Annotated in this window: 130 protein-coding genes and 6 tRNA genes (2 of these 136 only partly in view); 29 read left to right on the top strand and 107 right to left on the bottom strand. The window is 35.5% G+C overall.

The window, feature by feature from the left end:
• The 9 genes from rpsD to PHF10_03950 all read right to left on the bottom strand — a co-directional run.
• On the bottom strand, window positions 1-383 hold the 5' portion of the coding sequence (gene rpsD / locus PHF10_03990) for a 30S ribosomal protein S4 (protein ID MDD5534883.1). Its footprint begins 241 nt before the window's first position; the window shows 383 of its 624 coding nt (coding positions 1-383); the start codon lies at window positions 381-383; the stop codon falls past the left edge of the window.
• Window positions 384-407: 24 nt separating this feature from the next.
• Window positions 408-851: a 30S ribosomal protein S11 gene (gene rpsK / locus PHF10_03985; protein MDD5534882.1), complete on the bottom strand. Its 444-nt coding sequence runs from the start codon at window positions 849-851 to the stop codon at window positions 408-410.
• Between the two features lie 6 nt (window positions 852-857).
• Entirely contained in the window at window positions 858-1,244 is a 387-nt protein-coding gene (rpsM, locus tag PHF10_03980; protein MDD5534881.1) for a 30S ribosomal protein S13, read from the bottom strand.
• A gap of 12 nt (window positions 1,245-1,256) precedes the next feature.
• Window positions 1,257-1,370: a 50S ribosomal protein L36 gene (rpmJ, locus tag PHF10_03975; GenBank protein MDD5534880.1), complete on the bottom strand. Its 114-nt coding sequence runs from the start codon at window positions 1,368-1,370 to the stop codon at window positions 1,257-1,259.
• Window positions 1,371-1,468: 98 nt separating this feature from the next.
• Window positions 1,469-1,699 (bottom strand): translation initiation factor IF-1, encoded by a 231-nt coding sequence (infA, locus tag PHF10_03970; protein ID MDD5534879.1) that lies wholly within the window; start codon window positions 1,697-1,699, stop codon window positions 1,469-1,471.
• 83 nt (window positions 1,700-1,782) lie between these two features.
• Window positions 1,783-2,466 (bottom strand): hypothetical protein, encoded by a 684-nt coding sequence (locus PHF10_03965; protein MDD5534878.1) that lies wholly within the window; start codon window positions 2,464-2,466, stop codon window positions 1,783-1,785.
• Entirely contained in the window at window positions 2,450-3,382 is a 933-nt protein-coding gene (gene murB, locus PHF10_03960) for a UDP-N-acetylmuramate dehydrogenase (GenBank protein ID MDD5534877.1), read from the bottom strand. Before murB ends, PHF10_03965 begins: the two co-directional genes overlap by 17 nt.
• Window positions 3,383-3,463: 81 nt before the next feature.
• Complete coding sequence (locus PHF10_03955; protein ID MDD5534876.1) at window positions 3,464-3,838, bottom strand: hypothetical protein; 375 nt, start codon at window positions 3,836-3,838, stop codon at window positions 3,464-3,466.
• A gap of 141 nt (window positions 3,839-3,979) precedes the next feature.
• A complete protein-coding gene (locus tag PHF10_03950) occupies window positions 3,980-4,375 on the bottom strand; it encodes a hypothetical protein (protein MDD5534875.1) in 396 nt (131 codons plus the stop codon).
• Between the two features lie 115 nt (window positions 4,376-4,490).
• Between PHF10_03950 and cysS the strand changes: the two genes are divergently transcribed.
• Window positions 4,491-5,885: a cysteine--tRNA ligase gene (gene cysS / locus PHF10_03945; protein ID MDD5534874.1), complete on the top strand. Its 1,395-nt coding sequence runs from the start codon at window positions 4,491-4,493 to the stop codon at window positions 5,883-5,885.
• Here the strand turns inward: cysS and PHF10_03940 are convergent.
• The 37 genes from PHF10_03940 to PHF10_03760 form a co-directional block, all read right to left on the bottom strand.
• Window positions 5,877-6,572: a hypothetical protein gene (locus PHF10_03940; protein ID MDD5534873.1), complete on the bottom strand. Its 696-nt coding sequence runs from the start codon at window positions 6,570-6,572 to the stop codon at window positions 5,877-5,879. The genes cysS and PHF10_03940 overlap by 9 nt on opposite strands.
• A gap of 3 nt (window positions 6,573-6,575) precedes the next feature.
• Complete coding sequence (rplA, locus tag PHF10_03935; protein ID MDD5534872.1) at window positions 6,576-7,253, bottom strand: 50S ribosomal protein L1; 678 nt, start codon at window positions 7,251-7,253, stop codon at window positions 6,576-6,578.
• Window positions 7,254-7,288: 35 nt separating this feature from the next.
• A complete protein-coding gene (gene rplK, locus PHF10_03930) occupies window positions 7,289-7,714 on the bottom strand; it encodes a 50S ribosomal protein L11 (GenBank protein ID MDD5534871.1) in 426 nt (141 codons plus the stop codon).
• Between the two features lie 7 nt (window positions 7,715-7,721).
• On the bottom strand, window positions 7,722-8,267 hold the full coding sequence (gene nusG, locus PHF10_03925; protein ID MDD5534870.1) for a transcription termination/antitermination protein NusG: 546 nt from the start codon (window positions 8,265-8,267) through the stop codon (window positions 7,722-7,724).
• Between the two features lie 4 nt (window positions 8,268-8,271).
• Window positions 8,272-8,454, bottom strand: coding sequence for a preprotein translocase subunit SecE (gene secE, locus PHF10_03920; GenBank protein ID MDD5534869.1), 183 nt, complete (start codon window positions 8,452-8,454; stop codon window positions 8,272-8,274).
• A 166-nt stretch (window positions 8,455-8,620) separates the two neighbouring features.
• Entirely contained in the window at window positions 8,621-10,663 is a 2,043-nt protein-coding gene (gene gyrB, locus PHF10_03915; GenBank protein MDD5534868.1) for a DNA topoisomerase (ATP-hydrolyzing) subunit B, read from the bottom strand.
• Between the two features lie 72 nt (window positions 10,664-10,735).
• On the bottom strand, window positions 10,736-10,954 hold the full coding sequence (locus PHF10_03910) for a hypothetical protein (protein MDD5534867.1): 219 nt from the start codon (window positions 10,952-10,954) through the stop codon (window positions 10,736-10,738).
• Between the two features lie 4 nt (window positions 10,955-10,958).
• On the bottom strand, window positions 10,959-12,860 hold the full coding sequence (locus PHF10_03905) for an SH3 domain-containing protein (GenBank protein MDD5534866.1): 1,902 nt from the start codon (window positions 12,858-12,860) through the stop codon (window positions 10,959-10,961).
• Between the two features lie 124 nt (window positions 12,861-12,984).
• Window positions 12,985-14,478, bottom strand: coding sequence for an AAA family ATPase (locus tag PHF10_03900; protein ID MDD5534865.1), 1,494 nt, complete (start codon window positions 14,476-14,478; stop codon window positions 12,985-12,987).
• A gap of 226 nt (window positions 14,479-14,704) precedes the next feature.
• Window positions 14,705-15,601 carry a signal peptide peptidase SppA gene (gene sppA / locus PHF10_03895; GenBank protein MDD5534864.1) on the bottom strand — a complete coding sequence of 299 codons (897 nt, stop codon included), beginning with the start codon at window positions 15,599-15,601 and terminating at the stop codon, window positions 14,705-14,707.
• Window positions 15,602-15,665: 64 nt separating this feature from the next.
• Window positions 15,666-16,154, bottom strand: a complete 489-nt coding sequence (locus tag PHF10_03890) for a tetratricopeptide repeat protein (GenBank protein ID MDD5534863.1) — start codon at window positions 16,152-16,154, stop codon at window positions 15,666-15,668.
• A 153-nt stretch (window positions 16,155-16,307) separates the two neighbouring features.
• Window positions 16,308-16,565, bottom strand: a complete 258-nt coding sequence (locus PHF10_03885) for a hypothetical protein (protein ID MDD5534862.1) — start codon at window positions 16,563-16,565, stop codon at window positions 16,308-16,310.
• A 256-nt stretch (window positions 16,566-16,821) separates the two neighbouring features.
• Complete coding sequence (locus tag PHF10_03880) at window positions 16,822-17,622, bottom strand: NYN domain-containing protein (protein ID MDD5534861.1); 801 nt, start codon at window positions 17,620-17,622, stop codon at window positions 16,822-16,824.
• Window position 17,623: 1 nt separating this feature from the next.
• Window positions 17,624-17,881, bottom strand: a complete 258-nt coding sequence (locus tag PHF10_03875) for a WYL domain-containing protein (protein MDD5534860.1) — start codon at window positions 17,879-17,881, stop codon at window positions 17,624-17,626.
• A gap of 281 nt (window positions 17,882-18,162) precedes the next feature.
• On the bottom strand, window positions 18,163-19,050 hold the full coding sequence (locus PHF10_03870; protein ID MDD5534859.1) for a Fic family protein: 888 nt from the start codon (window positions 19,048-19,050) through the stop codon (window positions 18,163-18,165).
• 102 nt (window positions 19,051-19,152) lie between these two features.
• Entirely contained in the window at window positions 19,153-20,325 is a 1,173-nt protein-coding gene (gene ftsZ / locus PHF10_03865; protein MDD5534858.1) for a cell division protein FtsZ, read from the bottom strand.
• Between the two features lie 3 nt (window positions 20,326-20,328).
• Window positions 20,329-21,549 (bottom strand): cell division protein FtsA, encoded by a 1,221-nt coding sequence (gene ftsA, locus PHF10_03860; GenBank protein MDD5534857.1) that lies wholly within the window; start codon window positions 21,547-21,549, stop codon window positions 20,329-20,331.
• Between the two features lie 53 nt (window positions 21,550-21,602).
• The gene (locus PHF10_03855) at window positions 21,603-21,962 is read right to left on the bottom strand and encodes a diacylglycerol kinase family protein (protein MDD5534856.1); all 360 of its coding nucleotides are present in this window, start codon (window positions 21,960-21,962) and stop codon (window positions 21,603-21,605) included.
• Window positions 21,963-22,114: 152 nt separating this feature from the next.
• A complete protein-coding gene (gene ybeY / locus PHF10_03850) occupies window positions 22,115-22,522 on the bottom strand; it encodes an rRNA maturation RNase YbeY (protein MDD5534855.1) in 408 nt (135 codons plus the stop codon).
• Window positions 22,523-22,560: 38 nt separating this feature from the next.
• Window positions 22,561-23,727, bottom strand: coding sequence for a pyruvate ferredoxin oxidoreductase (gene porA / locus PHF10_03845; GenBank protein MDD5534854.1), 1,167 nt, complete (start codon window positions 23,725-23,727; stop codon window positions 22,561-22,563).
• A 4-nt stretch (window positions 23,728-23,731) separates the two neighbouring features.
• On the bottom strand, window positions 23,732-24,004 hold the full coding sequence (locus PHF10_03840) for a 4Fe-4S binding protein (GenBank protein MDD5534853.1): 273 nt from the start codon (window positions 24,002-24,004) through the stop codon (window positions 23,732-23,734).
• Window positions 24,004-24,564, bottom strand: a complete 561-nt coding sequence (locus PHF10_03835; GenBank protein ID MDD5534852.1) for a 2-oxoacid:acceptor oxidoreductase family protein — start codon at window positions 24,562-24,564, stop codon at window positions 24,004-24,006. Before PHF10_03835 ends, PHF10_03840 begins: the two co-directional genes overlap by 1 nt.
• Window positions 24,565-24,796: 232 nt before the next feature.
• Entirely contained in the window at window positions 24,797-24,988 is a 192-nt protein-coding gene (locus PHF10_03830; protein MDD5534851.1) for a ferredoxin, read from the bottom strand.
• 21 nt (window positions 24,989-25,009) lie between these two features.
• The gene (locus tag PHF10_03825; GenBank protein MDD5534850.1) at window positions 25,010-25,273 is read right to left on the bottom strand and encodes a YtxH domain-containing protein; all 264 of its coding nucleotides are present in this window, start codon (window positions 25,271-25,273) and stop codon (window positions 25,010-25,012) included.
• A 15-nt stretch (window positions 25,274-25,288) separates the two neighbouring features.
• Window positions 25,289-26,119 carry a nucleoside phosphorylase gene (locus PHF10_03820; protein MDD5534849.1) on the bottom strand — a complete coding sequence of 277 codons (831 nt, stop codon included), beginning with the start codon at window positions 26,117-26,119 and terminating at the stop codon, window positions 25,289-25,291.
• A 235-nt stretch (window positions 26,120-26,354) separates the two neighbouring features.
• Window positions 26,355-27,668 (bottom strand): ATP cone domain-containing protein, encoded by a 1,314-nt coding sequence (locus tag PHF10_03815; protein MDD5534848.1) that lies wholly within the window; start codon window positions 27,666-27,668, stop codon window positions 26,355-26,357.
• Window positions 27,665-28,906, bottom strand: a complete 1,242-nt coding sequence (gene mtaB / locus PHF10_03810) for a tRNA (N(6)-L-threonylcarbamoyladenosine(37)-C(2))-methylthiotransferase MtaB (GenBank protein ID MDD5534847.1) — start codon at window positions 28,904-28,906, stop codon at window positions 27,665-27,667. The genes PHF10_03815 and mtaB overlap by 4 nt, the downstream gene beginning before the upstream one ends.
• 37 nt (window positions 28,907-28,943) lie before the next feature.
• Entirely contained in the window at window positions 28,944-30,491 is a 1,548-nt protein-coding gene (gene hisS, locus PHF10_03805) for a histidine--tRNA ligase (protein ID MDD5534846.1), read from the bottom strand.
• Window positions 30,492-30,806: 315 nt separating this feature from the next.
• Window positions 30,807-31,427, bottom strand: coding sequence for a signal peptidase I (lepB, locus tag PHF10_03800; protein ID MDD5534845.1), 621 nt, complete (start codon window positions 31,425-31,427; stop codon window positions 30,807-30,809).
• 15 nt (window positions 31,428-31,442) lie between these two features.
• Window positions 31,443-31,778, bottom strand: coding sequence for a DUF2304 domain-containing protein (locus PHF10_03795; protein ID MDD5534844.1), 336 nt, complete (start codon window positions 31,776-31,778; stop codon window positions 31,443-31,445).
• A gap of 2 nt (window positions 31,779-31,780) precedes the next feature.
• Complete coding sequence (locus PHF10_03790; GenBank protein ID MDD5534843.1) at window positions 31,781-32,461, bottom strand: glycosyltransferase family 2 protein; 681 nt, start codon at window positions 32,459-32,461, stop codon at window positions 31,781-31,783.
• Window positions 32,445-33,521, bottom strand: a complete 1,077-nt coding sequence (locus tag PHF10_03785; protein ID MDD5534842.1) for a GDP-mannose 4,6-dehydratase — start codon at window positions 33,519-33,521, stop codon at window positions 32,445-32,447. The genes PHF10_03790 and PHF10_03785 overlap by 17 nt, the downstream gene beginning before the upstream one ends.
• Before the next feature lie 25 nt (window positions 33,522-33,546).
• The gene (locus PHF10_03780) at window positions 33,547-34,128 is read right to left on the bottom strand and encodes a hypothetical protein (GenBank protein ID MDD5534841.1); all 582 of its coding nucleotides are present in this window, start codon (window positions 34,126-34,128) and stop codon (window positions 33,547-33,549) included.
• A gap of 71 nt (window positions 34,129-34,199) precedes the next feature.
• The gene (locus tag PHF10_03775; protein MDD5534840.1) at window positions 34,200-36,371 is read right to left on the bottom strand and encodes a polyribonucleotide nucleotidyltransferase; all 2,172 of its coding nucleotides are present in this window, start codon (window positions 36,369-36,371) and stop codon (window positions 34,200-34,202) included.
• Window positions 36,372-36,620: 249 nt separating this feature from the next.
• The gene (locus PHF10_03770; protein ID MDD5534839.1) at window positions 36,621-37,136 is read right to left on the bottom strand and encodes an NYN domain-containing protein; all 516 of its coding nucleotides are present in this window, start codon (window positions 37,134-37,136) and stop codon (window positions 36,621-36,623) included.
• A gap of 12 nt (window positions 37,137-37,148) precedes the next feature.
• Window positions 37,149-37,412, bottom strand: coding sequence for a 30S ribosomal protein S15 (rpsO, locus tag PHF10_03765; GenBank protein MDD5534838.1), 264 nt, complete (start codon window positions 37,410-37,412; stop codon window positions 37,149-37,151).
• A gap of 285 nt (window positions 37,413-37,697) precedes the next feature.
• On the bottom strand, window positions 37,698-39,032 hold the full coding sequence (locus tag PHF10_03760; protein ID MDD5534837.1) for a hypothetical protein: 1,335 nt from the start codon (window positions 39,030-39,032) through the stop codon (window positions 37,698-37,700).
• Window positions 39,033-39,227: 195 nt separating this feature from the next.
• Here PHF10_03760 and PHF10_03755 point away from each other — a divergent pair, with 195 nt between their 5' ends.
• From PHF10_03755 to PHF10_03720, 8 genes are all read left to right on the top strand, one after another.
• Window positions 39,228-39,635: a VanZ family protein gene (locus tag PHF10_03755; protein MDD5534836.1), complete on the top strand. Its 408-nt coding sequence runs from the start codon at window positions 39,228-39,230 to the stop codon at window positions 39,633-39,635.
• Window positions 39,636-39,665: 30 nt separating this feature from the next.
• Window positions 39,666-40,619, top strand: coding sequence for a tyrosine-type recombinase/integrase (locus PHF10_03750; protein MDD5534835.1), 954 nt, complete (start codon window positions 39,666-39,668; stop codon window positions 40,617-40,619).
• Between the two features lie 24 nt (window positions 40,620-40,643).
• On the top strand, window positions 40,644-41,525 hold the full coding sequence (locus PHF10_03745) for a M48 family metallopeptidase (protein MDD5534834.1): 882 nt from the start codon (window positions 40,644-40,646) through the stop codon (window positions 41,523-41,525).
• Between the two features lie 45 nt (window positions 41,526-41,570).
• Window positions 41,571-41,645, top strand: a tRNA-Arg gene (locus tag PHF10_03740).
• Between the two features lie 7 nt (window positions 41,646-41,652).
• Window positions 41,653-41,726: transfer RNA gene (locus PHF10_03735), tRNA-His, on the top strand.
• Window positions 41,727-41,830: 104 nt separating this feature from the next.
• Entirely contained in the window at window positions 41,831-42,112 is a 282-nt protein-coding gene (locus PHF10_03730; GenBank protein ID MDD5534833.1) for a hypothetical protein, read from the top strand.
• Between the two features lie 129 nt (window positions 42,113-42,241).
• Entirely contained in the window at window positions 42,242-42,640 is a 399-nt protein-coding gene (locus tag PHF10_03725; protein ID MDD5534832.1) for a cupin domain-containing protein, read from the top strand.
• Window positions 42,641-43,258: 618 nt separating this feature from the next.
• Window positions 43,259-43,699 (top strand): hypothetical protein, encoded by a 441-nt coding sequence (locus tag PHF10_03720; GenBank protein ID MDD5534831.1) that lies wholly within the window; start codon window positions 43,259-43,261, stop codon window positions 43,697-43,699.
• Between the two features lie 63 nt (window positions 43,700-43,762).
• Here the strand turns inward: PHF10_03720 and PHF10_03715 are convergent, their stop codons facing one another.
• On the bottom strand, window positions 43,763-44,233 hold the full coding sequence (locus PHF10_03715) for a hypothetical protein (protein MDD5534830.1): 471 nt from the start codon (window positions 44,231-44,233) through the stop codon (window positions 43,763-43,765).
• Between the two features lie 112 nt (window positions 44,234-44,345).
• Window positions 44,346-45,134 carry a lytic murein transglycosylase gene (locus PHF10_03710; GenBank protein MDD5534829.1) on the bottom strand — a complete coding sequence of 263 codons (789 nt, stop codon included), beginning with the start codon at window positions 45,132-45,134 and terminating at the stop codon, window positions 44,346-44,348.
• Between the two features lie 137 nt (window positions 45,135-45,271).
• Here PHF10_03710 and PHF10_03705 point away from each other — a divergent pair, with 137 nt between their 5' ends.
• The 5 genes from PHF10_03705 (at window position 45,272) to PHF10_03685 (ending at window position 49,090) form a co-directional block, all read left to right on the top strand.
• Window positions 45,272-45,895, top strand: a complete 624-nt coding sequence (locus PHF10_03705; protein ID MDD5534828.1) for a DedA family protein — start codon at window positions 45,272-45,274, stop codon at window positions 45,893-45,895.
• Between the two features lie 14 nt (window positions 45,896-45,909).
• A complete protein-coding gene (locus tag PHF10_03700) occupies window positions 45,910-46,137 on the top strand; it encodes a hypothetical protein (protein MDD5534827.1) in 228 nt (75 codons plus the stop codon).
• 81 nt (window positions 46,138-46,218) lie between these two features.
• The gene (locus tag PHF10_03695; protein ID MDD5534826.1) at window positions 46,219-47,109 is read left to right on the top strand and encodes a hypothetical protein; all 891 of its coding nucleotides are present in this window, start codon (window positions 46,219-46,221) and stop codon (window positions 47,107-47,109) included.
• A gap of 89 nt (window positions 47,110-47,198) precedes the next feature.
• Window positions 47,199-48,581 carry a class II fructose-bisphosphate aldolase gene (locus PHF10_03690; protein ID MDD5534825.1) on the top strand — a complete coding sequence of 461 codons (1,383 nt, stop codon included), beginning with the start codon at window positions 47,199-47,201 and terminating at the stop codon, window positions 48,579-48,581.
• A gap of 80 nt (window positions 48,582-48,661) precedes the next feature.
• Window positions 48,662-49,090 (top strand): hypothetical protein, encoded by a 429-nt coding sequence (locus PHF10_03685; protein MDD5534824.1) that lies wholly within the window; start codon window positions 48,662-48,664, stop codon window positions 49,088-49,090.
• Window positions 49,091-49,141: 51 nt separating this feature from the next.
• Here the strand turns inward: PHF10_03685 and map are convergent, their stop codons facing one another.
• The 28 genes from map to PHF10_03545 all read right to left on the bottom strand — a co-directional run bounded on the left by map (window position 49,142) and on the right by PHF10_03545 (window position 66,795).
• On the bottom strand, window positions 49,142-49,900 hold the full coding sequence (map, locus tag PHF10_03680) for a type I methionyl aminopeptidase (GenBank protein ID MDD5534823.1): 759 nt from the start codon (window positions 49,898-49,900) through the stop codon (window positions 49,142-49,144).
• Window positions 49,897-50,553 carry a nucleoside monophosphate kinase gene (locus tag PHF10_03675; GenBank protein ID MDD5534822.1) on the bottom strand — a complete coding sequence of 219 codons (657 nt, stop codon included), beginning with the start codon at window positions 50,551-50,553 and terminating at the stop codon, window positions 49,897-49,899. Before PHF10_03675 ends, map begins: the two co-directional genes overlap by 4 nt.
• Window positions 50,554-50,619: 66 nt before the next feature.
• Window positions 50,620-51,894, bottom strand: a complete 1,275-nt coding sequence (gene secY / locus PHF10_03670) for a preprotein translocase subunit SecY (GenBank protein MDD5534821.1) — start codon at window positions 51,892-51,894, stop codon at window positions 50,620-50,622.
• Between the two features lie 200 nt (window positions 51,895-52,094).
• Entirely contained in the window at window positions 52,095-52,586 is a 492-nt protein-coding gene (gene rplO, locus PHF10_03665) for a 50S ribosomal protein L15 (protein ID MDD5534820.1), read from the bottom strand.
• Between the two features lie 2 nt (window positions 52,587-52,588).
• Entirely contained in the window at window positions 52,589-53,074 is a 486-nt protein-coding gene (gene rpsE, locus PHF10_03660) for a 30S ribosomal protein S5 (protein ID MDD5534819.1), read from the bottom strand.
• 29 nt (window positions 53,075-53,103) lie between these two features.
• Entirely contained in the window at window positions 53,104-53,487 is a 384-nt protein-coding gene (gene rplR / locus PHF10_03655; protein ID MDD5534818.1) for a 50S ribosomal protein L18, read from the bottom strand.
• A 17-nt stretch (window positions 53,488-53,504) separates the two neighbouring features.
• On the bottom strand, window positions 53,505-54,053 hold the full coding sequence (gene rplF, locus PHF10_03650; protein ID MDD5534817.1) for a 50S ribosomal protein L6: 549 nt from the start codon (window positions 54,051-54,053) through the stop codon (window positions 53,505-53,507).
• 9 nt (window positions 54,054-54,062) lie between these two features.
• Window positions 54,063-54,485 (bottom strand): 30S ribosomal protein S8, encoded by a 423-nt coding sequence (rpsH, locus tag PHF10_03645; protein ID MDD5534816.1) that lies wholly within the window; start codon window positions 54,483-54,485, stop codon window positions 54,063-54,065.
• A gap of 120 nt (window positions 54,486-54,605) precedes the next feature.
• Window positions 54,606-54,791 carry a type Z 30S ribosomal protein S14 gene (locus PHF10_03640; GenBank protein ID MDD5534815.1) on the bottom strand — a complete coding sequence of 62 codons (186 nt, stop codon included), beginning with the start codon at window positions 54,789-54,791 and terminating at the stop codon, window positions 54,606-54,608.
• A gap of 2 nt (window positions 54,792-54,793) precedes the next feature.
• Window positions 54,794-55,339 (bottom strand): 50S ribosomal protein L5, encoded by a 546-nt coding sequence (rplE, locus tag PHF10_03635; GenBank protein ID MDD5534814.1) that lies wholly within the window; start codon window positions 55,337-55,339, stop codon window positions 54,794-54,796.
• Window positions 55,340-55,447: 108 nt separating this feature from the next.
• On the bottom strand, window positions 55,448-55,756 hold the full coding sequence (rplX, locus tag PHF10_03630; protein MDD5534813.1) for a 50S ribosomal protein L24: 309 nt from the start codon (window positions 55,754-55,756) through the stop codon (window positions 55,448-55,450).
• Between the two features lie 19 nt (window positions 55,757-55,775).
• On the bottom strand, window positions 55,776-56,147 hold the full coding sequence (rplN, locus tag PHF10_03625) for a 50S ribosomal protein L14 (protein ID MDD5534812.1): 372 nt from the start codon (window positions 56,145-56,147) through the stop codon (window positions 55,776-55,778).
• 15 nt (window positions 56,148-56,162) lie between these two features.
• A complete protein-coding gene (rpsQ, locus tag PHF10_03620; GenBank protein ID MDD5534811.1) occupies window positions 56,163-56,396 on the bottom strand; it encodes a 30S ribosomal protein S17 in 234 nt (77 codons plus the stop codon).
• Window positions 56,393-56,578, bottom strand: coding sequence for a 50S ribosomal protein L29 (gene rpmC, locus PHF10_03615; GenBank protein MDD5534810.1), 186 nt, complete (start codon window positions 56,576-56,578; stop codon window positions 56,393-56,395). The genes rpsQ and rpmC overlap by 4 nt, the downstream gene beginning before the upstream one ends.
• Window positions 56,579-56,581: 3 nt before the next feature.
• A complete protein-coding gene (gene rplP, locus PHF10_03610) occupies window positions 56,582-56,992 on the bottom strand; it encodes a 50S ribosomal protein L16 (GenBank protein MDD5534809.1) in 411 nt (136 codons plus the stop codon).
• Window positions 56,993-57,035: 43 nt separating this feature from the next.
• On the bottom strand, window positions 57,036-57,671 hold the full coding sequence (rpsC, locus tag PHF10_03605) for a 30S ribosomal protein S3 (protein MDD5534808.1): 636 nt from the start codon (window positions 57,669-57,671) through the stop codon (window positions 57,036-57,038).
• A gap of 8 nt (window positions 57,672-57,679) precedes the next feature.
• On the bottom strand, window positions 57,680-58,273 hold the full coding sequence (rplV, locus tag PHF10_03600; GenBank protein ID MDD5534807.1) for a 50S ribosomal protein L22: 594 nt from the start codon (window positions 58,271-58,273) through the stop codon (window positions 57,680-57,682).
• A 6-nt stretch (window positions 58,274-58,279) separates the two neighbouring features.
• Window positions 58,280-58,624, bottom strand: coding sequence for a 30S ribosomal protein S19 (gene rpsS / locus PHF10_03595; GenBank protein ID MDD5534806.1), 345 nt, complete (start codon window positions 58,622-58,624; stop codon window positions 58,280-58,282).
• A gap of 3 nt (window positions 58,625-58,627) precedes the next feature.
• A complete protein-coding gene (rplB, locus tag PHF10_03590) occupies window positions 58,628-59,470 on the bottom strand; it encodes a 50S ribosomal protein L2 (GenBank protein ID MDD5534805.1) in 843 nt (280 codons plus the stop codon).
• Between the two features lie 6 nt (window positions 59,471-59,476).
• On the bottom strand, window positions 59,477-59,887 hold the full coding sequence (gene rplW, locus PHF10_03585) for a 50S ribosomal protein L23 (protein MDD5534804.1): 411 nt from the start codon (window positions 59,885-59,887) through the stop codon (window positions 59,477-59,479).
• A 7-nt stretch (window positions 59,888-59,894) separates the two neighbouring features.
• Window positions 59,895-60,542 carry a 50S ribosomal protein L4 gene (gene rplD, locus PHF10_03580; protein ID MDD5534803.1) on the bottom strand — a complete coding sequence of 216 codons (648 nt, stop codon included), beginning with the start codon at window positions 60,540-60,542 and terminating at the stop codon, window positions 59,895-59,897.
• Between the two features lie 23 nt (window positions 60,543-60,565).
• Window positions 60,566-61,180, bottom strand: a complete 615-nt coding sequence (rplC, locus tag PHF10_03575; protein MDD5534802.1) for a 50S ribosomal protein L3 — start codon at window positions 61,178-61,180, stop codon at window positions 60,566-60,568.
• A 139-nt stretch (window positions 61,181-61,319) separates the two neighbouring features.
• Window positions 61,320-61,673: a 30S ribosomal protein S10 gene (gene rpsJ / locus PHF10_03570; GenBank protein MDD5534801.1), complete on the bottom strand. Its 354-nt coding sequence runs from the start codon at window positions 61,671-61,673 to the stop codon at window positions 61,320-61,322.
• Between the two features lie 59 nt (window positions 61,674-61,732).
• Window positions 61,733-62,938: an elongation factor Tu gene (tuf, locus tag PHF10_03565; GenBank protein ID MDD5534800.1), complete on the bottom strand. Its 1,206-nt coding sequence runs from the start codon at window positions 62,936-62,938 to the stop codon at window positions 61,733-61,735.
• Between the two features lie 150 nt (window positions 62,939-63,088).
• A complete protein-coding gene (gene fusA, locus PHF10_03560; protein MDD5534799.1) occupies window positions 63,089-65,188 on the bottom strand; it encodes an elongation factor G in 2,100 nt (699 codons plus the stop codon).
• 11 nt (window positions 65,189-65,199) lie between these two features.
• Complete coding sequence (rpsG, locus tag PHF10_03555; protein MDD5534798.1) at window positions 65,200-65,670, bottom strand: 30S ribosomal protein S7; 471 nt, start codon at window positions 65,668-65,670, stop codon at window positions 65,200-65,202.
• Window positions 65,671-65,703: 33 nt separating this feature from the next.
• Window positions 65,704-66,123 (bottom strand): 30S ribosomal protein S12, encoded by a 420-nt coding sequence (gene rpsL, locus PHF10_03550; protein ID MDD5534797.1) that lies wholly within the window; start codon window positions 66,121-66,123, stop codon window positions 65,704-65,706.
• A gap of 72 nt (window positions 66,124-66,195) precedes the next feature.
• The gene (locus PHF10_03545) at window positions 66,196-66,795 is read right to left on the bottom strand and encodes a site-2 protease family protein (GenBank protein MDD5534796.1); all 600 of its coding nucleotides are present in this window, start codon (window positions 66,793-66,795) and stop codon (window positions 66,196-66,198) included.
• 61 nt (window positions 66,796-66,856) lie between these two features.
• Here PHF10_03545 and PHF10_03540 point away from each other — a divergent pair, with 61 nt between their 5' ends.
• The 6 genes from PHF10_03540 (at window position 66,857) to dut (ending at window position 70,262) form a co-directional block, all read left to right on the top strand.
• Window positions 66,857-67,027 (top strand): L28 family ribosomal protein, encoded by a 171-nt coding sequence (locus PHF10_03540; GenBank protein MDD5534795.1) that lies wholly within the window; start codon window positions 66,857-66,859, stop codon window positions 67,025-67,027.
• Window positions 67,028-67,078: 51 nt separating this feature from the next.
• Window positions 67,079-67,149, top strand: a tRNA-Pro gene (locus PHF10_03535).
• Window positions 67,150-67,196: 47 nt separating this feature from the next.
• Window positions 67,197-68,600 carry a polysaccharide deacetylase family protein gene (locus PHF10_03530; protein MDD5534794.1) on the top strand — a complete coding sequence of 468 codons (1,404 nt, stop codon included), beginning with the start codon at window positions 67,197-67,199 and terminating at the stop codon, window positions 68,598-68,600.
• A 223-nt stretch (window positions 68,601-68,823) separates the two neighbouring features.
• Window positions 68,824-69,201 (top strand): helix-turn-helix transcriptional regulator, encoded by a 378-nt coding sequence (locus PHF10_03525; protein MDD5534793.1) that lies wholly within the window; start codon window positions 68,824-68,826, stop codon window positions 69,199-69,201.
• 8 nt (window positions 69,202-69,209) lie between these two features.
• Window positions 69,210-69,818, top strand: coding sequence for an ImmA/IrrE family metallo-endopeptidase (locus PHF10_03520; protein MDD5534792.1), 609 nt, complete (start codon window positions 69,210-69,212; stop codon window positions 69,816-69,818).
• Between the two features lie 6 nt (window positions 69,819-69,824).
• Window positions 69,825-70,262 (top strand): dUTP diphosphatase, encoded by a 438-nt coding sequence (gene dut / locus PHF10_03515; protein ID MDD5534791.1) that lies wholly within the window; start codon window positions 69,825-69,827, stop codon window positions 70,260-70,262.
• A 59-nt stretch (window positions 70,263-70,321) separates the two neighbouring features.
• Here dut and PHF10_03510 read toward each other — a convergent pair whose 3' ends face one another.
• Window positions 70,322-70,771, bottom strand: coding sequence for a hypothetical protein (locus PHF10_03510; protein ID MDD5534790.1), 450 nt, complete (start codon window positions 70,769-70,771; stop codon window positions 70,322-70,324).
• Between the two features lie 317 nt (window positions 70,772-71,088).
• Between PHF10_03510 and PHF10_03505 the strand changes: the two genes are divergently transcribed.
• The 8 genes from PHF10_03505 (at window position 71,089) to PHF10_03470 (ending at window position 76,643) form a co-directional block, all read left to right on the top strand.
• A complete protein-coding gene (locus PHF10_03505; GenBank protein ID MDD5534789.1) occupies window positions 71,089-72,096 on the top strand; it encodes a 4Fe-4S dicluster domain-containing protein in 1,008 nt (335 codons plus the stop codon).
• Window positions 72,097-72,099: 3 nt separating this feature from the next.
• A complete protein-coding gene (locus tag PHF10_03500; GenBank protein ID MDD5534788.1) occupies window positions 72,100-72,909 on the top strand; it encodes an FAD/NAD(P)-binding protein in 810 nt (269 codons plus the stop codon).
• Window positions 72,910-73,048: 139 nt separating this feature from the next.
• Window positions 73,049-73,270 (top strand): HypC/HybG/HupF family hydrogenase formation chaperone, encoded by a 222-nt coding sequence (locus PHF10_03495; GenBank protein MDD5534787.1) that lies wholly within the window; start codon window positions 73,049-73,051, stop codon window positions 73,268-73,270.
• On the top strand, window positions 73,264-73,905 hold the full coding sequence (locus PHF10_03490) for a DUF6390 family protein (GenBank protein ID MDD5534786.1): 642 nt from the start codon (window positions 73,264-73,266) through the stop codon (window positions 73,903-73,905). The genes PHF10_03495 and PHF10_03490 overlap by 7 nt, the downstream gene beginning before the upstream one ends.
• A gap of 32 nt (window positions 73,906-73,937) precedes the next feature.
• Window positions 73,938-74,723 (top strand): hypothetical protein, encoded by a 786-nt coding sequence (locus PHF10_03485; protein ID MDD5534785.1) that lies wholly within the window; start codon window positions 73,938-73,940, stop codon window positions 74,721-74,723.
• A 47-nt stretch (window positions 74,724-74,770) separates the two neighbouring features.
• The gene (locus PHF10_03480) at window positions 74,771-75,124 is read left to right on the top strand and encodes a four helix bundle protein (protein MDD5534784.1); all 354 of its coding nucleotides are present in this window, start codon (window positions 74,771-74,773) and stop codon (window positions 75,122-75,124) included.
• A gap of 44 nt (window positions 75,125-75,168) precedes the next feature.
• Window positions 75,169-76,422, top strand: coding sequence for a Ni/Fe hydrogenase subunit alpha (locus tag PHF10_03475; GenBank protein ID MDD5534783.1), 1,254 nt, complete (start codon window positions 75,169-75,171; stop codon window positions 76,420-76,422).
• Window positions 76,423-76,433: 11 nt separating this feature from the next.
• Window positions 76,434-76,643: a DUF1858 domain-containing protein gene (locus PHF10_03470; protein ID MDD5534782.1), complete on the top strand. Its 210-nt coding sequence runs from the start codon at window positions 76,434-76,436 to the stop codon at window positions 76,641-76,643.
• Between the two features lie 207 nt (window positions 76,644-76,850).
• On the opposite strand, the gene PHF10_03465 is transcribed toward PHF10_03470, so the two are convergent.
• The 25 genes from PHF10_03465 to PHF10_03345 form a co-directional block, all read right to left on the bottom strand.
• Entirely contained in the window at window positions 76,851-77,276 is a 426-nt protein-coding gene (locus PHF10_03465; GenBank protein ID MDD5534781.1) for a hypothetical protein, read from the bottom strand.
• 72 nt (window positions 77,277-77,348) lie between these two features.
• Window positions 77,349-77,816 (bottom strand): nucleoside-diphosphate kinase, encoded by a 468-nt coding sequence (ndk, locus tag PHF10_03460; GenBank protein MDD5534780.1) that lies wholly within the window; start codon window positions 77,814-77,816, stop codon window positions 77,349-77,351.
• A gap of 4 nt (window positions 77,817-77,820) precedes the next feature.
• Window positions 77,821-78,600: a hypothetical protein gene (locus PHF10_03455; protein ID MDD5534779.1), complete on the bottom strand. Its 780-nt coding sequence runs from the start codon at window positions 78,598-78,600 to the stop codon at window positions 77,821-77,823.
• Window positions 78,601-78,624: 24 nt separating this feature from the next.
• Complete coding sequence (rpoC, locus tag PHF10_03450) at window positions 78,625-82,422, bottom strand: DNA-directed RNA polymerase subunit beta' (GenBank protein ID MDD5534778.1); 3,798 nt, start codon at window positions 82,420-82,422, stop codon at window positions 78,625-78,627.
• A 28-nt stretch (window positions 82,423-82,450) separates the two neighbouring features.
• Complete coding sequence (locus tag PHF10_03445) at window positions 82,451-85,675, bottom strand: DNA-directed RNA polymerase subunit beta (protein MDD5534777.1); 3,225 nt, start codon at window positions 85,673-85,675, stop codon at window positions 82,451-82,453.
• A 265-nt stretch (window positions 85,676-85,940) separates the two neighbouring features.
• Window positions 85,941-87,269, bottom strand: a complete 1,329-nt coding sequence (locus PHF10_03440; protein MDD5534776.1) for a UDP-N-acetylmuramoyl-L-alanyl-D-glutamate--2,6-diaminopimelate ligase — start codon at window positions 87,267-87,269, stop codon at window positions 85,941-85,943.
• 12 nt (window positions 87,270-87,281) lie between these two features.
• Window positions 87,282-88,448 (bottom strand): DUF262 domain-containing protein, encoded by a 1,167-nt coding sequence (locus tag PHF10_03435; protein MDD5534775.1) that lies wholly within the window; start codon window positions 88,446-88,448, stop codon window positions 87,282-87,284.
• Between the two features lie 42 nt (window positions 88,449-88,490).
• The gene (locus PHF10_03430) at window positions 88,491-90,038 is read right to left on the bottom strand and encodes an AAA family ATPase (protein MDD5534774.1); all 1,548 of its coding nucleotides are present in this window, start codon (window positions 90,036-90,038) and stop codon (window positions 88,491-88,493) included.
• A 24-nt stretch (window positions 90,039-90,062) separates the two neighbouring features.
• Window positions 90,063-91,220, bottom strand: coding sequence for an adenine-specific methyltransferase EcoRI family protein (locus PHF10_03425; GenBank protein ID MDD5534773.1), 1,158 nt, complete (start codon window positions 91,218-91,220; stop codon window positions 90,063-90,065).
• A 59-nt stretch (window positions 91,221-91,279) separates the two neighbouring features.
• A tRNA-Arg gene (locus PHF10_03420) sits at window positions 91,280-91,351 on the bottom strand.
• Window positions 91,352-91,580: 229 nt separating this feature from the next.
• Window positions 91,581-92,183, bottom strand: coding sequence for an SMC-Scp complex subunit ScpB (gene scpB, locus PHF10_03415; GenBank protein MDD5534772.1), 603 nt, complete (start codon window positions 92,181-92,183; stop codon window positions 91,581-91,583).
• A gap of 21 nt (window positions 92,184-92,204) precedes the next feature.
• On the bottom strand, window positions 92,205-92,912 hold the full coding sequence (locus PHF10_03410) for a segregation/condensation protein A (GenBank protein ID MDD5534771.1): 708 nt from the start codon (window positions 92,910-92,912) through the stop codon (window positions 92,205-92,207).
• Window positions 92,913-92,933: 21 nt separating this feature from the next.
• The gene (locus PHF10_03405) at window positions 92,934-93,437 is read right to left on the bottom strand and encodes a YbaK/EbsC family protein (protein MDD5534770.1); all 504 of its coding nucleotides are present in this window, start codon (window positions 93,435-93,437) and stop codon (window positions 92,934-92,936) included.
• Window positions 93,438-93,695: 258 nt separating this feature from the next.
• The gene (locus PHF10_03400) at window positions 93,696-95,246 is read right to left on the bottom strand and encodes a type IV secretion system DNA-binding domain-containing protein (GenBank protein ID MDD5534769.1); all 1,551 of its coding nucleotides are present in this window, start codon (window positions 95,244-95,246) and stop codon (window positions 93,696-93,698) included.
• Window positions 95,247-95,438: 192 nt separating this feature from the next.
• Entirely contained in the window at window positions 95,439-96,584 is a 1,146-nt protein-coding gene (locus PHF10_03395; protein ID MDD5534768.1) for an MraY family glycosyltransferase, read from the bottom strand.
• 113 nt (window positions 96,585-96,697) lie between these two features.
• The gene (gene ruvX / locus PHF10_03390) at window positions 96,698-97,135 is read right to left on the bottom strand and encodes a Holliday junction resolvase RuvX (GenBank protein ID MDD5534767.1); all 438 of its coding nucleotides are present in this window, start codon (window positions 97,133-97,135) and stop codon (window positions 96,698-96,700) included.
• Window positions 97,136-97,383: 248 nt separating this feature from the next.
• Window positions 97,384-101,148 (bottom strand): hypothetical protein, encoded by a 3,765-nt coding sequence (locus PHF10_03385; protein MDD5534766.1) that lies wholly within the window; start codon window positions 101,146-101,148, stop codon window positions 97,384-97,386.
• 245 nt (window positions 101,149-101,393) lie between these two features.
• Window positions 101,394-102,116: a DUF5667 domain-containing protein gene (locus PHF10_03380; GenBank protein ID MDD5534765.1), complete on the bottom strand. Its 723-nt coding sequence runs from the start codon at window positions 102,114-102,116 to the stop codon at window positions 101,394-101,396.
• Between the two features lie 237 nt (window positions 102,117-102,353).
• Complete coding sequence (locus PHF10_03375) at window positions 102,354-102,899, bottom strand: RNA polymerase sigma factor (protein MDD5534764.1); 546 nt, start codon at window positions 102,897-102,899, stop codon at window positions 102,354-102,356.
• 178 nt (window positions 102,900-103,077) lie between these two features.
• Window positions 103,078-104,382, bottom strand: a complete 1,305-nt coding sequence (locus PHF10_03370; GenBank protein ID MDD5534763.1) for a S1C family serine protease — start codon at window positions 104,380-104,382, stop codon at window positions 103,078-103,080.
• Window positions 104,340-105,038, bottom strand: a complete 699-nt coding sequence (locus tag PHF10_03365) for a hypothetical protein (GenBank protein MDD5534762.1) — start codon at window positions 105,036-105,038, stop codon at window positions 104,340-104,342. The genes PHF10_03370 and PHF10_03365 overlap by 43 nt, the downstream gene beginning before the upstream one ends.
• 6 nt (window positions 105,039-105,044) lie before the next feature.
• Window positions 105,045-105,395, bottom strand: coding sequence for a hypothetical protein (locus tag PHF10_03360; protein ID MDD5534761.1), 351 nt, complete (start codon window positions 105,393-105,395; stop codon window positions 105,045-105,047).
• A gap of 240 nt (window positions 105,396-105,635) precedes the next feature.
• Complete coding sequence (locus tag PHF10_03355) at window positions 105,636-106,181, bottom strand: epoxyqueuosine reductase QueH (GenBank protein ID MDD5534760.1); 546 nt, start codon at window positions 106,179-106,181, stop codon at window positions 105,636-105,638.
• Window positions 106,178-107,326 carry an MFS transporter gene (locus tag PHF10_03350; protein MDD5534759.1) on the bottom strand — a complete coding sequence of 383 codons (1,149 nt, stop codon included), beginning with the start codon at window positions 107,324-107,326 and terminating at the stop codon, window positions 106,178-106,180. The genes PHF10_03355 and PHF10_03350 overlap by 4 nt, the downstream gene beginning before the upstream one ends.
• Before the next feature lie 6 nt (window positions 107,327-107,332).
• Window positions 107,333-108,598: a replication-associated recombination protein A gene (locus tag PHF10_03345; protein MDD5534758.1), complete on the bottom strand. Its 1,266-nt coding sequence runs from the start codon at window positions 108,596-108,598 to the stop codon at window positions 107,333-107,335.
• Between the two features lie 84 nt (window positions 108,599-108,682).
• Between PHF10_03345 and PHF10_03340 the strand changes: the two genes are divergently transcribed.
• Window positions 108,683-108,754 (top strand) — tRNA-Pro (locus tag PHF10_03340).
• Between the two features lie 114 nt (window positions 108,755-108,868).
• Here the strand turns inward: PHF10_03340 and mutM are convergent.
• The 5 genes from mutM to PHF10_03315 all read right to left on the bottom strand — a co-directional run.
• Entirely contained in the window at window positions 108,869-109,705 is an 837-nt protein-coding gene (mutM, locus tag PHF10_03335) for a bifunctional DNA-formamidopyrimidine glycosylase/DNA-(apurinic or apyrimidinic site) lyase (protein MDD5534757.1), read from the bottom strand.
• 148 nt (window positions 109,706-109,853) lie between these two features.
• Window positions 109,854-109,927: transfer RNA gene (locus PHF10_03330), tRNA-Val, on the bottom strand.
• 59 nt (window positions 109,928-109,986) lie between these two features.
• Window positions 109,987-111,204, bottom strand: coding sequence for a type II secretion system F family protein (locus tag PHF10_03325; protein MDD5534756.1), 1,218 nt, complete (start codon window positions 111,202-111,204; stop codon window positions 109,987-109,989).
• A 94-nt stretch (window positions 111,205-111,298) separates the two neighbouring features.
• The gene (locus tag PHF10_03320) at window positions 111,299-112,375 is read right to left on the bottom strand and encodes an ATPase, T2SS/T4P/T4SS family (protein MDD5534755.1); all 1,077 of its coding nucleotides are present in this window, start codon (window positions 112,373-112,375) and stop codon (window positions 111,299-111,301) included.
• 49 nt (window positions 112,376-112,424) lie between these two features.
• Window positions 112,425-113,593 carry the 3' portion of a GspE/PulE family protein gene (locus PHF10_03315; protein ID MDD5534754.1) on the bottom strand. It continues 577 nt past the right edge of the window, so only the last 1,169 of its 1,746 coding nucleotides appear in the window; its start codon lies beyond the right edge, outside the window; the stop codon is at window positions 112,425-112,427.

Below are 113,593 nucleotides of genomic sequence, written 5' to 3'. Positions count from 1 at the left end.
TTATTAACAAATATATTGCCGTGAGAAACTGTCTGACGGGCATTTTTTCTTGAATTAACAAAACCGGCCAGATAAATAACACTGTCTAATCTTAATTCTATCAATTTCATGAAATTGACTCCGGTATCCCCTTTCAATCGTTTGGCTTTTTTAAAATAATTTTTTATTTGCTGTTCCAAAATATTATAAGAACGTTTAAGGCATTGTTTTGCTCTTAACTGAACGCCGTATTCTGATAAACGACCATAACCCTTAGGGCCATGCATTCCCGGCGGATATTTTCTTTTAAGCAAAGGACATTTCGCTGCATTACAACGATCACCTTTTAGAAAAAGTTTTTTGCCTTCACGACGACATATTTTACATTGAGGACCGAATTTCATATTAAAATTGTTTTAAAATTTAAGTTATACCCTTCTTACTTTTGGCGGGCGACATCCATTATGAGGAGTCGGAGTTGTATCTTTAATAGTTGAAATTTCAAGGCCATAAGTATAAAGAGATCTGACCGCTGCTTCTCTTCCCATTCCAACTCCCTTAACAAAAACTTGAACTTCTTTAAGTCCGTATTTTTGAGCTTTTTCCACCGCGTCTTTAACAATAATATTGGCGGCATAAGGAGTCGCTTTTTTTGGACCTCTAAAACCCAATTTACCGGCGCTTGACCAAGATAAAACATTACCCATTAAATCAGTAAGAGACACAATTGTGTTATTATAGGTAGCCTGAATATAGGCCTGGCCTTTTGGAATTTGTCTGACAGCCTGACCCTTTTTAATCTTTTTAACTTTTTTATTTTTCTTGGGTTCTTCAGCTGTTTCTTTTTTAGTTTCTTTTTTTTCTTTTGCCATATAATTTTATCCTTTTTTAGTAGCTTCTTTATGTCCGCTGGCCATAGTTCTGCGTACATTGCCACGAACTGTTCTTGAATTAGTTTTTGTTCGTTGACCACGAACAGGAAGATGACGAGTATGTCTAATACCTCTATAACAACCTACATCTCTTAATCTTTTAATATTGGCCACGATAGCGCTATGTAATGCTCCTTCCACTTTAATACTATCTATAATACTTTTAAGCTGTTCAACTTCTTGAGCATTCAGTTCTTTAACCCGCTTATTAGGATTTATTTTTGCTTCTTTTAAAATTTTATTTGAAGTTGTTTGACCAATGCCAAAAATATAGGTTAAACCTATTTCTATTCTTTTGTCTTTTGGTAAATCAACGCCTTGTATTCTTGCCATAAATTTAAAATTTTATCCTTGTCTTTGTTTATGTTTCGCATTTTTACAAAGCACATAAAGCCGCTTTTTTCGGCGGACGACTTTGCATAATCTGCACATTGCTTTTACGGATGATCTTACTTTCATATTATGATTACGAATTATTACAAATTAAACAAATATGCAAATCGCTACCAATATTTGTAAAAATTTGTAACTCTAATAAAATTTGTAGTGATTTGCATTTAGTTCCTATACACTATTCTTCCTTTAGTTAAGTCGTAGGGGCTCATTTCAATTCTTACTCTATCACCAGGCAAAATTTTAATTTTATGCAAACGCATCTTACCCGATAAATAAGCTAAGATAACTTTTTCGTTACTTAATTGTACACGAAAAGTAGTATTTGGCAATGACTCTGTAACCATTCCCTCAACTTCTATAAAATCTTTGGACACTTTTTGAATATCTGGCATAAATAAATATTACTATTATTCTATACATCTTAAAAATCTTGTCAAGCCCCTTTTAAAGTTTTCCCCAACAAAGGGCAGTACCTCTAGATGGGTATAAAAGAGACAAAAATCCTGCTTGGAAAAATGGGCATTCTTCTATAACAAGGGGAATAAATTTTAATATTGATTTTTTGAAGACCGGGCAATTCATTAAGTTTTTCTTGAGCTTGAATTCGCGGCTTAAAAGACAAGCTTTGCCTGATTTCACTGAGATTATAATCATAAACAACTTTTTGTGAAATAGCCAGCTTTATCTTCCCTTCGCCTTTTGAAAAATTTTTATCAAGAATCTCAATCCCCCATTTTTTAGGATCCGGATCAAGAACACGCTTATTATTGCCCAGTAAAAAATTTATTTTATAATCCACCAAATTAATCAAATCTTTTTCTTTAAAAACTATTGCCTTGCCGCTTTCATTATCTTGAAGTCCTTCCAAAGTTTTATATCCGGGAAAACTTTTTATGGTTGAAACGGGAATAATTTTGGCGCCAATAGTATCCAAATTAAAAATCGGGTTATCAACTTGAGTATCCAAATTTATTTCAAAATTGGCAATTAACGGTTCGGAAGCAACAGTCAATTGAACCTTGGACATCGGCAGCCAAACGGACAAAAAAATCAAGGCTAAACCGATAACGCCGAAAAAATAAAATTTAAAAGCAAAAGAAAAAAAATCTACCTTCACCGAATCGTCAATTTCCAATGATTTTCTATTTAAAATCGACATATTGTATTTCTTCTTTCAAATCAAAATTAAATTTATTTTTAACTGTTTTCTTGACTAAATTGATTAAAGCAATAACATCTTTGGCCCTGGCATTGCACAGATTAACTATGAAATTAGCATGTTTCTCACTGATTTGCGCTTGGCCGATTTGCTTGCCTTTTAAACCGCATTTCTCAATCAACCAGCCGGCTGAAACCGTGCCTGATTTCTTGAAATTTTCTAGCTCGGGGTACTTTTCTGATAATTTCGCCAGCCCGAGGCTGGTCAGCCTTAAGCTGAAATTTTTAAATACGCATCCGGCGCTTGGATAACGGGGTTGATTTGGAGATCTTTTTAATAAATTTTCTTTTATCAATTTTTTAATTTCCTCCTTGTCCCCTTTCTGCAATTTTAATTCAATCTCTAAAATAATATCTTTATTTTTTTGAAAAATACTTTTCCGATAAGCGAATTTTGCGTCTTTGTTTTTTAAATTTTTTATCTTGCCGTTTCTCAAAACTTTTATCTTTTCCACTGATTGTGAAATAGAATGACCCATGGCTCCCGTATTGCCGTATATTGCGCCCCCAAGAGTGCCCGGAATGCCTGCCGCCCATTCTAGTCCAGTTAAACCGGCCTTAATTGAAGTACTGACTAATTTGGCCAGTGATGTTCCAACTCCGACAACTAATTTATTATTTAGTAATTTGTAATTAGTAATTAGTAATTTTATCACCAATCCGTTAAATCCCCTATCCGATATCAATATATTGCTCCCGCCGCCCAAAACAAAATATTTAATTTTATTTTTCTTGGCCCATTTCAAACCCCCTGCAACTTCATCAACATTTTTGGCTTCCAAAAAATATTTGGCCGGTCCGCCAATTTTAAAACTGGTCAAAGGCGCCAAACAAACATTTTTCTTAACCTGAATCATGTTTCATATTCTATCAAATTTTAAGAAAAAGAAAAGGAGCGAAAGATGTTTTACATCAATCACTCCTTCTATTATTAGTCCTTATTTTAAGAAAACTCCCGGATAATACCCCCTATCTTTGGGATGGTAAAGATTCGTGGCGCCCATTATTGGCCTTGAACACTCTTTTTCCTCTGGAAGAGTTATTAATTCCCAACCCTCTTCTGTTTGTATAATACAGTCAATCTTGTCCCCACCCATCTTCTCATTAGAAATCTGAAGCTGAAATCCCCCTATATCGGAAATACGAACTCCGGTGATAGTACCAACAAGAATTTGGTAATGAGAACCATATTTACACCCAAAAACAAATCTGAAACCAATAAGATCGGGCATAGTTATCGGAAGGCCAGAACTTAAAAGGCCCTTTTCGGCCGCTCTCATTCCATCATAAAAATTTTCTTGGATTTCCGTCATTCTTCCCCCTTTTTTTAATTTTCTTTCCAAAACATGTTTGGAATTATTAATATATTAGCATATTTTTTAGCTTTTGTCAAGAGTAAAAAATTTTAATAAAAAAATAAAAGCGGGTGAGATTTTCTCACGCCGCTTTTTTTATTATTTCCCATATTCTGCGATAATACAACTGGAAATATACTCCGAAGACATACCCCATTCTTTAAATCTTTCTTGAACTTTTTTTTGCACCCAATCATCAATGAATTCGCCATTCACCTTATTATTATCGAGATAATTTCCGCTGTAGTCAAAAATGACATCCAGGGTTCCTTTTTCTTTATTAACTTCAAATCTAATTTCTTCCGGCGGACGATTACCTGAGTCTTTCATGATCCGAAATAAATCTCCGCTTAAAACCGGTTCTTCGATTCTCGTGATAATTGCATCTGCAATTATCCTTTTTTCTTTTTCATATCTTTTTATAACCCTATTCTGTTCTTTCTGAATTTTGCGAATTTTCCGTAGCTGCCTAACGGCATATACTCCGCTATTCATGGTTTTCCTCCTTTTTTAATTTTCTTTCCAAAACATGTTTGGAATTATTAATTAATAATATAGCAAATTTTGAACACTTGTCAACCCTATTTTATAATGTTAAAATAATTTTAATATGTTAAAACTTTATAACACTCTCACTCGCCAGAAAGAAGAATTTAAACCGATTAAACCCGGTTTTGCCGGCATTTATTCTTGCGGCCCAACGGTTTATTGGTATCAGCACATCGGCTGTTTAAGAGCTTATATTTTTGCCGATGTTCTCAAAAAAACCTTAATTTACAATAATTATCAAATCAAGCATGTTATCAATGTAACTGATGTTGGACATTTAACTTCTGATGCGGACACAGGCGAAGATAAAATGGAAAAAGCGGCTGCCAAAGAAGGGAAAAAAGCGGAAGATATCGCCAATTATTATTGGCAAATTCTTAAAGATGATTTTAAAAAATTAAATATCTCCGAACCCGATATTTGGTGCAAGGCAACCGAACATATTAAAGAACAAATTGAATTGATAAAAAAATTGGAAGAAAAAGGATATACTTACAAAACTTCTGACGGAATTTATTTTGACACTTCCAAATTAAAAGATTATGGCAAATTGGCCGGACTCAAAATAGAAGGGCTTGAGGCAGGTGCGAGAATTGAGATGAAAGAAAAAAAGAACATTACTGATTTTGCTCTTTGGAAATTCTCCCCTTCGACCATTCGACAAGCTCATGGCTCAGGACAAGCGAAAAGGCAGCAAGAATGGGAAAGCCCTTGGGGAATTGGTTTTCCGGGCTGGCATATTGAATGCTCGGCTATGAGTATGAAATATCTGGGAGAACATTTCGACATTCATACCGGCGGTGAAGAACATATTGCCATTCATCATACTAATGAAATCGCCCAAAGCGAAGCGGCCACGGGTAAAAAATTCGTCAATTATTGGCTGCATATAAGATGGCTCTTGTTTAAAGGCGGAAAAATGTCAAAAAGTAAAGGTGAAATTTATACCCTTTCAGAATTAAAAAATTTAAATTTTCAATCTTTGGCTTTCCGTTATTTATGTTTAAACACTCATTACCGTTCTCCCCTATCCTTTGATTTGGAAAGTTTAACTGCGGCTCAGAATGCTTTGAATAATCTTTATCAAATCGTGGGAAATTTTCCTAAACCAACTACCATAATTAAAGAAGTTGAAGAAAAATTTGACCAAGCCATTAACGATGACTTAAACACGCCAAAAGCTTTGGCGGTTGTTTGGGATTTATTAAAAGAAAAATATCCTGATGAACAAAAAATGGCCACTTTATTGAAGTTTGACCAAGTTTTGGGATTAAATTTGGATAAAGTAAAACCGATAGAAATTCCGGAAGAAATATCTGCCTTGGCCAAAGAACGGGAAGAATTAAGAAAACAAAAAAAATGGTCGGAAGCCGACCAAGTTCGCAAAAAAATTGAAGATTTAGGATTTACGGTGGAAGATGCTGAGCAAGGATCAATTATCAAGAAATTATCCTAAGCTTGGATATTTTCTTTTGAAACTTTTCCAAATTCTTTCCTCTATCTCCTCTCTGCTTAAAAGCTTATTATTTGAAGCGCATTCAATCAATAAAAAATCTTTAGGGAAAAATTTTACGATTTCCAAATAATTTTTTTCCGCTTGCTGCAAGTGTTTGATATCCTGTTCATGGATATCTCTTTTTTTACCGTGCAAATATTCGCGCGCTCCTTTTTTAGCCACTAATTTATAAGCCACCTTGGCCGGCACGTGAAGAAAAAAATTGATATCCGGTCTGGGAATGCCTAAAATTTCATATTCCAAATTATTAATCCATTTGAAAAAATTATGCCGAGTGTTTTTATTTTTTATTTTAACACCCTGGTGTCCCAAATTGGAAGCTACATAACGATTGGCTAAAATTATATTTCCCTGTTTTAACCATTTTCTAACTTGCGCGGAAATATCAAATCTGTCCAAGGCATAAAAAAGAGAAGCTTTATACGGTCCGACTTCTTTCCATCCGCCGTATTCGCCGGTTAAATATTTTTCCACGAAATAAGCAGAAGACTTCCCGTATTGCGGAAAGTCCACTGTTTTTATATTTTGACCTGATTGTTTTAATCTTTTAAGCAAACGATTAAATTGTTCGCTTTTGCCCGAGCCATCAGTTCCTTCCAAAACGATGAATAGCCCTTTCTTCTTCATAAATTAGATACTAATCTTTAATCCCGGCCCCATGGTTGAGGCAATGGACACTGATTTGATAAAATTACTTTTCACTCCGGCCGGTTTTGATTTTCTGACCGCGGACAAAAATGCTTCCATATTGCCTTGAATTTTTTCTTTATCCCAAGAAACTTTTCCCATTGCTTGATGGACATTTCCGCCGGCGTCATTTTTAAAAGCCACTTTGCCTTTTTTCAATTCACCGATAATTTTAGAAATATCTTCGGTAATGGTGCCGAGTTTTGGCGTTGGCATTAAACCCTTTGGTCCTAAAACTTTTGCCACTTGAGCCAAACTTCTCATCATATCAGGATGAGCGACGGCTACGTCAAAATTGCATTTACCTGTTTCCTTGATTTCCTTGATCAATTCTTCGCCGCCAACCAAATCAGCTCCGGCGTCTTTGGCTTCCTGAACGTGCTTTTCAGAAACAAAAGCAACAATTTTTTTTGTTTTTACCGCTCCATTTGGCAGAATAACCGAGCCCTTGGCTTGCTGTTCTGTTTTGGAAGGATTAATACCCAATTTAATATGAATATCAATCGTCTCGTCAAATTTGGCGGATTTCAAACTTTTAATAAGATCTATAGCTTCGCCTAAATTATAAGCTTTAGAAGAATCTGTTTGTTTTTTTATTTTTTGATAACGTTTGCTGTACATAAAATTAGCTTTTTAGGAATTAGCTTATTAGCTTTTTAGTTTTTCACCTCAATGCCCATTTGTCTGGCTGTGCCTTCAATAATTTTACAAGCCGCTTCCAAATTATCAGTATTCAAATCCGGTAATTTTATTTTGGCAATTTCTCTGATTTGAGCTTTGGTTACTTTTCCAACTTTCACTTGCAATGGTTTTCCTGAACCTTTCTCAATACCGGCCGCTTTTTTAAGCAATTCCGAAGCGGGAGGAGTTTTGAGAACAAAAGAATAAGTCCTGTCTTCAAAAACAGTAATTTCCGCCGGAATAATGTTGCCGATTTTATCTTTAGTGGCGTCATTAAATTTTTTGCAAAATTCCGCGATATTTAAACCGTGCTGGCCTAATGCCGGACCGACTGGCGGCGCGGGATTAGCTTGTCCTGCCTGAATTTGAAGTTTAATAACGCTTTTTATTTTTTTAGCCATAAAATTATTATATTTTTTTAATCTGTAAAAAGTCTAATTCAATAGGAGTTTCGCGGCCGAAGACGGAAATCAGAACTTTTAATCTTCCTCTCATTTCGTCAACTTCCTCTACTCTGCCTTCAAAACCCTTAAACGGTCCATCATTGATTTTAACAGGAGAACCGATGCTGATATCAATTTTATATTTGGGTTCTTCAACACCCATTCTTTTCTGAATATTTTTAAATTCCGCGTCAGACAACGGAGTAGGCGTAGTGCCCGAGCCGATAAAACCGGTAACATTCGGTGTATTTCTGACCACATACCATGAATCATCGGTTACATCCATTTCCACTAATACATAACCGGGAAACATTTTTTCAATCACCACTCTTCGCTTGCTATTTCTTATTTTAATTCTCTTTTCAGTGGGAATTAAAATATTAAAAATTTTATCGTGCATGTCCATTGAGTCAATTCTTTGCTGCAAGTTTTCGGCCACGTTTTCTTCGTATCCGGCATAAGTATGAATGGCATACCAACGGCGGCCTTCTTGTTGAATTTGCCTAGGCATAAATTTATAATATCACTTGTAATAATTTGGTTAAGAAAAAATCAATCAAACCTAAAAAAGCAGCGAGGCCTAAACTTATACCAATAACCAAAATAGTGTGGTTTGTGGTTTCTTTTCGTGAAGGCCAAGCCACTTTTTTCAGTTCGCTAATGGAACTTTTAATATAATTGCTAAATTTATTTATCATACTAATATTATTGGTTTTTAAAATGACCCGGCGGGTCTTATTTATAATAACACTCATTTAAAAACATGCAAGTGGATAAACTGGCTTTTTAGCCTGTAGGCTAAAATTTTTAATAAGCTAGTTTCTAAGGCCTAAAAAGCTAATAAGCTACAAGCTAAAAAGCTGTTTAGATATCCAAATTTTTAACGGCTTTGGCGTGGGTTTGAATAAATCTTTTTCTCGGTTCAACGTCTTTGCCCATTAAAATATCAAATATCTCGTCTGTTTTGGAGGCGTTTTCCACTTCTATCTTTTTCAAAATGCGGGTGTTTTTATTCATGGTGGTTTCAAAAAGTTCGTCCGGATTCATTTCACCCAAACCTTTATATCTTTGAATGTTAAAATTTTTCGGCGCTGATTGCTTGGGCGTATCCCCTATTTTCTTTACTTTAAATCCTTTGCCCACTTCTTCCGATTTATCATTTCTCTCTTGTTTTAAAAATTTATCTTTGTCTTCTTCATTGTAAAAATATTTGGAATTACCGCCAAATTGAACGCGATACAATGGCGGTTGAGCGGCGTAAATAAATCCCTGATTGACCAATTCCGGAAAATAACGATAGAAGAAAGTCAAAAGAAGCGTTCTGATGTGCGAACCGTCTACGTCCGCATCAGTCATAATAATAATTTTATGATAGCGCAATTTTTCAATTTCAAATTGTTCTCCGATATTTGTTCCCAAAGCGATAACCAAAGATTTTAATTCTTGATTGGAAAGAATTTTATCCAAACGCGCTCTCTCAACGTTCATAATTTTTCCGCGCAATGGCAAAATCGCCTGATACATTCTGTCGCGAGCCATTTTACAACTTCCACCGGCACTGTCTCCTTCGACAATGAAAAGTTCGCTCAATTGAGGATCTCTCGAAGTGCAATCAGCCAATTTTCCCGGCAAAGCCAAGCTTTCCAAAACGCCTTTTCTTAAAATTGTTTCTCGGGCTGATTTGGCCGCTTGTCTGGCCTTGGCCGACAAAACGCAACGTTTAATAATCGCTTCCGCATCTTTGGGATGTTCTTCCAAAAAATCTTTGAAAGCAGCGGAGAAAATCGTATCAACCGCCGTTCTCGCTTCAACATTTCCCAACTTGCTTTTGGTCTGGCCTTCAAATTGCGGATCTTTTAATTTCACGCTGATAACCGTGGTTAATCCTTCGCGAACATCATCACCTGTCAAATTGGCATCTTTTTCTTTTATATAATCTTTATCTCTGGCATAGCTGTTTAATACTCTGGTCAAAGCTGAACGAAAACCGACCACGTGCGATCCGCCTTCGGGAGTATAAATATTATTGGCAAAACCGAGCAAACATTCTCTGAAATCATTGGTGTATTGAAAACCGACTTCCACGAAAATATCTTCCGCTTCTTTGGCCACGTAAAAAACATTCGGATGCAGCGGTTCATTGGTTCTATTTAAATATTGAACAAACGAATATACGCCGCCTTCAAAATAAAAAGTGTATGATTTTTTATTTTTCGGAGACGATTCGTCGGAAACACTGATTTTTATTCCGCGTGTCAAATAAGCTTGCTGGCGAAGATGATTTAAAATTGTTTCAAAATTAAAATCTGTTCTTGGAAAAATTTCCGGATCAGGCTGGAAAGTAATGATTGTTCCGCTCCCCTCTGCTTTTCCGACTGGTTTGACTTTTCCGGTTGGAATTCCCCGTTTATATTCTTGCGCCCAAAGTTTTCCGTCTCTCTTAACTTCCGCTTTTGTGTAAACTGACAAAGCGTTTACCACTGAAACTCCCACCCCGTGCAATCCGCCTGAAATTTTATAAGCTCCTTGGTCAAATTTTCCGCCGGCATGAAGTTTGGTCATAACCACTTCAAGCGCGCTTTTACCCGTGCCTTTGTGAATATCAACCGGAATACCTCGGCCGTTATCCGAAACTCTGACTCTGTTGCCTTCCAATAATTCAATGCTTATTTCATTGCAAAAACCGCCCGTGGCTTCGTCCAAAGCGTTGTCCGCCACTTCCCAAATAAGATGATGCAAGCCGGTTAAATCGGTTGAACCAATATACATGGCCGGTCTTTTTCTAACCGGTTCCAATCCTTCAAGAACGGTAATTTGCTTGGCGCCATATTCTTTAATATCCGCCTTCTTTTTGTCTTGAGGAGTTATTTTGACTTCCGTCTTTTTGTCTGTTTGTTTATTTTTCATCAGTAATATTATATCACAAAATTAATTTGTTGACAATGACTTTTTTGAAATTTTACCCTGTCGTACTACTCGCTATTTTAATAAACTATCAATTAAACTAAAAATAAATCCTATAACTATTAAAATAATTCCAAAATTTAAACAACGGGGGCACTTAATAAATAAGGCATAATATTTTTTATTTTTATATTTTCCTTCGTTCTCCGTCCACTCATTTTGATCTTTACCTATAAAAAGGATAATCAATAATGTACCGATAAAATTAAAAATTAATCCAATCGTACCTATCATATCTTTATTTAATTATTTTTGTATATTGGCTCATTATCCAGCCTGTTTTATTAGCAGTATAATTTATTTTATACCAACCGGTTTGTTTTTCGATCACTTGATATTCTTTCCCGTTCAAGACTGAAATAATAATTTTTCCGTTCGCATTGGGTAAACTTCTAACTCGCAAACTCGGGACATTAATCTTTATCTTGATACCCTGATTTTTTGGCACTATATTTATTACTTCTGAAATTGTTAATTCTGAGCCCGTAGGATAAACATTTAATATATTCGCATCAACATCAATTATATTTTTCCATTTATATCCTCTGCCTAAAAATACCGCAGCACTCTTAATGGGACGTTTTTGATTGTTATAAATTAAATAAACACCGGCAGTACCTTTTATTCTGACCAAGGTTCCGTCCGAAAGTGAACCGATATTTTCTTGTTTTTCTGGCGATGTATAAATACATGATTGTGTAGTTGCAGGCGACAATACGCCCCCATCGCAATTTAAAATTTTATTACATATTCTAGTTTGAGCACCATTTGAAGAACAACTAGACCAATTACCACAAGACCAATTATTTACTATGCAGGTAGGAATATAAGTACAAGTTTGAGTTAAAATAGGGTTGCCCCCGGAACATCCACTTGGAGAAGAAGAAAATACCGTCCTTGATTGCACACCGCTTAAACCGCACTCACCCCAATTATTGTATGTGAAATCAGTACAAGTAAGTGCTTGATAATTACAGCTGATTGTTTCTGTAGATGGATGAGTAACTCCCTCTTGGCATTGCCCTATTTTATACCATGTTTTTGTTTGCTGACCGTTATTTGGACAAGCCGTTGGAGTTAAAAGAGACGTCCAATCGTTTTCTGAACAGGCTGGTGTAAGATTACAAGTTTGTATTAATATAGGATTACCGCCAATACAGCTTGCAGGCTGTGACGATATTATTGTTCTGCTTTGTTGATTATTAACACACGCGCCCCAATCAGAATAAGTCCATGAAGTGCAGGTTGGTGGAGTGTAAATATATGTGCAAGATTGAGTCAATATTGGATTTCCATTAGAACAACCATTTGGAGAAGAAGAAATTATAGACCTTGTTTGCTGACTGTTGTCTAAACACGAAGACCAATTAGAATAAGTCCATGAAGTGCAGGTTGGTGCAACATAAGCACAGGATTGAGTTAAAATAGGGTTGCCACCCGTGCAACCGTTTGGTGAAAATGAAGTTACAGTTCTATTTTGTGTCCCATTAGATTGACAAATATTCCAATCGGAATATACCCATGAAGTGCAAACTGGTAGAACATAAGTACAAGTTTGAGTTAAAATAGGGTTGCCCCCGGAACATCCACTTGGAGAAGAAGAAATTATAGACCTTGTCTGTGAACCGCCCTCAGAGCAAGAAGACCAATTAGAATAAATAAAAGAATTACAAGTAATCGGCACCGTCGGTATAACTATTATTTTGGTTTCATCATCAATTGGAATAGAATACAAAATATTTTGATATTTAACCTGATAATCAATTGAAATTAACTTGGCATTATATCTTGTAGACCAATCATTTGTCATACTGAATGTGAATTCTTTGTTATTTGTGTTCCAATCATTTTCAAAGATTCCTTTAGAAAAAGAAAAGTATAAATCATCAGAATAATTATAAAACTTAAAATAAATAGACTTAATTTCAGTATAATCAAAATTTGATGATAATATTTTAAACTTTAATTCAATTGGCTCTCTATCCCCTTCGTTAAATATTAATGGTGTTATCGCATATTGAACATCATTTTTATTTAGTTGATAATCATTTATTTCTGCACAAACTTGATTGACAAATGCAAAAACACCAAATATTAAAATGATTATTGTAATTTTAAAAAATGAGAATTGTTTTTTCATAGATTTAAATTATTGTTGATTTTCAAGCTAAAATTTATTTATTGAGAGTGACAGAACGATGTTGAAATGCGAATAAAAAAGCTTAACTATATTAATTAAATCCTAAAAAATAATTTATAGATTCTTAGTTTATTCTGGGTAAATAAAATTTTAAAATTTTAATTATTTTTTTTCTTTTATCGGAAGATGATAAAAAACTTAACACCAAATTTATATATTCATTTTTTGATAATCCTACCATTCCCTGTATCTCTCTAACAAAACCCTTATACGGATAAACCTTCAATATTTCTATAATTTCACTATTATTATCTGGCAAATCACTTACAAACAGGCTATCTAATTCAGAAAAAATAACACTTTTAAAATTATCATAATTCTTTTTATTTTTTACCAATCCAAATTTTTCACCTAAGTGCCTATGTTGTCGATCTTTTGAAGCAGTAAAAAATATTTTCTTTTTATTTTTTTTATAATTTTCCTTAATTTTTGAGATAATTTTTTCTTTTTCTTCTGGTTTCGACAAATGATTACAGACCATCTCAATTATTTCTGGTATCAAAAAAAGATTTTCTACCTTATTTAATTTAATACTAAATATTCCTTTTTTATGCCATGATTTAATCTTTTCTTCAGAATGAAAATCCCTGTCAATAAGCCCATAAACCTTTTTGTCGTGAAGATTAGGATTCTTTTTTAAACCCTTTACCGATTCAATTACTTCTCCACAAGAGCCGCGAGGAATAACTGTAAAATTATCATAGAATAACTGATAAATTTGTATATCTAGCGAACCCTTCTCACCTTCAACAAATAAAATTGATTTTCGACTTCCAAGTATTTCAAGATAAAGATTCTCAGGAATTATATTATTTGGATCAATCTCTTTCCAAATCCATAAATTATCTTTATAACTCTGGACCCAAATGAGCTTACTTGACGACTTACTAACTGCGAAATCGAGATCATGGGTTATATAAATAAAAGTACAGTCACTTCTATATTCTTCTAATTTATTCCACAATCTTGTCATTAAAGCTTTATGTAGATGAAGTTCTGGTTCATCAATAATTAGAATACAGTCTTTTTCAGCAAGTAAAATTTGAGAGATTAAATACAGGCCAACTTTTTCGCCGTCACTCATCTCTTGCCCAGAGAAATCATCAGCTCGAACCCTATCTTTCTCAAGTTTTAATGCTCGATAAGGAAAAATAGAAATCCAACAATCAATCACCTTCTCTTTTATTGATTGTGGAATTTCTACCCTCCCTCTAGACTCACGCGAAGATGCTACGTACTCTGAATCCCTCCTTGATTCTTGGGCAAACAATAAAATAAGTACTTGCTGATAATCATTTTGAGGTGAATTAGAAGGTTGATTTTTATAAATATTTTTAAGTTGATTATCTGCAGTCTCAACGTCTTGCTTTTCTACTAATTCACGCAATGTCAAATATCTCTGTGCAGAAATTCTTTTTGTAGGAGTATTTATTTGTTCAAGCATTGCTCCGAGTCTTGTTTTACCAGAACCATTTGCCCCAATAATAACCATATTTTTTTCAATTGTTATGGTTTCTTTCTCACTACTATTCGATTTCTGAATTTGAATATTTTTCATACTATTTTGAACCTTATATTTCTTAACTCACTTATTCATTAAATTGTGCAATAATCCATTTATATTCATCATCATTTAAAAAATAATATATTTTGAAAACTTATGCAAAATTTTAATTCAAACTGCTAGAATTTGAGCGATAAAAAATTGTCAATCCGGTAGGGAATAAACTACATCTTTTTCTTTCTCAAATACGCGGGAATTATTTTTTCTTAAATAAAATTATTTACCAACAAATATCCACGTCTTCTCCGATTTTTTCTTTTAGATATTCTTTAACCTCCTCTATCCCGCCGATTTGATCAATTAATCCGTTTTGAAGTGCCATTTCTCCAAGCATAGTTGAACCATCAGCTAATTCTGCCACTTTTTTAATATCTAAATTTCTATTTTCCGCTACTGATTTTATGAAATTTTGATATTGGATATTGACGTCACGCATTAAAAGGTCTTTTTCTTCTTGTGAGAGTGCCCTATCCGGGTCGCCGGTATCTTTGAATTTTCCTGAACTAAGCGGAATATAAGTCACTCCCTCTTTTTGATTTTGTTGAGTATAGTCTAGATAAGACATGGTAACTCCTATGCTGCCAACGTTAGAATTTTTAGAAGCAAAAATTCTGTCTGTACCGGTTGCCGCAAAATAAGCAGCCGAGGCTCCAATATCTCTAATTAAAGCAACTGTTGGCTTTTTAGCATTTTTTAAAGCATTACTGATTTCTTCCGCGGCTACTCCTGAACCGCCGTAAGAATCAATTTCTAAAATGATAGCTTTAATACTTTCATTTTTTTCTGCTTCATTGATGTAATAAACAATATTGTCAGAAGAGGTTTGATCTTCCAAAACATTTCCGTCTTTATCAAAATTATTTGATGGAATATAAGTCACAAATTCCCCATGCAATTGAATGCCCGACACATTGCAATTATTTTCTTCCACTTTTTGCTCAGTAGGTTCATTAGCTGAGTTATCTTCATTGGAGCCAAACTGATAGTCAATCGCATCCAAGATTATTATGATTGAAGCGAAAACAACTATAAATATAGCAATATATTTTAAAGTTTTTAAATCTCTTTCGCGACTCCAAAGTTTAAAAGTAAATCGTTTTTTTAATTTTTCTTCCATAGATTCATTTACTTTAATTTAATTAAATCATCGTAGTCACTATTCATTATTTTTATTCAATTATTTATTCTCCAAAATGAGGATCAATTTTAAGTGCCTTTTTATACATTTTTATCGCTTCTCTATGATTACCTAATTTATCTAAGGCATATCCTTTTCTAATATAAACATCGGCATTCTGAGGATCAATTTTAATTGCCTGATCAAACATTTTTATCGCTTCTCTGTAATTCCCTAATTCATTTAAGTCACTTCCTCTAAATTTGATTGCCTGACAGGATCTTTCTATCACTTCTTGATATCCTTTATTATAAATCCAGGCAAATTGAGGGGCAATTTTAATTGCCTGATCAAACATTTTTATCGCTTCTCTGTAATTCCCTAATTCATTTAAGGTCCTTCCTTTACTGTAATAGGCGGCGTCAAATCGAGGATTAATTTTAATTGCTTGGTCATACATTTCTATTGCTTCTTCGTAGTGTCCCAATTTTTCTAAGCCTATTCCTTCATTGTAATAAGTATCGGCATCTTGATTTAAAATTTTTGCATGCATATGACTGACGATTAAATTAGTTTTTAATTTTTTTCATCATATATTAAAATTTCTCTTCGTGGACTCATTAATAGGTATCTTCTTGTCATAAAATTTTCCCCGCCTATAACCCTTTATATTCAATTGGATTTTTGTATCTTATTCGGGCCATATTTATTTTAAATTCTTTATAGTTGTTGGCAGGCCCCAACACATTATCAGCATGCCAGCTAAAATTACTAATACACCAGGGGAAATACTTGTTATATAAAGTGGTATATCTTTAAAATCAGCAACAACCCTCCATTCTCCTCTTGCTCCTATTTTTATTAAATCAACTCCTTTATATAGAAAAAATAAAGAAATAATTGTATAGCAAATTGTTATTAATAAGCGAAGCCACCCATCACTTATTCTATTTGTTAGGCTCATATTTTATATTATAATTAATTTATTCCCCTTCTATTGTTCTATCGCGGTTTATTTAAGGAATAGTGCAAGATAAATTACCCCTTTTTCTTTCTCAAATACGCGGGAATTTCCAATTCATCTTCCGACAATTCGCTGTTTGAGGTTATCCACAATGGCCTATTGTAATTTTAACATTATATGCTATATTTTAATTAATCGCGCTCAATGAATTTATTCATTGAGATACACATAAATCCGAGGAATTACTTCCTCGGATTTATTTTTGTAAAATATCTCTTAAATTATCAATTAAACAAGCATAAAAAAGATTACTCTTTATCTCTCGATATTCCTTCCCTAAATGATCAGAAGCAAAAACTAAAATTACCTTTTTACCTTTTGCAATTAAATCCGCTGTTAAGGCAGAATAATCACCATCCCCACTAAATAACAATAATGTATCATAATTATCTTGAGCATTCAAAGCATCTCTAGTTATTTCTACATCAAAATCACATTTCCGCCTTCGAACCGGCAATTTTAAATTTTCTTGAAGCCCGCCTATTTCAATATTCAAATTTTTCAAATCAATATCCAATTCTTCAATTAAGTCAAATATTTCCTTTAAACTTTTCTCACTAGACAAGTTAAAAGATTCCTTGTTGTTACCAACGCTTGTTTCAGACAAATCATTGATTTTTTTAATCAACTCATAAAGTTTATTTGAAATATTAGAATTTGTATTTTTCACATTATCTAATACATTAAATAAATCTTTAACAATTTTCTTAAAATGAGACTGTTCTTCCAGCAAAACTGGTATCCATTTAACTTCTTTAAAAATAGGAGTAAATCCGATGTTTTTAATTTCTAATTCAAAATTTTCTGATTTTGGCTGACCCTTTTCTACTCCATAATAAAATCTTTTATCAATAATTTTTGGTCTATCAAAAAATTTAAATAATTTTTGAGGGCATACTTCCCATTTTAAAGTTTTTGACCAACCCCAAACGTTTGCCCAATCAATAATAAGTAAAGTTCTTTTTTTTATTTTTAATTTAAATTTTTTATTTTCCATATTAAATTTCTATCCCATAACGCGGATTATATGTTTCATCAGTGAGTTGAATATCATTAATTCTATCAAATGAAAATCTCCTGATGCCACCTTTACTAATATCCCAAGCAAAAAGACCGTCTTCGCCATCATCATGACTGAAACTATAGGGTTCTATATATCGCCACCCCTCGCTTGTACCATCTTTCTCACGATAAATAATCTTTAAAATCTTTCTTTTACTGGCAGCCTGTTTGATTGTTTCTATAATTGAGTACATTATTTTTTTGGTTAGTTATTACTGTTCAAGTATTAACTGTTAATTTTTAATTATATCAAATTTTACTCCAACATACTACTCACTATTTCTAAAAATTTTGAAATTTATTCACAATAAATGTTTTGACAAAAATTTTATATTTGATAAGATGATTATATCACCACGAAGAAGACCCTTATAGAGTTCCGTCTCTATCGGGGGCTTTTTCATTTTACATCTTTCTCTTTCTCAAATACGCGGGAATTTCCAATTCATCTTCCGACAATTCGCTGTTGTTTATATTATTTTTTAGTATTATTAACGCCGATCTTCCAGACATTCTTTTCCAAGAAAGCTTCAATTGTTTGACGAACCGCTTTATTTATAAGATTTGAATGCGAAAGTTTATTATTTTTAGCATAGTCAGCCAGAGTGATAATTTTTTTACCTTCCAAATATGCCAATCGTTTGTGATAACTATTAGTAAGCGCCCTACCCACTATTTCTTCCATAACAGCCGTCGCGCCTTTTTCGTCAAATTCTTTAAATGCTTCATAATATTTTTTCCTGTCAATAAATTTTATATTTATCGGGACGAATCCTTCTCGTATCAGTAAATAATTGTTAATAACGCGTCCAATGCGGCCATTGCCGTCAATAAACGGATGGGTATATTCAAAAGCAAGATGCAATTTCGCTATGCGCTTAATAATATTCTCATGGCTTGCGGCATTATATTCCGCCAACATTTTTTCAAGGCGATCCACTACTTCTTTTGGATTCGGGGCTATATGGTTTCCAACACGCACAAATTCATTGTCTTTTCTAAATCTTCCGGCGACATCATCGCGGATATTTGAAATTAACATTTTATGAAGTGATAAAATTACTTCAAGTGTAAGTTCTTGTTCTTTGGCTTTTTTGTCTATATAGGATACAACTTTTGCCAAATTCTTTGCTTCAAAAATTTCTCGTTCGGTAATAAATCTGTCCAAATCAATTTGAAGAAGTATTTTTTCGGTTTCTTCGAAAGTAAGCGTGCTGTTTTCAATGGCGTTTGAGTTATAAACCTGTTCGGCGACTTCGGTTTCGGCGATAAGTTTAATAAGCGCCTGCTTGCCTATAGACGCTTTATAGTATCTCTCACGAAGAGAATTTATATTATTGAAAACATTAAGTATTTTTGTCATATACTACTATTATACACTTTTTTCACGGTTTTGTCAAGATAACCGTGAAAAACTGGTAAAAAACACGGATTTTCACGGTTTTGACTATAATTTCACCTTAAATTACATCTTTTTCTTTCTCAAATACGCGGGAATTTCCAATTCATCTTCCGACAATTCGCTGTTGTTTTGAAACTTTGATTTATATTCCTGTTTTGAAATCGGTTCTATTTTCAATATTTCTTTTTTTTCTTCTTTAATTGAAGATTTTTGAGGCAGTGGAGTTTCGGTAAATTCTTTTTTGTGGAACGGCTCAAAAATTGGCGTATAAGAATGCAATTGGCTGAAACCCGTGGCGACAATCGTCACCTTAACTTTATTTTTTAAATTATCATCTGTTACGGCGCCGAAAATAATTTGCGCCTCTTTTCCGATTTGATTGGTGATTTCTTGAGTGATTTCATAAACTTCATTCATGGTTAAATCCGGTCCGCCGCTGATGGTGCAAAGAACTTTTTTCGCTCCCTTGATGGAAATATCTATTAAAGGATTTTCCAAGGCCAATTTTGCGGCTTGCCTGGCTCTGTCCTCTCCTTCGGCCGTGCCCATGCCGAGTATTGTTTCTCCGGCGTTTTCAATAACCGTTTTGACTTCAACAAAATCTATGTTAATCAAACCGGGCAAATTAAGAATATTATAAATTCCTTCTATCGCCTGTTTTAAAATTTCGCTGGAAATATTAAACGCTTCCAATAAAGGAGTTGATTTATCAATGGTCTGCAAAAGCCGGCTGTTCGGAATGGTAACCATCGCGTCAACTCGATGAATTATTTTTTTAAGAGCTTCATCGGCAATATGCTTGCGTTGAGCTCCTTCAAAAATAAAAGGCGTAGTCATTACGCCGATAACAAGAGCTCCATTTTTTTTCGCCAATTCCGCCACAATGGGCGTTACCACGCTGCCCGTTCCCCCGCCCAATCCGGAAACGATAAAAATCAAGTCAGCGTTGTTTAAAGATTTTTTCACGTCATTGATGCTTTCTTCAATAGCCATTCTGCCCAGTTCCAAATTCATTCCCGTTCCCAATCCTTTGGTGATTTTTTTTCCTATTTTTATTTTTTGAACTTTTCCCTTGATTGAATCCAGAGATTTAAAATCAGTATTGATGGCGACGTATTCAATATTGTTTATTTTAGCTTTAATCAGCCTGCCGATAGTCGCTCCACCCGCCCCGCCGATGCCAATAACTTTTATTTTTACCGCCAACTTTGACGACTGATTTTTGGATTGAGCCATAGTTTAAAGCGGATTAAGCATTTTAAACATTTTTTTTATTTTTGAAAAAGTTTCATTCTTGAGAACTTTTGTGTTCCTGATGCTGTTTTTCGGTCCGTATAAAACCAAACCCACGGCTGTGGAAAAAATCGGGTCGTAAGATTTATTGATTCCGCTCGTGAATCCTTGAGACACGCCGATTGAAGCCGGAGTTTTGAAAACATTTTTAGCCGTTTCCACCAATCCGTCCAATTTTGATCCCCCGCCGATCAAGACCACGCCGGCCGGCAATTTGCCGCTTCTGGCCACGGTCATTAATTCTTTATCAACTATTTCAAAAATTTCTTCGCATCTTGCTTCAATGATTTTCGCCACTTCTTTTCTGGAAACCAGGCCTTCTTCATTTTCATCCAAATCTTTCAAATTGATTTGTTCATGCTTGTCCACTTTGTCGGGCAAAGTTGTTCCATATCTTAATTTAATCGCCTCGGCCAAATCAAGAGGAATTTTCAAACCGAGAGAAATATCGCCGGTAATATGGCGGGCGCCAATGGGCAACACTTTTGCCAATAAAATATCTCCTTCTTCAAAAACAACCAAGCTGGTGGTGGTGTGTCCCAAATTGACCACGGCCACGCCGAAATCTTTCTGTCTTCTGGAAAGCACTGTTTCCGCGGCGGCCAAAACCGATAAAATTTTGTCATCAATGTTAACGCCGACGCGATAAAAACATTTTGTTAAATTTTTAATTTGATTTGAAAGGCCTAAAATAATTTGCGATTCCACTTCCAAGCGCACGCCGGTCATACCGATCGGATCTATGATTCCGGGCTGATTATCAACCGTAAAACTTCTCGGGATGCTGTGAATGAATTCATAATTCGGCGGCGTAACCACGGTTTGAGCCGCTTCCAAAACTCTTCTGACATCATCGTCTTTTATTTCTCCGTCAGCTCGGGAAATGGCTATCACGCCCTTGCTTTCTTGCGAAATAATATGCGAGCCGGAAATACCGATATAAGCATGCTCTATTTGCATGCTTATCATTTTATCAATTTTTTCAAGACAAGAAGAAAGAGAAGAAATGGTATCTTCAATGCTGATAATCATTCCTTTTGAAATTCCTTCCGATGGTTCTTCGGCCAAGCCGATAATATTCAACTCACCGGCAACTTCTTGCCCAACGGCGATTTTTATTGATTTTGACCCGAGGTCAATTCCTGTAATTATTTCTTTGGAAGACATATGATTTAAATTTCTAATTTCTAATTTTTAATTTCTAAACAAATTTTTAATGTTTAAATTTTAAGAAGATATGGTACGAAGATAATTAGTCCCACCACGACCGAAGCCAAGGCGGCCACAAAAACCGCGGCGGCCATAATATCTTTAACCGCTTTGGCGATATAATCTATTTTCGGTTGAAATAAATCAACCACTCTTTCCAATACCGAATTGGCCAGTTCCAAAATTAAAACCATCGCCACTAATAAGATAATCACCACTCTTTCCAGAGTTCTCAAAGGCAAATAAAAAGCGCCGATTAAAACAACAATTGCAAAAATAATCTGAATTCTGAAGCTGACTTCGTGGCGAAAGGTATACCCTATCCCCCGAAAAGCATTGATGAAACTTTTAATTAAACGATTGAAAAACATATGCGTATTTATAATAGTTTTTAGTTCATAGTTATTGGTTATAGTTATTCAGTTGTCAGTTAGAAACCGGCAACCAATAAACCAAGACTAAAAACCATTAACTAATAACTATAAATTTTCACGGCAATTCGCGTCCGCCAACTTACGAAGTCTTATATTACTCTAAGTATTTGATTAGCGAGTTTGTCCATTTTATTTTTTTCTTTTTCAAAACGATGGTCGTGTCCCAAAATATGCAGAACACTGTGAACCAATAAAATTTTCAATTCTTCAATTTGAGTGTGCTTGAATTCTTTCGCCTGCTTTTTGAGCTGAGACCAGCAAATTATAATTTCGGCCGGATCGCTGAAAGACAGAACGTCAGTGGCTTTATTGATTTTGCGATATTTTTTATTAATCGCCTGAATCGTTTTTTCGTTTGTAAAAACAACGGAGAAAGAATCGATATTTTTTATTTTTGGAATTTTCTTGGCGGTTTCCTTCAAAATTCTTTTCAAAATCAATTTAATAAAATTCTTGCTGAGATTAAATTTTATTAATTTATTGATTTCTATAATCATATTAATCCTAAGAAGCTAAAAAGCTACAAGCTAAGAAGCTAGTTTTTCAGTCCAACATATTTCGGTTCTTTACTTAATTTTCCTTTAAGCAAATCATTGAAAATTCCTTCTATTTCTTCCATTTGAACATCTCTTCCGCCCAATCCCAAAATATAAGTTTGTCTTGAGGTTTTTGAATTCAAGCATTCGCTGATATCGCTGGTCAACGGCGTTATTGAACCGCAACCCATCACTCTTTCCAAAATGCCGACAAATTTTATTTTATTTAAAACTTTTTCCACTTCTTTATAAGGAAATGGCCGGTATAAATTAATTTTCAACAAGCCGACTTTCTTGCCCTGAGATCTCAATTTATCCACTGCTGCTTTGGCTGTGCCGCTGACAGAACCCATGGCCACGATCACCGCTTTCGCGTCAGACATAAAATATTCTTCAAAATATCCGTAATTATTGCCGGTGATTTTTTTAAGCTCTTGTCCTATTTTCAAATAAACTTTTTTTGCCTCGTTCATCGCGTCCGCCACTTGTTTTTTAATTTCAAAATAATAATCCGGCATCACGAACGCTCCGATGGTTAAAGGTTTTTTAAGATTTAAAAGATAATTTTCCGGAGTATAATCGCCGACGAAATTTTTGATTATTTTATCGTCATAAACTTTAACGCCTTCCAAATTATGCGAAGCGATAAAACCGTCTTGGCAAACCATAACCGGCAATTTAACTTTTTGACTTTCGGCCAAACGAACGGCTAAAAAATTATTTTCATAAACTTCCTGATTATTTTCACAGAATATTTGTATCCAACCCAAATCGCGCGCCAGCATCGCATCTTGATGATCATTATGAATATTTAAAGGAGCGGATAAAGCTCTCATTGCCAAATTCATCACAATCGGCAAACGCAAACCCGAGGCAATGGGCAAAATTTCAATCATTAAAGCCAATCCTTGACTGGAAGTGGCCGTCATCGCCCGTCCGCCCGCGGCAGTAGCGCCAACCACCAAACTCATAGCCGAATGTTCTGATTCAACGGAAATGAATTTCGTCTCCACCAATCCCTGTTCAACTATTTTCGCGAATTTTTCAATAATCGGAGTTTGTGGAGTAATCGGATAAGCCGAAAAAACAGCCGGATTAATTTGTCTCATCGCTTCGGCTGCGGCTTCTCCGCCGGTTAAGGCTATTGTTTTAAAATTATTTTTAATCATTTTATTTTCCCTCTTTCATTATTATTGCTTTGACCGGACAAACTTGAGCGCAAATTCCGCAACCCTTGCAATAATCAAAATCTGTTTCAACTCTTTTGTCTTCTTTGAGCGGGATGCAATTTTCCGGACAATAATTAACGCAAACTAAACATTGAATGCATTTTTTTTTATCCCAAACAGGCACTTGAGACCGCCAAGAGCCGGTTTTATAATCTTTTGACGAACCCGGTTTGTCAATTATTCCGCCAATTAAAATTTTATTTTTTTCAGTCATTATGATATTTTAAGAAAATTATAACCTTCTTGAATTGATTTTAAATTTGCCTCAATCAATTGAGGACTTAATTTTTTTACGAATTTTTCTTTAGTTCCCTTGAGCAATTCGTCCAAACAAATAATTTTCGTCGCCTTGACCAAAGCGCCGAGCAAAACGGTATTGGGAATATCTTTCTTGAAAAATTTCAAAGCAATATGCGAAGCCGGAACGGTATAAATTCTGAAATTATTACCCAGTTTCTTTTTAAAACTGTCGCTTGAAGCGTTTGAATTGATAATAACAATTCCGTTTTTTTTCAAACCTTGAGTGACATTTTCAGTTTCAACCAACAAGGGGTCAATTACCAAAACCGCGTCCGGTTTTTTAATATCCGAATGCAGTTTAATCGGCTGATTGTCAATTCTGACAAAAGCATTCATCGCTGCCCCTTCTCTGGCCGGTCCGTACGAAGGAAAAGCCTGAACAAATTTGCCTACCGCCAAATTGACTTCAGCAAAAAGTTGAGCAATTGTTTTTGCTCCTTGACCTGCTCGACCATGAATGCGAATTTCAAACATAAGTTATAATACTAATCTATGAATTTTATGAATACTACAAATTACGCTTTAGCGAAATTCACCTGAACGATGTCGCGGAAAAGCCTTAGAAAATTAAGGAGTTTTGCAGAAAAATTCATCTGTTTGACGATCCCGCTATAGTCGGGAGAGGAGTTATGAATTTTTCTTTAAGCAAAACGACTTTAATTTTCAAGGATTTGGAGCGTTGAGTGAAGGTGAATTTCGCGACTTTTTATTGCGGCGTAAGTTTAATGGCTTGAACCGGGCAATTTTCTTCCGCTAAACGATTGCAGCCCAAATCTTCAATTTCGTCTTTAATCATTTTGGCTTTGCCATCATCCCCCATTTCCCAATTAATCGGACAGACCGCTTCGCAAGTTCCGCAGCCAATACATTTTTCTTTGTCTATTTGAATTTTAAACATACAAAAATTATTTTAAATTATTTATTCTTTAAAAACATCTTTAATTTCTTCAACATTTTTCACAACTTCGTCTTTGATTTCTTTAACCTTCTCGGCTGTATTTTTGGCGGTTTCAAAAACTTTTTCTTTGGCATCAGTAGCTCTTTCACCTATTTCTTCCATTTTTTTGCCTAATTCTTTTCTGGTTTCTTTGCCGGATTTTTTGGCAAACAATACGCCTAAAACGCCTCCTAAAATTGTTCCTAACGCAAATCCTTTAAAAACTTTTTTTCCTTTACAACACATAAATTTAAATTTAAATTAATTAGTTAAAAGTGAAGGGTAAAAATATTTTTTATGTTTTTTATCTTTTAATTTATCCCACTTGTCCAAAATCGCCACCGCTTCCGAAGCTACCAAGCCGATTTCTTTTTCACCAATTATTCCCCAATCTCCTGTCACGATGTTGTCAAAAACCGCGCAAACCGAACCCGCTCTCAAACCATATAAATTAGCAATGGTGAAAAGAGCCGAAGATTCCATCTCCAAATTAGTCACTCTGGTTTGTTGCAAATCTTCCAGGGTGTGTTTAAAGCGCGATTGGTCGTATCTCCTAAAACCCGGTCTGCCTTCACCAACATAAAAAGCATCGGTTGAAGCGGTAATTCCCAAATGATATTTTATTTTTAATTTTTCACACGCCTCTATTAAAGCCAAAATTACTTCGTAATGAGCAAAGGCTGGATAATTCGCGTCAACATAAGAATGAGAAGTTCCTTCCAATCTGACTCCGGCAGTATTGATAATTAAATCACCCGGTTTAATGTGCGGTTGAATCGCGCCCGTGGAACCAATGCGAATAAAAGTATGACAGCCGATTCTGGCCGCTTCTTCAACAGCAATAGCCGTGGATGGCGAACCGATGCCGGTGGAAAGACAAGAAATTTTTGTGCCATTATATTCACCGGTCATGGAATGATATTCCCGATGATTGGCTATTTCTTTTTTCTTATCCCAAAGATTGGCCACTTTCGCCACTCTCCCCGGATCGCCGGGCAAAAGCACGAATGGCGCCAAGTCTCCTTTTTTACAATTAATATGATATTGAGCCCCACTTGGTTGAGCGGGCATTTTAGCGGTTGGTTTAACCATACCAGGTAGTAGAACTTTGACAATTTTTGTAAAATTACCAAAGTTTTAAGTTATTAATTAAATTATTTTAGGAAACCTTTTTTATTTTATGAATTTTTTTTGTCCGACCAAAAATCAACAAATTAAATCTTCAACAATATGTTAGATGCGCAAAATATATACCAGATAAAACTTTTTAGTTGTGAGAGGACAAGTCAAAGTCCACTACCTGGCATATTATTTTAAATACTAATTTTTAATTATCGCCGATGAATTCTCTTAAAATTGAATTTTGAGGCACTAAAGATTTGTCCGACAATTCTTTAACTTCTTTCAATAAATCATAAACTCTTTGAGCCCGAATATAAGCGTCTTGACGATTCGGATCTTTTTTATAAGTTTCAATCATTTCCGGAAAAAATTTAAAAAGGCAATGTTTTAAAATCGGCAGTTCATAAGCCAGACTGGTGTTAAAAACGTAATCAGCCGTATGAATGTAAGGAATAATATTTTTCAATTCTCCCTGCCGCACGTAATGCCAATGTCCGATTGTTTCTTTCGGATTATAACCTCTGAATTGAACATCCCTGATCATCCGTCTCAATAATCTGATATCGGTCCATCTGACAAATTGTCCGTCTTTGTCTCTCAATTGACAAAGAGTCTCCAAATAAAGCTTGTATTTTTTATCTTCCGGCACAATCTCGGTTAATTTGTCGTAAATGCCGAAGTGAGAATCTATTAAAATTATTTGATTGCCCTTAAGTTTTAATTTATCGGTTTTTTCTTCGCGGCAACCCAATTGAAAATTATATCTTGGCACGTCAATTTCCTTTCCTCTTAATAAATCCGCCAAGTGCTGATTGATCAAAGGGATATCCAAAGCATAAGGACCTTCAAAATCATAATCGCTATAATCGTCTTTTAATTGATATTTTAAACTGTAAAAATAATTATCCACCGTAAGCTTGATAAAATCCATCCCCTCTCTTTTGAGCTCTTCGGCAATTCTTTGAGTGGTGGTGGTTTTACCGGAAGAAGACGGGCCGCTGATAATCAATAATTTTACTCTGTTAAGATTTTCTTTTATTGACGCCGCCACTTTTGAAATCTCTTCGTCATATCTTGCTTCTGAATCTTTTATTAATTGAGAAAAAGTACCAGCTTCAACATGCTCGTTTAATTTACTGATTGTGTCGCAAGAATGTTCCAAATTCCAAACCAAGCTTTGCCAAATAGTTTTATAAGGTATATTCTCTATTTCCTTTTTGTCTCTTTTTTCTCGCAGTTCTTTGCGTTTTTGACGATATAAAATATAAAGTTTTGAAGTTTTAATATGCCCTTCTTTGATTAAAACTTGTTCAACAATATCCTGAATTTCTTCAACCGTGGGAATGGTTTCGGGCGAATGATTTTCCACAATATCCACCACCATATCCGAAAGTTTTTCCGCCAGATTCATATCATGTCCCCCGGCTTCCTGGGCAGCCTTGTAAATAGCATGGGTAATCTTTATTTGATGAAATGGAACTATTGTTCCGTCTCGTTTGTAAATTTTAGTAATTTTCATAAAGAAATTAATTTGCCCATGAAACCGTCTTGATAAAATTTAACTAATTTCACTTTGACTATTTGATTGGTTAAATCTTTACCACTTTTGAAAAAAACTTTGAGATAATTCGGGGTATATCCTTGCCAATATTCGCTTCTTTTGTTTTCAATCAACGCTTCCGAAGTTGAATTAATGAATATTTTCCTTTGTTTTTCTGATAATTTCTCGCCGAGCTTAATCAATTTATTGCTTCTTGTTTTTTTTATTTTATCCGAAATTTCGTCTTCAACAAGAGAAGCTTTGGTGCCCGGGCGGGCGGAAAATTTAAAAACATGAATTTTCAAAAATTGACTTGATTTGACGAAATTATAAGTTTCTTGAAAATCTTTCTCGCTCTCTCCGGGGAAACCGACGATAATATCGGCCGTGAGATTGATATCTTTAATCTGTTTAAGTTGTTTTATTATTTTTTCCAAATCTTTGCGATTGTAGGGGCGATTCATTTTTTCCAAAACTTCGCCGGAAGCGGATTGAATTGACAAATGAATGTGCGGACAAATTCTCGGATTATTCTGAATTAATTTGACGAACTCCGAGTCAATTAAGGTCGGCCAAAGCGAGGAAAGCCTTATTCTCTTGATGGTGGTTTTATTTAAAATTTCTTTTAACAAATCCTTCAAATCATATTTCCCTATCCGGTAGTTGCCGATGTTGGTGCCGACCAGAACTATTTCCTGGCAGCCGTTTTTTTCTCTATTTTTAATTTCCTGAATGATTTTTTGCGCCGGCTTGTTTGAAATTTCTTTTCGCAAATAAGGAACAATACAATAAGAACAATAATTTTGGCATCCATCCTGAATTTTAATAAACGCTCTCGTTTTCTTTTTTAAATCATTTTTGCCTTTCTTCTTTTTAATGATTTGTCCCAAAATAAGTTTGTCGGTTTTTTCTTTATTTTTGTTATCAATCCATTTATCAACCTTGCCGATAAATTCGCGATCAAGCCTGAGAATGGAAGGAAAACAGCCAACAACTATCAAATAAGTTTTAGGAAACATCCGCTTGATTCGGGAAATAAGCTGCCGAGTTTCTTTCTCCGCTTTTTGGGTAACGGCGCAGGCATTGATAATATAAAAATCAGCTTTTTGAAGCGGCTCCACTATTCTCAATCCCCTTTCTTCAAATTTTTCTTTCAATTCTTCCGCTTCAGCCTGATTTAATTTGCAGCCCAATGTGCAAATGGCTATTGTCTTCATACCAAAATTATTTAAAAATTTAATGAGACAAAACTCTTTATATTCTTTTTCTTAATTCTTTAATCATTTTTTCCTGATCAATTGTTTCTTGATTGCCGCTGGACATATCGCGGAAAATAATAGTTTTATCACTCATTTCTTGCTGTCCTAAAATCAAAGTTAATTTAACGCCTATTTTATTGGCCATTTCCAATTGAGCCCGCAAGCTGTCTTTGGCTAAATTCTCCGCCACTCTGAATCCTTCTTTGCGCAAATCTTCAAGTAATTTCAAAGATCTTCGCATGGCCAATTCTCCGAGCTGAGCCAAGAAAATTTTTGGCGCCCGTTCTTTGGAAATTCTGATATTTTGATATTTCAATTCTTCAATAATTCTTTCCACGCCAAAAGCCACGCCAAGCGCCGGTGTTTCTCTGCCGCTTAATTCTCCGACTAAATTATCATATCTTCCTCCGCCACCCAAAGCTGACATAGGAGGAGCCACGGGAACAACTTCTATCGGTTCTTCGCTTACCTGACCAGGAAGCATACCGGGTAATAATTCTTTATTTTCTTCTTTCGGCTTAGAAACTTTTTTCATTGAAATAACTTCCGTTCTGACGGGTACGATTTCAAATACTGTTCGGGTGTAATAATCCAATCCTCGAACCAAAAACGGATTCAATTCATAAGCAATTTCCGCCTCATCAAGACATTCTAAAACTTTTACAAAGTGAGAATGACAATTTTCACATAAACTATCGACTATTTGAGGAGCATCAGTTATCAAATCTTTACAATTTTCTTGCTTGCAATCCAAAATTCTCAAAGGATTGCGAACCAATCTTTTTTGGCAATCAGGACAAAGTCTGTTTCGTTTTGATTTAAAATAATTTATCAATTTGGCGCGATAAACTTTACGGCATTCCAAACAGCCCAAACTGTTGATTTGAATGGAAATTTTAATTCCCAATTCCTCAAAAAAAGTTTTACAAAATAGAATAACCTGGGCGTCACTGACCGGTTTGTCTGATCCTAAAACTTCCAAATTAATTTGGTGAAATTGGCGGAGCCGACCGGCTTGAGGTCTTTCATAACGAAAGAGCGGGCCGAAACAAAATAATTTTATCGGCTGAGATAAGTTAAACATTCCGTGTTCAATATAAGCTCTAACCATTGAAGGTGTGAATTCCGGCCGCAGCGCCACTTGATTTTGTCCTCGATCAGTAAACTGATACATTTGTTTCTCAACCACTTCGGTGGTCATCCCTGTACTTTTTTCAAATAAAACTCTTTCTTCCAAAACAGGGGTTTCAATTTTCTTAAACCCATAATCCTCTGCCAAATCCTGCGCCTTTTGAAAAACGAAATCCCAATATTTTCCTTCTTCAGGTAAAATATCTTCCATGCCGCGCAAACTTTTCGGCAAATATTTTTTATGTTGAATAAGAGGCTGAACGGTATTATCTTGAATATTTCTAATTTTATTTTCTCGTCTAACCGGACTTTTTTCAGGTCGTTTAATCAATTGCTTTTTTTTGCTCTTATTTTTATTATTCTTATTCTTTTTCGCTATTTTGTTAATTTTTTTGTTCTTTTTTTTGTTCATACCGAATTTTTTAAAATTTTTAAGTTATTTATAAAGATTATCAGATCTGTGTTGCCTACGCTTACTCGGAAAAGAAAATAAATTTTCTTTTCTCTCACTCGCTTGGCAATAACGCGAAAAATTTTACTAAAAATTTGAGTACCCCCTCCCTTACTCCATCGGGGGTCTACCCTTTTACGATACGCCGTAAGCGAAGCGGCTTCGCCTTATTCCTAACGATTATCGAGAATTTATCGTTGGGATAAAGGAGGGGGTAAAGGTTTTGTAGCCCGCCTAAATTTTCGCTTCGCGAAAACTTGGGCGGGACAAAACTCTTTAAAAAGTAAAAATTGGAGTTTTTAATAATCCTAAGTTTTTAAAAGGCCATCCCCTAAACCAAGCTCTGCCGACAATGGTGCTTTTTTTAATCGGCCCAAAAACCCTGGAGTCCAAACTTACATTTCGATGATCACCCAAAACATAGTATTCATCCGGATTCAATTGAATATCGATCTCCCCCATTGTAATCAGGCCCGGATTTAAATAACTGTTTTCATTAAGCCCGGCTCCTTGGGGAAACTGCTGATTATAAATAGAAATTTTATTTTTTGTGATAACGACTCTTTCTCCGGGCAACCCGATCACTCTCTTGATTAAATAATCTTGAGAATTATTGGGCGAATGGAAAACAATCACCTCTCCTCTCTGCGGAGAATTAAAACGGTAACTTATTTCTTCAACAATCAAATAATCTTTATCGTAATAATTCGGTTCCATTGATGGTCCACTTACGTAAAATGGCTGGAAGACAAAATGATGAATCGGCCAAATGATTATAAAAGCCAAAATGACAATTTTAGCCAAATCTAAAATAAATTCCGCCCAATAAGGTTTTGCTTTAAAAAAGCCGCCCTTTTTCGGTTCTTCTTCTGGATTTATATTTTCCGAATCTATCATAAGTATGAATTTTAATTAATTTTTGTCTTCCTTGTCATTTAAACTTATTTTTCCGACAATTTTGGTAATGTCTCTTTCTATTAATTTCAATTTAACCGTAACGTAAAAAACAAAATAAAATAATAAAATAAGGGAGAAATATACGATAATATCCGCTCCCCTTCCCACACCTAATATTCTAGCCAAGAAACTGGTGACTTCCGGCCAAATGACCGCTATTGTCGCCGCCAACCAAAAAATCAACCAAGCCAGAAAATTTAAAAAATTAATTTGATTATTTTTCAGTCTTAAAATCAATCTGCTGATTATAAATAAAATTAAAAAAATGAATAATATTTGAATCCAAAGCATATTTATATAAATCTATCTATAATTAATTTGAACAAAGTTTTAATACCCAAGAAAAAATTTTGCCCTTTGGATAAAGAATATTCCGTGTAAATACTTTCAGTCGGCACCTCCGCAAAACGAAGTTTTTTATTTTTAATTTCCTTAAAAAATTCGGAAGAGACTTCCATGTGTCTGCTTTTTATTTCTATTTTTTCCAGAGCAACTCGATTGAACGCCCTTAATCCCGATTGACTGTCCGTAGTCTTAACCCCGCAAATTATAAAAGTAATCCAATTGGCCGCCAAGTTGCACATTCGCCTGCTTTTTGGCATTTCTTGATAATTTAAAAATCTTGATCCGATCACCGCGTCCGCCTTATCTTCCAAAATCGGTTTGATTAAATTCGGAATTTCTTTTGCTTTATGCTGGCCATCGGCATCCATGGTTACGACTATATCGGCATTTTCTCTGAGAGCCGCGTCAAATCCTGTTTTTAAGGCTCCTCCTAATCCCAAGTTAAGGATATGTCTGAAAACTTTCGCTCCGCTATTTTTTGCCGCTTCGCCGGTTTTATCCGAAGAAGCATCGTCAATAACTATTATTTCTTTGGTTATTGTTTGAGCGTCTTTAATAACTTCTTTAATGGTTTTAATTTCGTTATAAGCCGGGATAACAATAACAATTTTATTAAAATTTTTCTCCATACTGACTTATTAAAGGTTCCAGTAATATTCTGTTAGCCTTAACATAATCAACTAATTTTTCCAGACCGTCATTTAATCCGACAACCGGGAGCCAATTTAATTTTTCTTTCGCCAAACTGATATCGGGCAGACCGAGCGGAGTCATAAAAAGGAGCGGTGATTTAAACTCAACTTTGGATTGAGAATGAGTAATTTCTATAATTTTATTAGCCAGATCCACCAATTTATATTCTTCTGATCCGCCCAAATTTATCGGTCCGATTTCATTTGAGTCCATCATTGAAATAATGCCGTCAACAACATCGCCTACGTAACAAAGCGAAGTTGAAAAATTTCCATCTCCGTAAATAATCAAAGGCTGCTGCGTAAGCGCTTGCAGAACAAAATCAGGAACCATTTGTCCGTCAAAAAGAGTTTCACGCGGACCGTAAGTTCTGAAAATTCTGACAATCTTAGTATCCAATCCGTACATTTCCCGATAAGTCATCATGGCTGTTTCGGCAAAACGTTTCCCTTCATCATAGCAAGCTCTCGGACTGATAAAATTAACAGAACCAAAATCACTTTCTTTGAAAGAAGAATTATCTTTGCGACGAGAACCGTAAACCACGGCTGAAGAAGTAAAAAGAATTTTTGCTTTATACAATTTAGCCATTTCCAAAATATTAATCGTGCCGATGGCATTGGTGTGCAAACTTTTCAATCGCAACTGATTAAAGTTTTTAGCCGAGGTTGGAGAAGCTAAATGAAAAATTTCCTGAATGCCGTGAATTTTAATTTTAAAATTCGCTAATTCCGGAAATTCTTCAAAATTTATCGGCAAATTAATATCATGCTTGATAAAACGGAAATTCGGGTTCTGTAAGAGATGACTGATATTGTTCAAATTTCCGCCGCCAATGAAATCATCCACGCAAATAACATTATTGTCTGCTATCAATTGGTCGCAAAGGTGAGAACCGATAAAACCGGCTCCACCTGTAACCAAAATATTTTTTCTTTCGCCCGGATAAAATTTTTCCTGCCTGCCGGTAGGCAGGGAGTCTTTATTTATTGGCATAAATTAAATTTAAAATTTTATTTTCTTATTCGTTATTTTTTGATTCTGCTACTCCAGTTTTTTGTTTCTCAAAAACATTTCTTATTGTTTTATTAAATGAAAATAGACAAATAAAAAAGACAAAGAATATGACTGCTTCAAAAAATTTTAATACTCCGAATTTTTGTAACACATAAAAAATATCTTTAAGAGAAATATATCTCCCAGAGTCACCAATTCCAATACCCAATCCCAATAAAACCCATAGAATCCCTTTTCCACTCAGAATTATTAAAAATAATGAGAGAATAATTAAAGCAACCTTCCACCATTTTCTATATTGCCATAGCCCTTTTGAAGCAATTAATCCAAATATACCTATTATCAAACTTAAAAATAAGAGATATAAAGGTATAAAAATAAACTGACTACCAATAACATCAATGAAAAAATGATTCATAAATCTACTGGTCATAAAAATCTGGATATACGCACTGAATATTGTTCTATTAATTCCAGAAATTTTAGTCACTAAAGATAAAAGACTTATGATTGATAGAATAAGTGACAAAACGAAAATCACTCCGGCAACAATTCTTATTATTAATTTTGCCCTTTTGTCATTCATATTATTTTTTATTCACTACTTATTTACTTACCAGCTTACCAGCTTATCAGCTTATTTTTTAGTATCGTTTTCTATCTTCGACGATCATCATTGCCTCCTCGATTCGGACGAGCTTGATCGCCGCCTTCAAGTAAGGCTCTCATTGAAAGATTAATTCTGCCTTGTCTGTCAATTTCCATCACTTTGACCGGTACAATGTCGCCGACTTTAACCAAATCATCAGGATGTTCAACGCGATAATTGGCCATTTCTGAAACATGAATCAATCCTTCTTGACCGCGCACGACTTCGGCAAAAGCGCCAAAATCCATAATTCTGGTAATTTTACCTTGGAAAATTTCACCGGCCTTAACTTCATGAGTGATATTTTTAATCCATTCAACCGCTTTATTTTTTGATTCTTCATTCAATGAAGTAACCATAACTGTGCCGTCTTGTTCAATATCAATTGTTGATCCGGTTTGAGCAACGATTTCATTAATCATTTTTCCACCCGGTCCGACCACATCTCTGATTTTATCAGGATTAATTTTAATCATGGTCACTCTTGGCGCGTAAGGTGAGAAATTTTCTCTGGGCTTCGGCATAGCTTGAGTCATTATTTCCAGAATCTTAACTCGAGCATTTGCTGAGGCCTGAAAAGTTTCTTTAATTACGTCAAAAGTTAAACCTTTTGTTTTTGTATCCATTTGAATGGCGGTAATTCCTGTCGGCGTTCCGATAATTTTAAAATCCATTCCGCCTGGCCCGTCTTCCAAATCTTGGATATCGGTTATAACTTTATATTTTTTAAATCCATTATCCCCTTCTTCAGAAGCTAAACCAACGGCTATACCGGATACTAATTTTTTAATCGGAATACCGGCATCCATTGATGATAAAACTGAAGCGCAAGTCGCGGCCATTGAAGTGGAGCCGTTTGAAGAAAGAACTTCTGAAACCAATCTGAGAGTATAAGGAAAATTTTCTTTATCCGGCAAAATCGGTAAAATTCCTTTTTCCGCCAAAGCGCCATGACCAACTTCTCTTCGTCCTGTTTGTCTTAAAGGCCCGGCTTCTCCAGAACAAAACGGCGGGAAATTATAATGATGCATATAGCGTTTTCGGCTGCTGTCTTCCATGGTGTCCAAATATTGTTCCATACCCGGACCGCCCAAAGTAACAACCGAGAGTACTTGTGTTTCTCCTCTGTTAAATATGGCTGAACCGTGAACTCTTGGCAGAACTCCGACTTGGCAGGAAATTTCTCTAAGTTCATCAAGTTTGCGTCCGTCAATTCTTTGATCGCGATCCAAAATAGCTTGGCTGATTTCCTGATAAATTAATTTCATGGCATAATCAAAACCTTTGCCTCTTCTGTCTTTACCAATATTTTTTTCAATAAAAACTTCTTCCAAACGGGCAATCAATTTTTTCTTGGCGCCGATTCTGTCTTCTTTCATTTTTAACGGATGATCAAAGAAATATTTCGGCATTTCCGCTTTAACAACTTCTTCAGTAATTTTTTTAACTTCTTCTTTGGCAGCAATATCTTCCGGACTCAGAGAAGACACCAAAACCATTTTTGGCTTGCCTGTTTTTTCTCTGATTTCTTCAATAAATTTATTGATTTTTTCAAATTCTTCCGCGCCCAATTCCATTGCTTTATACATTACGTCAGCTTCTATTTCTTGAGCACCGGCTTCAATCATTAAAACTCTTTTATTCATTCCGCAAATCATTAAATCAAGATTACTGGTAGCTCTTAAAGTTTGAGTTGGGTTAACAACAAGTTCTCCATTAATTTGTCCGACCCTTACGCCTGCTATCGGTCCGTTCCAAGGGATATTGGACATATGCAAAGCGATGGAAGCGCCGAGAAGCGCCGGTATATCAGGATCATTTTCATGATCAATGGAAAGCACGGTTAAAATAACTTGAACCGAGCGTCGCATATCTTGATCAAAAAGAGGACGGATAGAGCGGTCAATTAAGCGTCCAATTAAAATAGCCTCGTCTGGTGGACGAGTCTCTCTTTTTATAAAGCGAGAACCTTTGATTTTTCCTGCTGCGTAAAAACGTTCTTCGTATTCAACCATTAAAGGGAAATAATCCATTCCCTCTTGGTCTTTATCGCCCATAACGGCGGTGGCCAAAACGGTTGTTTCACCGTACTGAACTGTGCAAGAACCATTTGCTTGACCGGCTATTTCACCGGTTTTTACTATTAATTTTTTGCCTGCTACATCTGTTGTAAATTCCATAGTCATTTTTTTAACAATTTATATTTATTTTATTTGATAATTTAGTAGTTAATTATTTCTTACATTTAGCAAATTTCGCCTGAACGATGTCGCGGAAAAGCCTTAGAAAATTAAGGAGTTTTATTGAAAAATTCATCTGTTTGACGATCCCGCTATAGTCGGGAGAGGAGTTATGAATTTTTCAGAATAAAACGAGTATAATTTTCAAGGGATTGGAGCGCTGAGTGAAGGAGAAATTTGCGGCCCTTGTTATTTGTTGTTGTATCTTTTAATTAGAAATTTCTTAATGTTTTTGCCCAAATCGGTAAACTCATCGACTGTTTCAACTAATTTAGACGAAGTGGTTCGTTCAAAAGCCACCAGCTCCACTCGGCAGCCCTTGTTTTCTTTTAAATAAGAAACTAACGGGATAAAGTCTCCATCGCCGGTTACCAAAATAACCACATCAACTTTGTCGGCTAATTTAATCGCATCAACCGCCATTCCAACATCCCAATCCGCTTTTTTCATTCCGCCCGGGAAAATTTGCAAATCTTTTATTTTCAATTCAAACCCTTGATTTGAAAGCGCTTCAAAAAAAGTTTGTTCTTCGCGGCTGTCTGATTTGATAACATAAGCGATAGCTCGGATCAATTGACGTCCGGCAACAATTTCTTCCAAAACTTTTGCAAAGTTAACATTGGCATGATACAAATTTTTGGCAGAATGATACATGTTCTGCACGTCAATAAAAACTCCGATCCTCTGATCTTTATGTTTGATCATACTAAAATTTTATTATTTTCTTTTAAGTTTTTTAATAATCTTCTCGTAACTTTTAGGGTCGTTAGCTTGAAGATATTTTAAAAATTTTCGTCTTTGGCTGACTTTTTTTATCAAACCGCGCCTGGATGAAAAATCATGGATATGAGCTTTCAAATGTTCGGTCAAACTTTCAATCTCTTTGGTTAAGAGACCGATTTGAACCTCAGACGAACCGGTGTCAGTTTCGTTAATTTGATTGTCGGTGATAATTTGTTTTTTTTCTTCTTTTTTAAGCATACCAAGTAGTAGAACTTTGACAATTTTTGTAAAATTACCAAAGTTTTAAGTTATTAATTAAATTATTTAGGAAACCTTTGTTTGTTATATGAATTTTTTGTCCGACCAAAAATCAACAAAATTAGACTTTTTTAATTGATTAAGCGCGCAATTATGGTATTACCAGGTAAAACTTTTTAGCGGTGGGAGGACGAGTCAAAGTCCACTACCTGGCATAATTTAAGTTTAATTATAATATTATTATATTAGCACATTCTATTATTTTTAGCAACCCAAAATGATCATTTATTCTGCTTCTTTTAAAACTTCTAAAATATAAAAGCCTTTTCTTTCCCCTGGGGCGGAATCAAATTTGATTTTGACCTTATATTTTTTACCGGGATCAAATTTAAAATCTTTGGGGAAAATAGCCAATTTTCCCAGATCCCAGGTGATAGTTTTAATTTCATTATTTTTATCACGCGAAGTTAGCGGAGTGACTATAAATTCTTTAAAACGCAAATCAATCATTTCTGTTGTTTCCTTTAAAGATCCTTGTTTAGGAATTTCACCGCCTAATTTTTCAATTACTTCTCGAAGTGGAATAGTTAAAGGTTTTTTTTCATCTTGCGGTTTAATCCACATATTCTCTCGAATATTTTTTCCCTGTGAAAAATCAATTTTTGACAAATCCGCCTGATGAATTGAAATAAAAAAACTTTCAAATCGCGGAGAATATAAAACATAACCGTCATAATCGGCAGCTCTGACGGCCTGATAACCACCGGCTACTTTTTTATCTATATCAATCACTACTTCGCCGAATTTCGTCTTAATAACAAATCCATTTTCTTTTAATTTTTCAATGGTTTCTAAAGAACTTTTAATTACTCCTCTCTGTTCATTACTTCTTTGAACAAGGCCATATTTTTCTAAATCTTCATCTGAAAGAATTTCTTGAGGCGAACGGCCTTGCTGAAAATAATCATATAAATTTTCAAAACTAAAAAATCTCTGAAGTCCGAAAACAGTGCGATCGCTTATGGTAAAAAGTTCTTTGGCATCAGGATATTGAGCGCGATCTACGCGGGAAACAAACTGAGATAATTTATCTAAAACAGGATCTTTTTTTAAAAAACCTTTAGATATAAGACCTAAATAAAGATGACGACTAGCCGGAATACTTTTTTCCGTAGATTCGTTTCCGTGATGGTCAAACCAGGCAGTCTCATCTTCTTCTGAAACAACTATTCCTGTTTTCATACCGGTATCTAAATTGGTTGCTCCTGGAATAAATTCTCCGGGCGGTACATAAGTTACATTATCAACGTTAAAACCTGCCATTTTCAAAAACCCTAAACAAGTTTTTCCGTCCAAATCAGTATGTGACTGCAATTTTATTTTTTTCTCTTTGTGATCAAAACGCAAAATTCCATGAACAGCAAATTCTTTCCATAATTCACGCGAACTCTCTCTGAATTTTTCTTCAGATTCTTTAAGTTCGGAAATTTCTTCTTTATCTGCTCGAGAAAAAGTAATTTTCTCCATTTCTTTGGCGGTCTCATCTAAAATGGCCTGATATTTTTCATGCTGAGATTTATGACTATCAAATATTTGTTCTTGTTTTTGTTCTTGATTCATAAACAAAAATTAAATTTAACTCTAAACTATGATTAATATTATATTAAAAAAATGATTTTATGTCAATCATAATAACACCAAAAAAACCTAATTATTATATCTATAAAACAACATTTCTTGCAGATTAAATTACTAAACGTTTTGATGCAGCCGCTCCAAAACGTTTAGTAATTTAATAATAAATACTTGACGAATATGGTTTTAATCAATATTATTAAAACCATGACAAAATTAAAAAAATGGCTGAATTTGTGGCTGCCGGTTATTATTTGGGCCGGATTGATTTTTTATTTTTCCTCTATCCCCGATTTGCGAAGTTCTTTGAGTGAATTTTGGGATACTGTTTTAAGAAAAATCGCTCACATGGCAGAATTTTATATTTTATTTTTACTGTTATTTCGGGCGCTTGATAATTTATCCAAAAAACAAAAAATGTTCTGGGCGCTTTTATTCTCCATTCTTTACGCTTTTTCAGACGAGTGGCACCAAAAATTTATTTTTGGCCGAGTCAGTTCTTTAATGGATATTGGTATTGATTCAATGGGAGCAGCCATCGGATATATGATTAAAATAAAGAGTTTTTCTGGCGTCGCAAAACCTTGACTTATTTAAAGAATTTGTCATAATCATAACATGGCAAACGACTTAAAAAATTTAATCACTGAGTTTCTGGAACATTTGGAAATCGAAAAAGGTTCTTCGGATTTAACTGTCAGAAATTACAAATTTTATTTGGAACGATTTTTAAAACAAACCGGTGCCAATTCGCCTCAAGAAATAACTTCGGATGTTGTCCGACAATACCGCCTTTTTCTTTCTCGCTTGAAAAACTCACGTTCTGAAAGCGGCCTTTCCACCTCCACTCAAAATTATCACTTAATCGCTTTAAGAAATTTTTTAAAATATCTGGCCAAGAGAGACATTAAAACTTATGCTCCGGAAAAAATTGAATTGGCAAAAACCGGCGAAAGACAAGTTTCTTTTTTAGAGGGCGATGATTTGGAAAAACTGCTTGAAGCGCCGTTTCAAATAGAACAGCCGGATATCATAAAACTGCGCGATAAATCAATCTTGGAGCTGCTTTTTTCCACCGGCTTGCGCGTTTCAGAATTGACTAATTTAAAAATTGATGATATTAATTTAAAAAAAGATGATTTCAGTGTTTGCGGAAAAGGTAAAAAATGGAGATTGGTGTTTTTATCAAATCAGGCAAAATATTGCTTGAAAAAATATTTGGAAACGCGGACTGATATGGAACCGAATGTTTTTGTCCGACACGACAAAGCGGGAACCGACAGCGCGAAAAAAGAAAAAGGACAAAAAAATAAACCAGGCCTCACTCCCCGCTCCATTCAAAGACTGGTTAAAAAATACGCCAAAGTAGCCGGTATTACCAAAAAAATCACCACCCATACTTTGCGTCACAGTTTTGCCACTGATTTATTGGCCGGCGGCGCGGACTTGAGAGCGGTTCAAGAATTATTAGGACATAAAAATATTACCACCACTCAAATTTATACTCACGTCACAGACCAACATTTAAAAGATGTTTATCAGGCCTTCCACGATAAAAAAAGAAAAAACTAGTTTGAGGTAAGATGCGAAAAACTTATGTACAAAGAAATTGATTCCAATAAACATAAATCTATTTTACTGATTGTTATTTTTTGCGCGTTTATTTTATTCATCGGCTGGATCGTTTCCAAATACACTTCAATCGGTTCTGCGGGATTGATTATAGCCGGATTTTTCGCTTTTTTTACCACCTTGTTCGGTTATTATTCAGGTGATAAAATGGCTCTTTGGAGTTCAGGCGCTCAACCTTTGAATAAATCTGAAAATCCTTATGTTTATCGAATGGTGGAAAATCTTTGCATTACTGCCGGACTGCCTACACCTAAAATTTATATTATTAATGATTCGTCGCCTAACGCTTTTGCCACCGGCCGCGATCCAAATCACGCCTCTATCGCCTTAACTACGGGCATTATCCAAAAATTGGAAAATCAAGAATTGGAAGGAGTAATCGCTCACGAATTAAGTCATGTTAAAAATTACGATATTCGCTTAATGACCTTGGTTATAGTTTTGGTCGGACTGATTAATATTTTAGCTCGTTTAGTTTTTCAAACCGGATTTTCCGGCAATCGCGACCGAAGCGACAGAGATAATGGCAGTTCAATTTTTTTAATCGTTGGCATTGTTTTAATCGTTCTCTCGCCTATTATCGCTCAATTAATTAAATTGGCAGTTTCCAGAAAAAGAGAATATTTAGCCGACGCTTCCGGTGCGCTTTTGACTCGTTATCCCGAGGGACTAGCCAGCGCTTTGGAAAAAATTTCTCAAGATAAACAACCTTTAAAAAGAGCCGAGGCGGCCACTGCTCATTTATATATTGCCAATCCTTTTGGTCAAAACAGTTTAATGGCCAATCTTTTTTCCACTCATCCGCCGATTCAAAAACGCATCGAAGCTTTAAGAAAAATGAAATAGAAAATGTCTCGTAGTCTATTTGTCTTTTAATTTTAAATTTTTATTGCCCCCATAGTTCAATGGATAGAACGTCAGCCTTCTAAGCTGAACATAGAGGTCCGATTCCTCTTGGGGGTACCAGCCCATGGTGGCTATAGTGTAGTGGTAACACAAGACTCTGTGGAAGTCTTATCACGGGTTCGAATCCCGTTAGCCACCCCAAAAAAACGAGTTATTTTAACTCGTTTTTTTGATAAAGATAAAGTATTGACAAATTTCTAATTTTATTTATAATTTTAAATAGTTATTTTTATAAAGGAGGAAAAATGAAAAAAGAAGACTACATACCTGAATTTAGGTATTCTGATGATTTCTCGTGGCCCGACACAAAATGTCCATTTTATAAAGATTGCGAGCCATATTTTGGAGTTCTGTGTATGCACCCTGACGCACCAAAACATCACACAAAAAGAGTTGCATGTCGACCAGAATATTGTCCCTTGCTCGAAAAAAAAGAAACTACACCCAACACTATTGCCAATGTTAATGATAGGCCATCCTTAACTGATCCTTGTGTAAAATTAGAACTTTTTAAAATTATCACTTGAATAAAATCATACCACTTCGACAATGTTGAGGTGGTATTTTTTTTAAAAAGATAAAGTATTGACAAAATGACATAGAAGACTTATAGTTATAAAAGATTAATTTATTTTAATTGATTAATTTTAAAACTTATGAAAGGATTTAACGCCAATATTGAAAAAGACACTTTAGAAAATAAAAATTTCCGCAAAGTTCTATACACAGGAAAACACAGCCAGTTGGTGCTGATGAGTCTCCTGCCTAAAGAAGAAATTGGAATGGAAATTCACAATGATAATGATCAATTTTTTCGCTTTGAAGCGGGTCAAGGCAAAGTGATTATTGACGGCAATGAATATGAAGTCGGTAATGGCACCGCAATAGTTGTGCCCGCCGGAGCAAAACACAATGTTATCAATACGTCAGAGGTTGAGGACTTAAAACTTTATACCATTTATTCCCCCGCTCATCATAAAGATGGCATAGTCCGCGCGACCAAAGAAGAGGCGGAAACCAATGGCGAAGAATTTGACGGTAAAACCACAGAATAATTAACTAATTAATAAAAATATTATATGGCAAAAAGAAGCACGGGATTAAATAGACACAAAAAATCACATTCCCATAAAACCCAAAAAAGATTGGTAGCAAAAAGATTAATGCTAGAGGCAAGAAAAACAATAAAAAATACAAATAGGGCGAATCCGTCACAAAAGAAACAAGCCTAAAACTATTTTTTAAATAAAAAAGAGGCGGGGTGGTCGTTGACCAACCCCGCTTTAAAATGTCAGAACCTTAGAGCTCGTAGCTATGCGACCCCAAGGATGACATAGGCGATATGGGACCCTTAATAACCCACTTTAACCTTACGTTCCGTTTCCAATGGATTCTCCATGGAAAATCCACCAGGCGTGACCAGTTAGTACTACAGCGTGGATACGGGTGTATAGGTCTTCTCAAGACGCCCACCTCGAGAAGACTTTCTAACTTTTTAGGACTGCAATCTATACTGGTTAATAAATATAATATCAGTTCTTTAATTTTTGTCAAGGACAATTATCCACTTAAATCATAATTTTAAAGAAAGATAAAAATTTCTTTATGAAAGAGTTGACAAATTTCTAATTTTATCTATAATTTAAAATAGTTATTTTTATAAAGGAGGAAAAATGAAAAAATTAACTCTGGGTCTATCTGTATTGTCTGCGATTGTTCTTGCAATCGGGTTTTTTGCAATAACATTTAGTTTAACCAAAGACGTGATCATCGCCCTCGCCCTTGTTCTTGTTTTTACCCTTATTGCTTCTGTCTATTTTGCTTTTGTTACTAATATCAAATTCTTCTTCGTTTCATTCTTCACTGCATTCGCTGCCACTGCTATTGATTTCACTTTCTTTTCCGTCTTCACTTTTTTCAAAACCACTGCTTCCATTATTGCAGCAGTCGCCATCACCATTGGTTTCATTCTTGTCATCGTCTATATGACCTCCATTATTGATTTTAATCTTACTGATGAGATTGAGAAAAAGAAATGGTTATTAGTTCCTTTAATTTTAGCAGAGATGGGGTTAATTTGCGTGGGGATTCTTAAAATTTGTCTAAAATTTTAAGAATTTATCTTAAACGAATTTTCATTAAAAAAAGAGGTCAATTTTATTAATTTATTGACCTCTTTATTTTATTTTCCATCCCCCTAAAGAAACCAAACGGGTAATTTTTCTGGGCGGCCATTCCAAGACGATTCCTTGAGTTTTCATTAATTCTGTAATATTTACACCGTGCGCTTCCGGAGAACGACAGATATATTCCAAACCATGTTGTTTAATCGCCATCCCCTCTTCTTTCCGCTGAAAAACCCTTGCTTTAGACTGCCAATAGAGAACGCAATAAATCTGATGTTCACTCCAATCCGGATGCATTTTCAGCATTCGTTCGGCATGCGCGGCCAAATCAAATTCAGTGTAAATTAAATAAATTTTTTGCCCGAAATCAAAAACTTTGGTAATCAAGGGCAAATTTGGCGGACAATCAGATTTTTTACCAAAATTTGGACAACCATGCGGATGCTTATAATAAGAACAACAACACATAAATTGAAATCTCTTATTATAAGGTATAGCTGATGGCCCTAATTGAATAATCATTATCCCTCCTTTTATTTTAAGGTTTAATAAGAACTATAAATATAATAACAAATTTACGACTTTTGTCAAATTCAATGTAAAAGCGGCTTTCTTTTTTTAGAAAGCCGCTTTTTTATTTTTGATCAAACCCAATTTTTTGGGCATACAAATAAACCGTCTTTACGTAAAACAAGCTTCTGTTGTATTTAAAGATCGCTTCTTTATTCCACTTTCCTTCTTGCCACTTGCCTCTTTCTCTTAAAAAAATCGCTGTGCTATAAGCAGCATCGGTAAAATTGAACAAATCGATCACGCCATCATTGTTTCCGTCACAAGTGTATTTCCAACTTGAGGGAAGAAACTGGCACCAACCAAAAGCCCCGGCTGAAGATCCAAAGATACTCAAGGGATCAAATCCATTTTCTTTACAAATAACTAAGAAACAGATCAACTCTTGTTTGGCCCACTCTCTTTTCTTTACAGAATGAGATTTAAAATAGAGAGTGTTATAAACATTAAAGACTCGATAATTGCCGAAGTACCGGCCTAAGTCAGTCTCCACTTTCATAACAGAAACGATAATTTCTTTGTCCACGCCTATTTCTTTCTCAACATCCGAAAGGATAGCCTCATTAGTCAGGAGAAAGGTTTTACCATCCTGGACTGATGCGTCAGACAAAAGAAATTCCAAATATTTTTGTCTCTTTTTTTCATTCTCTTTCCCAAACGGACCAATCAAACTGTCATAAATCTCAACACGTTTATCGGAAAAAATATTTTCCAATTCTTGGCGAGTAAAATCTTTTTCCATTAATTCTTGAAAAAGATTTTCGCGTTCCGCTTGATTATTTTCACCGGCGAATAAATTACTTTCTTGGCTGAAAATAAATAAAATAATTATTCCCCATAAAAATTTATTCATTTTTATCACCCCCCCCTTTTTTTTTATTTTAAGGTACCGCAAATATTTATTCATAATATCTTAAAATTAAATTTCTGTCAATACTTAAACTTATTTTCAATTTGTTTAAATTTAAAAGTCTGCTATAATAAATCAATATGATTACTGATTTTATCAATTTTCTGGCCAATATTATAATTAAAACTATCGGCTTTAGCGGCTATAGCGGAGTTTTTTTATTAATGCTTTTGGAAAGCTGCGGTATCCCCATCCCCTCTGAAATAATTATGCCCTTTTCCGGTTTCTTAGTGGCTATGGGAAAAATGAATTTTCTGCTAGTAGCGATAATCGGAGCATTCGGAAATTTAATCGGCTCTCTTCTGGCTTATTGGATTGGCTTTAAAGGCGGACGCCCTTTGATTGAAAAATACGGCAAATATATTTTAATTTCCAAACACGACTTGGATATGGCGGACAAATGGTTTGCCAAGTTCGGAGATTTAACTGTTTTTTTTGGTCGCCTCTTGCCTATTGTCAGAACCTATATTTCCTTTCCGGCCGGCATCTCTAAAATGAATCTTAAAAAGTTTTCTTTTTATACCTTTGTCGGCGCTTTGCCTTGGTGTGCCTTATTTACTTGGCTGGGCATTAAAATGGGAAACAATTGGGATTTAATCAGAGAAAAATTTCACAATTTTGATGTATTAATCGCGGTTTTAATTATTTTAGCTGTAATTTTATATATCTGGAGGCATATCAAAAATCATCGTTCATTAAATTAAAGGAGGTGATAAAAATGGCTAATCCAACAAATGGTAAATGTCCTATTTGCGGCGGAAGAATTATGCGCGACGTGAGAACAGAATATAATCCCAAAAACGGCCCGCCAATATTTGGTCCCGGCTCAAAAAATCAATCTCATGAAGTTGACCATGGATTATATTGTGAAAAATGTAAAATTAAATTTCAAGAAATGCCCCCGCAAACAGTCAAAGAACCATTGCTGAAAGTACAATCATACTGATATTCGCCATTTAATAGGCAGATTTAAAATCTGCCTATTTTATTTGACATTTTTCAAAAAATATGCTAAAATTTATTTAATATGAGAGAAAGAAATATGGAATTTTCAAATTCCCCTGAATTACAAAAAATACCGGAGAGAAAATCTCTTTCGGCTGATTTAAATAGTCTTGAAAATGGAAAAACCCTTGAAATTAAAGGAGAACTTAAGGGCGGTGTTCCTGTTCAAGAAATTATTTGCTATAAAAAATTACCCTCTAATATTGAAAGGGTTAATTATCCCGCTCAAAACGAAAAACAAAAAGAAGGATTGTTTATTACCAAAGATATTAAAATTTTCAATAAAAATGGAGACGGAGAATCTATCCATCAAATGTTATCAAAAAAAACAATTTATTTGTCTAACGCCAAATATAACGGCCTGCCGGAAGAAGACACTTTTGGGCTTGAAACAATGGAATTCGAGAAAGAAGAAGGAGGATACAGAAAAATTGAAGTATTGTTTTACGGCGATTTAAAGGAAAAAGGCAATATACTTACTTTATTTCATGAAATCGGTCATTCTTGGATTGACGAAAAAATTGAAAAACAAATACTTGATATAGAATTAAAACTAGAGGGATCTTGGCAAGCTGTTAAAGGAAAAAAACGGAAAACTCTTAAAAATAATGAGGTGCTTTATTGTCCTCAATACGAAAAAGAATCGTACCCGGTGTCAAAAAATCTATTTGTCCAATATGAAAAATTATTGGCAATAGAAGAAAGAAATGCATGGGCATTTGCCCTAAAAAGATTGCATGAATTAAAACAAAAAGGGTTCAATTTAGAACCCGAATTAGACAGTTTGGAAAAAATAGAAGAATTTATCAATAGTACGAAGGACTTAGGCGGATACGAAAAAGAGATGGACAAAACTTTGGGCAATCCGGATGAACAAAATTTATTCGTAAAACCCCACAAACCGATAAAATAAAGATTATTTATATAAAAACAGCGAGGCCGCTTATCAACGGTCTCGCTGTTTTAGTTGACTAAACATAAAAATCAGCTTATGATTAAAGTATGATTTATAAAAATATTCCAGATTTAATTCAAAATATCAAGGCCATAAAAATAGAAAATGACGGCTTGGATATTTTAGATAAAGAACAATTAAACGAAACTATTGACGAGTTGGCGGAAAACGCGGCTTTAAACGATGATTTAGCGATTAAAAAAGCTTGCCATTGGCTGATTTTAAAAATCGGCCAAAAATTAAACGTTTATCCGGCTTCAATTAACGATTTTTATCTGGCTCATGGCCGCGGAGAATTTAAAGATATAACCGTGCCGGCCATGAATTTACGAGGATTAACTTATGAATCAGCCCAGGTTATTTTTCAAACAGCGATTAAAAAAAATATCGGTGCTTTTATTTTTGAATTGGCTCGCACGGAAATGGTTTATACCGCCCAACCCCCTATTGAATACGCGGCTGTTATTTTGGCCGCGGCGATCAAACAAGGATTTTCCGGACCAGTATTTATTCAATTAGATCACGGCCAAATAAATTTAAAAAAATATCAAGAAAATCCCGAGCAAGAATTAAATAATTTAAAAAATACAATTAAAGAATCCATTGAAGCCGGTTTTTATAATATTGACATAGACGCCTCCACTTTGGTTGATTTAACCCAATCTTCACTTGAAGAACAACAAAGAAAAAATTTTGAAACCACGGCCGAGCTGACATCATTTATCAGAAAACTGGAGCCAAAAGATATAACCGTTTCCATTGGCGGAGAAATCGGAGAAATCGGCAAAAAAAATTCAACCCCCGAAGAGCTGAAAGCATTTTTAAACAATTATAACCAAATTTTAAAAAATTCAAATATTTCCACAGGCCTTTCCAAAATCAGCGTCCAATCAGGCACCAGCCATGGCGGCATAATGCTGGCAGACGGCAAAATGGCCGATATAGAAATTGATTTTGACACTCTTAAAAATCTCGGACAAATCGCCTGCCAAGAATATGGATTAGGCGGCGCAGTAGCTCACGGCGCCTCCACTTTGAAAGATGAAATGTTCAATAAATTCACCCAAAATCAAGTTCTGGAAATTCATTTGGCCACGGCTTTTCAAAACATTATTTTAGACAACCCATATTTTCCTCAAGATTTGAAAGAAAAAATGTATGATTGGCTTAAAAATAACTGCCAAAAAGAACGAAAAGAAAATTGGAACGATGAACAATTTTTGTATAATTTAAGAAAAAAAACTTGGGGTGCATTTGAAAAAGAAATTTCTCAAATCAGCCCTGAAATCAAAGAAAAATTTTGCCAAGTCATTGGTGAAAAATTCAGTTTTCTGGCTGAACAATTAAACGTCAACAACACTCGCGAACTAATTGCCAAATACATCAAACCAACCAAAATTGATTTTAAAATGCCGGCTGAATTAAAATAATCTCATCTTGACAAAAAGCAAAAATTTGCTATAATATTTATATAAAATATAAACCGGTTATTTAAAAAAGGGAGGGGAAAATGAAAAAATTTTGGGTTGAAACTTGGATATTCTGTACCGTAGTAATTTGCGTAACAAACGATAGCGAATTCATTAAGAGATATAAAGTTACACATACCGAGAGTTATAAAACAGCTTATGGTTTACTCGAACATCTTCGTCTTGGTGGAGTTCCTAACTATGATGATCAACTTAACTTACTCAGAAAGGAACTTACAAAGGGCGGCTTGACTCTCAAGGATATTAGAACCAGTGAAGAAGAACTGGATATACTAAGAATTTGTGAAAATTCTATTATTGCAAACCAAAAATGGCTTGACTCTCTTCGTCAAAAAACTAACGAAAAGATATACAAACCAAATCCAGTCGTACATTATAATAGTAGTCTTAGTGCTACTAAACGACTATACCCACATTGGATAGACTATTGTAGTCTCTATACCTATTAATCAAAAGGGCCGCCACAAAAGCGGTCCCTTTTCTTTCCAGATAATTTAAAATTATCTGGTCAAAACTTCGCAGCCCTTTTTGGTGACCAAAATCGTGTGTTCAAAATGAGCGGATAAAGAGCCGTCCTTAGTCACTACAGTCCATCCATCACCTGAAACCTCCACTTCATAACGGCCTTGATTAACCATTGGCTCAAAAGCTAAGACCATGCCCGGCAATAGTTTAGGCCCAGTCCCCTTTTTGCCAAAATTCAAAATAGAAGGTTCTTCGTGAAGTTCTTTGCCAATACCATGACCGCAAAAATGACGAACAACGGAAAATTTATTTTTTTCCACATAATTTTGTATTTCATAAGAAATATCGCCCAAATAAATATTTGGTTTTATTTTTTTGATTGCCAAATTCAAAGAATTTTTAGTTACATTTATCAAGCGCTGCGCCTCGGGAGAAATCTTGCCCACCGGCACCGTAACCGCCATATCGGAAAAATAACCCTTATATTTTACCCCGCAATCCAAACCGACAATATCGCCTTGTTTAAATTTTTTATCTTGTCTGGGTATGCCGTGAACAACTTCATTATTTATGGAAATACAAAGAGTGGCCGGATAAGCATTTCGGCCCGAGCCGTAACCTTTAAAGGCAGGCTGCGCTCCGGCTTCAATAATCAATTTTTCGGCCAATTTATCCAAATTTAAAGTAGAATCGTCCCGATTAATCATCGGGACGATTTTTTTTATTACTTCAGACAAAATGCGCCCAGCTTGGCGCATGATTTCAATCTCTCTTTCGTCTTTAATAGGAATCATAGATATTTTTCTAAGGCCTGTTTTATATCTTCAAAAACCTTTTCCACTGATTGATTGCCGTTGATATCAATTACCTTATTTTGTCGGCGATAATATTCAATAGTTGGTTCGGCTGTTTGATGATAAACATCAAGTCTTTTTGTAATCGCTTCCGGTTTGTCATCTTCTCGTTGCACCAAAGACACCTGGCAAATGTCACAAATTTCATCTTTTTTTGGCGGTAAAGTAACCAGATGATAATTTTTTTTACACTGCGGACAAATGCGACGGCCTGACAATCTCCCTACAATCATATCTTTAGGAACCTCTAAATTAATCAAGAAATCAATACCTATTTCTTTGTCAGTAAATTCAGCCTGACCCATGGTTCGAGGATAACCTTCGGAAATAAATCCTGTTTTGCCATTATCTGTTAAAATGGCAAATTTCTCTTTCATAATCTGATTGGTTATATCATTCGGAGCGAATTCTCCTCTGTCAATTATCGGAGCAACAATTTCTCCCCACTTTGTTTTCCTGAACTCCGGATCTCGATAAATATCTCCAGGTGAAGGAATCAGAACCAATCCCAAATTTTTGTGTATTAAATCTACCTGGGTACCTTTACCGGAACCAGGTTGGCCGATCAAAACAATTTTTAAAGATTTGTTCATTTTTTACCTCCTTTGTTTTGCCAAGGTCCCCTTACAGGACAAGGGCTAATTTTAAAATTTCAAAAATTATAAATCTTCGTATTCGTACATGGAAATTTGAGATTGAACCTGTTTAACCGTTTCCAAAACAACACTGACGACGATTAAAATACCGGCACCACCGATAGTGAAAGAATTTATTTTAAAAGCTCCTTGAGTAATAATAGGTAAAATGGCGACAAGACCCAAAGCGGTTGCGCCTGCCAGCATAATTCGATTGCTGATTGAAGACAGATAACTTGCTGTTGGTTGACCCGGTCTAAGACCCGGTACAAATCCACCTTGTTTTTGCAAATTATCAGCGATTTGAGTCGGATGAAAAATAATACTTGTATAAAAATAAGTGAACGCAACAACTAAAATAAAATAGCTTAAACCGTAAATAATTTGATTTTGAAAAAGAGTCACCATATGCGAACCTAAACCGGCGATCCAAGCCGTACCCGACCGACCCATTAATTGGCCGATAAAACCGGGAAACAAGACAATTGAAATAGCAAAGATGATCGGGATCATTCCTGCTTGATTAACTTTTAACGGCAAGTATGTGTCCATTCCGCCAAACATTCTATTACCGCGAATTCTGCGAGCATAAGTAACCGGAATATTTCTTTGTCCTTCGGTTAAAAGGACAACTCCGGCAATTGTAATTAAAGCCAAGATACCGAGTATTAAAAAATTAAAAATTTGCGCTTTGTCAAAAGTAACAATTGATTGCTGCAAAGAAATCGGCAATTGTTCAACGATACCGGCAAAAATGATTAAAGAAATACCATTACCTACTTTCTTTTCAGTAATAAGTTCACCTATCCACATCAGGAAAATAGTTCCAGCCGTCATAATAATGATGGTATTAATCATCTGTATTTTTGAAGTGAATTCAATCAAATGCTGACTTGATTGTTTAAAAATCATAATCATGGCGTAAGCTTGAAGAATTGCTAAAGGTACGGTAATTAATCTGGAATATTGATTAATTTTTTGATAACCGGTTGAACCCTCTTTGCTTAAAGCTTCAAGGCGAGGCACGATCATTGTTAAAAGCTGCATAATAATAGAGGCGGTGATATAAGGACCAACGCCTAAAGCGACTAAAGAAAAATTACTCATTGCTCCACCGGAGAGAATATTCAACATGCCCAAAACCTGATTACGGGAGAAAAAATCTTGAAGATTGGCCACGTTAATTCCGGGAACCGGAATATGAGCGGCAATTCTAAAAACAACCAGCATTCCTATAACAAAAAGCAGTTTTTTTCTCAATTCTCTGATATCCCAAATTCTCCTTAATTTTTCCAACATACCAAAATTATTTAATTTATTTAATCCACCAGCTGGCGGAGCAAAATTTTTAACTACAATTTTGCGTACCCCCTTCTTTACTCCATCGGGGGTCTATCCTTTTACGATACGCCGTAAGCGAAGCGGCTTCGCCTTTTATCTTAACGATTATCGAAAGTTTATCGTTGAGATAAAGGAGGGGGTAAGGGTTTTGTTTCTACTCAGGCTTCGTCCTTCGGACTTGCCTTTGCAGACAAAACCGTTATTTTAATCGCTTGGCCGCCGGCTTTTTCAATGGCTTCAGTAGCCGATTTAGAAAAGGCCTGCGCTTTAACGATAAATTTTTTGGTTAACTTACCATTGCCTAAAATTTTTATTCCGTTTGATTTTTGCATTTTCTTAACCAAACCGATTTCAACCAATTTTTCCGGGTCAATTGTCGCTTCATTGCTGAATTTTTTCTCCAATATGTCTAAATTTATTACAACTAATTTAGGATAAATACTTTTAAAGCCTCCCAACTTTGGGATGCGCCTTAAAACAGTTTTAAATCCCATAAGTTTTAATTTTCTTTTGCCACCTGTTCTTGCTCTTTGTCCTTTTAATCCGCGACATGAATAGCAGCCGTGTCCTGAGGCATTGCCTCTGCCGACAACTTTTCTGCGATGACGAGAATTAATTTTAGGAGTTAATTTTGATAAAGAAATAGCCATAATTATATTCTATCATATCTTAAAGCTTGAAGGGCTTTAATTGTCGCCCTAGCATTATTAATTTTATTGCGAGAACCTAATGTTTTAGCAGTGATATTTTTAATACCGGTTAAGGCCAGTATAACTCTGGATACTCCGCCCGCCACAATCCCGTGTCCTTTCTCCGCCGGTCTTAATAAAATTACCGCCGATCCTTCTTTAACTTTCACCCAATGAGGAATAGTTTCGTCAGTAATAGGTATTTTAATTAAATTTTTGTTTGCTTCTCTTGTGGCCTTTGTCATAGCTAAAGATACATCAGCGCCTTTTGCCACTCCCACGCCAACATCACCCTTGCAATTGCCAATAGCAATACAAGCGCGAAAACTCATGCGTTTTCCGCCCTGGACCACCCTGGTTACCCTGGCCAATTCAATCAATTGTTGTTTGAATTCAGGCTCAACTTTTGATTCAGAGGCATTTCTACGATTTGATCTTTGTTGCATCATATTAAATTTTTAGTATTTCAATATTAAAATTAAAATTTCAATCCGCCCGCTCTGGCTCCTTCGGCTATTGCTTCTATTCTACCTTGATATTTATATCCCCCTCTATCAAAAACAACTTCTTTGGTTCCCTTTTCTAATCCTTTTTTAGCGATTAACTGTCCGACTAAAAAAGCAACTGCTTTTTTACCGGTGGAATATTTTTCATTAGTTTCCATTTTATCACTGCTTTTCTTTAAATTCAAACTGCAAGCCGATTCAAGAGTTACTCCTTTGTCGTCATCAATCAATTGAGCGTAAATATATTTATTACTTTTAAAAACAGAAAGTCTGGGGCGTTCCGCCGTCCCTTTAATCTTCGCTCGAATGCGAAGATGCCTCTTTTTTCGTAATAATATTTTAGAATCAGTAGCCATAATTTTTTATTTATATTTTAGGAAGATGTAGCTGAGACTTTTTTACCTGCCTTCTTCTTCACAACCTCACCAAGATATCTGATACCAGTCCCCTTATAAGGCTCCGGTGGTTTTAATTTTCTTATTTTAGCGGCTACATTGCCAACTGCCTGCTTGTCAATTCCGCCAATAGTAAGAATATTTTTCTCTATTTTTATTTCAATATCTTTTGAAAAAGGAAATTCCACCGGATGGGAAAAACCTATGTTTAAAGTTAATTTTTGACCGGTTACCTGGGCCTTAAAACCAATACCCACTAATTCAAGTTTTTTCTCAAATCCATTTTTAGTTCCATGAACCATATTCGAAATCAATCGATTCATAGTTCCCCATAAAGATCTTTCTGTCTTATCTTCGGGATTTGTCACTGTTACCAATATTTCATTATTTTCACTTTTAACCATTATAAAAGAAGGAAAATCCAAATCCATGGTCCCCTTCGGCCCCTTTACAGAAATATGCTGATCTTTAATTTTGACTTCTGTTCCTTGCGGAATAGAAATAATTTTTTTTCCGATACGTGACATATAATTTAATTACCAAATTTGACAAATTAATTCTCCTCCTAAACCCTTTTTGTACGCTTCTTTATTGGTCATAATGCCTTGAGAAGTGGTTAAAATTGATATTCCCAATCCATCCAATACTCTTGGCGCTCTGCCTTTTTTAACATAAATCCGTCTGCCGGGAGTGGAAACACGCTTTAAATTAGTGATAGCCGATTGTCCGTTTCTGCTATATTTTAAAATTATTTTAATTTGTTTAAAATTAGCCGCTAAAACATCTTTATTTTTCTTTGAATCAGCTTCAGTAATTTCAGCTTTTTCAATCAACCCCTCTCTCTCTAAAAGACTTACCATCTCAAATTTAATTTTAGAGTAAGGTAAAATAACTTCAGCTTTTCTCACCGCTGAGGCATTTCTAATTCTTGTTAATAAATCTGCGATTGGATCTACCATAAATTAAGTTTATAAGCTTACTAAGATTATAAGTTTATAAGTTTTTTTAAATTTTTAAGTTTATTTATATAAGTTATGTTTCATTAAATTCTTAACTTATCTACTTACTAACTTATGAACTTACCAGCTGCTCTTTCTGATGCCGGGAATAGCACCCTTGGTGGCTAATTCTCGGAAACAAATTCTGCATAAATCAAAATCTCTCATGTATCCCCTTTTTCTGCCGCAACGCCAACAGCGTCGGACAATTCGCGTTCCAAATTTAGGTTTTCTTTGAGATTTTAAAATTTGTGATAAAATTGCCATAATTAAGATTTTTTGAATGGAAATCCTATTAGTTTAAAAAGTTCAATTCCTTTTTCTTTTTCTTTAGCTGAAGTGGTGATAATAATTTCAAGACCGTGAACTTTAGTGATGCTTTCCGGAGATATTTCAGGAAAAACAATTTGTTCCTTCAGTCCGATTGATAAGTTACCTTGTTTATCAACGTTATTCATTGAAATACCCCTGAAATCTCTTGTTCTTGGAAAAGATATTTTAATTAATTTTTCCAAAAAATCATACATTTTAGATCCTCTTAAGGTAACTTTCAAGCCGACAACAAGTCCTTGTCTGATTTTAAAACCGGCAATTGATTTTTGAGATAAAGTTTTAACCGGTTGTTGTCCGGTAATTCTCAATATCGTATCAGTAGTCAAATCAACAAATTTCTGATCTTTTTCCATTATTGCACGATTTAAACCGATATTAATCGTCACTTTTTTTATTTTCGGAACCGCCATATCATTCTTATAGCCAAATTTTTCTTTCATGGCCGGAACCGCTTCTTTTAAATATTTTGTTTTTAAATTCATATTTTAGCTTTTTAGGAATTAGCTTTTTAGCTTCTTAGAAAATTTTTAAAGTTGGTTTTGTAGTTTCTAGCCCTAAAAAGCTAAGAAGCTACCAGCTAAGAAGCTGATTTATATTACTTCTTTACATTTCTTGCAAAATCTTATTTTTCTTCCATCAGCCAATACTTTTGAAGCAATTCTGATGGTTTGAGCGCATTTTGGGCAAACAAGTAAAACTCTTGAAGCGTTAAATGGCATTGGTTTTCTGATTCGTTGGCCTTTTTCATTTTCACGCTTAGCTCTTACATGTTTAATCACCATATTGATTTCTTCAACCATAATTTTATTCTCTTGCGGGAAAACCTTAACTACCCGGCCTTTTTTGCCGCGATCTTTACCTTGCATCATTTTTACTGTATCTCCTTTTCTAATTTTCATAACAAAAATTTATTCTAAATTATAACACTTCCGGAGCCATGGAAATAATTTTAGTGAATTCTTTATCTCTTAATTCTCTGGCTACCGGGCCAAAAATTCTGGTACCGCGCGGTTCTTTGGATTTTTTATCAATAATAACCGCTGCGTTATCTTCAAATCTGATATAGATTCCCGACGGTCTTCTTATTTCTTTTCTGCTTCTGATTAAAACTGCCTGAACCACTTCTCCTTTTTTAACCATAGTATGAGGAACGGCCCTTTGAATTGAAGCTGTAAAAATATCCCCTATTCCGCCGTAACGTCTTTTGTATCCTTTAAAAACATGAATAACTCTCAGCTCTTTCGCTCCGGTGTTATCCGCTACTTTTATAATTGATCTATCTTGAATCATAAAATAATTTTATTTTTATTTAACCACCTCCACTAATTTCCATTTTTTATCTTTAGATAAAGGCCTGCATTCTGCGAAAACAACAGTCTGTCCTATTTTAGCTTCATTTTTAGGATCATGAACTTTATATTTTCTGCTGAATTTATATCTTTTTTTGTATAATGGATGTATCTTAATCCGATCAATCTTAACAACGATTGTTTTCTGCATCTTATTGCTTGTTACAATGCCTTTAAAAACTCTTTTCATATTTTTTCTTTTAAAATAGTAAGGATTCTAGCAATTGTTTTTTTAACTTTATCTATTTCTTTAACATTTTTCTGTTGTTTCAATTGAATATCAAAACGAAATCCGCGATATTTTTCTTTCAAATCCGCCAATAAAGCGGTAAGTTCAGCATTTGATTTTTGGCGTAATTCTTTAACTTTCATAATTTATTTTTTCAAAAATTTAGTTTTAATGGGTAATTTATGAGAAGCTAAAGTTAATGCTTCTTTGGCTGTTACTTCATCCACGCCGGTAATTTCAAATAAAATAGTTCCGGCTCTAACAATTGCCACATAATGGTCAACCGCTCCTTTTCCTCCGCCCATTGGAGTTTCAGCTCCTTTCATAGTTACGGATTTATCAGGAAAAACTCTAATCCAAACTTTCCCACCCTTGTGTAAAAAACGAGTGATAGTACGACGAGCCGCTTCAATTTGACGAGCCGTAATCCAGCAAGCTTCGAGTCCTTTTAATCCGTATTCTCCAAAATTCAAACTAACCTTGGTACAAGCCAAATTTTTATTGCGTCGGCGCCCTTTATGCATTTTTCTATATTTTACCTTTCGTGGCATTAACATAATTAGCTTTTTAGGAATTAGCTTTTTAGCTTCTTAGACCTAATTAAAATTTTAATCCTTTATAAACCCAAACTTTTAGGCCTATCGCTCCATAAAGAGTATGGGCGACTCCCCTGGAATAATCTATATCCGCTCTTAATGTATGAAGTGGGAGTTTACCCCAAGTTAATTTTTCAACTCTGGCGATTTCAGCTCCTCCCAATCTTCCTCCTACAACAATTTTAGCTCCCAATGCTCCGCCAGTTTGCGCTACCTTGAGAGTTTTTTTCATTACTCGGCGAATTGGAGTTCTTTTTTCCACTTCGGCAATCGCGGTTTCAAGCAAGCAAGCAGCCGACAACATCGGAGCGCCTTCTTCAAGAACATTAACTTCAAGCGAAATATCTTTTGGAATAAAACTCTTTTTTAATTCTGTCTTAAGTTTTTCAATATCAATACCTCCCTTGCCGATGATCAATCCCGGTTTGGCCGTATGAATAATAATTCTTATAATATTAACCGATCTTTCAATAATAACTTTGGAAATGCCGCAATTTTTAAATTTTTTAGCCAAAAATTTTCTCATCAACACATCTTCTTTCAAGAATTGCCTAAATTTCAAGTCTTTGGCAAACCATTTTGATTCCCATTCTCTAATGACCGGTATACGAAAAATTTTTGGATTAACTTTATGTCCCATACTATATATTAAATACTTTTTCTATTAAATAATCTTTTAAGCGTACCACCTGTATTTTTACTTTTATCTTTATTTCCTCCTGGCTTATATTTACCTTTTCGATGAGCATCAAAGATTTTCTGTTCTTTTGGTTTTGAAAATTCCTTATTCGGTTTTGAATCGGAAATTTCATCGGAGATTCTGTCCATTGGCTTATCTTCTTCTTTTGCTTGCGACTCCGGAACGATTTTATCCAATTTTTGAGTTATCGGTTTTATATTTTTCGAAGCGACTCTTTCATCTAAAAATATCGTTAAATCAGAACTTCTTTTGTGTATATCCCCCACCCGTCCAAAAGCCTTGGAAGTAAATCTCTTTAACACCGGGCCTTGATTGACAAAAATTTCTTTTATAAAAAGATTTTCTTTTTTCAAATTGAAATTATGTTGAGCATTGGCAATGCCTGATTTTAAAGTTTTTAATATCAAAAGACTGGCTTTTCGCGGAATAAAATTCAATTGATCTATCGCGTCCGTAACATCCATATTCCTAATCACGGCGACAACTTGTCGCATTTTTTTAGGAGACATTTTCAAATGTTTTGTAGTAACGGATATTTTCATAATTTTTTATTTTTTAGCGGCTGGCGGAGCAACTTGAGAAGCCTGAGTTTTGGCGCCGGCGGCAATACTCGCTGATTGTTCCATTTCTTTTTGCATCTTGCCACCATGTCTGACAAATTTTCTGGTCAAAACAAACTCTCCCAATTTATGGCCAATCATATTTTCAATAATAAGCAATGGTACGTGAATTTTGCCATTATGAATGGCAATAGTAAAACCCACCATTTCCGGCACAACAACTGATCCCCTGGACCAAGTTTTAATAATTGTTTTGTCTCCGGGTTTTAAGTTTGATATTTTTTTAAGTAATTTAGGATCAATCCACGGACCCTTTTTAAGACTTCTACTCATATTTTATTTTTTTCTAACCTTTTTAACTCTTCGGTTAATAATATATTTATTTGTCCATTTCTTTTTATTGCGTGTTTTGACGCCTAAAGCCGGCTTTCCCCATGGAGTTTTAGGAGCAACCATACCGATTGGAGAATGGCCTTCGCCTCCGCCGTGCGGATGAGCAACAGGAGCCATCGCCTTTCCTCTGACTGACGGTCTGATTCCTCTGTGACGCATTCTGCCCGCTTTGCCCCAATTAGTATGCTGCCATTCCGGATTGGAAACTTGTCCGATTGTTGCTGAACAATTTTCTGAAATTAACCTTCTTTCACTTGAAGGTAATTTTACGCCGACGTATTTTCCTTCATAAGTCATTAAAGTTGCGAGCGCGCCCGCGGATCTTACAATTTGTCCGCCTGTGCCCGGTTGCAATTCAATGTTGCAAATATTATAACCCGTAGGTATAAATTTTAGAGGCATTCTGTTCCCTGTTTGTGGCTCAATCTTTTCTTTTGAGCTCATCACTGTATCGCCGACTTTAAGTTTATCCGGAGCCAGAATATATCTTTTTTCTCCATCAGGATAAAAAATTAAAGCGATCCAGCAAGTGCGATTCGGATCATATTCCAATCTTGCCACTTTACCGGGAATATTAAATTTATCTTGTTTAAAATCAATTTGTCGGTAGAATTTTTTTTCTCCCGCTCCTTGATGTCTGACCGCTATCCGTCCATGACTTCTGCCGGCTCTTGATTTTTTTATATTAATCAAACCCCTATTCGGTTCTTCTCTCGTCAATTCTTTACTTTTGACGATACTCATTTTTCGCCTGCCTGGCGTTGTTGGTTTATAAATTTGAAGCATAAATTATTATCTTTTTGCCAATTCTATTTTTTGGCCTTTTGCTAAAAAAACTAAAGCTTTTTTCCAATTAACAGTTCTGCCTTTTGATTTGCCGTATCTGACCGCTTTGCCGCTGACTTTCATAATATTAACTTTAATCGGATTAACATGATAAAGTTCTTTAATCGCTTTTCGGACTTCGATTTTATTCGCGTCTCTTGCCACTTGAAAAGCATATCGCCCTTCCGCTTCCTGTTGAGCAATTTTCTCGGTTATAATCGGCTTAATCAATATTTTATAAGCTAATTTAATGGTTTTAGTAGAAGTAGACGGGGTTGAATGTTTTTCTTCCGTTTTCTGAATTTCTTCGGTTTTCACGATTTCTTTTTGAACCGGAATATTTTGAGGCTTGGTAGGTTGTTTTTTTATAAAAGACATACTGAATTTATTTTATGGATTTAAAATTCTTTTCTATTGTCTTTAATCCCGCAAGAGTAATGAATAAATTTTCATTAGACAACAGATCGTAAACATTTAAATTTGTCACCGGCATAATTTTGACTCCTTTGATGTTTCTGGCTGATTTCATAGCTGTCTCATTTTTATCCTCAAGACAAATTATTACTTTTAATTTTTTGGCAAAAGGGAAAAATTTCTGCAAAATCTGAACAAAAACTTTTGTTTTGATTTCCGGTATTTCCAATTTATCCAAAACGAATAATTTATTTTCCAAAACTTTGTCAGACAAACACATTAAAAGCGCCTGTCGTTTGACTTTTTTATTGACTTTCAAAGAAAAATTTCTTTCATTGGTCGGCCCGAAAATAATGCCGCCGCCGCGCCACAATGGACTGCGAATTGAACCGACTCTGGCTCGTCCGGTTCCTTTCTGCGCCCAAGGTTTTTTGCCGCCGCCGCGAACTTGTCCTCTGGTTTTAGTATGAGAATAAGCGCCGCGTCGATTGGCCAATTGAGCAACCACAACCTGATGAATAAGGCTTTTATTCGCTTTAACGCCAAAAATATGGGAATTTAATTTTTCCTCACCTATTTTTTCCGCGTTTTGATTGTAGATGGTAATTGTACTTGGCATCTGATAAAAATTTTATTTTTGAATTATAAAGATTTGATTTCCAATAAACTTCCTCTCATTCCCGGAACTGCGCCTTTGACTAAAATTATATTCTTTTCAGGTTGAATATCAATAATTTCCAAATTCAAAGCTGTGGTTTGTTCGCCGCCCATTCGTCCGGCCATTCTCATTCCCTTGAAAACTCTTTGCGGAGCAGTGGCGCCGATTGAACCCGGTTCTCTCAAAGCATGCTTGGTGCCGTGACTTTTTGTCGCACCGGCGAAACCATGTCTTTTTACGCCGCCCTGAAAACCCTTTCCTTTTGAAGTGCCGATAATTTTTACTTTTTCTCCTTTTTGAAAAATATCAACATTGATCTGATCCCCTATTTTCAAGTCCGAACCCGAAACGCGAAACTCTCTTAACCATCTGTTCTGAGTTTTCACTTCCGCGGGCAAATTTTTTAAATGTCCTCCAAGGGGCTTATTTATTTTTTTTTGCAAACCTAAACCAATCTGAATCGCTTCATATTTATCTTTTTCTGTCGTTTTGATTTGAGTGACCCAACAAGGACCGGCTTCAATTTTTGTCACCGGGACGACATTATCGTCTTGAAAAACTTGAGTCATTTCTATTTTTTTACCGAGAATAAACTTCATATCTTTTTATTAAAAAAGTCGGGTTAAAGCCAAGTTTTTTCTGCCTGGCTACCTGCCCGGCTCGTAATCTGGCCAAAATTGTTTACTTAATATCACTTCATTCAAAAATGAATTAAATAAATTAATAATCAACTTAATATTACAACTTGATTTCTATATCCACTCCTGCCGGTAAACGAAGACTGGTTAAAGTTTCTATTGTTTTCGGATCAAAATCCGTGATGTCAATCAATCGTTTGTGAATTCTCTTCTCAAATTGATCTCTCGCATCTTTGTGAACAAAAGAAGACCTTAAAACAGTAAACTTTTTTATTTCAGTGGGCAAAAAAATCGGTCCAATAATTTTGGCATCGGATCTTTTTACCGCTTCAATAATGCTTTTCAAAGCTTCATCAATGACACGATGGTCATATGATTTAACTTTAATGCGAATACGCGGCTTAAAATCAGCTTCTTTTTGAGTTTGTTTAATTTTCTTTTTTTCTTCTGACATTTGATATAAAGAACAAAATCTTTTCAACCCCCTAAGATTTAGGGGGTTGAATAAAAGATTTATTTAATTATTTTAGTTACGACGCCCGCGCCAACAGTCTTTCCGCCTTCACGAATAGCGAATTTCTGTTGTTCTTCCAAGGCGACCTGTTTGATCAATTTAATATTCAAATTAATCGTATCTCCAGGCATGGCCATTTCTGTTCCTTCCGGAAGAGTAGCGTCACCGGTCACATCAGTTGTTCTGATATAAAATTGCGGTTTATAACCATTAAAGAATGGAGTGTGTCTGCCTCCGTCTTCTTTTGAAAGAATATAAACCTTTCCTTCAAATTCAGAATGAGGAACAACAGTGCCCGGTTTAACGATAACCTGACCTCTCTCCACATCTTCTTTCTTGATACCGCGTAAAAGTATACCGGCATTATCGCCCGCCATACCTTCATCTAATGATTTTCTAAACATTTCAATGCCGATAACAGTTGTTTTTATTGTTGGTCTGATACCGATAATTTCAACTTCATCGCCCACTTTAACCACTCCTCTCTCAATTCTACCAGTCACAACAGTGCCTCTTCCTTCAATGGAGAAAATATCTTCAATAGGCATTAAGAAAGGTTTGTCAGTATCTCTTTTTGGCTCAGGAACATAACTGTCCAAAGCTTCCACTAATTTTAAAATCGGGCCGCAGTGAGGACAATCTGCTTTACCGCATTTGCATTCCAAGGCTTTCAAAGCTGAACCTTCGATAAAAGGAATTTCATCAGCCGGGAATTCATTTTTTCTAAGTAAATCTTTTACTTCTTCTTTAGCCAATTCAATGAATTCTTTATCATCAACCATATCTGTTTTATTTAAGAAAACGACAATGGCCGGCACGCCTACTTGGCGAGCCAAAAGAATGTGCTCTCTTGTTTGCGGCATTGGACCATCAGCAGCGGAAACGACCAAAATTGCTCCATCCATTTGAGCAGCACCGGTGATCATGTTTTTAATATAGTCAGCATGGCCCGGACAATCGATATGGGCATAATGACGTTTTGCTGTTTCATATTCTACGTGAGCCAAAGCAATGGTAATACCTCTTTCTCTTTCTTCCGGGGCATTATCAATTTGGTCAATAGACCTATTTTCAGCTTTCATACCGCTGGCTCTTAAACATTGCAAAATAGCCGCAGTTAAAGTGGTCTTACCATGGTCAACGTGTCCAATAGTACCAACATTGACGTGAGATTTATTTCTTTGAAATTTTTCTTTTTCTGCCATATTTTTATTTACCTCATTAATTAATCGCGAACTACTTTTTAAATTTTATTAGTCGCGAATTAAAAATATTAATTTAAATTATTATTCTGTTAAGTATACTATTTTAATTTTAATTTGACAATACTTACTTTTCCACAACAAACCCACAAATTATTTGATGGTTGATTTTCCTTTTTCAACAATTTTATTTTGAACATTCATCGGCACTTCGGCATAATTGGAAAATTCCAAATTTGAGTTTCCTCTGCCTTCAGTCAAAGATCTCAAAACAGTCGTATAACTGAACATTTCTCCAAGCGGTACGGTTGCGTCAATTACTCTCATTTGTCCGCGAGTTCTTGTCCCTTGAATTTGAGCGCGTCGAGAATTAAGATCGCCAATAATTTCTCCCATGAATTTTTCCGGAACCAATACTTCAATTTTCATTACCGGTTCTAATAAAACAGGTTTTGCTTTTAAGGTTCCTTCTTTAATGGCTCTTGAAGCGGCAATTTTAAACGCTGCTTCCGAAGAATCAACTTCGTGATAAGAACCGTCGAACACGGCAACCTTCATATCAACCAACGGGAAGCCGGCTAAAACGCCGTTTGCCATTGATTCTATGACACCCTTTTTAACAGCCGGAATATATTCTCTGGGAATCGTACCACCTTTAATTTCGTCAACAAATTCAAAACCCTTGCCTCTTTCAAGTGGTTCCAATCTTAACCAACAATCTCCGTATTGACCGCGTCCACCTGATTGATGAACATATTTTCCTTGAATTTCCACTTTTTGACTAATTGTTTCTTTATAAGCAACTTGCGGCTGACCGACGTTGACATCAACTTTGAATTCTCTTTTTAATCTATCAACGATAATTTCCAAATGAAATTCTCCCATTCCGGAAATAATAGTTTGGCCGGTATTTTCATCAACTTTAACTTTAAATGTTGGATCTTCTTCAACCAATTTTGAAATAACCACACCCATTTTTTCTTGATCAATTTTAGTTTTCGGTTCAACGGCAATAGAGATAACCGGTTCCGGGAAAACGATATTCTCCAAAGTAATCGGATGATCGGGATCACAAAGCGTGTCGCCGGTGCGGGTATTTTTAATACCGACAATGGCGGCAATGTCTCCGGCAAAAACTTCATTGATTTCATCTCTTTGATTGGCGTGCATTCTTACGATTCTGCTGACTCTTTCTTTATTACCGGTCGTAGTATTTAAAATATAAGAACCTGCCGGCAAATGGCCGGAATAAACTCTAAAATAACATAATCTTCCCACAAACGGATCAGTGGCGATTTTAAAAGCCAAAGCGGAGAACGGTTCGTTATCATCAGCTTTACGAATCTCTTTTTTATCAGTATCCGGAACCGTACCTTCGAGCGGAGGAACATCCAATGGTGAAGGCAAATATGTGCAAATTCCGTCCAATAATGATTGAACTCCTTTATTTTTTAAAGCTGAACCGCAAAAAACCGGCATTATTTTATTATTAATAACTGCCTGGCGTAAAACTTTTTTTAATTCTTCTATTGGCGGTTCTTTACCACCCAAATATTGCTGCATTAATTTATCATCTTGTTCAACAATGGCTTCAATCAATTCCGCTCTGTATTTTTCAACTAATTCTTTCATGTCTTGAGGCACATCTTCTTCTCTCATATCTTTTCCCATTTCATCATAATATACAGTGGCTCTACGAGTGAATAAATCAATAATGCCTTTAAAATTAGACTCAGCGCCAATCGGCAATTGAACCGGTCGGGCACTTGGCGTTAATCTTTCATGAATAGAAGCGATGTCAGCATAAAAATCCGCGCCCATTCTGTCCATTTTATTAACAAAAGCAATTAAAGGCACTTTAAATTTTTCCGCCTGATGATAAACAGTTTCTGATTGCGGTTCTACACCGGCGACTCCGTCAAAAACCACTACGCCGCCATCCAAAACTCTTAAAGATCTCTGAACTTCGGCCGTAAAATCAATATGGCCCGGAGTGTCGATAAGATTGATGCGGACTAATTCTTCTCCTGGAACTTGCCAAAAAACCGTGGTGGCCGCGGCAGTAATTGTTACCCCCCTTTCTCTTTCTTGAACCATCCAATCCATTTCAGCTGCGCCTTCATGAACTTCTCCGATTTTATGTTTTTTACCGGTATAATATAAAATACGCTCGGAAACTGTGGTTTTACCGGCGTCAATATGAGCGATAATACCTATATTACGTGTTTGATGTAAACTATATTCTCTGGGCATAAAATTTAAAATTAATATTGAGCAAAATGAGCAAAAGCCTTATTTGCTTCAGCCATACGATAAACATCGTCCTTTTTTTTGATTGCCAATCCTTGATTATTCAAGGCATCTGTCATTTCTTGGGCTAATTTCTCAGCCATAGCCTTGCCTTTGCGATTTCTGGCTGCTTCAATTATCCAGCGTGAAGCCAAGACAAAACGGCGATCTTCAGTAGTTTGAACCGGAACTTGATAGTTGGCTCCGCCAACTCTGCGAGATCTCAATTCAACCATTGGAGAAATATTTTCCATGGCTTGATTAAAAACTTCTAATCCGTCTTTATTGTTTTGTTTGGCCAAAATATCAATCGCGCCATAAACTATTTTTTGGGCAGTTGTTTTCTTTCCCCTTTCCATTATATAGTTAATGAATTTCGCCAACTTTAACGAATTATATTTGATATCCGGTAAAATTTTTCTTTTTATAGATTGTTTTCCTCTCATACTTTAAATTAAATAAATAAATTAAACTTGATTTTATTTTTTAGTTTTTTTAGCACCATAAAGACTTCGGCTCTGTTTTCGTCCTTCAACGCCGCTGGCATCATAAACACCGCGAACAATATGATAACGAACACCTGGCAAATCTTTAACTTTTCCGCCTTTTATCATAACCACTGAATGCTCTTGAAGATTATGGCCGATTCCCGGAATATAAGCGGTAACTTCCATTCCATTGGATAATCTAAGCCTGGCGATTTTTCGAAGAGCGGAGTTTGGTTTTTTAGGTGTCATGGTTGTCACTTTTAAACAAACACCTCTTAAAAACGGATGTCCGGACGGTGCACTTTTTCTTCTTCTTGTTAGAACATTAAAAGTTGTCTGCAATGCGACACTTTTGGATTTCTTAACAGCTTTTTTTCTTCCTCTTTTTACTAATTGATTTATAGTTGGCATACTAAAAAAATTTAAGTTAGTTTAGATAGTAATTAAATATTGTAAACTATCTAAAAATCTTGTCAAGTCAAATTAAAATAATAATGACCGACCGACAAGTAAATGATAAATCCAAAACATAATCGGTTGAATCAGTTGAAAAATCAGGAAAGCGACAATCAATGAAATCATAAAACCATAGCGTTCTATAACCAAAGAATAATATTGAAAACGAGGCGGCAGAAAAGCAAATAAAATTCTTGAACCGTCAAGCGGCGGAACCGGAATCAAATTAAAAACAAATAATAAAATATTTGCGTAAACAATAATACTCAAAAAAGAAGTAAAGGAACTTGGAGGTAAAACCCTGATTATCAAACCGAAAATTAAGGCAACTATAAAATTCGCCAAAGGTCCGGCTGCGCCGACAATCGCCATTCCGTATTTTTTATTGCTTAAAGCGTTCGGATTAATGGGAACCGGTTTGGCGGAGGCGATTAAAAAACGTCCGCCTGATAAAACATATAATAAGAAGGGCATTAAAATAGTCCCGAACAATTCAATATGCGCCAAAGGATTTAAAGTTAATCGTCCCATTAATTTGGCCGTGGGGTCGCCCAAGCGATCCGCTGTCCAAGCGTGCATATATTCATGAATAATGGCCGAGAAAATGATGATTAAAAGAAAAAACATACTTGTCAAATTTTTAACTTTCTGTTATTATTAAAACATTAATTATAATCAATTTAATTTTATGTCTAGAACTTGTTCAATTTGCAAACGCGGACCGTCAACAGACGCTTCCCGATCGCATTCCAAGGTTCACACCTTAAAGAGACAGTTTATAAATTTACAGACAAAAACGATTTCTGGCAAGAGGGTGAAAGTTTGTACCAGATGCGCGAAGGCAATGAAGAAAAAATAATTTGAAACTCAAAAATAAAAAATTAAAAAATTTATTTTTGAGTTTTTAATTCGGGGTATAGTCTAGCGGTAGGACGCGCCCTTGGGGTGGGTGCAGCCCCGGTTCGACTCCGGGTATCCCGATAATAAAAAATTTGTCCCAATTTTTTATTTCATAATAATAAATAAAAATGGATAAAGACGAAACTTCTATAAAATTTTCCGTAATCATTCCTGCCCGGAACGAAGCCGGTTATATCCAAAATTGTTTAGATTCTTTTAAAAAACAAAAATTACAACCCTCTGAAATTATTGTTGTTGATAATGCCAGCACTGACAACACGGCTGAAATTGTTAAAAAAAACAATGTCAAATATATTTACGAGCCAAGAATTGGCTTGCCACAAGCGCGACAAAGCGGCCTAGAAAACGCTCAAGGCGACTGGTTGGTTTATACTGACGCCGATTTTATCGTACCCGAAGACTATTTGGAAAAGATAGCCTTTTTTATTAAATCTCATCGGGATGCAGTAGTTGTTTATAATCCTTTTACTTTTTATGATGGCGGCAAAGCAATTAATAATTTTATCAAAGGTTTCTTCTTTTGTTTCAAAATAAAATTAATACGTTTGATTGTCGGCGGCAATTTCGCAATTAAAAAAAATAAACTGACCGATATCGGTGGCTTTAACACTGATATTAAATTTTACGGCGAGGATGCCGATTTAACGAAAAAAATGATTTCAGTCGGCAAGGTTTATTATTTTAAAAATCTTTGGGCAACCACCTCGGCAAGACGTTATCAAAAATCAGGATTTTTAAAAACCATCTGTCTCTATACAATTAATTATTGTATATTTTTTATATTAAAGAAGCCCGTTCTTGTTTTTAAAAATAAAGTAATTTTGACCACAGGAAAAATTTTCGTTATTTTAACTATTATAATTTATGGAATTTGCAGTCCGAGATCTCAACTCTTCGGCAAGGTGGAAAATAAAATACCTGCCCAAAAAAATCAACGAAAAATGGTTGCGCTTACATTTGATGACGGCCCCAATGGCCAATATACAGAGGAAATTTTAAAAATTTTAAAAGATGAAGATATTAAGGCGACTTTCTTTTTAGTCGGCGACAATGTGGCGACATATCCGAATATCGCCAAAAATATTGCAGATCAAGGCCACGAAATAGGAAACCACAGTTATTATCATTCTTTTGGTTTGCCTTTTGAAAAAGCAAAAAACATTGAACAAGAAATCCGTCAAACCAATGAAATTATTTTTCAAACAACCGGCGAACACCCTACTCTTTTCAGGCCGCCGCACGGCTGGCGCACTCCGACGATGTTAAAAAGCGCGCGTCAAGAAGGATTACGAATGATTGAGTGGAATAACATGACGACTGATTATCTTAAATATGCCAAAGCCGAAAGTATTTCCAAAAATATTTTAAAAAATGTCCACTCCGGTTCAATTATTGTTTTACATGACGGATTAAATTTAGATCACAAAGCTAATCGCGAAGAGACGATTAAGGCTCTTTATATTATTATCAAAGAATTGAAAAATCAGGGTTATATTTTCGTCACTTTGTAATAAAACAAGTAAGTACTAAACGTTTTTTCACGGCCGTGAAAAAACGTTTAGTAAAATTAAAATAAAATGAAAATTTCTAATTATTTCATCAGATGAAAACTCAAATTTTATAGCTATTTAAGAATCAAAAAGTTATCCACAAGATATTTGTATTTTTTTATTTTCTGTGGTATAGTTATACCACAGGTCAATTTTAAAAATAAAAAACGTAATCAATAAATTTATGAATAAAAACTTGCAAAAATTCGGCGAAACTTTGAAAGAATTACGAATTAAAAATGATCTTAGTTTGAGAGAAGTATGCAAATTGGTCAATTATGATCCGAGCAATTGGAGCAAGATAGAAAGAGGGCGAATCTCTCCCCCGGCGGACGCTAACACATTGATTAAATGGGCCAAGGCATTGGGACTTTCCGGAAATGAAAAAGAATTACAAGAATTCACGGACGAAGCGCAAATAAATCAGGGCATTATCCCGGAAGATATTTTATCTCAAGGTGATGCCGTTGGATATTTGCCGGTATTTTTCCGAACTTTAAGAAACGAGAAACCGACCAAAGTGGAAATTGATCGTTTGATAGAATTAATCAGAAATGCCTAAAAAATAATATGGATTATTGCGATATAAGGGTGCCATTTATAAGTAAAGAAGAAATTAAAAAAGCGGCAGATGAATTTCGGGACAGATATTGCGGAGAATTGTTGCCGGTGGACATTGAAAAAATTATAGATGGTAAATTAAAAATTCAAATTATTCCCATTCCGAATTTAAGGCGCGACTGCGATATGGACGCGCATATTTCTTTTAATTGGCAAACTCTTTATGTTGACGCCGACATGTATAAAGACGATCGGCAGCAAAACAGATTAAGATTTTCATTTGCTCATGAAATAGGACATTATATTCTGCACAAAGACATTTACAGCGCTTTTAAACTGAATAATATTTATAAGCTTTACGAATTGGTTGAACAAATACCGGCTGAGCAATACGGATATTTGGAAACCCAAGCCAACAAATTCGCCGGCTATTTGCTGGTGCCGCGCGAAAAATTGGAAATTGAAAAGAAGAAATTGATTGACCAATTAAAACAAAATCCTGAATTTATTAAAATCTCAGATGATAAATCGCAAAATTCTTATTTAGCAATACCTTTGGCTCCGATTTTCGGCGTTTCCCAGGAAGCAATGGAAATTGTTTTGAGCGAGAGTCATTAAAAAAATATGAGCAATAAAATAAAAATCAAACGAATTGACAAATCACTCCCCTTGCCTGAATACAAGACAAAAGGCGCCGCAGCTTTTGACATTTATTCCAGAATTGCCGCAGAAATAAAACCTCAAGAAATTAAACTTTTACCGACCAATCTGATTATCAAAGTACCGGCCGGCCATTTTCTTTTGATTGCCAGCCGAAGCGGAACATTTAAAAAAGGCTTGATGATGGCTAATAATATCGGCATTGTTGATCAGGATTTTAATGGTCCAGCAGATGAAATAAATTTTGCCGCTTATAATTTTTCCGCCAAATTGGTAAAAATAGAAGTTGGTGAAAGGATTGCTCAAGGTTTGATTATCCCGGTAAAAAAAGTTGTTTGGCAAGAAACGGAAAAAATCAGCGAAAAATCCCGCGGCGGTTTCGGCTCAACCGGAAAAAAGTAAATTTTTTAATTTTAAAGGTCTTCCGAAATACTATCGGAAGACCTTTTGTTTTTTGAGAATTAAGTTTTTTCTTTTGAGTTCAATGGTAGGCTATCCCGTCTTCTTTTTGAAATAAACAGACAGACTATAAGAATAACATCAATCGCTATAAACCATGGCCATTTATGCTTTGTTTCTAATAAATCTCCCATAGTCATTATACCCATTGTACCTAAAACATCCGTAATAGTCGCTGCTAAGAAGAATATCAATAAACATGTCCAGAATCCAACCATCCCATTTTGAGTTATTTCTGTCTTATAGTTTTCTTCAAAAATACTGCGTGGAGAAAGGGGCTTAACTTTTAATTCCCATGTTGCCAATCCATAAATTATGGCTAATGGAAGGGCTAATCCTTTAGTTATTAGCAAAGTAATTTGCCATTGCCATACCAATAGAAAAGTTAATATGACTAAAAGAGCCAATATGACTAAAGTTGTAAAGTCCTCTTTGCTTAAACTTATTCTCATTTTCCACCTCCTTTTTGGTGTACTACTATCCCCAAACTTAATTATTTGGTTGTTATTATAATAGCAAAATTTTTTGAAAATGTCAACCCCGCACCTTTTGGCGACATGCTTCGCATTTAAAAAATACCATCGCCAAAAGGTGCGGGGTCAAGAATAAAATTTTGACAAAATTAATAAATCTGGTATGTTTAAATTATGCCAGGTAGTAGTCCGCCAAAAATTACAACTTGGTATATAGATAAAATCTATCTAAAATAAAAAAATATTGTCCTCCTTAATAATTTTATTGTAAAATTATGGGCGGATCACTACCTGGTATGGATAAAAAACAGTTGCAAAAATTCATTAAATGGCTTCAAGAAAAAAACTATATTGTTATTGGTCCAATAAAAGAAGACGGACAAATTTTGATTAAACCGATTAACGAGCCGTCTCAGCTTGATTTTTCCGGCCAATTACCGTTATATTCTTTTAAAAAATTTCTCGTGCCTTCACGGGAGATTTTATTTAAATACAAAAAAGACGATTTTAAGGCTGATTTAACCGCTTTTAAGCAAGCTTTAATCGGAGTCAGCATTTTTGATCTTAAAGCCATTTTGCTTTATAATCAAGTTTTTGAAAAAGATCCGTATTATCAAGCCAGATTAAACAATACTTTAATTATCGGGCAATCTCAAATCCCCCAATTTCAATCTCTGTCTTTCAAAGTTTGGGAAGATAAATACGAAGAAGATATTTTGGAACATTTGCAATTTGATATTTTCTTAGGTCAAGCAAAAGAAAAAAAATCTTCTGAATTTAAAATTTTTACCGGTTCTAAAAAGGGCCAGCAAATTTTAAACGATTTTACCAAACAAAGCGGCTGGAAATCTGATTTTGAACACATTGAATACGCCGGCCCGATTAAAGAACAAGGGGCTAATCCGGAAATGACAAAAATAAAAGAAAAAATGCCCGGCTCGCTTGAAACCGATATTTGGCAAAATCTTGATCAAAGATGCATTGAATGCGGAAAATGCACGATTGTCTGCCCGACTTGTTTTTGTTTCAGCTTGGCGGATCAACCTTGCTTAAATAAAGACGAGGGAATGAGAAAAAAATGCTGGGATTCTTGTTTTTACGCCGAATTTTCCGAAATAACCGGCGGTCATAAATTTTTAAAAAATACGGCTGAGAGAATTTACAATTGGTATTATCATAAATTCGTTCGCATCCCAGATGAATATAATTTCCCCGGCTGTGTTGGCTGCGGCCGATGCTCCATGGTTTGCCCGGCCGGCATTAAGATTCACGAAGTATTAGAAAGCATAAAAAATAAAAAATAATTTATGTTAAATTCTTATCTTCCCAAAATTGCAGTTATTAAAAATATCAAAATACAGACGCCTGAAGTCATACTTTTTACTTTGCAATTAAAAAATAAAGAAGATCAGAAAAATTTTAAATTTATTCCCGGCCAATTTATTGAAGTCGGACTCCCCTCTTTTTCTGAAGCGCCTTTTGCCGTTTGCTCTAATCCGGATGACAGTAATAAAAATTTTCAAATTTGCGTCCGCAAGGCAGGCCAATTAACCAAAAAAATACATCAATTAAAAATCAACGACCAGCTGACTGTTCGCGGACCTTTTGGCAATGGCTTTCCCGAAAATCTGACCGGCAACATTCTTTTAATCGGCGGTGGCTTGGGACTAGTTCCTTTAAGACCGTTAATTTTGGCCAATCAGAATAATAAAAATTTCAAAATGCAAATTTTTTACGGGGCTTGCGAGGCAAAAGATTTGATTTTTAAAGACGAATATAAAACTTGGCAAAAATCCGCCAATTTGGCGCTCACTTTGGACAAACAATGTCCTAATTGGAAAGGAAATGTCGGGTTGATTACCACCCTTTTTGATAAAATAAAAGTTGACAGCAGCGCAACCGCCATTTTATGCGGCCCACCGGTAATGTATAAATTTGTCATTCAAAAATTAAAACAAGCCGGACTAGATGACGCGAATATTTTTCTGTCTTTGGAACGAAGAATGCATTGCGGAATCGGCGTTTGCCAACATTGCAGTATTGGTTCAAAATATGCCTGCAAGCACGGCCCAATTTTTTCTTATCAAGAATTAAAAAATATTCCTGGAGCGATTTAACGATTTTGTCTCCGGACGTTAAGTCGGAGCAACAAAATCGTTACCCGCCCAAGTTTTTCAATGAAAAATCTGGGCGGGTACTCAAATTTTTAGTAAAATTTTCGCGTTATGAATAACTTAAAATTTTAAAAAATTTGGTATGTGCCTTGCAAACCCTCAAAAAATCATTAAGATAAATAAAGATAAAGCTTTAACGGACAGTAATAAAGAAATAAATATTTCTTTAGTGCCGAAACTTAAAAAGGGAGATTATATTTTAGCCCAAAATGGATTTGCGGTTAAAAAAATATCTCAAAAAGAAGCGAAAGAGTCTTTAAAAATTTTAAAGCCCCAAAAGGGCAAAGGAGGTAAAAAATGTTAAAGGGCGAAATTTTAGCAGCAATTTATTCCTGGGGATGCCAACGCGATAAAGAGTTGAAAACATCGGAAATTTTCAAAAAATTTATCGCCTCAAATGGAAAAAAATTCCGATATGAAGCAAGAGAGGCGCTCCCAAAATTGAAACCCACCTGTTATTACGGAACAATTGCTAAGCTTTTGAAAATCAGTAATCCGTACACCACCAAGGTAATTGAGGCTTATTGGCTTGGATATAAATGGACAAGTCAAAAAAACAGTGCCTTGAATCACAATTTCACGGTCCTGAACAATATGCCAAAAATAAAACCTTCCGAGATACCAACTTTAATCAAGTACGGTATAGAAGATTGCATGATTTCTTTTGGTGAAGTTAAAGAAATCAAAAAAGAAGGGTCATTGGTAAAAAAAATTGTGGTAGAAGTCCAGCCGTTAGAATTTAAGGATAAAATTTCGTTTGGCGAAAAAGTAAGGATAGAAATAAATTGGTATCCGAAGCTCTTGCCAAATCTTAAAATCAACGATTGGATCTCAATACATTGGAGAACAGCGCGACAAATTCTTGACTCTTCCAAGAAAAAAAGTTTACTTGAAAGCACCTTAAGAGCCCTTGAATTCATAAACACTCAGACAAATTAAATTGTCTGAGTGTTTCTAAAAAAATAATTACTATGATAAATATCAACTCAAAGCCGACCCGCCTAGGGCGGGAAAAACCAACTGTTGCCATTATTTCTTTAACCGCCTGTAACGGCTGTTTAATGGAAATTATCAACCTGGGACAACTTCTCAAGGGCGTCGTTGATCGACTGCAAATAACTGAATTTCCTTTGGTAAAAAGCGGTAAATCACCGACAAAATTTGACATTGCTTTTGTTGAGGGTTCGGTGGTAACAAAAGAAAATCTCAAAACATTAGAACAATTTAGAAAACAAAGCAAATTTTTAATCGCCATAGGCGCTTGCGCTTGCATTGGAGGAATTCCGGAAATAAAAAACTATCGCGACAGAGAAAAACTAATTAAACAGATTTATAAATCAACAAAAAATATTGAGAACCCATTAATTAAACCCTTAAAAGAGTATGTAAAAATAGATTTGGAAATACCCGGTTGCCCGCCGAATAAAAAAGAAATTGCCAAAATAATCGCTTCATTATTAGTCGGTAAAATACCATGTATTCCTCAACGACCGGTTTGTTATGAATGCCAAATCAGAGAATATGATTGCCTGCTCCAAAAAGGACTCCCCTGCCTCGGGCCGATTACTTTGGGCGGATGCCAAGCAATTTGCTTAAAAAGCGGAGAGATTTGTTCAGCTTGCCGCGGATTTTTATCCAAACCGGCGGCAAAAAATTTAATAAAAATTTTTAAAAGACAAGGATTAAGCGATGAAGATTTAAACAATCTTTTGGAAAAATTCGGCGTTAAAGACGAATTTAAGAAGCTGATAAGCTAACTAAGCAGATAAGTTAATAAGTAATTAAGCTAACTAAGCAGATAAGTATGATTAAAAGTTTTCAAGACATTAAGGTTTGGCAGAAAGCTCACGAATTGGTTTTAAAAATTTATAAAATTACCAAACAATTCCCTGAAGAAGAAAAATATGGTTTATCTAGCCAGCTGCGAAGAGCGGCAGTATCTATTGCTTCCAATATTGTCGAGGGTTTTAGAAGAACAACATTAAAAGATCGAATTCATTTTTACATGATTGCCAATGGTTCATTAGAAGAAACGAGATATCAAATATTATTATCAAAAGATTTAACTTATATCGATGAAACAAAATATCAAGATATTATTATTTTAACCGAAGAAGTAAGCAAAATGTTAAATTCTTGGATAAAAGTTCAAAAATAATTTATCAATTTATTAACTTATATACTTATCAACTTAGTAAGCTTATGAACTTAACCATTAAACACATAAATAAAATTGAGGGCCACGCGGGCATGGAAGCGAATATTTTAAACGGTAAAATACTTAAAGCCAGAATGGAGGTTAAAGAAGGAGCGAGATTAATTGAAGGCATTCTTATTGGCCGGCCAATTGAAGAAGCGTCGCTGATTACGGCCAGAATTTGCGGACTTTGCCCGGCTGTTCATTGTATCACCGCCTCCAAAGCGCTTGAAGCGGCTTTAAAAATAAAAATTCCCGAGCCAATCGTGAATTTAAGAAAAATAATGCTTAATGGACAAATTATTCAAAGTCACGCTCTTCATATTTTAATGGCCTCTTCTGATTATCTTGGCTTGGAAAACAGCTTGGATTTGATGTCAAAACATTCCGCGGCCTTTCAAAATATCATTAAAATTCGCGAATTCGGCAATGAATTGATTGAAACAATCGGCGGCCGTTCGGTTCATCCGATGTCAGCCAATATCGGAGGATTTTTAAAAGCTCCGAATCAGGAAAAATTAAAAAAACTTTTGGAAAAACAACCGGAAATTTTAGCCAGCGCCATTGATTTATCTGACTGGTTTGGAAAAATAAAAATCAATAAATTTTCCAGAAAAACTGAATTTGTCGGACTTAAAAATAACAAAGAATACGCAATCTATGAAGGCAATATTTCTTCTTCGGAAAAATTATCAATTCCGGCCCAGAAATACAGCTCAGGATTAATTGAATTTCAACGAGCGAATGAAATAATAAACATGGTGAAACGCAATCAGCAGCCTTATTTGGTCGGGCCATTAGCCAGATTGAATATCGCCGGCAATAAACTCAATAAAAATGCCCGCCAAGCAATGAAAAAATTAGGACTTGAGTTGCCTTGTTATAATACCTTCCATAATGTAACTGCCCAAATGATAGAAATAATCCATCTCATTGAAGAAACTCAAAAACTTCTGCAAAAGCATTTGAAATCAAAAAATAAAATCTATCGCGTATCTTATAAAATTAAAGCCGGATATGGAGTCGGAGCCTGTGAGGCGCCGCGAGGACTACTGATTCACGCTTATCAAATAGACAATCAGGGCAAAATCGTTAAGGCCAATATTATTACTCCGACTGCTCAATTTCTGTTTAATTTGGAAAAAGACCTGGAAACATTCATTCCGAGTTTAAAAAAATTATCCCCTAATCAAAAACGGCAAAAAATAGAAATGCTGGTCAGAGCTTATGATTTATGCATTTCTTGCGCCGTCCATTAAAAAATAAAATTATGACAAATAAAATAACTGAAGAAACAACTTTAAAAGAAATTTTGAGCCATCCCCAGGCGGAAAAAATTTTAATGAAATATAATTTACCCTGTTTAAGCTGTCCAATGGCCAGTTTTGAAATGGATAAATTAAGAATCGGTATGATAGCCGAAAGATATGAATTAAATCTTGGAGAATTATTGAAAGATTTGAATAAAGTCATTAAATAATCTTTAACCGCTTCAAATTTAAAAGCCTTTTAACATTTAGTTAAAAGGCTTTTTTATTTTTTTATTCCATATGAGACCGGAATAAACCGAATATCCCCACCCATATCACAAAGAGGATTCCCCCTAATACAAATCCTATTATCATAATCAAATCTCTTATTACAAGAATTACTGCTCTTATAATAAAAAATATGCCTCGTATAATCCTCATTCTTCACCCCCTCGGCACAACCAATAAAGACCTCGGTTGATTAAATCAACAATCTTTATGGCTATTTCCATTATCAAAATAAACGGCAAGCTATAAGGAATAGTTATAAATATCCGCCAACAAAACCAAATAAGATCATTCTCCTCTATTCCGAATATTGACATTTGTCTGAAAAATTCTTCTTCAAATTCTAGAAATTTTATAATTGTGGATTTCCCAAACCAATTAATTTCTATTTTTTCAGCCAAGCGCGGCTCTCTTAAAATGAGCGCACCCAAAACATTACAAACTATTTCCGAGACTGAAGTTAAAACAATTAAAATAGTGGAGACGACAAGCAATAACCAACCAAAAAACATTTGTAGCGCAAATCTCCACCAACAATAACTGCCAAAAAATAATTCAAAGATTTTATCTTTCACATTTTCCTCCTTTTTTACGAACTATATATTATCTACATAATATCAAAAATTTTAGAAAATGTCAACCCCGTTTTATTTCTCCAAATCTTCTTCGCCGTAAATGGCAGAAAGATCTATTTTGGGATAATCGAAAATTTCATTTTGATTAAAAAATCTCCAAATTTCCTTTTCTGCCGACTCTAGTGAATCTGAAGCATGAACGATATTATGTTGAACGCTCATTGAAAAATCACCCCTGATACTGCCTGCATCAGCCTTGCGTCCAGAAGTTGGACCGCATAAAAGCCGTACCGCTCCTATTGCTTCTATTCCTTCCAAGACCATGGCTACTACCGGCGCGCTTTGCATAAAATTAACCAACTTGCCAAAAAACGGCTTGTCACGATGATGAGAATAATGATCAGCCAAAACTTCATCTGACAATTTCATCATTTTGATTCCGACAATTTTAAGTCCCTTTCTTTCAAAACGCGAAACAATTTCGCCCAATAAATTTCTTTGAAGAGCATCCGGTTTTAATAAAACTAATGTTCGTTCCATAAAATTATTTTTGTTTATTTTTAATAATTAAAAAGATGATTAAGGCAAGAAGTAAAACGACAGAACTGGCGATAAAATACGGTTTTAATTTTTGGAAATCAATCACCTTGGCAGTTGAACCCAATAAATAAAGATTCGGCTTTGATTGAATATTTTGATTAACGGATAAAATTTTAATATCTTCGGCCAAGCGAGGCAAAAGACGCCAAGTATCATTATTCTGGGCTAAAATTCCGGTAATTTCAATTACATCTCCTTCTTTAATTTTTGACAAATCTATTTTAACATATTGTTTGAAATAAGCCAGTATCTCGCCTGTATTGTCATTAATAAAAACATTAGTGCCTGTTCTTTCAATCACTTTACCGGATATTTTTATCAAATAACCGATTGATTGGAAATTAATTTCCTTTATTTCTTTTATCTGAGGCGCAGCCGCCATTCCCCTATTTAGAACTTTAATATCATTTTTAGTGGCTGTTTTAATTCTTGTTTCACCCTTAATTTTTGAAATTATTCCCTGTACCGAAACTTCGTCGCCAACAGATAATTGAGGGAAATCTTTTTTGTAAGAATAAATTTGAATGCCGTTAAGATAAAAAAATTGACTGGATAAAACGTCCGGTTCCACTATAACAATACCCTGAACTTTCACTTTTTGATTCGCCTCCAAGCTTTTCGCCTTTTCAATATCAACTGAATTAAAATTGTCCCCAAAAACTATTTTGGGGACAATACACCCTATAATTAGAATAAACAAAAAATTTGTTAATTTCTTTGTCATCTGACTAAATATTATAAAAACTCTTTATTTTTTCCAAGCCGTACCTGCCGGAATCAATCTGCCGATAATAACATTTTCTTTTAATCCTTTCAGTTCATCTCTTCTGCCGCTTACGGCCGCATTAATCAAAACTCTCGGTGTTTCCTGGAAAGAAGCTGCGGACAACCAACTGTCGGTTGAAAGAGACACACGGGTGATTCCCAATAACAATTCTTCCGCTTCAGCCAATTCTCCTCCGTCTTTTTTAACCTCTTTATTGCATCTGATTAAATAACCCTTGGATATTGTTTCGCCGGACAAAAGATTCGTATCGCCGCTTTCTTTGACCAAACATCTTGAAAACATTTGGCGAACAAGCGTTTCCACATGTTTGTCATTAACTTTCTGTCCTTGTGAAGAATAAATATATTGAATTTCTTTAAGAATATACTTTGCGACCGCTTCTTTTCCTCTTAATTCATACAATTCCAATAAATCAAGAGATCCATCGGTCAATTGCTGCCCGACTTCCACTTTAGCACCATTTTTTATCCAGACGGTATAACCGGCCACGTCGTATTCTTCCGCGTCATCGTCCTCATAAACCACTTTAATAAAATTACCGTCAAATTTAACTTCACCCTTATGTTTGGCAACAATCTTTTGTTTCTCAAAAACCGCCAGAACATCATTTTTATCAACCGTCTTGCCTTCTTTAACTTTGACATCCCATGCTTCATCTTCATGAATGACAAAAACATCTTCTTTCGCGCCGCGATATTTAATTTTAATAATTTTTTGATCATTTTCGTCAATATATTCCGCATTGCCGTTATGTCGAGCCATAACCGCTTTTCTTTTAACCGGCCTGGCTTCAAAAAGTTCTTCAACTCTCGGCAAACCTTGGGTAATATCTTTACCGGCAATACCTCCCGTATGGAAGGTTCTTAAGGTAAGCTGCGTACCAGGTTCACCAATGGATTGAGCGGCCACAATACCGACCGGAACACCAAGTTTAACCGGTTTATTAAAACCTAAATCATAACCATAACACTTGGCGCATATTCCTTTGTCGCTTTTGCAAGTCAAAACCGAACGAATAATAAATTCTTCCGGATCAATTTCATTAATTTTTTTGGCAATATCTCTGGTAACAATTTCATTGGCTTTAACGACAACCTTACCTGTTTTCGGATCTTTAATTTCTACCAATGAAGTTCGGCCTAATAATCTGGCCTCCCATGTTTCACCCATTATTTTATTATCTTCTCTGGTTATTTTAAATCCTTCTTTGTCTCCGCAATCTTCTTCATTAATTAATATATCTTGACAAACATCAACCATTCTTCGAGTAAGATAACCGGCACTGGCGGTTCTCAAAGCCGTATCAGAAACACCTTTTCTTGAACCATGAGTGGCGATGAAGAATTCCAAAACATTAAACCCTTCTTTAAAAGAAGATTTAATGGGCAATTCAATCAATCTTCCGGTTGGCGAAGAAACAATACCTTTTGTACCGAACATCTGAGCTAACTGCGCCCAAGAACCTCTTGCTCCGGAGTTAACCATGGAAATAACCGTATTTGTGTAAGATAAAGATTTTTTACAAAGATCAACGATAACATCTTTGGCGCTTAACCAAACGGCAACGCTTTTCTGATACCGTTCTTCTTCGGTTAAAAGACCCATATTGAATTGATCCTGGACTTCATCCACTTTTTTCTCCGCTTCTTTGATAATTTTATCTTTTCCTTCAAGAGTCGGTAAATCATCCATCCCCCAAGAAAGACCGGAAGTGGTTAAATAAGAAAAAGTAGTTTCTTTTATTTTATCAAGCATCGTGACTGTCGTTTCTTCGTCGTAAATTTCCAAACAATCTTCAATGATTTGTTTTAATTTATTTTTATCCACTACTTTGTCCATTTTATAAAGCCCAACAGGTAAAATGGAATTAAAAATCAATCTTCCAACACTGGTTTCCAATATTTTTATATCTTTATTATTTGAAGGATCAAGCACTCTTGCTTTAATAATCTGACGCAAACTGACCTTGCCCAATTTATAAGCCAACTCAGCTTCATTTTGAGAAGAGAAAAATTTCATTTCTTGTTTTTCTTTTTTCTCCAATGTCGTCATCCAATAAGCTCCCCAAACCATATCTTTGGCCGGAATAATAATCGGTTCTCCGGTTGCGGGTTTTAAAAGATTTTTAGATGATAATAAAATTTCCTTGGCTTCTCGGCGCGCTTCTTCAGTAATAGGAATATGAACAGCCATTTGATCTCCGTCAAAGTCAGCATTAAAAGCGGCGCAAACCAAAGGATGAATTTGAATTGCTTTTCCTTCTATCAGAACCGGCTGAAAAGCTTGAACGCCCAAACGATGCAAGGTTGGCGCGCGGTTTAATAATACATAAGCGGTTTGAATAATTGTTTCCAAAATAGCCCAAACATCTTCCGTCCCCTGTTCTATCAAGCGATTGGCGCTGCGGACATTGTGAACCAATCCCCTTTTAATAAGTTCGCAGGCAATAAACGGTTTGAAAAGTTCGATAGCCATTGTTTTTGGCAAACCGCATTGATAAAGTTTCAATTTCGGACCGACAACGATAACTGAACGTCCGGAATAATCAACTCTTTTTCCCAAAAGATTTTGACGAAACCTTCCTTGTTTGCCTTTCAAAATATCAGCTAAAGATTTTAACGGTCTTTGCTGACCAGTGGAAGCAACCACTGTTTTTCCGCTTCGCATATCATTATCCATTAAAGAATCAACTGCTTCTTGAAGCATTCTTTTTTCATTTCGTAAAATTACTTCCGGCGCATTGAGTTCGTGCAAACGTTTCAATCTGTTATTGCGATTAATAACCCTTCTGTATAAATCATTCAAGTCGGAAGAAGCGAATCTGCCTCCGTCAAGTTGAACGAGCGGGCGCAAATCAGGCGGAATAACCGGAATAACGGTCAAAACCATATTCTCCGGCTTGAGTTTGTTGTTATGAAAATTTTTAATATATTTCAATCTTTTGATCAATTTTTGTCTTTTCAAAAGATTAATGGTGTGTTTTATTTCTTTTTCCAAATCTTTGATCAATTTCAACAAATCAACATTTTGAAGAAGTTTTGAGACCGCATCAGCGCCAATGCCAACTTCAAAAAAATGTCCGTATTTTAAAGATAAATCTCTGTATTGCGGTTCGGTTAATAAATTTTTAATATGAATACTGTTTATTTCTTTTTTTGTTTCATCGTATAAAGCTTTGAGCCGATCTGTCTCTTTATTAAATTCTTCACCTGTCAATTCATTTTTAATTTGTTTCTTTTTGTCTTTATATTCTTGTTCTATTTCATCAAGAGTGGCTTTTTTTAAATCTTCTTTAACTTCAGTAATAATGAAATTGGCGAAATAAACCACTTTTTCCAAAGACTGAATGGACATATCCAAAATCAATCCTATTTTTGAAGGTACGCCGCGCAAAAACCAAATATGAGTCACCGGCACGGTCAATTTTATGTGTCCCATTCTTTCTCTTCTGACGATTGACCTGGTTACTTCCACTCCGCATCGATCACAAACAATTCCGCGATAGCGAATTTTTTTATATTTTCCGCAAGAGCATTGCCAATCTTTGGTCGGACCGAAAATTCTTTCGCAAAACAAACCGTCTCGTTCCGGTCTCTCGGTTCTATAATTGATAGTCTCAGGTTTTATCACTTCTCCATAAGACCAATTAAGTATTTCTTCAGGTGAAGCGATTTTCAGTCTGATAGAATCAAAATCAGAATTCTTCCTTAACTTTTCATCCGGCAAAGACAATGTTCTAATTGTTGAAGGAGTAGACATAAAAAATAAAATATAAAATGAAAATTAATTATGATTTTTTATTCGGTTTATTTGGTTCGGTATTTACGCATTTACCGTCTCTTAACATTTCCACGCTCAATCCCAATCCTCTCAATTCGTTTACCAAAACGTTAAAAGATTCCGGGATGTGAACTTCTCTCACCGGTTCGCCTTTGATAATTGATTCATAAGCTTTGGTTCGGCCGGGTACATCGTCTGATTTGATTGTCAGCATTTCCTGTAACGAATGAGCCGCGCCATAACCTTCAAGCGCCCAGACTTCCATTTCACCGAATCTCTGTCCGCCGAATTGAGCTCGTCCGCCGAGTGGCTGCTGCGTAATCAATGAATAAGGACCGATTGAACGTTGATGAATTTTATCTTCAACCAAGTGATTTAATTTCAACATGTAAATATATCCGACGGTTACCGGTTCTTCAAATTTTAAACCATTGCGGCCATCATAAAGAGTCATTTTTCCGCTGGCCGGATAACCGGCTTTAACCAATTCTTCTTTGATTGTTTTTTCATTAATACCATTAAAGGCCGGGGTAGCCACTTTATAACCTAATTTTTGAGCGGCAAAGCCCATGTGTGTTTCTAAGATTTGTCCCAAATTCATTCTGGAAACTACGCCAAGCGGATTTAAAATAATATCAACCGGCGTGCCGTCTTCCAAATACGGCATATTTTCTTCAGGAACAATTCTGGAAATTACACCTTTATTTCCGTGTCGGCCTGCCATTTTGTCTCCCACTTGCGCTTTTCTCAAATCAGCAACCAAAACTTTAATTGATTTGACTACGCCTGGCGGAAGCTTGTCTCCTGCATCACGCGAGAATATTTTAATACTGATTACTTTTCCATGTTCGCCGTGTTCAAGATAAAGAGAAGTATCGCGAACATCGCGGGCTTTTTCTCCAAAGATAGCGCGTAAAAGTTTTTCTTCAGCCGATAATTCCATTTCGCCTTTTGGCGTAATTTTACCGACTAAAATATCTCCTGATTTGACTTCGGCGCCGATTCTGACAATGCCTTCATCATCAAGATTTTTTAATTTTTCTTCACTGACATTCGGTATGTCGCGAGTAATCACTTCCGGACCGAATTTTGTTTCGCGAACTTCAATAATATGTTCGTCAATATAAATTGAACTGAATTTATCTTGCTGGACCAATTTTGAAGATAACAAAATAGCATCTTCATAATTGCCTCCTTCCCAAGACATAAAGGCCACTAAAATATTATGACCGAGTGCCAATTCCCCGTCTTCCATTGCCGAACCTTCCACTAAAATATCACCCGGCTCAACTTCTTGTCCTTTTTCCACTACGGGTTTTTGATTAATACAAGTATCAAAATTTGAGCGATCGTATTTGATTAAATTATAAGTTCTGGTTTTACCGCTTTTATTTGAAATTTTAACATGATTGCCGTCAACTTCTGTTACCTTGCCTGACATATCAGCTTGTATTAAATAACCGGAATCCTTGGCAATATTAGCTTCAATACCGGTTCCGACAAGCGGAGCTTCCGGTCTGATTAAAGGAACAGCCTGACGTTGCATGTTTGTTCCCATCAAGGCTCTGACACCATCGTCGTGTTCCAAAAATGGAATCAATGAAGTGCCGACACTGACAATTTGGTTTGGCGCCACATCGATAAATTCCACTTTATCTCTTGTGCTAAAACCCGGACGGCCGTTAACCCTTGCTTCCACTTTTTGCTCAACGATTCTTCCGTTTTCATCAAACTGAGTGGAAAATGGAGCCGTGGTATGTCGATCTTCATCTAAAGAATTCAAATAAACAATTTGATTTGTTAAAACTCCGTTTGTCACTTTGCGGTAAGGCGTTTCAATAAATCCGTATTCATCAAGTCGGGCATAGCAAGCCAAGTGTCCGACTAAACCGACGTTTGGTCCTTCCGGTGTGGCAATTGGACAAATTTTTCCATAAAAAGTTCGATGCACATCGCGCACTTCAAAACCGGCTCTGTCTCGGCTTAAACCGCCGGGACCGGCCACGGTTAATCTGCGCTTATGTTCCAATTCTGAAAGCGGATTGGTTTGATCCATAAATTGAGATAACTGACTGGACATGAAAAATTCGCGAATTACTCCGCTAATCGGTCTGACATTAATCAATTGTCCGGGCAATAAATTCTTGCCTTCCAAAGTACTCATTCTGTCTCTGACAATGCGCTGAAGCCTTAATAAGCCCACTCTGATTCTGTTTTGAACCAACTCGCCTACGGCTCTGATTCTTCGATTTGCCAAATGATCAATATCATCGGCAATCAATTGATGATAATCCAATTTAATCAATTCTTTAAGAATTCTCACCAAGTCCTCAACTCGAACAACGCGCTCATCAACTTTGTCGGAAAAATTAAATCTTTCATTTATTTTGAAACGTCCGACTTTGCTTAAATCGTAACGATGAGGATTGAAAAACATGGCGTGGATCAAGCTGCGGGCATTATCCACGGTAGCCAAATCTCCGGGTCTGATTTTTCGATAAACTTCAATTAATCCTTCATCTTCGGAAGACGACGGATCTTTTTCTATGGTTGCTCTGATATAATCAAGATAAGGAATTTCTTTTTTTACTTCTTCTTTTGTTTTGGGTAAATTTTTCGGCGTGAATAAATCTAAAATTTCCTGATCCGAACCGACGCCGAAAACTCTCAAAAGAGAAGAAACCGGAGTTTTTCTCTGACGATCAATTCTGACATAAATAATTTTATGAGGATCAATTTCAAATTCAAGCCAAGCTCCTCTCTCGGGAATAATTTTTGTTTTATAAGAAAATCGCCCCTTGACTAATTCCGTGTCAAAAAACACGCCGGGCGATCTGATTAATTGTTTAACAATGACTCTTTCAATTCCGTTAATAATAAAAGTGCCCCGATCGGTCATCAGTGGAAGGTCTCCAAAATAAACTTCTTGGTCTACCCTTTTTCCGGTTAACCTGCTGGTTAATCGCACTTTGACTTTGAGTGGCACTTCGTAATTCAAATTTCTATTTTTAGAAGTAACTTCGTCGAACTTCGGTTCGCCGATTTTATAATCCAAAAATTTCAATTCGAAATTTTTACCGACAAAATCTTCAATAGGCGAAAATTCTTGCAATAATTCTTTAATCCCTTTGTCCAAAAACCATTTATAAGAATCTTTTTGTATCTGAATCAAATCCGGCAATCCTATACTAAAACGAGATTTTGAAAAATATTTTCTAGGAGTACGAGACATATTAAAATTTAAAAAAATTATTAAATAAAAACGGGATACAGAAAAATTACCTTCCGCTACTTTTAGCGTCAGGAACCTTTTTATTTCTACTAAATTTTAGTTGACCGAATATACAAAATTATTGGTCTATTTATTTTAATACTTATACATGATAGCAAATAAGCCGTTTTTTGTCAACCCATTATAAAATATTTTTAACTCGCCTATTTTGGCTTAAATAAAGGTAAATCTGGGTTTTCCACAGTTTACCCCCAAATTTAAAAAACTATATTTTATTAAATTCTTCTTTTGCCACCTCTCTATCATCCCAAAAAAACCTGGTATTATTCTGACCCATAATGCACTGCTCGCACCCCTTGCCTGTTATCACCACCACGTCTTTTTCTTTGGCCAAACTTAAAGCTTTTCTAATCGCCTCTCTCCGATCAATAATTTTTAAAATTTTATCTTGATTTTTATTTTTAATTCCGGAAATTATTTCATCAATAATTTTTTCCGGATTTTCATTATACGGATCTTCGTTGGTAATGATAATATGATCACAATATTTTTCCGCCAGTTCTCCCAATTTCGGTCTTTTCCATTTGTCCCGTCCCCCGCCGGCCGCGCCAAGCACACATATCAATTTGGAATTTGGAATTTGGAATTTGGAATTTTGAAGAGTTTTATAAACTTGCTCTAAGCTCTCCGGAGTATGCGCATAATCAACGATTACTTCAAACGGATGAGTAATTATTTTTTCCATTCGGCCGGGCATTAGTTCAATTTCTTCCAGCGCTTTTTGGCAAATTTCCAAACTCACTCCTTGAGATAAGGCAACACAAATCGCCGCCAAAGAATTATAAACATTAAACTCTCCGGCTAAATTAATTATGAATTTGGAATTTAGAATTTGGAATTTAGAATTATTTGAATCCAAACAGATATTTTCGGCTTTAACAACTTTTAATCCTTCTAAATTCTTAATTCTAGATTCTAGATTCTTAATTGTATAGCCATATTTTTCATCAGCCGGAAATTTTAAAAAATGTTCCGCATTTTCGTCATCCAAATTAGCAACAATCACCTTCTTAATCGTCCGACCATTAATTCGTTTATGTTTTTTTGTTAAATTATAAAAAAGTTTTTGTTTGGCCTGGCGATATTTATCAAAACCGCCGTGAGATTCAATATGTTCCGGGCTGAGATTGGTAAAAACCGCCACATCGTAATTAATTCCCAAATGGCGACTTTGGATGATTCCTTCTGAAGAAGTCTCAATTATCGCGTATTTAGAGCCTGCTGCGAGCATCTGTTTAAGCATTTTTTGAAGAGCAAAACGGCCAAGCATGGTCATTTTTGTCTTATTAATCCACTCTTTTGGGCCCACTTTAAAATTGAAAGTTGTCGCCCAACCGCATTGATAGCCGGCTTTTTCCAAAATCCGACCGACCAAATTTACCACAGTTGACTTACCGGCCGTGCCGGTTATGCCGATAACAATCATTTTTTGGCTCGGCTGATTATAAAAAAAAGCAGCCAATAAAGCTAAAGACTGGTAATAAAAAATAAATAATTTTTTGGGAATAATTTTTTTAAGAATTGATTTTAACATAATTAATTTTTCTTACCGATTACCTTTTGCTCGATTATGCGTTTTGCACAGCATTTGGCAATTCTTAATATCGCTTTTACCACCCTTACTCCAAGCCGCTACATGGTCAGCATCCATATCGTTTAAACTCCAAATTTTACTCTTGTTGGCATCATGTCCAATAGCGCAATGCGGGCAATTTGATTCGCCTTTTTTCTCTGCTTTTGCAGTTTGTGTCGCATAAACTGCTTTTTTGGTTGCTTCATCAAAAATTCTAACCTCAAGCAATTTCGTATCAGTAGAACCTCCTAAAATAAATTCAAAAATACCTTTACGGTTTTTGAGGTATGGATCGCCATAGAGCTTACGCACTTCGGATGACACTTTTTTGGGGTCATAAGCTTTCTTATGATACTGCTCGTACAGTCGTCCCCACTCAAGTCCGCACATCTCGCTTTCCACATCGGTGAAGACGCTAGAGACCCAGTCAATCACACTATTGAAATATTTTTTTAACTCAATAATATTTTTATCATAGCGATGGAGGCTCATGTAGTCATCAATATTTCCCTTACTCGCCCAGTCCAATGCCCTCTCAAAAAATGCCTGTCGGTTTGCGCTGCCTTTTATATACGCGCTCCATTTTTGAATATTAGCATTTTGGCTGTTACTGAACTCCTCTTTGCCTAATGTAACGAATAGTCCGGAATAAATCGCGTTTAACAATTCTTGAGGGACGAGCGGTACTCCGGCAATATTGATTGTTTTAAACCACTCTTTTATTTGGCTTTCTGTGCCTTCGCATTCATAAATAAGCAATTTTGTTTCTAAAATCTTAGCTTTCTTGTCTTTTGCCATACCGCCGAAATATTGCATCCCATTTTCATCTTTGATTGCAAATTTGTCGGTGATAAAACGTCCGACACTGGTAATGCGCTGTTGTCCATCTAAAACTTCCAGTTTATCTTCGCTAACTTTATTAAAATAAATTAAACCTATTGGGTAACCTTTGAGTATTGATTCAATAACAGCCATCTCTCTTTTCCCGCCGTCAGACGCATAAATATAATTGCGTTGATACTCCGGTTGAATAGTCAACTTGCCGGACAAACCAAATAAGCCCTTGCCTTCAAGTTCGTTATAAACAAACCCATCGCAAATATCTTTAACGGTGATGTTGGTTTTTAAAATAGTTTTCATATTATTTAATTTGGTTATTTTTTTCTTGTCTATTAATAATTTTTACCTTTGTAAATATCTTTGGCTGATACTGGAGCTTGAAAACACTGAATCTATATAATCTTTTTTTTCGTCCGTTGAAAAAGTTTTTTTAATGGAAAATAATTTATCGCTCAAAAATCTAAATCTAAACTCATAACTTGCTCCTTTGTCTGGGTCACTAAATAAATGATCCTGTATAGATTTTGGAATTTTTAAATATTGATATGGATTTAGAGTTTTCGCCTCTTTTTCAAAGTCCATTATCAATCTAAAAACTAAATTCGATAAATCATCATTTTCATCAAAATTAAATCCATCTAGACTAGATATTATATTAATTAAGTCTCCATATTCAGATTCAACTAAATCAAGTGTGAGTGAATTTAGATAGTCAACTTCTTCATATAATTTATCTTTTAATTTATCAGCAACACCAATTTTTTTACAATATTTCTCAATGGCACCTTTTTCCAAAATTAATACTTTTTTGGCTTTTAATGTTTTAAAAACTTTTGTCATTTCTTGTTCAGCTAGTAGATTTGATAAGTCATCAAGAGTTTTACTATTTCTCCATGTACCAAATTCTGTAACATCCGTTGCATCTAAATACTTACTTAATTCCCCACCACTATTTAGCAAAAGATCCAAGTCAAATAAACTCCAACAAGTAAAAAATTCTGAAATAATTTTTTGAAATTTTACAATTTTTGACTTACCACCGTTTTCTTTTTCTACTGCCACGGAAATAAAGGAAATATTTCTTCCAAATACAGAATGATTCAACTTTTGTAAAAGTTGATTTAAAAATATTTGATCAGTGTACCCCTCCAATAAAACAATGGTTTTGCTAAATAAAATATGTTTATTGTAGTGAATCCATGTCGTAAAATTTTTATCGGATGAGCTATTAATTTTTTCTGTTAAGTTAAAGGTTTCTTTTTTTGGCTTACTAAGAAGAAAAACTTCAATTCCGTCAGAAAGAAAGTCGATAAAATGTGATGAATGTGTTGTAATAAAAACCTGTTTCCCATAATCCCTTGATAGCTTTTTTATCATATTAAACAAGCTTATCTGCAAATTAGGATGCAAGAATCTTTCCGGTTCATCAAAAATTAAATATTTATAATCTGGAGTTGTTAAATAATAAGCTAAATTAAAAAATGTTTTATATCCGTCGCCGTCTGCATTCAATTGAAATTTATTACCGTCTTCTGTTATCCAATATTGATTGCCCTCTTTACTAATTTCTTTGCCAAATAGTTTTTTAAACCAAAAGAAAATAACTTGTCTAACAGTATCGTTACCATTTATAAGGCTTGTGACATTATCAACTACTTTATTCCCCCAAGAATTTTGTTTTACGCTCTCCTCATCAATGGTATTAATAGGAGGAACTGAATTAATCCCATCAGAAATTATTTTCGTTTGTTGTGTCATATGTGCCTTTATTTGATCCATTAGTTTTGATTTGCCTGAGCCATTAGCACCAATAAAAACAAAAACAGATTTTGAGTCATCTATTATGATTTTTTTATCACCATAAATTTGATTTGGTAGTGCTATTTCCATTTTAAAAAATTAAAATTTAAAAAATTATTTTTTCTTATGTTTTATTAATATACGAGCATATTGCGGTTTTCCGTTTATATAAGTACAATCCGTTGCGGATTTTACCTTGTTCATTAAATGTTCTCGCTCTCCTCGCACATTAGAATTTCCCAATATTTCAAACTGTTTGGGATTATATTTATCAAGAAATGTAACTGGCACACCCATTACGCCTTTATAATCGCTTGGAATTGCATCGGTAAAAGGTATTTCAATCGCATCATAATTGTCATATTTATCATACGCTTTTTTACCTTTAATTTCTTTATGTTTGCTGTATTTCAAATTTTCTTCCATTGTCATAAGCGGTAATGGCTGGTGGCGGCGACCGTGATCAAGATTAGTTAGCCATAAACAATTATTGGTGGCTACAATTCTGTTTCCATTTTTATCTATCCGAGCCTCTGATCCGTATAAGTCGTAGGATTCGGGAACAATAAATCCAGAAATCCATCTCCCCATTCCATTACCAAGCCATGCTATATTTTCTTTAATTTTTTGAAATATTTCTCTATAGGTTAGGCAGTTGATATTGCCGATAATCAAAAACTTTTTTTTATAATCAAAAAGTTGTCTAAAATATTCACGAAACAAACTAAAGGGTGGGTTGGTTACTACTATATCGGATTGCTTGAGTAGTTCTACACATTCATCGCTACGAAAATCACCATCACCTTCTAATGGCGCCCATTCATTATTTTTGTTTACCTTTAACTGTTTGGCAATATCTTCCAAGTTAAACTCACCATCGTTGTCTATATCACGCACTTCGTTGATAATAAATTTGTTGGCGGTTATTTTAGCACGGCCCTGCCTACCGGCAGGCAGGCTTTTTGATTTTGTAAGAGTTTTATCATCCCCAAACAACCCTAGCTGCGTGTTCGCTACGGGCGAAGGCTTGTAGCTCGTAGTAATGAGCTGTTTTAATCCAAGCTTGTTGAAATTGAGCACGAAATAGCGAAAGAAATTGCTCTCAAACGGATCGTCGCAATTGCAATACACTGCCTTGCTGCGAAAAGTATCAGAATTATAATCCAGGTATTTTTCAATCTCTTTTTGAATATCAATATACTGAGTATAAAACTCGTCATTCTTTGCTTTTCTCGCTTTCTTAAGATTTTTAATTGATGATTTTCTAGCCATAATATTATTTAAATAATTCCGCCATCGGCATGCCGAGGACTTTGGCTGGTTTTTTCAAATGCCCTCAGCAGGAATCGAACCTGCATTTCAGCCTTCGGAGGGCTACGTTCTATCCATTAAACTATGAGGGCGGAAAAACAAATTACAAATTACTAATGACTAATTACTAAAAAAAATAAATTTTTCTATCCGCCCCGACGCTCTGGAGGTCGGGACTCCGACCCTTTAAGGCGTCGGAGTTAAACTATGAGGGCCCCTCACATGAAAATTATCAAAATTATTAATCTCCTGTGTCGCCCGCACTCACTCGGAAAAGACAATAATTTTCATGTGAGGGGCTGATAGCTCTCTACTTAAAAACTATAAAGTTTCTTCACTTGACTCCTGCGGAGGCTCCGGATTTTTATTCAGTTGTTCTTCGCCGGCTAAAGTTTGCAATGGTATTTGACTGTTAAGTTTTTCGTAATTTGGCAAATCTTTAATATCCGTAATGCCCAAATGGCGAATAAAATCCAAACTTATATTATAAGCGCATTTCAACGGATCTTTGCTTGATAAATCTTTATCAGCATCACTTTCTATGATCAAGCCTCTGATTAAAAGATTTCGCAAAATAATCGCGCAATTGACTCCTCTGATTTGTTCTAATTCTCCCCTGCTGATCGGACCTCGATAAGCGACAATCGCCAATGTTTCCAGCGAGGCCGGCGTCAATTCTCTGGTTACTTCTTCTTTCAAAAATTTTTGAATAATTGTTGTATTATCCGGATTGGTAACCATTTGAAATTCCTTGCCGTCTTGAATTATTTTTATCCCGCCATTTTTCTCATTATATTCTTTAACCAATTCTTCAAGAACCTGTCCGACTTCTTCAATTTTTGCCTCAGTAATAACAGATATTTCCTTTTTGGTTAAAGGACGGTTGGAGATAAAAATTAAACTTTCAATGGTTGATTTTAACATATTCGCTTGATTTTAATATTATTAAGCTTGTTGCTGTTCTTTTTTGGTAATGATAATTTCACTGAACAATTCTTCCTGATCAACAGTAATCATTTTTCTTTTCACCAAATCCAAAAGCGCCAAAAATATGACCACTTTTTCTATTTTTTCTTTTTGATCAATAAAATTGTTTAAAATAACTCTTTGGCTGGACGAAACCAGTTCAAATAATTCATTGATTTTTTGTTTCAAGGAAATAACCTGATGCTTGATGGTTTTTTGCGCCAATTTTATCTGGAATAAAATCGTTTCCATGACATTTTTAAATGATCTTTCCAGCATTTTGACCGTTATTTTCGTATTTAATGATGTTTGAGGAATCATATTTAAAGGAATTTTATCCCGATAAAAAGCGTAATGACCCTTGGCGATAATTTTTCCTATTTTCTGCGAAGCATTATGAAATTCTTTGTAAATTTTCAATTGACCGACCAAATCCCCTCCTTCTTCCTCCTCTAAGATTGAACCGGGAATTAATAATTTTGATTTAATCAAAAGAAGCTTGGAAGCAATATCCAAAAAATCAGCCAATTCTTCCCAATTTATTTCAATGGCATTGGTTAAATAAGTGACGAATTCATCAGTCACTTTGGCTAAAGAAATGTCGGTAATATCCATTTTTTCCTTTTCAATCAAACGAAGCAGTAGATCAAATGGCCCTTCAAATTCATTAACTTTAATATTATACATAGAAAATTTTAACAAAGCCCTTTATTTTTTCTGGCTAAAACTGCCTTTAATCGGCTCTTCCAATTTAATAAAATCTTTAATGGAAATTTTAAGAGACACATTATGATCGCCGCCACTGACCAAAACTTTCTTTTGTTTTAAAACAATGTTATCCGCAAAAACCGGCAAATTCAATAATTTACCAAATGGCGGCACGGCTCCCAATTTACCGATTTTAATATTCTTTTTCATCCAAACTTCTTTGACAAAATCCATTTTTTTAACGCCTTTTAATCCTTGTTTTTTGCGAAGACCATTCATCAAATTTTTGAATTTGGCTTTGTCAAAATTTTTATTCGGCGGAAGCAAAATCAAAACATGCTCATTATCAATATTGAAAATCAATGTCTTAACCGCCTCCTCCGGTTTTTTCAAATGCAAAGTTTGAACCAAATCCCAAGCCGTAAAAACCGGCCGATGTTCAATTGCTTCATATTTAATTTTATTTTTCTCAAGATAAGAAAGAATTTGTTTTGGAATCGCCATAAATTTATTTTATTTAATTATTACTTAAAAATAAAGGGTATTAAACCCCGGAGCACGCCCCAAACCCCCGTTTCACATCTGCCAGCTGGCAGAGGAGTATCAAACCCTTTGATATCTGCGCTCGCTCGAAAAAGCAATCCGCATTAGCGGAATTGCTTTTCTCTCACTCGCTTGATAATAAAAAAGCACCCAATTTAGCCGCTTCTAAAAATCTATCAATAACAATTGAAGAGTGACATGTAATAAAATTATATTCTCTTACTTTTTAAAAGGTATTGGACCTCGCTTAATCGCTTCATTAAACGAAACATTATTTCGGGGTTGAGATTGAGGCTGAAAAACTTGACGATTTTTCTTCAAGCAATCCTTGCAATAAATCGGTCTGATGCCATCCGGAACAAACGGGACAAAAACGGTTTTGCCGCAACCATTGCAAACGGCTTCATATTTATCAACATTTGATTCTTGAGATAAACTTTGGCCGGCGGCAAGAACACCACTCCAACGCATTATTTTTTCTTCAACTTGCTTTCTCGGTTCGGTATAGCGCTCTCGGGAAACTTTTATAATTTTTTCTTTATTATCTTCCAAAATGGAAAGCGGAGGCAAAGTAGCGGCGGAAAATGGCTCAGAAGTGATACCGTCGATCATCAATTTTACATAAATATTATATTTGTCCAAGTCAACCAAATCGGTTTCTTCAAAACGGGGAGCAAATTCTTTGGCTAAAAATTCCGCGTCTTCGGCGCCAACTCTGAAAATAACCATTGTGCCGACATTGCCGAATACGGCGTCGCGCACTTTACTGGAAGTTTCAGTGGCCAATTGACCGATATATTGATGAGCAATAACCAAGTTAAGATGATATTTTCTGGCTTCAGAAAGAATATTGGCGAAAGAATCAGTGGCAAAATTTTGAAATTCATCAACATAAAGATAAAAATCATGACGATCTATTTCAGGAATATTAATTCTGCTCATGGCCGCCAATTGGATTTTTGTAATCATCATCGCGCCCAAAAGAGACGAAGCGTCTTCTCCGATTCTGCCTTTAGAAAGATTCATTATTAAAATTTTCTTTTCGTCCATTATTTGTCTCAAGTCAATTTTTGATTTTATCTGGCCGACGATATTTCTGATTAAAGCCGTGGAAAGAAATTGTCCGACTTTATTTTGAATTGGAGCAATAGCCTCAGATCTCAAACGGTCCGGATATTTCGGATATTCATCCAACCAAAAAGATTTAACCACCGGATCACTTAACTGGTCAACCACTTTGCCGCGAAATTCTTTATCAACCAAAATACGCATAATTCCGAGCAAAGTACTGCCCGGATATTCCAAAAGCGCCAAAATGGCGTTTCTTAAAACATATTCCAATCTTGGACCCCAAGAATCAGCCCAAATTTTCTTAAAAATTCCAATCAAACCCGAAGCGACCAAATGCCGCTCCCCTGTTTCCACTCTTTCCAAAACGTTAAAAGCAAACGGAAATTCATAATCTGCCGGATTAAAATAAACCGTATCATTAATACGGTTGGCCGGAATAAATTCCAATGCTTTTTCAGCCAAATCTCCATGAGGATCAACAATCGCCACGCCATGTCCGGCGATAATATCCTGATATATCATATTTTCCAGCACTGTTGACTTACCTACGCCGGTTTTTCCGACAATATACATATGCCGGCGCCGATCGTCGGTTCTAATGCCAAATTTTTGTCTTTTACTGCGATAATTCGTTTCCGCAAATAAAATAACCTCATCTTCAATTTCTTTCTTTTTAATTTTGTCTTGTTCGGATTCCATGGTAATTTTTATAATTAAAAATGCAAATATCAAAAATTAAAATGACAATTCAAAATGTCAAAATTATTTATTGAATTTTTAAATTTTACACTGTCATTTTCCATTTTGATTTTTAATCTTTAAAATCATCTGTATCAGGCCAAAGTTTCACTATTTTGATACCAAGATATTATAACAGAAATACTAAAAACTTCAAGGACTTGTTCTGCTTCTGTCTGATTTAATGATTAAAGAGACGATAAAACCGCCAATCAAAACGGCTAAAACAATAATGGTTAAAATTTTTCCTTTTGTTCTTAAAAATAAAGCAATCAGGCCGAAAATCAGGGCTACCAACCAATAAAAAATAACTATTTTTCGCTGCGGCCAACCCAAATCAAGCAGACGGAAGTGGAGATGATTTTTGTCGCCAAAAAACGGCGAACGGCGTTCTTTGAAAACTCTTTGAATAATAACGCTGATCAAATCTATTATGCCAATGCCCAAAACCAAGAAAGTAGTGGCCATTTTACTGCCGGAAATTATGGAAAGCACGCCCAAAATAAATCCGCAAAATAAGCTGCCGCCTTCGCCCAAGAAAATCTTAGCCGGATTAAAATTAAAAAATAAAAAACCAAGCGCCGCGCCGGAAAAAATCATGGCCATTATTCCAACTTCGGGCAGAAAAAATTTGGTCAAGAAACAAAGCCCGGCAATAACCAATCCGCCGATAACAGTTAAACCGGAGACTAATCCGTCCAAGCCGTCCATTAATTTGGTGGCATACATTAAAATCATCAGCCAAAGAAAAGTTATCAAATCAGCCCAAGGCGTAAAATAATAAGGCATGCCGTGAATTCTGATTATTTCAATTTTGGTTTGATCAAAATGCAAATAGCCTGAGCCGAAGGGCCCACCCTGAGCAAAGCCGAAGGGATTATTGATATAATTAATGCCAATACCGCTGCAAATGATTATCAAACAAGCCAAAATAGGCCAAATAATTTGCTGTTTCGGTTTTAAATGATATTTGTCATCCAAAAAACCGCCAAGCATTAAAATAAAACCGGCCAAACCCAAACCGATTAAATGTTTCATTTGGACCAATTTATGCGGCCAAAAATCGGATTTAAAAACAATAAATAAAATCAGAAAAAAGACGAAAAAAATAGCCATGCCGCCTAAAAGCGGGATGGATTTTTTGTGAATTTTTCTTGTGGTGAGCGGAGTCGAACCACGGCTGCCAATTTCGGGCAAGTCAACAATTTTAAATTTCAATGCTATTTTTCTGACAAAAAAAGTCAAAATGGCCGAAAAAACAGCAGAGAGAATAAAAATATTAATAAAGGCGCTTGACATAAACAATCAAATTAAATTCAAAAATTAAAAATTAAAATGGAAAATGACAATGTAAAATTAAAAATGTAATAAATAATTTTAACATTTTGATATGTCATTTTGATTTTTGATATTTAAATTTTTAATTTATCAAGGTAATCTTGTAAAATAATCATGGCTGAACCGGAATGAATATTCCCTTCTCCGCCCTTCGACAAGCTCTTGGCCATTTTACTGGTTAATCTTTCATCAAAAATTTCTATAGGCAATTCAATTGCCTTTTTTAATTTTTGAACAAATTCGTCAGTGATTTTCGTCTGATCGGTCAGATTATTTTGCATGCCCATGGGCCGGCCGACGATTATTTTTTCTATTTTTTCTTTTTTAATGATTTCCTTTAATTCAATCAATAATTTTTCAAATCCCTGATCATGCACCACATAGGGTGCATGACTCTGAACCTTATGCGGTTCAGAGTATTCCAAAACTTTATAAGGAAAAACAATTTTCATTTTTGAGTCAGCGATGGCCAAGCCAATATGCTGATTGCCGTAATCAATAGCTAAAATCATTCTAACATTTTAACATAATAATATGGTAACAGCAACCCTGTTATTATGTTTATATAGCTTTAATAATTTACTAAACGTTTTGACACGGCCGTTAAAAAACGTTTAGTAAATTAATTTAAATAATTATTAAATAAATACAATAAAAACAAGAGAGCCTCTTACGAGGCTCTCTTGCGTCAGGGCGAAAACTTTTATTGTTTTCCCCTGTTTGAATCGTTTTAACGCTCCGATCAAAACGTTATTTTCAACTAGTTATTTCTGTAGCTTCTAACATTGCTGTAAAGAGGATCGATATTCTTAATCATATAACCATTAAGAGTGGCATATGTGGTATTAATATCATCATCCCAGACAAAATCGGCCGCAGCACCAGAAGCATCAACTACATCAGTATTTATATAAGCCTGAAGAGTTGTTGTACCGGTGATACCGCTATCAACTGCCAGTCCACTTCCATCAGAAGAGGAAGTGTCCACTTTCAACAAATAAGTTCTTGGTTGACTGTTAGAAACCGTTGGTCGATAAGCATCAGCCCAACTAATAGAGAATACACCAGTACTAGTAGTGTAGGCTGTGGTTATACCAGTATTATCAGACAAATCATCATTTGAGCTGGAAGTAATATCCGTTACAGTAAAATCAGTACTTGCTAAATCAGCCTTCCAAGCAGCACCATTAGTAGAAAGTGTCCATTGAAGTTTGGCAATTTCAGAATCAGCGGCAACGTCAGAAGTAACAGTAAATTTACCAATTTCGGTTACAGCATCAGGTATAAAGGTGCCAGCAGCAACGCTATTGGCTGCTAATGTCACTGTCGGTCTAGTTTTTCGGACATACATAGTATTTCCGTCAACATTACCGCCAGCTACGCCAGCAACGATAAATTCATTGGCGTCATCGCCAAATGTGGATGCGCCTTGAGCTGAACAATTGCCGGCTGTCGCACAAGCTATGCCGAGTTCAATTGGGTCGCCAGAGGTGGCTCCACCGTCAATCGTGTTAAGATCAGCAGAGACAGTCAAAACAGAGGAGGTACCCTTTTTGATTAACCAGTTCATGCTATCAAATGTAGCATATGAGCCGGAGAAACTTTGAGTTCCAGTTCCACCTGTATAGGCTATCTTTACGTTAACAAGACTGCGAGCATACGTTGAAGAAGCAAGGTCAACTCTAAGTTTATTGACCGTGATATCTTCGTTAGTAGCAGTGAATTTAAATTTAGACATTACTACGTTAGATGTTCCTGCAATCACGATATCATCAGCTGGGCTGGCAGCATCTTTCGCTATAGTAAGCGTACCACCATTATTCACGGTGATATAAACAGTAGGAGCAATACCAGTGTTAATATCTCCAGTGATAGTTAATGGATTGCTGTCAGCATAAGCAGTAATTTCGTGATCGAGCACACCAATATAATAATAATCAACAGTATCCGTATCTGCAAGAGTATCTTTCAAATTAGCCTTAAAGGTAAACTTTTTATTGGTGCCCTTAAGAATATCTACATTCAAGCTAGTAAAATCAGCTGTGCCATAATCAGTAGCGGCAGTATAGCTGATATTGCTAGTGGCTAAAGGAGTAGTGGAATCCCCTTCATATAACCCTAAAGTGGTTATTAAAAGTTTAGGATCCAAATAATCAGCAGCGCCAAAAGTAGAATCATCTTCAGCATAAACGAGAACTTTAATTCTCCTCAAGTTAACAGTAGCTGCCTCAGAAGCGGTTAAAATTAAGCCCATTGAAGGCACATTTACAGCACCTTTAACAAAGGTGGTGCTAACCGGAGTGGAAGCTAAAGTAGGAGTTAAAGAAGCAGCCACGACGGTCTGATTTTCACCAGTAATGCTGGTTGGAACAACATCAGACTCATAAATATAGTCAGTGGTCGCAGTTTCTCTAATTTCAACAGTTTCAATAGTTGTGCCTCTGAGAACCATATCTAAGTTGGCTCTTAATTTCAAGCCAGCTGTAGTCATATGATTGGCAGTATCAGCAGCTAAATCAACTGTAACTGATAAATGTCTTGCTACACCAGCAGTGAGCAAAAATGCATCACTTAAGGTATAGGTAATTGGGTTGTCAGCAGCATCAGCATCAGTACAATTACCAATTTCTGTGGTATCGACTGTGCCAGACATTAAGGTTGTGCCGGTATCGGCATCCTTAATTCTTAAATCAGCAACTTCGCCGTCAGCGTTATCAAAAGTAACTCCTGTACCAAGGTCGGCACAAAGAGTAACATCTAATTTTTTCACTTCAACAGCGCGACTAGCCGTAAGGCTGGCTTTGGTTAAAACCACATCTTGTTGATTTTTACCAATATTGCCTGCGACTGGACCATTATCGGCTAAAGTAATAGCTCCACCCTTAAGAGTTAAGGCTGTAGTATTGGCATTAGCAAAGTTATTGGTCGCTTTAGCACCGAATCCATATTGTTTGTCGGTAACCACAAGGTGGCTATCTTCATCAATATAAAATTCAATGGTTTCGGCAACACGGCCAACAATGTCAGCTTTTAAAGCAAAGTTTCGATTTTGGCCTTTTAAAATGGTAAATGGAGTGGTTAAAGTCAAAGTTAAAGTATCATTGGAAGAGATACTGGAAGCAGTTGCTAAAACTGGAGAAGTTGTGCCATCTTCATAAAGTTTGAAGTTGGATAAATCTCCACGAGCAACAGTACCAGTAAATGTTAAAACCACTTGGTCAACAGTAACATCATTGTTATTGGAGCCATTGGTGACTTTAAAATTGGCAATTTCCGCATTTAAAGCTCCGACTGAAGGATCAGTAGGAGTGGTACCAACAGCGACAGTGGCTGTACCAATTGTTTGGCTACCAATAGTCATCATATTACCTGAAACAGGTAAACCGGTGACAGTGGCAGTTGTTTCCATGCTAGTTAAGCTAAAGACGTGTTGGTCAGAAGCGGTAGCATGAAGAGCACAACCTGCAGTGCAATAAACATCACCGCGTAAGGTAATAAGCTTTGAAGAATTGGCCGCGACAGCAATGCTGAGAGCGGTAAATTCTACAGTTTGAGTATCAGTGCTCAAAGTTCTGGCAGTAGTCAATCTGGTATCACCTTCATATAAATAAAGACCGGACCAGTCAGCAGTTGCGCCAACGCCTGATCTTTTAAAAGTTAAACCGGTGATAGTAGCTTCAGTCGTACCAGCGGTTAATTTTGTTTTCAATAAGAAAACATTGCTGGATCCCATTGGAAGGGTGGCTGAAACTTGATTATCGCTAGCTAAGCTAGCTGTTAAAGCAGAGGTTACACCCGTTACTCCTGTCCAACCAGGAGTGAGTAAACCGGCTTCAACGCCAGTAATGGTAGAACCATCAGCATAAGCTTCGTCAGTGCTGACAGTTATAACATTGTTTGCTAAATAGCGATTGGCAACAAAAGCGGCGTCAGAAATGGCGCGTTTTGTACCATCAGTAATTATATACTTCTGGGTTGTCCCAGTGTATTGAAGAATACTTCCATTTGGGTGAGTTGAAGAAGTTGTAATCATTGTTCCTAATGGATAAGTGAATTTAGTAAGTAAATCGTCAGGTACCCAGGTAACCTTTGACCATAAAGCGTCTTTAAATAAGGCCTGATAAATCTGTTCTGATTGTACCGGTCTTAATTTAGAATCTTCAATATAGTAAACGGCTTCCTTGGCATAACCTTGTAATCCAGTACCAACACCGCGGAAGAGTGATCCGTCGCGGAAAGGCATGGAATTTCCATCGGTATAAGCAGATAATTCTGAAGCGCTAACTGTTTTAACGCCGGAGAAGTCAGCTGCATATCCCCAAGAAAGATAGACATTGGCATGTGGGAAGACGCGTTTTGTCGCACCTTGGATATAATAGACAGCGGAGCTACCAGCAGCCTTTACTAAATCGCCATCAGCGATATAAGTAGTAGCATTGACTGGGAGTATACCGGCTATGCCTATGGACCAAAGGATTGTCATTACGGTTGTCCCGATTGCAATAGCTTTTTTAAGTTTATTCATTTTAATTTAAACCTCGTTAATTAATAAGCAGCGATTTCGGATTAAATATTAAAAAGTATCAATCCTTCAACTACTTATTTTAGATAATATCCCGTCATATTCTCTAAAATTTTAGTTTTAGAAAAAAGACTCGACCTTTTTAATTCCCGCCTTTTGGGCAGGGATCAACTGATCCAAGATTTCGACGTCTTAAAAATCAGTTGAGGGATATTTTATTTAAGTTTATTAATGTTCTAATTATTTTTTTATTTTTCGCGAATCATCGGCGTAACTTTAACTTTTCCCGTTCTTTCAACATCGATTCCGAAATCCGCTTTTTGTTCAGATTTTGGAACTGATATTTTATTCAAGCTGCCCAAAGATCCGCCGGCATTTTTGATAATCGGTGATGTATTGATTTTTTGTTCAGCAGGAATTTGCGACGGAGTGGAAGTGGCTTGATCAGGAACTATATTATTCTGAGAAGAATTTTGAGTTATTTTTTCCGCGTTGTTAATTTTTTCCAAAGCCGTGACTAAATTATTTTCTTGCAAAGAATTTTTTGTTTCTTCCAAAAGTTTTTTCAAATCATCTGATTGAAGAACTTTAAATATTTCTTGCCCGTCTTCAATCGGCAAAGCGCCTTCGTCAGCAATCAAATTTTCCACATTATCACTGACCGGATTTTGAGCGCTGATTTCATTTTTTAAAATTTTCAAATCGCTGTTGAAATTCGCCACCAATTTATTGAGTTCAGGCGTGGCCGTCGCACCCTTCTCTATTTTATCAGCTATAGTTCTGGCTTCGGACAAACGATTGGCCAAAATTTCCGCTTTTAAAACGGTTTTTTGAGACTTATCAAGGATTAAGGCCATACGCACCTTCTCTGAAGCGCGTTTTACCGGATATAATAAATCACCGGGAATAGTGTTTTTGGCGGCAAAAACAGTACCGAATCCGGTGATAAAAATAAATAATAAAACCAGCACACTCACAGCTGCTGGTCTAAAGTAAAATACTTGGTTTTGACTAGGAAAAGTTTCCTTATAGTAAGATAAAAGCATTTTTTTGCTTTCCTTCGCCATAGTCCTAGAAGGCTTAATCTCGTTATAATTTTGGATTAAATCTTTGAGTTCCATAGTTTTATAATTACACTATATATGACGTAAAATCCGGGGATTTGTGACACCCCTTAAAGGGACTTAATCCTGAGCCTTGTCGAAGGACTATTTCGCCTCTTCCTTATCTTTTAAAATTTCTTTTAATTTATCCAATCCCCGATGCACTCTTTGTCTGACATTACTTTCCTTCTCGCCAATAATTTCTGAAGTTTCCTTGAAAGAAAGTCCTTGAAAAAAATGAAACTCAACCACTTCCCGATATTCCGGTTTTAATAAAGATAAATATTTTTTAATGTTATCAATGGCCATTTTTTGATCCAATTGTTTTTCCGTTTCTTGCGGCGCGGCAATTTCAATCGCCTCGTCAAGTGAGAGATCATTTTGTCTGGTCCGATAAAAATCAATAATTAAATTTCTGGCGATTTTAAAAAGAAAGGCTTGGAAATTTTCAATCTCGCCTTCTTCTTTCAAGTAATTAAAAATTTTAAGAAAAGTTTCATTGGTCAGGTCGTTCGCCTTTTCTTCATCGGATACCTTAAAATAAATAAAACGGTAGATTTTATCCCGGTATAATTCATAAAACTTAGTAAAAGCGAATTCCCTGCCGCTTTTGACCTGATGAATGAGGATTTTTTCGGTTATCCTTAACATAATGTATCAAAATACTAGCAAAAATGACAAAAAAAGCAAGCCCCCACACCAAACTTATCGTTAATCTTACGAATAAGAAGGTATAAAAGGCGCAAAGCCGCTTCGCTTTCATACCTCTTTATAATAAAAGTCTTATTTTGAGTTTGGTGTGGGGGCAGGCCCCTAATTTTTTATTATTTTACAGACTAGACTGTTGAGATAACGTCGCTTTGATGATTTTTTCCTCTCCGGCGCGCAAAACCGTCAATTCCACTATATCGCCCGGATTTTTCTGTTGAATCAGATAAGTCAAATCCTGGTCTTTATTTAAGCTTATTCCGTCTACTTTGACGATAATATCGGCATTATTAAGGCCTGCTTTTTGGGCCGGACTGGAAACAATCGGCAAACCAAAAACAATTGCTCCATTAGTCAAATCCTTAAAGAGAGAGCTGGAAATGCCCGGTGCTTCTTCTATGCGCAAATAATCAACACCCAAATAAGGACGTTTGATTTTCTTATCCTTTAAAACTTGATCAATCAGAGTTTTAAATTGCCAAGAAGGAATAATTTTCTCCTGAGATATCAGTCCGACTTCGGCGCCATCCAATCCGAAAACCATTCCACTGGGAAAAAGACTTGGAGAAATTTGAGAATCCAATAATATATAGTCGTCAAATTTATCAGTGGAATGAACCAAGTCGTCTGTTTTGTTGATATTTTTAAAACGCGGATTGCTGATTTCCGTAAAATTAATTTTATTGAATTTATCCCAAACAATAACCTGTTCCCCTGCTTTAACTTCCTCGGCTAAAGCAAATTTCACCACTCCCAAATTTTGGGCGGTAATTTTTATAAAATTTATGCCGGTTATAGAATCTTTTAAAATTTCTTCGACAGGATAAACTTTATTTTCAGCATCAACGGCTACATATTTTTGTTTTACGTCAAAATCTCCTCCGCTGGCCAGCCAACCATCACTGGTAACAATCAAGCCGAGCGATTTAACTTGCCAAGGCGCGTAAATTTGATCTAAAAACGACAATTTTGTCTTAGTTGAGGTCTCTTTAGCTGAAAAAATCCTGACCATTTTTAAAGACAAATCATTAACCAAAGAAACGGCTCTGGCATCACTGGTGACGGTGACTTTTTTTTCAGTAACCAAGGTTACTTCATGGGTGGGAAAATACTTAGTCAAACTTATTTCTTGTAAAAATGGAATTTTAATTGTCTGGCGGGTTAAAATAAAAAGGCTGCCGCCAATGCCGGAAGCCAAACCGAAAATTATGGCCAAAATAACAGCCAACCATACCCAACCCCGAGGAGCGGTCAACGGTTTTTGGAAATTATTAAAAGATTGGTCATTATAAAATTTCTGCACGCCATCTTTTAACTCTTCCTGACGTTCTTTTTTTATTTCATCTCTCATGCTTTTTTTTACATCAACTGATTCTTTTGTGTCTATTTCGTCAACAACGACGATTCTTTGTTTTTCTTTACCCATAGATTAATAATTATACTGAATAAAATTGAAATGATCAAGGCATTTAAATAAAACGTGAGCGGCAAGAAATTAATCGCCAAATAAATCTCACTTAAAATTAAACTGATAACGCCCAAAAATATCATTGTATCTTTTGATAAATCTTGAGAATTAATCCAAAAAAAATAAAACTTTAGCCAAAATAACAGAAAGAAAACCATAATCGCCGTTAAATATAGTTTATATCCCAACGGATTTTGACCAAAATTAGCGCCTAAACCGACCAAAAAACAATAAGTGATAAAAAAATTAAACCAGGCGGCTGATTTTTTTAAAGTATGGGGATGATAAAGTCGTGGCCGATAAAATAACCGATAAATATTTATAATAAAATAATTAAAAATAGCGGCGGTGATAAAAATAAAAATAAATCGCAGGACCGAATTGGTTAAAAAAAGGAATAATATTAAAGCCCCGGAAATCATTAAAATCAGCTGAATAAAAAATGGCCAATGAGTTTTAAAATAATCTTTAATTAAAAAAAATCCTGCCACGAGAGCGGAAATCAAAATTAAACCATAACCAATAACGGTTTTTAAAGCGGTCGGATGATAAAGTATGGCCGCCAAGACCGAAATAACAAAAAGCGGCAAATAAAGATAAAATTTAAAATTCATAATCAATTAGTTAAAACCCATGCTTTCCGGATTAATTTCTTCCCATTCATTATTTGAATTAGTTTTAAAAATTTTAAGCTGAGAAGTTTGCTCGGTCTCGGAATAAATGAAATCAATGGCAGATTTACTGCCGATTCTTTTGGTATGAAGCACTTTTTTATCAATTACTTTTGGACGAGAAATTTTTTCCAGTTTGATCCGGCCCAAAGGACTTTTAAATTCAACTGATTCTCTTTTACCTAAAATTATTTCTCCGGTTGAAGTTTCCGCCACAGTAAATTCTTCTTCGTATCGTTTATCAATACCAAATTTCTCTTCCACTTTATAAATTAAATTTTCCCATTTTTCCGCATTCATAAAAATTAGAATATAGAATTTAGAATCTAGAATTTAGAAAATGATATAAACTCAAATACAACACACTATCTAAATTATTTTATTATTTATTAACGAGTTAACGGATTAACGAATTAATTTTTCAGCCCGAGACTAATCCGCCTTTGGCGGAAACTCGTGAACTCGTTAATTCGTTAATCTAAAATTTATAATTCTCATGAAAGGGACTCACTTTATACATTCATATTAGCATTTTCTATCTTACTTGTCGATTCTATTTTTAACGGAAAAGGCACACCCGCAATAATTCTGCCTGTAAAAATTATATTCTTTACTTAATTCCAAGCTTCTTTTAAAACCATCGTTCTTTTTAAAATCAGCTTCAAAAAATTTCAAATTATATTGCTTGGCTAATTCCACGCCGATCTGATTGATTTTTACGGCGTTTTTTGAAGGGCCAACCGTCAAGCTTGTGGCAAAATAAGGAATATCGCATCTTTGAGCAATTTGGGCTGTTTTTTCCAAGCGCATTTTAAAACAAATTTGGCACCGCTCTCCCCCTTCTTTCTCGTTCTCTTTCCCTTTGATAGCTTCCTGCCATTTTTCATTTTCATAAAATTCTTCCAATAAATCCACTTTATATATGGCAACCAATTTCCTGACTTCAGCCAAACGTTTTTCATATTCTTCCAATGATTGGATGTTTGGATTATACCAAAATAAAGTTAAGTCAAATTGGCCTTGCAATAATTCAATCGGAACCGTGGCGCAATTGGCGCAGCAAATATGAAGCAGTAATTTGTTCATAATAAATTAACGAATAGACTGATTAAGGCGGCAATCGGAAAAGCGAATTTCAGACTGACCATACTGACTAAAAATACCAAAACAATACCCATTAAAATCCTTCCAATACCTATGCTCATTTCTTTCAAGACCGTGTATTCGTCAATATAAGATCCGTGATCAGCGGATCGTTCATAATAAAGCGCGTCAAAAGGAGTACGAAAAATAATACTCGTGAAATTATGAAAAGCGCCGACTACGAAAATTTGAAAAGTAGTGCCGGCAAATGCTTTTAAAAACCACCCTAAAGCGTAAAGCATTGAACCGGTTCTAACCATTTTCTTTTTGGGAAATTTGTCAGTATATTCTCCGACAAAAATTTGAAGAACCACAGTGCCGATAATGATCAGAGCGGTAATCGCACCCACGGCCAGATATTGTTTTTCCAAAATTTGATAAATAAAAATCGGCCAAATCACTATGCCCACCAAATCCTGAGCTCCGTCAGCCATATATGCAACCATGGTATGACGGCGGCTCTTTTTAAAAAGCTCTTTCCAAGAACCAAAGTAAGAATATTCAAATCGCGCTTTGGTTTCGCTTATTTTAAATAAGGGAATGATAGCAATGGTTAAGATAATCATCGTTATCATGAAAAGAGTTTCAAAACTGTTTTTACTTAATAAAACTCCGGCCACCAGAGGCGCGCCGATACTGATTAAATAACCCAAAACCGTCAAATACGCCATCTGCTTGCCACGACTTTTGCCGTCGGTAAATTTAACGAAATCAACATGATAAGGCACCCAATAAAACAAGCGAAAGGCAAGCAAAACAATGTTGGCTAAAATGGCAAAAATCAAAGGATTATTGCTGAAAAAATAAAGACAGAGATAAAAAGGTATGATAAAAAATCTGGCGATAATGATTGATTTTTTCAATCCGATTTTTGACATCCACATCGCGCCGATTGGCGACAAAATGCCATAAAGACCATAACCGATGACATAAAAAATAATTACCCAATGAATTGAATTTCCGAATTTTTCAAATAAAAAAATCGGCAAAAATAAGCCGACCATGCCGTCTGCCAATGAAGCAATCATGTTATAAAAACAGAGTGCTTTAAAATCTTTGGAAAAATTAAAACGAAAAAATTTAAACATAACCATTTATTTTTTTAATTCGTAATATTTTCGTCCTTTTAATTCTTTGGGCAGATATTCTTGTTTGGAATTCGGGAAATTATGCGAATATTCATAACCCTTTCCATAACCGATTTTTTTCATTAATTGAGTTGGAGCGTTTCTTAAATGAAGCGGCACCGGTAAATTTAAAGTTTTCTGGACATCTTCTTTGGCAGCCAAAAGCCCTTTATAAGAAGCATTGGATTTCGGAGCCGTAGCCAAATAAGTGACTGCTTGAGCTAAGTTAATTTGTGCTTCCGGCAAACCGATAATTTCAACTGCTTTAAACGCGGCAATGGCGATTAAAAGCGCCATTGGGTCGCGATTGGTAATATCTTCGGAAGCAAAAATTACCATTCTCCGGGCAATAAACTTCGGATCTTCCCCTGCTTCAAGCATTCGGGCCAGCCAATATAAAGCCGCGTCCGGATCAGAACCGCGCATTGATTTTATAAAAGCGGAAATAACATTATAATGCTCGTCGCCGGCTTTGTCATAAGATAAAGCTTTATATTGCAAGGCTTGTTCTATAATAGACAGACTGAGATGATGAACTTTGTCAGAATCTGAAACGGAAATTCTGGCCGCGCTTTCCAAAGCGTTTAAAGGATTGCGGGCGTCACCGTTTGAAGATTGGATCAATAAATCCAGGGCCGGTTTGGCGATTTTTATTTTTAATTTTCCCAATCCCCTTTTTTTATCCGAAAGCGCTCTCTTAATAATCAAGCCGATATTTTCCGGCGAAAGCGGATTAAAAATAAAAACCCGACAGCGTGACAGAAGCGGTGAAATAACTTCAAAAGAAGGATTTTCAGTTGTCGCGCCAATTAAAATAATTTCTCCGGATTCAACAAAAGGCAAAAAAATCGCCTGCTGGGCTTTATTAAAACGATGGATTTCATCAACAAATAAAATCGTCTTTTTTCCGCAAGATCTTTTCGCCACTCTGGCTTTTTCCAAAACTTTTCTGATGTCAGCGGTCTTTTGCTCCACGGCTGAATACTGAATAAAATCCGCGCCAGTGGTCAAAGCAATAACACCGGCCAAGGTAGTTTTACCAGAACCGGGCGGGCCCCAAAAAATCATTGAAGGAACCTCGTCTTGCTCGATTAATCGCCGTAAAATTTTTTCCGGACCGATTAAATCTTCTTGGCCGACCAAATCGTCCAATGTTTTAGGCCTCATTCGTTCAGCCAAAGGTTTTAATCCTTCATTTGTTTCGGAAAATAATGTGATATCTTCTTCTAACATGACTATTATTTTAGCATATTTTAAGTTTTTGTCCAAACTTACAGTTTACAATTTATAAATTTAGGTTATAATTAATTTAATTATCGGGCTGTAGTGGACCGGTACCACGCTTGGTTCGGGACCAAGAAACAGAGGGTTCGACTCCCTCCAGCCCGATTTTTAAATAATAAAATAGAGTCCTAAACAAGGACTCTATTTTATTATTTAACAATATTATCGTGAACCACTGAAGGGTTCACGATGACCCTTATACCCTTTAGTGATACAGGGTTATTTTTGACAATTTGAACAATAATATGTTCCCCTGCCAGCCAAAGTCATTCTCTTGATTTTCTTCACGCAGCGGAAACATTTTTGATTCTCACGACCATAAACTTTAAGTCGCGAAACATAATTTCCTTTCTCTCCGCTCGCGTCAACATAATTTTCAACCGAGCTGCCCTTATCTTTGATTGCTTGTTTTAAAATACTTATCAAACAATGATATAAATTTTTTATTTCCTTATCAGATAAACTTTTGACTACTCGGGTTGGTAAAATCTTGGCACAAAAACAAGCCTCTTGGGCGTAAATATTACCAATGCCGGCGATAAAAGATTGATCCATTAACAGCGGTTTGATTTTTAATCTTGATTTTTTCAACAAAATTTCTTGAAATTTTTTCAGAGTGAAATCTTTTTTTAACGGTTCCGGCCCGTATTTTTCTTGTTCAAATATTTTTTCCAAATCAACTGTTTTGACCAATTTAACATAGCCGAATTGCCTTAAATCATTATAAATCAGCGCGCTTTTATCCGAAAAATGATAAATAAGGTGTGTATATTTTTGATGTTCCATGTTATCTGTTCCATGTTTCATGAATATCAATTGTCCGGTTAATTTTAAATGAATCAACAACGAATAACCACCTGAAATTTTAATAATCAAAAGTTTTGCCCGGCGCGAAACATCTTTAATAATCGCTCCTTTTAATTTATTTTTAAAAACAAGGGCAGATACGCCCTTAATTAATTTAGCCAGCCGAATTTCCACTCTTGCTATTTTTTTACCAATAATTTTATCGGCTAATTGATTTTTAATTGTTTCAACTTCCGGTAGTTCGGGCATAAAAATTAGCTTATTAGGAATTAGCTTTTTAGCTTCTTAGTAATTAAGTTATAGTTTCTCATCCTAAAAAGCTAAGAAGCTGAACTTGGTGGGCGCACTAGGAATCGAACCTAACAAGGGGTCTCCCGCCAAAATTTTGGGTGATAAATGGGCGATTCAGGATTCGAACCTGAGACCTCTATCGTGTGAGGATAGCGCTCTAACCAACTGAGCTAATCGCCCAAAATTTTGGGCGGGCTGTTTTTACCATTAAACTATGCGCCCGATTCAGATAAAATCACCTAGAATGAACCCGCCAATTTGTACATTGGCAAGATAATAGCTGCCATCATTCCGCCAACCACTATGCCCAAGAAAATAATAATAATCGGTTCAAGAAGAGTAACCAATCTTGATAAAATATTCTCCACTTCACGGGAATAAAAATCCGCCAATCTCCCCAAAACTTCATCCAATTTACCGGTTTCTTCTCCTACTGACAATAAATTTGACACCATTTTTGGAATATGATCGGATTTTATAAGAGTGGAGCTGACAGATCGTCCTTCTTCCACGTCTTTGATTGTTTGGAAAATTAAATCTTTATAAACATTATTTTCCACTACTTCGGCTACTATTTTAAGAGCCGCGGTTAAAGGTATGCCTCCGACCAGCAAAGTGCTTAAAGAACGAGTAAAACGAACAAGGTATAAATTTTTAAAAAGCAGACCGAAAACAGGAACTTTTAAAATAAATTTATCCCAAAAATTTTTTCCTTTAGAAGTTTTTAAAAAATATTTTAAAAAAATAATTAAAGCAATAATTAACGGTATAAATAAAATCGTATAATGTTGCAAAAATTTACTGGTACCAATCAAAAACTTTGTAGAGGCAGGTAATTGCGTGCCTGATTCTGCTAAAACGCTGGTTAGTTGAGGAACAACAAACAACATCATTAGAACCATCACGCCAATAACAGTTATAATAACAAAGAGCGGATAAATCATCGCTCCTTTTATTTTATTGATTAAATCAAAATTTTTTTCTTGCTCGTTCGCTAAATAATTCAAAACTTCATCCAGTCGGCCGGCTGTTTCACCCGCCCTAACCATATTGATATAAAAATCATTAAAAACTTTAGGGTATTTAGCCAAAGCTGAAGAGAACCTAACTCCCCCTCTTACATCTTCGGCGATCGATCCAACCACGCCCTTTAAATACAAATCCTCTGTTTGTTTAACCAAAATTTCCAAACATTTTACCAGCGGTAAACCGGCAGAGACCATAGTTGAAAGCTGACGAGATAAAAAAACCAAATCTTTCGGTTTGACGCCGCCAAATAAATTTATTCTTAAATTAAGAGGACGGTGTAGTACGGACATTTTACCGCCCTCCGCGAGAGATAAAATAATAAGATCGCGAGAAGTTAAAACTTCCATTGCCGCTTCTTGATTCAAAGCATCAATAATTCCTTTAACTGTCTCCCCTTTTAAATTTTTAGCTTTGTATTCGAATAACATAAAATTAGCTTTTTAGGAATTAGCTTTTTAGCTTATTAGACAATGCTTCTTAACTCCTAAAAAGCTAAGAAGCTACAAGCTAAGAAGCTGTTTTTTATCTTCTTAATAATGATTTCAACATTTCTTCGTCAACACAATTTTTAATCGCGTCTTCAAGCGAAATTTTACTGGAGGTCACCAAATCAGCCAGGTATCTATCCATGGAGACCGATTTGGTGTCTTCCCCTGTTTGCAAAAAAGTTGATAATTGATGAAGCTTGCCTTCAGCGATAATGGTTTTAATACTAGGCAGAGCGGATAAAACTTCAAGGGCTCTTATTCTTCCCCCGCCGATTTTAGGCACAAGTCTGGTGGCAATAATACCGGCTAAGTTTTCACTGAGAAAATATCTGATATTTTCTTCTTCGCTGGTTGGGAAAAAATTAAGTATTCTTTTAATTGTCTGGATAGACGAACCCGTATCCATAATGGCAAATATTAAAGTACCTGCCTCGGCCAAAGCGAAAAGTTCTTCCATTATTTCGGCATTTTTAATTTGCGAAATCATTACCACATCAACATGGCCTCTCTCTCTGATAAAATTTAATCCTTCTTTGAAAGATAAAACATCGCGGCCAATTTCTCTTTGTTCAATTATGCTTTTAATGCCGGTTAAATTATATTTAATCGGTTTTTCCAAAGTGGCAATATATTTATTTTGATTTTTATTAATATTGTCAATTAATGAAGTCACTAAGCTGAATCTTCCTGAATCATGAGGACCGGCGACAAAAACAATTCCTTTTGATAAATTGGTGAAATCTTGAACCATTTTCGGCAATTCAATTTTTTCCATATCAAGAGCTTCCTGAGACAATAATTTCAAACAAATTGCCGGAGTGTTTTTTTGATAATAAACATGAATCTGAACTGATCCCAGTTTGCCGATTTCCTTAACGGTTATAATCTGCTTTTTTTCTTGAAGTTCGCTCTGTTCTTTATTATCCAAAACGGCGGAAATGACATCACTGATAAAAGAAGCGGCTAAAATATTTTCTCCGTTCAACGGCTGTATCTTGCCGTCAAGATTAATAAAAGGAATTTGCGCGTTAATTAAATAAATTTCCGAAACCTTTTTTTCGGCCGCGGAAACGCAAATGCGATTTAAAATCATTTCTGTTTGAGTATACATAGTTTTAAAAACTTAAAAAATTAAAAACTTAAAAACCATTTTTATATTTTTACTCTCTTGCCACTCTTAAAACTTCTTCAATAGTGGTTTCCCCTTTTAAGGTTTTAATATAACCGTCTTGAATCATACTGATCATTTTTTGTCTTTTAAACTCAGCTTTTACATCGTCAATTTTACAGCCCCTGACAATAATATCTTTCATTTGATCAGTAATTTCCAGTGCTTCAAAAATAGCAATTCTGCCTTTATAACCTTCTTGCCCGCATCGCGTACAGCCCTTGCTGTGATAAATAGCGAGATGGCCTGTTTTTTTATCTCTAAATTTTTCCACATCTATATCCTCCACGTCTTTCAAGGCATTCTCTATATCTTTCTCCACTCCGGCGGGAGGAACAATCGGCTCAGCGCAATATGGACACATTTTTCTGACTAATCGTTGAGCCAAAACTATATTCAAAGAAGAAGCAACCAAAAATGGTTCTATTTTCATATCAATCAAACGAGGTATGGCACCAATAGCATCATTGGTGTGCAGAGTAGAAAGTACAATATGACCGGTTAAAGCGGCATGAGTGGCTAATTCGGCAGTTTCATTATCGCGGACTTCGCCGACCATGATAACATTAGGATCTTGTCTGACCACCGAACGTAAACCGGTGGCAAAAGTATAACCTATATCAGGTTGAATTTGACTTTGATTGACTCCTTTCAAAACGTATTCAACCGGATCTTCCAAAGTAACAACATTGACTCCGGGCTGATTTAAAACTTTTAAAATAGCATAAAGAGTAGTGGTTTTACCTGAACCGGTGGGACCGGTAGCCAAAACCATGCCATGTGGCCTGAGTAAATTTTTATTGATTATTTCAAGCTCTCTCCCCCAAAAACCCAAATCTTGCAAATCAAAAATTTTCTTGGTGGGGTCTAAAATTCTGATAACTGTTTTTTCTTGTCCCAATAACGGCAAGATTGAAACTCTTAAATCTATTTGGCGTTTTGAAACTATAACTCTGATACGACCGTCTTGAGGAATACGCGTTTCATCCAATTTTAAGTTTGCCATTACCTTAACGCGGGAAATAATTGCTGAATGAAGATGTCCCGGCAACAACGCCACTTCTCTTAAAACACCGTCGATTCTGTAACGAATTCTGGTTTGATCGCCCAATGGTTCAATATGAACATCAGACGCGTCGTTATCAACCGCGTATTTTAAAA

This window comes from Patescibacteria group bacterium, from assembly GCA_028716665.1.
GTDB lineage: Bacteria > Patescibacteriota > Patescibacteriia > UBA2591 > JAQUPP01 > JAQUPP01.
This window is presented reverse-complemented; position numbering and strand designations above follow the sequence as displayed.

What these genes read in the sequence shown, in the direction of transcription:
- rpsK (MDD5534882.1), bottom strand. Translation starts at nt 851, where the DNA reads ATGGCAAAAGAAAAAAAAGAAACTAAAAAAGAAACAGCTGAAGAACCC.
- rpsM (MDD5534881.1), bottom strand. Translation starts at nt 1,244, where the DNA reads ATGGCAAGAATACAAGGCGTTGATTTACCAAAAGACAAAAGAATAGAA.
- rpmJ (MDD5534880.1), bottom strand. Translation starts at nt 1,370, where the DNA reads ATGAAAGTAAGATCATCCGTAAAAGCAATGTGCAGATTATGCAAAGTC.
- infA (MDD5534879.1), bottom strand. Translation starts at nt 1,699, where the DNA reads ATGCCAGATATTCAAAAAGTGTCCAAAGATTTTATAGAAGTTGAGGGA.
- PHF10_03965 (MDD5534878.1), bottom strand. Translation starts at nt 2,466, where the DNA reads ATGTCGATTTTAAATAGAAAATCATTGGAAATTGACGATTCGGTGAAG.
- murB (MDD5534877.1), bottom strand. Translation starts at nt 3,382, where the DNA reads ATGATTCAGGTTAAGAAAAATGTTTGTTTGGCGCCTTTGACCAGTTTT.
- PHF10_03955 (MDD5534876.1), bottom strand. Translation starts at nt 3,838, where the DNA reads ATGACGGAAATCCAAGAAAATTTTTATGATGGAATGAGAGCGGCCGAA.
- PHF10_03950 (MDD5534875.1), bottom strand. Translation starts at nt 4,375, where the DNA reads ATGAATAGCGGAGTATATGCCGTTAGGCAGCTACGGAAAATTCGCAAA.
- cysS (MDD5534874.1), top strand. Translation starts at nt 4,491, where the DNA reads ATGTTAAAACTTTATAACACTCTCACTCGCCAGAAAGAAGAATTTAAA.
- PHF10_03940 (MDD5534873.1), bottom strand. Translation starts at nt 6,572, where the DNA reads ATGAAGAAGAAAGGGCTATTCATCGTTTTGGAAGGAACTGATGGCTCG.
- rplA (MDD5534872.1), bottom strand. Translation starts at nt 7,253, where the DNA reads ATGTACAGCAAACGTTATCAAAAAATAAAAAAACAAACAGATTCTTCT.
- rplK (MDD5534871.1), bottom strand. Translation starts at nt 7,714, where the DNA reads ATGGCTAAAAAAATAAAAAGCGTTATTAAACTTCAAATTCAGGCAGGA.
- nusG (MDD5534870.1), bottom strand. Translation starts at nt 8,267, where the DNA reads ATGCCTAGGCAAATTCAACAAGAAGGCCGCCGTTGGTATGCCATTCAT.
- secE (MDD5534869.1), bottom strand. Translation starts at nt 8,454, where the DNA reads ATGATAAATAAATTTAGCAATTATATTAAAAGTTCCATTAGCGAACTG.
- gyrB (MDD5534868.1), bottom strand. Translation starts at nt 10,663, where the DNA reads ATGAAAAATAAACAAACAGACAAAAAGACGGAAGTCAAAATAACTCCT.
- PHF10_03910 (MDD5534867.1), bottom strand. Translation starts at nt 10,954, where the DNA reads ATGATAGGTACGATTGGATTAATTTTTAATTTTATCGGTACATTATTG.
- PHF10_03905 (MDD5534866.1), bottom strand. Translation starts at nt 12,860, where the DNA reads ATGAAAAAACAATTCTCATTTTTTAAAATTACAATAATCATTTTAATA.
- PHF10_03900 (MDD5534865.1), bottom strand. Translation starts at nt 14,478, where the DNA reads ATGAAAAATATTCAAATTCAGAAATCGAATAGTAGTGAGAAAGAAACC.
- sppA (MDD5534864.1), bottom strand. Translation starts at nt 15,601, where the DNA reads ATGGAAGAAAAATTAAAAAAACGATTTACTTTTAAACTTTGGAGTCGC.
- PHF10_03890 (MDD5534863.1), bottom strand. Translation starts at nt 16,154, where the DNA reads ATGCATGCAAAAATTTTAAATCAAGATGCCGATACTTATTACAATGAA.
- PHF10_03885 (MDD5534862.1), bottom strand. Translation starts at nt 16,565, where the DNA reads ATGAGCCTAACAAATAGAATAAGTGATGGGTGGCTTCGCTTATTAATA.
- PHF10_03880 (MDD5534861.1), bottom strand. Translation starts at nt 17,622, where the DNA reads ATGGAAAATAAAAAATTTAAATTAAAAATAAAAAAAAGAACTTTACTT.
- PHF10_03875 (MDD5534860.1), bottom strand. Translation starts at nt 17,881, where the DNA reads ATGTACTCAATTATAGAAACAATCAAACAGGCTGCCAGTAAAAGAAAG.
- PHF10_03870 (MDD5534859.1), bottom strand. Translation starts at nt 19,050, where the DNA reads ATGACAAAAATACTTAATGTTTTCAATAATATAAATTCTCTTCGTGAG.
- ftsZ (MDD5534858.1), bottom strand. Translation starts at nt 20,325, where the DNA reads ATGGCTCAATCCAAAAATCAGTCGTCAAAGTTGGCGGTAAAAATAAAA.
- ftsA (MDD5534857.1), bottom strand. Translation starts at nt 21,549, where the DNA reads ATGTCTTCCAAAGAAATAATTACAGGAATTGACCTCGGGTCAAAATCA.
- PHF10_03855 (MDD5534856.1), bottom strand. Translation starts at nt 21,962, where the DNA reads ATGTTTTTCAATCGTTTAATTAAAAGTTTCATCAATGCTTTTCGGGGG.
- ybeY (MDD5534855.1), bottom strand. Translation starts at nt 22,522, where the DNA reads ATGATTATAGAAATCAATAAATTAATAAAATTTAATCTCAGCAAGAAT.
- PHF10_03840 (MDD5534853.1), bottom strand. Translation starts at nt 24,004, where the DNA reads ATGACTGAAAAAAATAAAATTTTAATTGGCGGAATAATTGACAAACCG.
- PHF10_03835 (MDD5534852.1), bottom strand. Translation starts at nt 24,564, where the DNA reads ATGTTTGAAATTCGCATTCATGGTCGAGCAGGTCAAGGAGCAAAAACA.
- PHF10_03830 (MDD5534851.1), bottom strand. Translation starts at nt 24,988, where the DNA reads ATGTTTAAAATTCAAATAGACAAAGAAAAATGTATTGGCTGCGGAACT.
- PHF10_03825 (MDD5534850.1), bottom strand. Translation starts at nt 25,273, where the DNA reads ATGTGTTGTAAAGGAAAAAAAGTTTTTAAAGGATTTGCGTTAGGAACA.
- PHF10_03820 (MDD5534849.1), bottom strand. Translation starts at nt 26,119, where the DNA reads ATGGTTAAACCAACCGCTAAAATGCCCGCTCAACCAAGTGGGGCTCAA.
- PHF10_03815 (MDD5534848.1), bottom strand. Translation starts at nt 27,668, where the DNA reads ATGAAAATTACTAAAATTTACAAACGAGACGGAACAATAGTTCCATTT.
- mtaB (MDD5534847.1), bottom strand. Translation starts at nt 28,906, where the DNA reads ATGAAGACAATAGCCATTTGCACATTGGGCTGCAAATTAAATCAGGCT.
- hisS (MDD5534846.1), bottom strand. Translation starts at nt 30,491, where the DNA reads ATGAACAAAAAAAAGAACAAAAAAATTAACAAAATAGCGAAAAAGAAT.
- lepB (MDD5534845.1), bottom strand. Translation starts at nt 31,427, where the DNA reads ATGATAGATTCGGAAAATATAAATCCAGAAGAAGAACCGAAAAAGGGC.
- PHF10_03795 (MDD5534844.1), bottom strand. Translation starts at nt 31,778, where the DNA reads ATGCTTTGGATTCAAATATTATTCATTTTTTTAATTTTATTTATAATC.
- PHF10_03790 (MDD5534843.1), bottom strand. Translation starts at nt 32,461, where the DNA reads ATGGAGAAAAATTTTAATAAAATTGTTATTGTTATCCCGGCTTATAAC.
- PHF10_03785 (MDD5534842.1), bottom strand. Translation starts at nt 33,521, where the DNA reads ATGCCAATAAATAAAGACTCCCTGCCTACCGGCAGGCAGGAAAAATTT.
- PHF10_03780 (MDD5534841.1), bottom strand. Translation starts at nt 34,128, where the DNA reads ATGAATGACAAAAGGGCAAAATTAATAATAAGAATTGTTGCCGGAGTG.
- PHF10_03775 (MDD5534840.1), bottom strand. Translation starts at nt 36,371, where the DNA reads ATGGAATTTACAACAGATGTAGCAGGCAAAAAATTAATAGTAAAAACC.
- PHF10_03770 (MDD5534839.1), bottom strand. Translation starts at nt 37,136, where the DNA reads ATGATCAAACATAAAGATCAGAGGATCGGAGTTTTTATTGACGTGCAG.
- rpsO (MDD5534838.1), bottom strand. Translation starts at nt 37,412, where the DNA reads ATGCTTAAAAAAGAAGAAAAAAAACAAATTATCACCGACAATCAAATT.
- PHF10_03760 (MDD5534837.1), bottom strand. Translation starts at nt 39,032, where the DNA reads ATGAATCAAGAACAAAAACAAGAACAAATATTTGATAGTCATAAATCT.
- PHF10_03755 (MDD5534836.1), top strand. Translation starts at nt 39,228, where the DNA reads ATGGTTTTAATCAATATTATTAAAACCATGACAAAATTAAAAAAATGG.
- PHF10_03750 (MDD5534835.1), top strand. Translation starts at nt 39,666, where the DNA reads ATGGCAAACGACTTAAAAAATTTAATCACTGAGTTTCTGGAACATTTG.
- PHF10_03745 (MDD5534834.1), top strand. Translation starts at nt 40,644, where the DNA reads ATGTACAAAGAAATTGATTCCAATAAACATAAATCTATTTTACTGATT.
- PHF10_03730 (MDD5534833.1), top strand. Translation starts at nt 41,831, where the DNA reads ATGAAAAAAGAAGACTACATACCTGAATTTAGGTATTCTGATGATTTC.
- PHF10_03725 (MDD5534832.1), top strand. Translation starts at nt 42,242, where the DNA reads ATGAAAGGATTTAACGCCAATATTGAAAAAGACACTTTAGAAAATAAA.
- PHF10_03720 (MDD5534831.1), top strand. Translation starts at nt 43,259, where the DNA reads ATGAAAAAATTAACTCTGGGTCTATCTGTATTGTCTGCGATTGTTCTT.
- PHF10_03715 (MDD5534830.1), bottom strand. Translation starts at nt 44,233, where the DNA reads ATGATTATTCAATTAGGGCCATCAGCTATACCTTATAATAAGAGATTT.
- PHF10_03710 (MDD5534829.1), bottom strand. Translation starts at nt 45,134, where the DNA reads ATGAATAAATTTTTATGGGGAATAATTATTTTATTTATTTTCAGCCAA.
- PHF10_03705 (MDD5534828.1), top strand. Translation starts at nt 45,272, where the DNA reads ATGATTACTGATTTTATCAATTTTCTGGCCAATATTATAATTAAAACT.
- PHF10_03700 (MDD5534827.1), top strand. Translation starts at nt 45,910, where the DNA reads ATGGCTAATCCAACAAATGGTAAATGTCCTATTTGCGGCGGAAGAATT.
- PHF10_03695 (MDD5534826.1), top strand. Translation starts at nt 46,219, where the DNA reads ATGAGAGAAAGAAATATGGAATTTTCAAATTCCCCTGAATTACAAAAA.
- PHF10_03690 (MDD5534825.1), top strand. Translation starts at nt 47,199, where the DNA reads ATGATTTATAAAAATATTCCAGATTTAATTCAAAATATCAAGGCCATA.
- PHF10_03685 (MDD5534824.1), top strand. Translation starts at nt 48,662, where the DNA reads ATGAAAAAATTTTGGGTTGAAACTTGGATATTCTGTACCGTAGTAATT.
- map (MDD5534823.1), bottom strand. Translation starts at nt 49,900, where the DNA reads ATGATTCCTATTAAAGACGAAAGAGAGATTGAAATCATGCGCCAAGCT.
- PHF10_03675 (MDD5534822.1), bottom strand. Translation starts at nt 50,553, where the DNA reads ATGAACAAATCTTTAAAAATTGTTTTGATCGGCCAACCTGGTTCCGGT.
- secY (MDD5534821.1), bottom strand. Translation starts at nt 51,894, where the DNA reads ATGTTGGAAAAATTAAGGAGAATTTGGGATATCAGAGAATTGAGAAAA.
- rplO (MDD5534820.1), bottom strand. Translation starts at nt 52,586, where the DNA reads ATGGCTATTTCTTTATCAAAATTAACTCCTAAAATTAATTCTCGTCAT.
- rpsE (MDD5534819.1), bottom strand. Translation starts at nt 53,074, where the DNA reads ATGATGCAACAAAGATCAAATCGTAGAAATGCCTCTGAATCAAAAGTT.
- rplR (MDD5534818.1), bottom strand. Translation starts at nt 53,487, where the DNA reads ATGGCTACTGATTCTAAAATATTATTACGAAAAAAGAGGCATCTTCGC.
- rplF (MDD5534817.1), bottom strand. Translation starts at nt 54,053, where the DNA reads ATGTCACGTATCGGAAAAAAAATTATTTCTATTCCGCAAGGAACAGAA.
- rpsH (MDD5534816.1), bottom strand. Translation starts at nt 54,485, where the DNA reads ATGGTAGATCCAATCGCAGATTTATTAACAAGAATTAGAAATGCCTCA.
- PHF10_03640 (MDD5534815.1), bottom strand. Translation starts at nt 54,791, where the DNA reads ATGGCAATTTTATCACAAATTTTAAAATCTCAAAGAAAACCTAAATTT.
- rplE (MDD5534814.1), bottom strand. Translation starts at nt 55,339, where the DNA reads ATGAATTTAAAAACAAAATATTTAAAAGAAGCGGTTCCGGCCATGAAA.
- rplX (MDD5534813.1), bottom strand. Translation starts at nt 55,756, where the DNA reads ATGAAAATTAGAAAAGGAGATACAGTAAAAATGATGCAAGGTAAAGAT.
- rplN (MDD5534812.1), bottom strand. Translation starts at nt 56,147, where the DNA reads ATGATTCAAGATAGATCAATTATAAAAGTAGCGGATAACACCGGAGCG.
- rpsQ (MDD5534811.1), bottom strand. Translation starts at nt 56,396, where the DNA reads ATGAAAAGAGTTTTTAAAGGCATTGTAACAAGCAATAAGATGCAGAAA.
- rpmC (MDD5534810.1), bottom strand. Translation starts at nt 56,578, where the DNA reads ATGAAAGTTAAAGAATTACGCCAAAAATCAAATGCTGAACTTACCGCT.
- rplP (MDD5534809.1), bottom strand. Translation starts at nt 56,992, where the DNA reads ATGTTAATGCCACGAAAGGTAAAATATAGAAAAATGCATAAAGGGCGC.
- rpsC (MDD5534808.1), bottom strand. Translation starts at nt 57,671, where the DNA reads ATGGGACATAAAGTTAATCCAAAAATTTTTCGTATACCGGTCATTAGA.
- rplV (MDD5534807.1), bottom strand. Translation starts at nt 58,273, where the DNA reads ATGAAAATATCCGTTACTACAAAACATTTGAAAATGTCTCCTAAAAAA.
- rpsS (MDD5534806.1), bottom strand. Translation starts at nt 58,624, where the DNA reads ATGAGTAGAAGTCTTAAAAAGGGTCCGTGGATTGATCCTAAATTACTT.
- rplB (MDD5534805.1), bottom strand. Translation starts at nt 59,470, where the DNA reads ATGCTTCAAATTTATAAACCAACAACGCCAGGCAGGCGAAAAATGAGT.
- rplW (MDD5534804.1), bottom strand. Translation starts at nt 59,887, where the DNA reads ATGTCTTTTATAAAAAAACAACCTACCAAGCCTCAAAATATTCCGGTT.
- rplD (MDD5534803.1), bottom strand. Translation starts at nt 60,542, where the DNA reads ATGCCAAGTACAATTACCATCTACAATCAAAACGCGGAAAAAATAGGT.
- rplC (MDD5534802.1), bottom strand. Translation starts at nt 61,180, where the DNA reads ATGAAGTTTATTCTCGGTAAAAAAATAGAAATGACTCAAGTTTTTCAA.
- rpsJ (MDD5534801.1), bottom strand. Translation starts at nt 61,673, where the DNA reads ATGTCAGAAGAAAAAAAGAAAATTAAACAAACTCAAAAAGAAGCTGAT.
- tuf (MDD5534800.1), bottom strand. Translation starts at nt 62,938, where the DNA reads ATGGCAGAAAAAGAAAAATTTCAAAGAAATAAATCTCACGTCAATGTT.
- fusA (MDD5534799.1), bottom strand. Translation starts at nt 65,188, where the DNA reads ATGCCCAGAGAATATAGTTTACATCAAACACGTAATATAGGTATTATC.
- rpsG (MDD5534798.1), bottom strand. Translation starts at nt 65,670, where the DNA reads ATGAGAGGAAAACAATCTATAAAAAGAAAAATTTTACCGGATATCAAA.
- rpsL (MDD5534797.1), bottom strand. Translation starts at nt 66,123, where the DNA reads ATGCCAACTATAAATCAATTAGTAAAAAGAGGAAGAAAAAAAGCTGTT.
- PHF10_03545 (MDD5534796.1), bottom strand. Translation starts at nt 66,795, where the DNA reads ATGTTTTTTCTTTTAATCATCATTTTCTCGGCCATTATTCATGAATAT.
- PHF10_03540 (MDD5534795.1), top strand. Translation starts at nt 66,857, where the DNA reads ATGTCTAGAACTTGTTCAATTTGCAAACGCGGACCGTCAACAGACGCT.
- PHF10_03530 (MDD5534794.1), top strand. Translation starts at nt 67,197, where the DNA reads ATGGATAAAGACGAAACTTCTATAAAATTTTCCGTAATCATTCCTGCC.
- PHF10_03525 (MDD5534793.1), top strand. Translation starts at nt 68,824, where the DNA reads ATGAATAAAAACTTGCAAAAATTCGGCGAAACTTTGAAAGAATTACGA.
- PHF10_03520 (MDD5534792.1), top strand. Translation starts at nt 69,210, where the DNA reads ATGGATTATTGCGATATAAGGGTGCCATTTATAAGTAAAGAAGAAATT.
- dut (MDD5534791.1), top strand. Translation starts at nt 69,825, where the DNA reads ATGAGCAATAAAATAAAAATCAAACGAATTGACAAATCACTCCCCTTG.
- PHF10_03510 (MDD5534790.1), bottom strand. Translation starts at nt 70,771, where the DNA reads ATGAGAATAAGTTTAAGCAAAGAGGACTTTACAACTTTAGTCATATTG.
- PHF10_03505 (MDD5534789.1), top strand. Translation starts at nt 71,089, where the DNA reads ATGGATAAAAAACAGTTGCAAAAATTCATTAAATGGCTTCAAGAAAAA.
- PHF10_03500 (MDD5534788.1), top strand. Translation starts at nt 72,100, where the DNA reads ATGTTAAATTCTTATCTTCCCAAAATTGCAGTTATTAAAAATATCAAA.
- PHF10_03495 (MDD5534787.1), top strand. Translation starts at nt 73,049, where the DNA reads ATGTGCCTTGCAAACCCTCAAAAAATCATTAAGATAAATAAAGATAAA.
- PHF10_03490 (MDD5534786.1), top strand. Translation starts at nt 73,264, where the DNA reads ATGTTAAAGGGCGAAATTTTAGCAGCAATTTATTCCTGGGGATGCCAA.
- PHF10_03485 (MDD5534785.1), top strand. Translation starts at nt 73,938, where the DNA reads ATGATAAATATCAACTCAAAGCCGACCCGCCTAGGGCGGGAAAAACCA.
- PHF10_03480 (MDD5534784.1), top strand. Translation starts at nt 74,771, where the DNA reads ATGATTAAAAGTTTTCAAGACATTAAGGTTTGGCAGAAAGCTCACGAA.
- PHF10_03475 (MDD5534783.1), top strand. Translation starts at nt 75,169, where the DNA reads ATGAACTTAACCATTAAACACATAAATAAAATTGAGGGCCACGCGGGC.
- PHF10_03470 (MDD5534782.1), top strand. Translation starts at nt 76,434, where the DNA reads ATGACAAATAAAATAACTGAAGAAACAACTTTAAAAGAAATTTTGAGC.
- ndk (MDD5534780.1), bottom strand. Translation starts at nt 77,816, where the DNA reads ATGGAACGAACATTAGTTTTATTAAAACCGGATGCTCTTCAAAGAAAT.
- PHF10_03455 (MDD5534779.1), bottom strand. Translation starts at nt 78,600, where the DNA reads ATGACAAAGAAATTAACAAATTTTTTGTTTATTCTAATTATAGGGTGT.
- rpoC (MDD5534778.1), bottom strand. Translation starts at nt 82,422, where the DNA reads ATGTCTACTCCTTCAACAATTAGAACATTGTCTTTGCCGGATGAAAAG.
- PHF10_03445 (MDD5534777.1), bottom strand. Translation starts at nt 85,675, where the DNA reads ATGTCTCGTACTCCTAGAAAATATTTTTCAAAATCTCGTTTTAGTATA.
- PHF10_03440 (MDD5534776.1), bottom strand. Translation starts at nt 87,269, where the DNA reads ATGTTAAAATCAATTCTTAAAAAAATTATTCCCAAAAAATTATTTATT.
- PHF10_03435 (MDD5534775.1), bottom strand. Translation starts at nt 88,448, where the DNA reads ATGAAAACTATTTTAAAAACCAACATCACCGTTAAAGATATTTGCGAT.
- PHF10_03430 (MDD5534774.1), bottom strand. Translation starts at nt 90,038, where the DNA reads ATGGAAATAGCACTACCAAATCAAATTTATGGTGATAAAAAAATCATA.
- PHF10_03425 (MDD5534773.1), bottom strand. Translation starts at nt 91,220, where the DNA reads ATGGCTAGAAAATCATCAATTAAAAATCTTAAGAAAGCGAGAAAAGCA.
- scpB (MDD5534772.1), bottom strand. Translation starts at nt 92,183, where the DNA reads ATGTTAAAATCAACCATTGAAAGTTTAATTTTTATCTCCAACCGTCCT.
- PHF10_03410 (MDD5534771.1), bottom strand. Translation starts at nt 92,912, where the DNA reads ATGTATAATATTAAAGTTAATGAATTTGAAGGGCCATTTGATCTACTG.
- PHF10_03405 (MDD5534770.1), bottom strand. Translation starts at nt 93,437, where the DNA reads ATGGCGATTCCAAAACAAATTCTTTCTTATCTTGAGAAAAATAAAATT.
- PHF10_03400 (MDD5534769.1), bottom strand. Translation starts at nt 95,246, where the DNA reads ATGGAATCCGAACAAGACAAAATTAAAAAGAAAGAAATTGAAGATGAG.
- PHF10_03395 (MDD5534768.1), bottom strand. Translation starts at nt 96,584, where the DNA reads ATGTCAAGCGCCTTTATTAATATTTTTATTCTCTCTGCTGTTTTTTCG.
- ruvX (MDD5534767.1), bottom strand. Translation starts at nt 97,135, where the DNA reads ATGATTTTAGCTATTGATTACGGCAATCAGCATATTGGCTTGGCCATC.
- PHF10_03385 (MDD5534766.1), bottom strand. Translation starts at nt 101,148, where the DNA reads ATGAATAAACTTAAAAAAGCTATTGCAATCGGGACAACCGTAATGACA.
- PHF10_03375 (MDD5534764.1), bottom strand. Translation starts at nt 102,899, where the DNA reads ATGTTAAGGATAACCGAAAAAATCCTCATTCATCAGGTCAAAAGCGGC.
- PHF10_03370 (MDD5534763.1), bottom strand. Translation starts at nt 104,382, where the DNA reads ATGGGTAAAGAAAAACAAAGAATCGTCGTTGTTGACGAAATAGACACA.
- PHF10_03365 (MDD5534762.1), bottom strand. Translation starts at nt 105,038, where the DNA reads ATGAATTTTAAATTTTATCTTTATTTGCCGCTTTTTGTTATTTCGGTC.
- PHF10_03360 (MDD5534761.1), bottom strand. Translation starts at nt 105,395, where the DNA reads ATGAATGCGGAAAAATGGGAAAATTTAATTTATAAAGTGGAAGAGAAA.
- PHF10_03355 (MDD5534760.1), bottom strand. Translation starts at nt 106,181, where the DNA reads ATGAACAAATTACTGCTTCATATTTGCTGCGCCAATTGCGCCACGGTT.
- PHF10_03350 (MDD5534759.1), bottom strand. Translation starts at nt 107,326, where the DNA reads ATGTTTAAATTTTTTCGTTTTAATTTTTCCAAAGATTTTAAAGCACTC.
- PHF10_03345 (MDD5534758.1), bottom strand. Translation starts at nt 108,598, where the DNA reads ATGTTAGAAGAAGATATCACATTATTTTCCGAAACAAATGAAGGATTA.
- mutM (MDD5534757.1), bottom strand. Translation starts at nt 109,705, where the DNA reads ATGCCCGAACTACCGGAAGTTGAAACAATTAAAAATCAATTAGCCGAT.
- PHF10_03325 (MDD5534756.1), bottom strand. Translation starts at nt 111,204, where the DNA reads ATGTTATTCGAATACAAAGCTAAAAATTTAAAAGGGGAGACAGTTAAA.
- PHF10_03320 (MDD5534755.1), bottom strand. Translation starts at nt 112,375, where the DNA reads ATGTATACTCAAACAGAAATGATTTTAAATCGCATTTGCGTTTCCGCG.